Source organism: Methylorubrum extorquens (assembly GCF_024169925.1).
In the GTDB taxonomy this organism is placed as follows: Bacteria; Pseudomonadota; Alphaproteobacteria; order Rhizobiales; family Beijerinckiaceae; genus Methylobacterium; species Methylobacterium extorquens_A.
This window is the reverse complement of record NZ_JALJXF010000001.1, coordinates 664,533-779,875: the sequence shown is the minus strand read 5'-3', so window position 1 is coordinate 779,875 and position 115,343 is coordinate 664,533. Positions and strand designations below refer to the sequence as shown.

The window sequence follows — 115,343 nt, the reverse complement described above, 5'->3', positions numbered from 1 at the left end:
TGGCTGCATGGAAGCCCTGCGCGGGGCCGGCGTGCGGCGGCTTGCGGTGGACGAGGCGCACTGCGTCTCGCAATGGGGCCACGACTTCCGCCCCGAATACCGCGAAATCGCTCGCGCCCGCGAGGCGCTCGGCAACGTACAGACCCTGGCGCTCACCGCCACCGCCGACGCCGCGACCCGCGCCGAGATCGCCGAGCGGCTGTTTCCGGCAGGGCGACCTCCGAAGACTTTCGTCCACTCCTTCGACCGGCCGAACATCCGGCTGACCTTCCAGCCCAAGGACAACCCGACCCGCCAGTTGGAGCGTTTCCTGCGCGACCGCCGCGCGGAGAGCGGCATCATCTACTGCTCGTCACGCAAACGGGTGGAGCAGCTCGCCGACACGCTGAAGGGGGACGGGTTCAACGCCCTGCCCTACCATGCCGGGCTCGACCAGGGCACGCGGGCGCGGAACCAGGACACCTTCCTGCAAGAGGACGGCGTGGTGATGACCGCCACGATCGCCTTCGGCATGGGCATCAACAAGCCGGACGTCCGCTACGTCTGCCACGCCGACATGCCGACCAACATCGAGGGCTACTACCAGGAGATCGGCCGCGCCGGCCGCGACGGGTTGCCGTCGGACACCCTGACCCTCTACGGCCTCGACGACATGGCCCTGCGCCGCCGCCAGATCGACGAGAAGGAGATCTCGGAAGAGCGCCGCCGGGTGGAGCGGCGCAAGCTCGAGGCGATGATCGCCCTGTGCGAGGGCGCCGCGTGCCGCCGCCAATCGCTGCTCGGCTATTTCGGCGAGGCAAGCGAGCGCTGCGGGCGCTGCGATCTCTGCCGGGGCGGCATCTCGCTCATCGACGGGACGGTGGCGGCCCAGAAGCTGCTCTCCGCCATCGTTCGCACCGGGCAGCGCTTCGGCGCAGCCTATGTCTGCGACGTGGTGCACGGCAAGGAAAGCGACTCGATCCGCCGCAACGGCCACGCCGCGCTCAAGACCTTCGGCGTCGGCAACGACAAGCCGGTGGCGGCTTGGCGCGCCCTCCTGCGCCAGCTCTTCGCCGCCGGAGCGGTGGCCGAGAACACCGACGGCTATGGCGGCCTCGTGATGACCGAGAAGGGCGAGGCCATCCTGTTCGGCCGCGAGACGATCGAGGTCAGACCCGATCCGGAGCCGAAGAAGGCCGAGCCAAGGAGCCGCCGCGCCGCGCCGCGCGACGACGAAGCGAATGCGCTGAGCGAGGCGGACGAGGCGCTGTTCCAGCACCTGCGGGGGCTTCGCGCCACCATTGCGCGGGCGGAAGGCATCGCCGCGTTCATGGTGTTCCCCGACCGGACCCTGATCGAGATGGCGCGCGCAAAACCCGTCGATCTCTGGGCGCTCCGGACGGTCCATGGCGTCGGCGAACGCAAGCGCGAGGCCTATGGCGAGCGCTTCACGGACGCGATCCGCGAATTCCTGGCCGACGCGAAGCAGGCCGGCTGACTCGGGGGCAGCGCAATGGCGCGTTGCCCCCGTGCAAGTGGGCGATCAATCGTAGGTGAAGCCCTCGTCCTTCATGTAGACGTTGGACACGCCGTTGCACCAATCAAGCTTGAAATCGTCCGAGCCGCAGTCACGCCACTTCACGCGGAACGGCACGACGCAATCGCCGTCGTTGCTATTCCAATCCAAGGACGCGGACTGGCCGGGATTGATCAATCCGCCGATCCAGTTACGGCTCCAACGGCCATTCCGATACGCACATAAATCGGTTATTGCATAACATTCAGCGCCATTATGCGGTCTGAACGCATAATTGCTCCCGATTGCTGTTGATTTAAGAGACATTAATCCTGATAAGACAATAAAATGATATAAATTATCATGCAAGATCCAAAATTGAAACTCGATCAGACGATAAAGCCACGTCCATATTCAGCCGTAAATTAGTGAACCCAACGTGGATTGACGAAGCCTCTCAAAGTTTGATCGGGCTCACCGCACAGGCGCTTTCACCGATCCCGAAGGCCGATAGGTGAGCCGCAATGGGGCATCGCGACCTCCCGCCGCAGGCCCCGCGGTTTGCGTCGGCAAAAGTTATCCACATATTATCCACACAGAGAACATATAGTGAACATTCGCCGTTGCCGAAGACGGCGTGCTCCCACTCACGGGCCATGTCCACAGTCTGGGGACGCACCATGAGAACAGCCGACAAGCAGATTGCCGACATCCTCGTGCGCTTCGGCGAGCCCTTCGCGGGCAACGTCTGGCGCGTGCAGGGCACGGCGGTGATCTATCACAAGACCCTGGAGCGGATCGCCGCCCACACCAAGATCCACTTCGATCCGCCGACGCTTCTGCGCAGCGAGCGCGACGAGGCGGTAATCCTCGTCACCGGCCACATGCCCGGCGAGAAGGCCGGCGAGGCGCGGGTCGAGTGGTCGATCGGCGAGGCGCTGGTCAACGTGAACTATCGCGTCTCCGGCCGGCAGGCGGCCTACGTCTACGCCATGGCCGAGAAGCGGGCGAAGGACCGGGTGATCCTCAAGCTGATCGAGCTGCACGGCCTCGTCTATTCCGAGGAGGAAGCCGACGAGTTCCGCCAGAACCAGCCGATGGCGATCCGCGCGGTGGACGAGGATTTCGATGCGCCGCCGGCCTTCGACGAGGTGACCGAGCAGGAAGCCGACCTCAAGCGCCTGATCGACGAGGCGGAATCGATCAATGCGGTGACCGACCTGATGCTCGACGAGCGCACGCAGGGCATCCTCAACGCCATGCCGCACGGCACCCGCGAGGAAGTGCGCGACTACGCCAAGGCCCGGCTACGAGCCCTCGGCTGGCCACCGGCCAAGAAGGGCGGACGCGGCAGCCGCGCTGCATAAGAGGATCCCGAAGGACAAGCCCTTCGGCAGAGCCCCAGCGGTCTCGCAGGGCTCTGCCCTGGACCCGCGAAGGGACCCATCCTTTCGAAACCATGATGGGGTGAGCCGATGAACGCGCCGGTCCGGCCTCCCGATCTCGACGTGCTCGCCGGTTCGGTCGAGCGGGTGACGTTCCACAGCGCCGAGACGGGGTTCTGCGTCCTCAAGGTCCACGCTCGCGGCCGGCGCGACCTCGTGCCGGTGGTGGGCCATGCCCCCGCCATCGCCGCGGGCGAGTGGCTGACGGCCTCGGGCCGCTGGACCACGGATCGCGAGCACGGCCTCCAGTTCCGCGCCGACACGCTCCAGGTGACGCCGCCCACGGGGATCGAGGGCATCAAGCGCTATCTCGCCTCGGGCCAGATGCGCGGCATCGGCCCGATGACGGCCAAGCGCATCGTCGCCGCCTTCGGCGAGGCGGTGTTCGAGATCATCGAGGCCGAGCCGGCCCGCCTTACCGAGGTCGAGGGCATCGGCCGCAAGCGCGCCGCGCGCATCGTCAAGGGCTGGGCCGAGCAGAAGGCGGTGCGGGAGATCATGATCTTCCTGCACGCTCACGGCGTCGGCACCGCGCGGGCGACCCGCATCTTCCGCACCTATGGCGGGGATTCGCTGAAGGTGATGGCCCAAGACCCCTATCGGCTCGCTCGCGATATCCGCGGCATCGGCTTTCGCACCGCCGACGCCATCGCCCTGCGCCTCGGCCTCGCCCCGGCCGCGCCGCAGCGGCTCGCGGCCGGTGTGTCCTACGCGTTGCAGACGGCGATGGACGAGGGCCATTGCGGCCTGCCCGTCGAGCGGCTGGTGCGCCTCGCCGCCGACCTCCTCGACGTTGCAGCCGATCTCGTCCGGCTCGCGGCGGCGCTTGCCCTGCGCGAGGGCCGCGAGGTCGTTGCCGATACCCTGCGCGGCGAACCCTGCCTGTTCCTGAAGGGCCTGCACGGCGCCGAGCGCGCCATCGCGATGCGGCTGGCCGAGCGCGCCGCCGGCCCGCCACCCTGGCCGGCGATCGATTTCGCTCTGGCCCGCCCCTGGGTCGAGGCGAAGACCGGCAAGACCCTTTCCGCCTCGCAGGCCGAGGCGGTCGAACTGGTGCTCCGTTCGAAGCTCTGCGTGCTCACCGGCGGCCCCGGCGTCGGCAAGACCAGCACCCTCGACGCGATCCTGCGCATCCTCACCGCCAAGGGCGTGCGGGTGGGGCTTGCCGCCCCCACCGGCCGGGCGGCCAAGCGCATGGCCGAGCAGACCGGGCTGGAGGCACGCACCCTCCATCGCCTGCTGGAGATCGATCCGCGCAACGGCGGCTTTCAGCGCAACGAGGACAACCCGCTCGATTGCGATCTCCTCGTCATCGACGAGACCTCGATGGTTGACGTGCCGCTGATGCACGCCCTCCTCAAGGCGGTGCCGGAGCATGCCGGCCTGATCCTCGTCGGCGATGTCGATCAGCTTCCCTCGGTCGGGCCTGGGCAGGTGCTCGCCGACGTCATCGCCTCCGGGGCCGTACCGGTGGCGCGCCTCACCGAGATCTTCCGCCAGGCGGCGCAGAGCCGCATCGTCGTCGCCGCCCACGGCATCAACACGGGGCGGATGCCGACAGCGCCCACCAAGGGCGAAGAGAGCGATTTCTACCTCGTCGAGATCGAGGAGGCGGACGAAGGCGTCGATTGCTTGATCGAACTCGTCACCCGCCGCATCCCTCGCCGCTTTGGCCTCGATCCCACCCGCGATATCCAAGTGCTGACGCCGATGATCCGCGGCTCGCTCGGCAGCCGCAATCTCAACCATGCTCTGCAGCGCGTGCTGAACCCGTCGCCCCCGGCGGAGGTGGAGCGCTTCGGCTGGCGCTTCGCGCCCGGCGACCGGGTGATGGAGACCCGCAACGACTACGACCGCGACGTGTTCAACGGTGACCTCGGCACGATCAGCGCCATCGATGCGGAAGACGAAGCGCTCGTGGTCGATTTCGATGGTCGCGCGGTGATCTACCCGTTCAACGAACTCGACACGCTGGTGCCGGCCTTCGCCACGACGATCCACAAGGCGCAGGGCTCGGAATATCCGGCCGTGGTGATCCCGGTGGTGACGCAGCACCGCACGATGCTGGCGCGCAACCTGCTCTATACCGGTGTCACCCGCGGGCGCCGCCTCGTCGTGCTGATCGGCCAGCGCCGGGCCCTCGCGATGGCGATCCGCGAAGGGGCCTCGCGGCGGCGCTGGACCAAACTGCGGGAATGGCTGGACGCCGCCTGAGGCCGGGGCATCGGCGTTTTGCCCTCGCCCCGGCCCCGCTGCTTCGTGTAGGCAGCGGGCGAAGGGGCGCGTCGTCCGCACGCCCCGCCTTCAGTCGAGACAAACGGCGGTCCGCTATTCCTGAGTCCGAAGACGCGCATCCGGTACGTCAGGTGTTCTACCTGCCGGGCTTCGATCCCCGCGAACCCGAGACCTATTGGGGTCTGTTTCGCCGCGAGAGCCGCATCATGGCCGAACGGCGCGGCATGGCGATCACGGTCGGCGACCCGGTCCGGTCCGCCGACGGCATCAGCCTCGATTGGGACGTGGAGAGCGAGGCCGAGGGGGACGCGACGCGGGTGCGCTACAGCCTCCTGCGCTGGGACGACATCGTCCGCGACCGTTTTCCCCGCTCCAACCTGCGCCGGCTCGTGAGCCTGCCGGGCTTGTGGTGGCGGCTGTGGCGCTCCGGTTACCTGCGGAAGTTCCAGCGCGAAGCGCGGCGCTTCTATCGGGTGATCGTCAGCGTTCACCAGTTCTATCTGGTCTTCGTTCTGGCGAGCCTCGCGCTCGCCGTCGCGGCGGTGACGCTGACCCCGCTCGCGGCGCTGCCGCCGCTCGCCGGCATGGCCCTTGTCCCGCTGCTCGCATACGCGATCCTTGCCTTGGTGACCCATCTGACCCGGGGAAAGCCGCTCTACGTCACGCATCTTGTCGATGACACCGCCTTCACCCACGATCACGCCTCGGGGCGCGAAACGGCGATGCGCGAGCGCCTGGGCCCCTGGGCGGAGCGCATCCGCGCGGCGGAGGGACGGGCCTCCGAGATCGTGGTGATCGGGCATTCCTCGTCGAGCTTCCTCGCCTTCGAATGCCTCGACCGCATCGTGAAGTCCGATCCCGAGTTCGGCCGGCGCGGCACGCCGGTGACGCTCGTGACCATCGGCAGCGTCATTCCCTGGCTGACCCTCGACCCGCTGGCTGAGGAGGCGCGTGGCTCCCTCGGCCGGATCGGCCGCGACACGGCGATCGGTTGGCTCGACATCCGGGCGAGCTGGGACTGGCTCTCGATCCACTTGCGCGATCCGGTCAGCGCTTCCGGCCTGCCCGCGCCGCCCTCCGGCCGCTTCGCGGTGATGCGCGTCGAGATCGAGGATCTGATCGAGCCGGCTCTCGTGGCGCGGCGGCGGTGGAACCTGTTCCGCATGCATTTCCAGCTCCTGATGTCGAGCCGAGAGCGGGACGCCTTCGATTACGTCGCCTTCGTCGCCGGACGGGAGCCCGTCCACGCGGCGGTGGAGCGGTGCCATGCGCAGCGGCCTGTGACAGCCCGCGCAGAATTGGCGTAGGAAAAATGCGCGGCCAGCTTGTGCGCAATCCGATCGCGGGGGTGTGCGCCCTTTGCAGCCGGTACTGATCCGCTCTAGAGCGATGCGCAAAGTCATTTGTGTCGCAGCGAGCCCGCTCGGCTCGCCATCGACCGGTTCCGGTTGAGGGATCGGATCGGTCTGCGGCAAAGGTTTGGGACAGGGCCTTCGGATGTTTCGCAACGATGTTCCGATCACACCCGAGCTGGTGCGCCAGCACGGCCTGACACCCGACGAGTACGAGCGCTTCCGCGCCCTCGTCGGCCGCGAGCCGACGTTGACCGAACTCGGCATCGTCTCCGCGATGTGGAACGAGCACTGCTCGTACAAGTCCTCGCGCAAGCACCTGCGCGGCCTGCCAACCTCGGGTCCGCACGTGATCCAGGGGCCCGGCGAGAATGCCGGCGTGATCGATATCGGCGACGGCCTCGCCTGCGTCTTCAAGATGGAAAGCCACAACCACCCGAGCTTCATCGAGCCCTATCAGGGTGCGGCGACCGGCGTCGGCGGCATCTTGCGAGACGTCTTCACGATGGGGGCACGGCCCATCGCCGCCTTGAATGCCCTGCGCTTCGGCTCACCGGACCATCCGCGTACCCGCCACCTCGTCTCCGGTGTCGTCGCGGGCGTGGGCGGCTACGGCAATTCCTTCGGGGTGCCGACGGTGGGCGGCCTCGTCGGCTTCCATCGGCGCTACGACGGCAACATCCTCGTCAATGCCATGGCGGTCGGCCTCGCCCGCACCGACGCGATCTTCTACGCCGCCGCCACCGGCGTCGGAAACCCGATCGTCTATCTCGGCTCGAAGACCGGCCGCGACGGCATCCACGGCGCGACCATGGCCTCGGCCGAATTCGACGAGTCGAGCGAGTCGAAGCGGCCGACCGTGCAGGTCGGCGACCCCTTCGCCGAAAAGCTCCTGCTCGAAGCCTGTCTGGAGCTGATGGCCTCAGGCGCCGTCATCGCAATTCAGGACATGGGCGCGGCCGGCCTCACCTGCTCGGCGGTCGAGATGGGCGCCAAGGGCGATCTCGGCGTGGAACTGCACCTCGAAAAGGTGCCGACCCGCGAAGAGGGCATGACCCCCTATGAGATGATGCTCTCGGAGAGCCAGGAGCGTATGCTCATGGTGCTCAAGCCCGGCATGGAAGCCGAAGCGCAGGCGATCTTCGTGAAGTGGGGCCTCGACTTCGCCGTCATCGGCCACACCACCGATACGCTGCGCTTCGTCATCAAGCACAACGGCGAGACCGTCGCCGACCTGCCGATCAAGGAACTCGGCGACGAGGCGCCGCTCTACGACCGCCCGCACATCGCCAATACGCATCAGCCCGTCATTGCTGCGGCAAGCGTCGAAGCCAGCGTGCCGAACGCCGAAGCGCTCAAGCGTCTGGTCGGCTCGCCCGAACTCGCCTCGAAGCGCTGGGTCTACGAGCAATACGACCACTTCATTCTCGGCAACACCGTGCAGAAGCCCGGCGGCGACGCCGCCATCGTCCGGGTCGAGGACGGGCCGAAGGGTCTCGCGATCTCCACCGACGTGACGCCGCGGTACTGCGAGGCCGATCCGGTCGAGGGGGGCCGGCAGGCGGTCGCGGAAGCGTGGCGCAACATTACGGCCGTCGGCGCTCGCCCGCTCGCGATCACCGACAACCTCAACTTCGGCAACCCGGAGAAGCCCGAGGTGATGGGCCAGCTCGTCGGCTGCCTGAAGGGCATCGGCGAGGCCTGCCTCGCCCTCGACTTCCCCGTCGTGTCTGGCAACGTCTCGCTCTACAACGAGACCAATGGCGTCGGCATCCTCCCGACCCCGACCATCGGCGGCGTCGGCGTCATCGATGATGTCGAGCGGCACGCCACGGTCGCGCTCAAGCGAGAGGGTGATGTGCTGGTGCTGATCGGGCGCACCGAGGGCTGGCTCGGCCAGTCGCTCTATCTCTCCGAGATCGCGGGCCGCGAAGAGGGCGCACCGCCGCCGGTCGATCTGGCGATCGAGCGACGCAACGGCGACTTTGTGCGCAGTCTCATCGTCTCCGGGATCGCCGACACTGTCCACGATCTCTCCGACGGCGGCCTCGCCGTGGCTCTGGCCGAGATGGCGATGGCCGGCGGGATCGGAGCGGCCCTGCCGGCGGCGCCGGAAGGCGTGCCGGTTCATGCCTACCTGTTCGGCGAGGATCAGGGCCGCTACCTGATCGCCGTGCCGGCGGAGGCGGCCGCCGACCTTCTCTACAGCGCCTCGGCGCAGGGTATCGATGCCTCGACCGTCGGCATCGTCGCGGGCGACAGCTTGGTGCTGCCGGGCGAAGAGACCATATCCGTGGCCGAGCTGAAGGCCGCGCATGAGGGCTGGTTCCCCGCCTACATGGCGAGCCAGCCGGCCGCACCTGCGGCGTAACGAGACGAAAGCGAGCGGAGAGCCCCCATGCCGATGGATGCGCGCGAGATCGAGTCGATGATCCGCGAGGCGCTGCCCGACGCGCACGTCGAGATCAAGGATCTGGCGGGCGACGGCGACCACTATGCGGCGACCGTCATTTCCTCCGCCTTCAGGGGCAAGACCCGCGTCGCCCAGCACCAGATGGTCTACGGCGCGCTCCAGGGACGGATGGGGGGCGTGCTCCACGCCCTTGCGCTCACCACGGGCGTCCCGCAGGATTGAGCCGACCTTGAAATCAGACGGTCTGGTCTGATCTCACACCCGAACGAGACGAAGAGACAACGAGGACCGTGCGATGACCGACGTCAACTCCACCATCAAGAACGAGATCGATTCGCAGGACGTGGTCGTGTTCATGAAGGGCACGCCGCAATTCCCGATGTGCGGCTTTTCGGGTCAGGTCGTCCAGATCCTCAATTACCTCGGCGTGCCCTTCAAGGGCGTGAACGTCCTCGACGACATGGCGGTGCGCGATGGCATCAAGGCCTTCTCGAACTGGCCGACGATCCCGCAGATCTACGTGAAGGGCGAATTCGTCGGCGGCTGCGATATCGCCCGCGAGATGTTCCAGTCGGGTGAGCTGCAGCAGTTCCTTTCCGAGAAGGGCGTGCCGGTGAAGAGCGCCGCCTGAGCGGCGGCACTTTCGCGAAACTCTTTCGCGATCACGAGGCTTGATCCCCGGCGGGTTCGCCGGGAGATCATCATGCATGACGTCATCATCGTGGGCGGCGGCCCGGCCGGGCTCAACGCCGCCCTGATCCTCGGTCGGGCCCGTCGCAGGGTTCTGCTTTGCGATGCGAGCCAGCCGCGCAATGCCGCGACGCCCCGCACCTGGGGCCTGTTCTCCCGCGACGGCACCCCGCCCTTCGATCTCCGCGCGCAGGGCCGGGCCGACCTCGACCGCTACGAGACCGTCGAGTGCCGCGACGTTGCAGTCATGGAAGCCGCGCGTGATGCCGACGGTTTCACCATCCGACAGGCCGACGGCACCCGTGAGCGGGCGCGCCGCCTGATCCTTGCGACCGGCTTGGCTCAGGATATCCCTGAAATCGAGGGCTTCGACACCTATTGGAGCACGGGGGTGCATTCCTGCCCCTATTGCGACGGCTTCGAGGTTCGCGACCGCCCCCTCGTCGTCTACGGCCGCGGGCATGGCGGCTGCGGTCTCGCGCTGGAACTGACCGGCTGGAGCCAGGACGTCACCTTGTGCACGAGCGGTCGCGACGGCGATTTGTCCGAGAAGGATCGGGATCGGCTCGCCCGCAACGGCGTGCGGGTGATCGAGGCGGAGATCGAACGGCTGGAAGGGGACGGATCGCGGCCCACCTGCCTCCGCTTCCGTGACGGAAGCCAGACGGCTTGCACCGCACTCTTCCTGATGCCGTTCGCCTGCAGCCCCTCCCCGCTCATCACCCAACTCGGCTGCGAACTCGACGAGACCCGCAGCGTGGTTCCGACCCGCGAGTACGAGAAGACCAACGTGCCCGGTCTCTACGTCGCGGGCGATGCGTCGCGCCGCGTGCAATTCGCCGTCGTGGCCGCCGCGGAGGGCGCGATGGCGGCTTTCGCCATCAATGCCGAGTTCGTCGCGGAGGCGACCCGGTAAAACCGCAGGTTTCGCACCGGCCATCTTCCGATGAAGGAAAAAGCGCAAGCGCGGTGCGTTGATCGAAGCGGGGTGAAGCACCCCACCCTTGAACGTGCCGGAGCCTCGATGACCCCACCCGTCCATCCCTACACGCCGCGCGTTGCGGTCGCCTGCGGCTGCGCCCTCGGCGAGGAGGTTGTCTGGGATGCCCGCGATGGATCGTTGCTGTGGGTGGATATCGAGAACCCGGCGATCTGGCGGCATTGGCCTGCTTCGGGCGAGACCGTTCGGATCGCGCTCGACGAAAAGATCGGCTTCGCCGTTCCGACGCCGGATCCGGATCGCGTCGTCGCGGGATTCAAGTCCGGGGTCACCGCCTTGCGGCTCTCGGACGGATCACGGACGCCGCTGGTGCGACCGGATGACTACCCCGCGGGCAATCGGCTCAACAGCGGCAATGCCGGGCCGGATGGCTGGCTCTATTTCGGGAGCATGGACGACGGGGAGGAGGCGGAGACCGGTGGCTTCCACCGTTGGGACGGTGCGCGGGTCGAGACGTTCGGTACCCGTGCCGCCGTGACCAACGGTCCGGTCGTCAGCCCGGACGGTCGACGTGTCTACACGATCGATACGGCGAACGGTATCGTGTGGCTTCACGCTCTCGATGACGGGCGGATTGGCGAAGCACGACCGCTGATCCGCTTCGAAGAAGGCTGGGGCAAGCCGGACGGCCTGACGCTCGATGCCGAGGGTCACCTCTGGATCTGCCATTACGGCGCCGGCCGCATCACCCGTTTCGATCCTGACGGCGGCGTCGAGTACGTCGTGCCCATGCCGACGCCGCTCGTGACGAAATGCGCTTTCGGCGGTGACGATTTCTCGACGCTCTATGTCACGACCTGTCTTCGGGGACGTGATCCGACGATCGAGCCGATGGCAGGTCATCTCTACAAAGTCGAAACAGACTTTCGCGGCATCCCAGCCAATCTTTTGACACTGCCGCAAACGTGAGTTGCACGGCTGTTACTGGCACGGTGTGCGGCTTCGCACCGCAGTAAGTTCTGTTGCGGCGCAGATATGAAGAAACGGTCAAGATTGACGAACAGGCGGAACTTATCCCCGTTTTGTTTGTTCTTCACACACGGTCGAGCTTTCGCTCGTAAGCCGCGTGCCCTCGCCGGGGGTGGGAGCGGGACATGCCAATCTTCGATGGGAAGTATCTGAGCGAGCGCGGTGAAACCGAGGCGCTCGCTATGATCCTTCGCCCGACGCCGAAGGCTCGGGAAGAGGCACGCGAGCGTGGGCGGATGCGCATCGAGCAGGCGACCATGTTGGCCGAGTTGGCGCCAGCCGTACCGGGCACGACGCTCGCGGCACTCACCCCCGCCGACATTCTGCCGGTCACCTGATCGCCGATTCGTACTAATGATCGTATCTACCACGCTTGGGGCGTGATGATGCCCTGGCGTGTTACCACGACCCACTGACGACCCCGGCGTTCAATCGCCTCGACCCGGCCGATACCGGGTACGGCATCACCCCGTCCTACTTCGACGAGTTGACGGCGACGGTCTTCCAGGATCGCGACGCCATCATAGACATCGCGCAGCGCCCAGCCTTCGAGGGTGTTGATCTTCGGCTTGTCCGGAAGACTCCCGGTCTGAGTCGGCTCCGGCGTACGCGCCTCGGGCTTAGCCTCAGATTTGGCGGGCGCGGCGGCCGCGACCGGTTGCAGCTTCTTCTCCCACTGCGCCAATGCGCCCGTCATACGCTCAGCTTGGTCACGATCGACGCGGGCCACCGTCTCGGACAGGCTCGCCAATCGCTTGTCGAGCGCTTGCTCGGTGCGGCCAAGCCGTTCCGTGAGGGTATGGCCGAGCGCCTTGGTCTCACTGCGAGCAGCTTCGCTCGCCTCGCGCAAAGCCGTCACCGTGCGAGCGAGCCGGTCGATCTCCTGAGCGAAACGAGCCGCGTCCGAGCGCCCGGCCGATAGCTCGGCCTGGACCTGCGCGAGTTCCGCGCCGGATCGCTCGCGAGGGCCTGCCACCACGAGGCACAGGCCGCCAACCAAGGCGGCCACGCTCGCGGCGGCCAACCGACCGTTGGCTCCGAGGAACGACTTGCGCGTCGGGGCGGATGCGGGCGCCGTGGCGTCTGCACCGACCTTCGCGCCACCGGTAACCGCTTGCTTCAGCATCTCGACGGGCGAAGGCTGCGCCATCGGCTTGCCGGTTGCACCTTTGCCCGGCTCGATCGTCTCCGACATGGCATAGGCCTTCCAATGATGAGGTCGGCAGACCTCGGACGGTAATCCACGAGTAGCGCCTGCCCGACGACGATCGGTTTCGTTCAGACTTCGCCGCCGGTTCGGGGGGCTCGCGTGAGAAGCGCACCGCTGGACATGACGCGAGGCGATGACAAACGCTCTCAACACATTCAGTCGGACGTTCGGAATTCTGTTAACGATGTTTGTTTACTGAAAGGTTACCGACGCGCATCGGCTCAGGCCTGGAAGCGTGACGCAGATTTGCATTCTCTCTTCGTTCGCGAATCGAGCACCAGTCGTGGAGCGGTGCGCCATGCGGATCGCGGCGGCCTCTCGCTGGAAATCGAGTCGGACCGCGTCGTACATGGGTCCATGTGCCTGATATCCGGCGACCGGACGGCGGCAGGAACGGATTTGACGCATGGCCTTGCGGCGATCGCTGATCGTGGGCGGGTCCGGTGGATTCAGCATTTCTTAACGCGCGCAAAGGATCCTCGAACGAACGTGAGGATCGTTTTCAATGCGCAAAATCGTTGCGACCGTCGCCCTTTGCGCTGCCGTCATGCAGATCACGGAAGCAGCGCAAGCGCAGGACCTATCGGCTTTCGTGGCGCGATCCGATACCACGATGCAGGACATCGAGAACGGTGCCTTGCGCAACACGATGAATCGGGTGTCGGCCAGCCTCGAGGCTTCGACCGTAAGCGGTGTGCAGGGCAACGCCTTCTATGGCGTGCAGGATGGCCAGTACAATCGCATCGATGCGATGCAGACCGGTACGGGCAACCTCATCCGCGCGACGCAGACCGGTTACGCGAACACGGCGGTCATCGCGCAGTCCGGATCGTTCAACCAGATCATTCTCAGACAGGGCCGCTAAGGCCGGACGCCTCGCCTCAAGCGGATCGCTCGCGGCTTTTGCCCTACCGGGCGGCTCCCCACGGCCGGGCTTCGACGGTCGATCAGTACCGGCTAAAATTCAAACATTGCGCGCCGGGGCTGAGCAGGGCGGCACAGGGGCCGCTTGCTCCACCCGACGATCGCAGAACACCACCGGCGGCGGCGCGGAGCTGGGCCGACGAGAGTGGTGCGTTCGAGCTGCCCGCGGGGCCCGCAGCTTTCTTTCCCTCAACCGATGGCTCCGGGCGACTCGATATCCGGACCGCAGCGAACCCGACCGCTGAGCCGAACGGATAAGGCGGTGCCGTGAAAGAAGCGATCTGAAGCGGCCAGCCGGTGCCGGACGGACGATAGGCTTCGGTCCAACCCGGCGTGTTCACGCCGGTGATGTTGGCAACGTAGTCCACCGTCTCCTTCGGGAGGTCCAGGCGGCCGCTCAGCCACGCGTCGACCCGTCCGGGGCCGGCATTGTAGGCCGCTGCCGCCAAGGCCCAGTTCCCGTATCGCGACCGGAGATCTCGCAGCAGTTCGGCGGCCTTCGGAATCGCCTGAGCGGGATCGAAGGGATCGCCAAGACCGCGCTCGGCTGCGGTTGCCGGCATGAATTGCGCGATGCCGAGCGCGCCTTTCGGGCTCACGGCCATTGGGTTCAATCCGCTCTCCCGTTTCAGCAGCCGCAGGAGGAAGTCGGACGGAACGCCGGAGCTCAATGCGGCTTGGGCAATGAGCGTCGAGATCGCCGAAACCGGCACCTCCGGCGTGACGCTCTGGACGATCGCGACGGTCGCTGTGGCCGGAGGGTCGATCACGGCCGCAACCTGCACCGTCGCCGTCAAATCCAGCACCGGAAGGCGGCCACGCACATCGGCCTGCGCCTGCGACGCAATCAGGATGGCCGTGAGGAGGGCCGGCGCCACCCACCGGTGCTGGCTGCACATCGTCTCAGTTCTTCGCCACCACGACGGCTTCCGGAACGACCTCGACGCTCGCGCTCACGGCAGGAAGGGGCTTGTCGCGCTCGATGTATTGCTGGAGCAGGCGCTGACCGACGTCCTGATCGCGGAACTTCCAGAGCCCCTTTCGCACGCCCTCCATCAGCGTCGAATAGACAGCCAGCTCAATGGACTCGCGGACGGCGAATTGGGTCGGCTCGTTGCGCGTCACACCGGCATCGAACTCGAAGAGCTTGTTGACGGCGACGTAGCGGAACGTGTTGGTCGCGAGCCCGATCGAGTAGATCGTCTTCGTCGTTGTGACGCTGGTGAGCACCTCGCCGGTTTGGACGGATACGATGCGCATGCCGACCGTGACGACGTCGCGCCGATAGCGGATATCGCCGCCGATACCGAGGTAGCGGGCGCCGATCCCACCCGTGACGAAGTTCGCGTCGTAGGCGAGGATGCCACCCTCGACCAGCAGACCGGCGAAGCGGATCGGCGGGAGGGGCTTGGCGTTGTCCTGGTCGAACTCCTGGCGGGTGGCGCGGATGAGCTGCCGTTCCTGAAGGATGTTAGCGAGGCTCCCGCGCTCCACGACCCGGAACCAGCGGCCACCGCCGGTGCGGCGCAGGGCATCTACGAGGAAGGCCGCGCCACCCTGTGTGACGGCGCGGGAGAACTCCGCGAAGTTGTCGCTCGGCTTGTTCTGCCCGGTCAGGTCCGGGAAGCTGTAGACCGCCAGATCGACCGCTTTCAACGGCGGCGGCAGCAGAGCGAGGTCGAGCCCGGTCGGCGACGTCTCGGTGACGGTCGGCGCCTCGTTGAGCGGCTCGCGGCCGCCGACGGGGACGCATCCGCCCAAGCCAAGCGCGGCGCCGACGAGGCCACCGACGACAAGGCGTCGGATCGAGAGTTTTTCAGCCCACATAAGGATCTAGAATCCCAATCATGACCGGGCTGCTTGTCGCAACCTTCGGATTATCGTGGCGCAAACACCGAAACTCTTGCGTCCGATTCGATCCTGACGCTCGTGCGGACTCGGCGAGATTGGTCTCAGCGATGTTCAAGGGCCGGCAGGGACGACGACCGTACTGGTCGTCGTGCCATCGAATATGTCGACTCGGACGTTCGCACCCTGTCGTGCAAAATTGATGGTCGTGCCCTGGAATTCGAACGTTCCGCTCTGCTGGGCATTTTCGCCAAAGATCGCCCGCGTGATCTGATTGGCCAGCGAGCTGAAGAGCTGTGACTGCAATTGCTGGGCAAAAATCTGCCCTTGTGTCAGCGTTTGACCGGCACGGCCGGTCTGGCTGGTGAAGATCTGATTCAGGCGCTGATCACGGGCTTGCGGAATGTTCTGAGCATTGGCTTCGCTCTGCAGCCAGCCTCCGTTGAGCGGGCTCCCACCAAAGGCCGGGTTGATCGGCTGGTAGATGAGATTGCCCGCCAGAACCGGACCAGCCGAGAGCGCCAGCAGAGCACTTGCCGCCAGGAAAGACGTCTTCACGGTGGGTCTCACTTTCTCAAGCTGCCTGCGTCCCCGCCTCAGCGGGTGCGGACTTGCAAGACGTTGATGCTCTTGGCGGCACCGACTTGGCTCACATCGGCTGAAAGGCTGTTGCCGATTTGATTGACGACGACCTCGGCAGCGCCCGGGACAGACCCCGTCAGGCTGTTGCCGCTGCCGTCCTGACGGACCTGGACGTTCGCGCCTGCAGTGAGGTTCGCGCCCATGGGCGCGTTGACGCTCAAATTGGCACTGTTGCCGAGCCCGTTCTGCTGGAGGTCGAAGCGGATGCTCGAACCGGTCAGGGCACCCTGTCCGGTGTTGTTTAACCCCTGCTGCGTGATCGCTGCGGTGTTGCCGTCGCCGAAGATCTGAACCGCTGCCGCGTTACCGCCGCCGCTCTGACGGATGTCGGTGCGGTTGGCGTTGCCGACCTGCTGATTGGACGCCGTCTGGCTGGTGGCTCCGGATCCGCCACCGTTCAGACCCAGGATCCGGATTGGAAGGGTGGTCGAACCGATCGTCGCGTACTCGACGGCCACCTCGGTTGGGATTGGCCGGCCGACAGACCCTGAAGCAGCGCTCGATTGCTGAGCCGTTGAGACCGTGGAGAAGGACACCAGAACGCCCAGAGCCGTAAGACAAACGACCGTCGAGCGGTGCGTGGTTCTCTGGACTGAGCTATTCATCTTGTCATGCCGTCCGTTGCCGTCTTACGATCCATTGGTGCTTCTACACAGTCGAGAGAGCACACTGAGTTTTAATTTTGCGATAATGAGATGGATTAAGAACGCATTTCGGGGAAGCGGTACCGTCGCTTCGTTTGCATTGTATTGTGGTACGCATAGATTGAAGTCAACGCGGAACCAGACCCGTGCCCTGGCCTTGGGCTTTCCGTCGGTTCGCCGTGTCCCGCGCGCCACAGAGCCGAGCCGGTCGCCGATCCCGTCGCAGCTCCGCCGAACCCCCGGCTCAGGTGATGAGAACGCGATCACCCGCGCAGCCCCAAAGTGCCGTTACATCAGATCAGATCCATCCGGCCCCTCCCGCTCACAGGCATACTCGGCGTCGCCGGTACGAAGAGTGAGACTGGCGCGATAGCGCCCGTATGGTTCCAGGGAGAAGCTCAATCCCTGAACCCGTACAGGCGAGCCCGGCACGAGGAGGAATTCCGACTGCTGGCTGATTTGCGCGCTGCCGGATGGCCCCTGCTTCACCACCGAAAGACGGTAGTGGCCGGATTGCCGCCGGTTCGAATGGACGTCTGCCTCGACCTGCACTTGCGAACCTTGGCGGTGCTCGGACAGCACACAGACGATGGGCGGGGGCGAGACGTTGCGGTCCATGGTCAACTCCGCGCCTCGGTACAAAAGGCGTACGCTCAAGTGCCATTTCTAACGGATCGCACGCTCACGAGTGTTGGATACGGCGGCCCTGCCGAGGGATATGATCGCTGATCCGTAATGGGTCTTGTCGGCGTAGAAGGCTTTCCGGTCGTCAAGGCTGAAGCGAAGTCCGAAAGAGAGCGGCCACCGGCCTGATAAGGACAGGTCGATGGCTATGATGCGCTCGCCAAAGGCGTGGCCACCCCGTTCTAAGGGTGGCCACGTCTCATGATGGCTCGCCGTCGATTAGCGGCGGCCCTGCGTAACGGTCGCGATGTTTCCGTTCCCGAGCTGCGCGCTCAGGATGGTGCTGTTTGCGCTGTTGAGCTGAGAGGCGGTCAGGGTGTTGGAATTTCCGATCTGGACGCCGGTGATCGTGCTAGCAGCGGAATTGAACTGCTCGAGAGTCGCAACGTTCAGGTTTCCGGCCTGAAGGAGGTCGATACCGGAATTGTTCGAATTCGCCTGCGTGATGATGGCGCCGTTGCCAGACCCGGACTGCACAGACATGATCTGTGCAGCATCCGAATTGTTCTGGTTCACGAAAAGGACGTTGTTGTCGCCGGACTGGTTCGCGAAGATATCGCTTCCCGTCGAATTCGTCTGCTGAGCATTGGCGAAGTTCGAGAATCCGATCTGCGAGATTTGCGCCGTTGAGTCCACGTTTCCGCTCTGGGCGACGACCGCGACCTGACCGATGCCCCACTGATTGACGGTACCGGTCGTGTCCCTGGAACCAACCTGACCGGCGATTGCCACGTTACCGAAGCCGATTTGACCGATATTCAGCGTAGAGCCGACCACGTTCGACTGGCCAGCGAGAGCCACGTTGCCTGAGACCGACTGATCGATGAAGATGTTCGAGTCACCACGCGTATCGTCGGTCTGCGAAGCGTAGGCGAACTGGCTGGAGCCGGTCTGCCCCAGCTCGATCTGCGAGTTGCGAACGTCGGTCTGTTCCGTGAAGGCGTTGTGTGCAGCGGAGCCGCCGCGGCCGGCGCTCTGCTCGACGGTCGTGGTGGCGTTCCGGCCACCATTCTGCTGGATGTTCGCGTAGTTGTTACGGCTGCGCTGCGTCAGGTCGATGACGTTGCCGTTGCCGCCGTCCTGATTGGTGACGAACGAGTTCCTGTTGCCGGACTGCAGAATCTCGACACCGTTGTTCCGGCCAGACTGCGTGCTCGTGGCGCCCGAAGCGGTGTTGCCGTTGTTGTTGCCCAGCTGCTCAATCGAGGCGGTGCCGCTGGTGCCGGTCTGCGTCAGATCGAGCTTGTTGCTGGTTCCGTCCTGCAAAGTCGTCGCATCGTTCAAGCTGGCGGCGAGAACAGGTGCTCCGGCGAGGAGGGCAAGCGTGCTGATGGCGGCGATGGTGAAGTGCTTCATGACTGATCCCCTGCGTGTTGAATTCTGTCATCCCGCAGGCGCTTGCCCGGTATTAACTGGCTGTTGACCAGTCTACCGAGTGGGTCGGCTGCTTCGTGCAGTTGTTAACGAGGTGTTAAATACGAGAGGTCGGGAGCAGCCGCATCATTCATTTGAAGGATAAATTGCGGTTTCAGATGCAAACGAACTGTTTACCTTAATTTTCTAACTGTAGAGGCCGTAATATCACACAGCCGATTTCCAAGTATTCAATCTACATTCTGCGTTGTCTGTGGCTATTCTGGTAAGATTTTTCACCGCCGGCAGACACTTTCCGTAACAAACTCCGCCGATGCGGACGGAAAGCTAGGCTGCAATTGCTTAGGATTTGCTCGCCTTGGTTCAAAACTGGTCACGCTCAATCTATCGTAATCGATCCTGCCGTTCTGAAATAACTCGGCGAACAGGTCTCTAGATCCTTTTTTCGCATAATCTTCGCACAGGTGAGGTCGATTCATGCGTAGTTTGCCGCTGTGAGAAACAGCAATAAATGCCTGGAGACCGTTAGTGACGCGAAAGCATCACCTGTTATATATCGTTATCGCCGCGCCTGGCGCTGCCGTAGATACAGGAGCCGGCCGCGCGACGAGAATAGTCGATTTAAAACTTGTACGTTGAATCAAAAGAACAAAGAAAAATTACGATGCCAGATAAATATGCTCTGCTCGATGTTCTCGATAAGGTTGGGTCGGCTGCTGTGTTGATCAATTGTCGCGAAAAAACGTTTGATTTCAATGTTTCGGCGCGAAAAATTGTTCTCGATAGCGATCACGACATGGCTGCGGCGAACGAGCCGTTCACGAACCGGATGATCCATAATGCGCTGACCGAGCCGTTCGGCACGGTCGAACTGGAGCGCCCGCGTAGCGATCAGCGTCTGGTGTTTCAGGCGATGGATATCACGGCGATGGGAGAGGCCCATCGCCTGCTCATCCTGATCGACCTCACGGTTCGGACCCAGGTGTGTGCCCCGGCGCTGGAAAAGATTTTCGGTCTCACTGCCGCCGAGGGGCGTTTGGCTGCGGAACTCAGTCGAGGCGTTCCGCTGGCGACCATTGCGCAGAGCCGCAATGTGAGTATCGCGACGCTCCGCACGCAACTGGCCTCGATCTTCGCCAAGACCGGAACCTCGCGACAGCCCGAGCTTGTGGCACTGCTCGCGCGCGTCTGCCAATTCTCGCCGATGGCGGACGCGGCACGTTGAGGCCGTGACTTCAGGTGTTCGCTCCGACAACGCGCGAAATTATTGCATCATTGTCTGTTGCTATTCGAAGCGTCCGCCGTTGGTCGATTCGGTGGATCGCATTCGAGACGCGATCGCCGATGATATCCATCGGCGAGTCTTGCGCGATGCATCGATCGGTGCCGCACCCTTCACATTTCGGCAACGGACTTTGGAAATGATCGGCTCCGTGCCGGAAAACAGCCGCGGCGCGTCTGTTGGATAGTGGTTGACGCCGCAAAACCCCGCTATGTCTTCCGCCCGCATCTTGACAAAGGTGCCGTACGGGTGCTGCCGCGCCTGGGTGGATATTGGAGAATTCGACGGATGACTCGGATCGTGGCTGGACTGGTGGCGCGCCGGGCCTTCCCCCTGACGTCGGTTCTCCGCACTCTGGTGGGTGTCGGCCTGGCCGGGCTTTGCCTCTCTGCCGCGACCGCGCAGGACGCGAAGCCGGGTCCGTCCGAGGCCGCCAGAGCGGGATGTGATGCCGCCTGTGCGCGGCAGGCCATTCCCGCAGCCGTGCAGGCCTGCGTGCCGGGCATTGAGCGCCAAGCCCCGACGGATTTCGAGTGGATGAACCGGCCGACCGGAACCATCTTCCATGAGGCCGAGCCGCCGGCCGGGACGGATACCGTCGTCAAGTTCCGCGGCGATTCGGTACGGTTCCTCAATCCGCAGGGCCAGTGGGTCCGCATCACCTACGAGTGCGATTACGATACCGCGGCGAAGTCCGTCCGCGGAGTTAAGGTTCGGCTCGGACGCATCGACGGAAAGGGCGCCAACACGGCGGCGGCCGCACTTCCCGCCGGTTCGGCCGGGGCGGGGCGTGCTCCAGCCGCCTCGACCGCGACGGCATCGCCGCAGACACAGGTCAAACGGCTGCGGCCGAGCGAGCCGAGCGATGTCGAGATCCGCCAAGTCGCGCCTTCGACAGGGCGCTGAGGCAGCCCGGCTCGGTCGAATCGGTACCTGGATCGAGAGGCCATCGATGCAACGGATGTTTCTTGCTCTCGCCCTCCTTTGCGCGGGTCATCCCGGTGCGGCGGTGGCTCAGTCGATTACCAATGTGAACGAGTGTACGTTCATCACCGATCCAATCGCACTCAGACGCTGCATCGACGGGTTTCAGCTCCGCGGACCGGCAGCGCAGTATCCGCAATCGGCCCCGATCCCGCCGATTGAAACGCCGGCTCAGGCGGAGCGCAATCAACTCAACAGCAAGACGCCGCCGAAGGCGGATGATGATGACGTGTCCGGGTGGTTGGATGATGGCGACAAGAAGGCGTCGAACCGGCCCGCCTCGAAGCGGAAGGTCATTGATCTGAGCCAGTGACATGGGCTCTGCGCGCTTGGAGCGAGTGCCCGATCGCTCTACCCGCGCGGCGCTTGCGGCGAACCACCGTGCCGGCGCGATGGGATTTCGCCTAAACGCAAATTCGCTTTCCGAAAGAGATCAGGCTCGTTCACCGCCGAGCACGAGGCGAAGCGACCGGGCGAGTTCGTCGCGCCGGTAGGGCTTGTTGAGCACCGGGAGCTCGCCCTGGCCGATCACCTGCCCTTCGTCGAGATTCGCCACGTAGCCTGAGGTCAGCAGGATCTTGATGTCCGGGCGCACCCGCCGCGCCTCGACCGCGAGTTGCGAGCCGTTCATCCCACCGGGCATGACGACGTCCGAGAATAGGATGTCGATGCGCTCGACGCCGTGCAGATGTTCCAGCGCCTCCGCCGCATTACGGGTCACGATGACCCGGTAACGAAGCTCCTCCAGGCTCTCGACGGCCATACCGAGCACCTGTTCATCGTCCTCGACCAGCAGCACCGTCTCGCCCTCCCCGGCCCGGCGCAGCGGGATGGTACCGACCAGTCCAGGTCCGATCTCCTCGCCGGCCGGGTCCGTCGAGCGCGGGAAGTACAGGCTGACCGTCGTGCCTCTGCCGACCTCCGATTCTATCTGCGCAAACCCCTTCGCGCTGCGGGTGAAGCCGTAGACCTGGCTGAGCCCGAGGCCGGTGCCCTTGCCGACCTCCTTGGTGGTGAAGAAGGGCTCGAAGACGCGTTGAAGCTTGTCGGGAGGGATGCCGCTGCCGGTATCCGTCACCGAGATGACGATGTAGGGGCCGGGTGGTACGCCCCGGTCCGCGACTGCCGCCGTGCCGAGCCGGACGTTGCGGCTCGTGACTGCGATGCGCGCGTGGCCTGCCCTGCCCTCCAGGGCGTCGCGCGCGTTCACGATCAGGTTCAGCACGGCCGACTCGAACTGTGCCGGATCGATGCGGATCGGGTCGAGGGCCGGGTCGAGATCGAAGGCTAACTCGACGGCGCCGGTTGCCGCGCGCTCGGCAAGCGGCCGGAAGTCCAACAGGAGCCGGTTTGGGTTGAGCGTCTGCGGCCGCAGCATCTGGCGGCGCGAGAAGGCGAGGAGCTGCTGGGTGAGTTGCTCGCCGCGCCGCGCTGCCCCCATCGCCGCCTCGGCCAACCGCTTGACGCGGTCGGGTTGATCGGGACGGCGCAGCATCATGTCGAGGCCGCCGACGATGACGGTGAGCAGGTTGTTGAAATCGTGCGCTACACCGCCCGTAAGCTGGCCGATCGCCTCCATCTTCTGAGCTTGGCGCAGCGCCTCCTCCGTGACGTGCTGATCCGTGCGATCCATCAGGATGCCGGCGATCCGTTCCGGCCTGTCGGCTTCGCCGGATTTCACCCGCCCCCGCATCGCAATCCAGCGCACTGCTCCGTCCGCGCGCCGGATGCGGCATTCGAGATCGAGCCTGCCTGTCTTGGTGACACCGGCGAACGCCTCCTCGGCCGTTTCGCGGTCTTCCTCGACGACATGGGCCAGGAATGTCTCACGGTCCCAGGAGCGTCCTGTGCCCGCGTAGCCGAAAACGGCATCGAATCGGGGCGAGCGGCGATGGGTTCCGGCGATGTAGTCGATGTCCCACGAACTCATGCCGGCCGCGTCGAGCGCGAAGGCGAGGGTCTCGTGGGCGGTCTCGACCTCCCTCGTCCGTTCGGCGACACGCCGCTCCAACTCCTCGTTCGCCAGCCGCAATTGCTCCTGCGCACGCTCCCGCTCCAGCAAATGCTGCCGGGCTTGGTACTGGCGGCGCCGCGCGCGCAGGGACGAGACGACGGCGCTGGTCAACGTCTCGGCATTGATCGGACGTTCCAGCAGAACAACGTTGCCGAGCCGCCGCAGCAATTCTGCCGCGCTCTGGGTCCGACGGCCGGCTTGGCGCGTCGCCAGTACGACGAAGGGGAAATCCGACCAGGGTTGCTGCGCATCGAGCCAAGCGAACACGTTCGCCGTGTCGCCGTCGGCCAAGGCCTCCTCGGTCACGAGCGCGGTTCCGGCCCCCTCACGCAGCCCCGTCAACCAAGCCGCGACGTTCGCGCAGACCGCAGCGTGAATGTTTGAGCGGTCCAGCACCCCCTCGATCACCGCAGCATCGCGCCCACGTGGTGCCAGAATCAGGGCGCGTTCCTCGGTCGACGACATCATGCGCCGTCCCCGGACTCACCTGGCTCCTTCAGCATCTCGACCCGCCCGCGATAGGCCGGCAGACCGGTGAGCACGCCCTCAAAATCGCTTAGCGCCTCGCCGACCCGAAGCCCGTCGGTCGAGAACCTCAACTCACGAATCGCCCGCTCGTGCGGATTGACGCGACTCTTGACTACCGACAGCGCCGTGCGGATCTCGCCGTTCGCCTCGAAGAACCGGAACAACAGGATGCAGTCGCTTAAGTAACTCAGGTCGATATCGGTCCGAACCTCGCCGATCACACCGTGCTGCCCGAGCACGAGGAGCGTGGTGACACCCTTCTGGTTCAGGTAACTCAGAAGTTCGTGCATTTGCAGGATGAGGTGCTCTTCACCCGGCATCGCGTGCAAGTAGGCGTTCAAGCTATCGACGGCGACGAAGGTGGAGCCGCGCTCCTCGACGGCCTGTCGGACGATCGAGGCGAACTCTCCCGGAGAGAGTTCCGCCGGGTCGATCTGCAGGATGGTCAGCCGGCCGGTTTCGAGATGCGGCCCCAGGTCCATGCCGAGCCTGACGGCTCGGGCGAGCATCGTCGCGAGCCCTTCATCGAACAGGTAGTACGTTGCCGTCTCACCCCGTTCCAGCGCAGCCAGCATGCAGCGCAATCCGGTCGTCGTCTTGCCCACGCCGGAGGGGCCGAGCAGGAGCGTATTGGTGCCGGGCACGAGACCGCCGCCAAGCAGCAGGTCGAGTTCGTCCGATCCCGTCGATTGCGCTGTCATATCGAAGGTCGCGCGGTGCTCGGCAGCGATGAGCCGGGGAAAGACTTGAACGCCGCCGGTCTCCACCACGAAGTCGTGGTAGCCGCCCCGGAACTTGATGCCGCGCATCTTGACGATCCGCAGGCGTCGCCGCTCGGAGCCGAACTGGCGCGGGGTCTGGTCGAGGGAGATTACCCCGTGCGCGATACTGTGGAGCTGAAGGTCGCCCGCCTCCGAAGTCCGGTCATCGAGCATCAGCACGGTGCAGGCCCGCTTGGCGAAGAACTGCTTCAGCGCAAGGATCTGGCGCCGGTAGCGCAACGGGTTCTGTGCCAGCAGGCGCAACTCCGAGAGGCTGTCGAAGACCACGCGCTCGGGCTTGAGGCTCTCGACCCGTGCCATGACCTCCCTGACCGTCTCGCCGAGTTCGATCTCGGACGGGTGTAGGATCGATTGCTCGCTGTCGGGGTCGAGGCCCATCTCGCTGACGAGTTCGTACAGTTCGATGCCGTCGAGCGACCAGCCGTGGCTCGTGGCTGCGGCCTGCAGCTCGTCTGCCGTTTCCGACAGCGTCACGTAGAGGCTGCGTCCCTTTCGGGCCACGCCTTCGAGAAGGAATTGCAGCGCGAGCGTCGTCTTGCCGGTGCCGGGCGTACCTTCCAGAAGGTAGAGCCGATCCTGGGTCAGGCCGCCACAGAGAACCTCGTCCAAGCCCGATATGCCGGTCGAGATCCTGGCCTCGGAACCGGATCGAGTGCCTGTCGTGCTCATCGCCTCGTTCATCGGCTCGGACGCCGCTCCTGTACTGTTTCGCCCATCACGCATGGGCGCTGACGGAGCGCCCTGCAAACCTGCGTCGGCGCCGGGTATAACGCATGGGCGGCGCGTTCCGATCACTTCATTAGTAAGCGGGGCGCTACGCTTCCAACGACACGCGTTGCGGTCGTTCAAACCCGTTTGTCCGTTGGCGGCTCCCCAGCGGAAGCCACCGAGACGACTTTTCCCAGAGAGCCGACCGGCCCCGTCCACACTCCGCTCTACGTTTTCATTGTCTCCGCAATCCACAGCGGAGACGATGAGCCGCGCTCCGCTCACCGCCGGATGGGCGTTGATGCGGAAAGCGGGCGCTGGGCGCCCGACGATTGAATGAAGGTGTTTGATGCCCGTGAACGGAGCCTATGGTCCTGAGGAGCGTGCTTCGGTGCTTGAGCGGCAACGCACCCTCAAGATGGCCCAATCGGCCCACGCCTACGTCCGAGGCAATACCCTAAAGTTCTACGAGTGGCTCGATGGCCTCACCCGCGGCACCCTGCCGGAGGGACCGCCAGTCTGGATCTGCGGCGATTGCCATCTGGGAAATCTCGGGCCCCTGGCCGATGCCGACGGTCACGTCGACATCCAGATCCGCGATCTCGACCAGACCGTCATCGGCAACCCGACGCACGACCTGGTGCGCCTTGGGCTGTCGCTCGCCAGCGCGGCGCGCGGCTCCGACCTGCCCGGCGTCGTGACGGCACGGATGCTGGAGGAGATGCTTCTGGGCTACGCCGCAGGGCTGGAACAGAGCGAGACGAACCGGGGGCCGTCCGAGCCGGACGCGGTGCGCTCGGTCCGCCGCCGGGCCCTCGGCCGGCACTGGAAGCACCTCGCGCGCGAGCGCCTGAAGGGCGTGGAGCCGGCGATTCCGCTCGGGCGCAAGTTCTGGAAGCTCGACAGGCAGGAGCGTAACGCCCTCGATAGGCTGTTTCAGGAAGACGCAGTGCGCCACCTCGTGCTGACCCTGAACGGACGCAGCGAGGAGGCCGACATTCGCCTGGTCGACGCGGCCTACTGGATGAAGGGCTGCAGCTCGCTCGGCTTCCTGCGTTATGCCGCACTCGTCGGCATCACCGAGCCTGAGAACAAGCGCCGGCTCGCGCTCGTGGACCTGAAGGAGGCGGTCGAGCCTGCCGCACCAGCCGCTCCCGGCGTGGAAATGCCTTCCGATCCGGCCGAACGGGTGGTCGCCGGCGCGCGGGCACTGTCACCGAATCTGGGCGAACGCATGCTGCCGGTCCGGCTGCTCGGTAAGTCGGCCGTGATGCGCGAACTCGCGCCGCAGGACCTGAAGCTCGACGTCGATCAGTTCGGCCGCGAGGAGGCGGTCCGCGCGGCGCATTACCTCGCCCATGTCGTCGGGAAGGCGCATGGCCGCCAGATGGGCACCGAGACGCGCGCGGCTTGGCGGTCCGAGATCACGCGTGGTGGGAGCGCGGACGAGGGGGCGCCGTCCTGGCTCTGGTCCAGCGTGGTCGAACTCGCCGGCCGTCACGAGGTCGGCTACCTGCAGCATTGCCGCCGCTACGCCGGCCAGGAGGCGGCCTGACACCGGGACGCCTCCCCGGCATCCGACCTCAGGATCGGCGCCGGGCGCGCTGCCCGCCCAGAACCAGGGCTGCTGTCGCTGCCAAGCCGGCGGCGATCCCGGCCGTCGCGAGCGGATGCAGGCTCGCCCGGGTGTAGACGCTGGTGCGCATGACGTAGACCGGTGGGTCGCCCCGCTCGCGGCCGGCCCCCTGCGGCGCGTGCAGCGCGCCCTTCGGGTTCCTCGGCCGTTCCGCCCGCTTCTGCAGAGCGATGATGGCCGGCGCGAGTTCGTCAAAGGCGCCCGGCGCGAACTCCTTGCCCATGACGAAGAGCTTGCCGCCGCCGCCCACGATGATGTCTCGCTGCGGATGGACCGCGGCGTGCAGGATCGCGTTGGCCACCTCGTTGGGCGGATAGATCGGCGGCGGCAGCGTCGGCTCGCGATCCATGTAGTTGCGGGCCCGGTTCGGCAGCGGCGTGTCGATGGAGGCGGGCTTCACCAGCGTCACCGAGATCGGCGCGCCCTCCGCGCCCAGCTCCATGCGGAGCGTGTCGGTGAAACCTTTCACCGCGTGTTTCGACGTGGCGTAGAGGCCCTGGAACGGGAAGGCGAGGTCGGAGGCGATACTCCCGACATTGATGATGGCTCCACCGCGGCCGCGCAGATGCTCGGCGGCGATCAATGAGCCGTGCACCGTCCCCCAGAGGTTGGTTTGGATCAACCGCTCGTGGTCCTCGAGCGTGATCTTGCGAAGCGGTCCGTAGACGGTGAGGCCAGCTACGTTGACCCAGGTGTCGAAGCCGCCGAACGTGGCGACGGCGTGGTCGGCAATGGCCTGGACATCCTCCCGCCGGCCGACATCGGCGACCACGTAGGTGGCGCGTGTCCCGAATTCCGCGGCGATGTCTGCCAGGACATCCTGGCTGCGGGCGGCGAGCACGACGCGGGCCCCGCGCCGCGCGGCCATGCGCGCCGTCGCGAGACCGATGCCGCTGGACGCGCCGGTGATCACGATGACCTGTTCGTTCAGCGGCTTGTGACCCATTCCGAAGGACTCCCATCCTGCCGCTTCGATGCGGCAGCGATGGGGGTACGCGCGACGGGACCAACTGTTTCGGCCCGCGCGCAAACCGCGCAGGCCGGGGTCTTGGGAAACCTCCCGGCGCTTACTCGCTCGCATGGTCGGCGACATAGCGGCCGAGGGCGCTCGCCGCGTTGAGCATGTGCGCCCGCATCCGCCGTGCTGCGGCGTCGCCGTCGCCTTCGGCAATGGCTTGAAGGATCTCCCCGTGCTCGGCGCGTGAACGCAGGATGCGCTCGCCCTGGCGCAACTGCGTCCGGCGGAAGGCAGCCAGACGCGAGCGGATCGCCAGCGCCTGCTCGGCCATGAAGCCGTTATGGGTCGCGCGGTACAGCGCCTCGTGGAAAGCGCGGTTGAGGGCATCGTAGGTGTCGTAGTCCTGCGCCGCGACCGGCTCGGCCGATTGCTCGTGCAGGTCCATCAGCGCGCTGAGTTCGAGCGGCGTCATCCGGTAGGTGGCGAGCCGGACGCACAGGGCCTCGAACTCGGCGGTCGTCTCGAACATCTCCATGATCCGCTCCGGCGTCATGCGGGTGACGACGACGCCGCGCCGGGGGCGCATCTCGACCAGACCGCTGGAGGCGAGTTGGCGCAGGGCCTCGCGGACGGGGGTGCGCGAGGCACCGAAGCGGTCGGCCAGATCCTGTTCGTCCAGCGCGATGCCCGCCGCGAGGACACCGGAGGCGATCTCATCCGTCAGCGCGTTGCGGATCTGGTCGGAGAGGAGGCCGCGCCCCTCAGCCATGCCGTCCATCGCGCCGCCCTCCTCCATCCGCATCACCCCACCAGAGCCCGCACGATCAGGAACAGCAGCGACGGGCCGACGAGGCAGCCGATGCCGGTGTGGAAGGTCGCGGTCAATGCGCCGTAGGGTACGAGCTTCGGATCGGTGGCCGCGAGCCCGCCCGCGACGCCGCTGACCGTGCCCATCAGCCCGCCATAGGCCATCGCCGAGCGCGGGTTGTCGAGGCCGATCAGCCGCGCCACCAGGGGTGTCCCCACCATCACCATCACCGCCTTGGTCACGCCCGTGGCGATCGAAAGCGCCATCACGGTCGAGTCGGCGCCGAGCGCCGCGCCGGTCACCGGGCCGACGATGTAGGTGATGGCGCCCGCGCCGATCGTCGTGATCGACACCGCGTCGTGATAACCGAAGGCCACCGCCGTCAGGGTGCCGACGAGAAAGGGCAGCACTGTACCGAGCGCCAGCGCCACGACGCCGAGGAGGCCCGCGCGGCGCGCCTCGACGACGTCCACCTCGAAGGCGGTGGCGACGATGGCGAAGTCACGCAGCATCGCCCCGCCCATCAGGCCGATGCCGGCGAGCGCCGGGATGTCCGCCAGCCCGCGTTTCCCGCCGGTGGCGAGGCCGCCGAAATAGGCCAGCACGAGTCCGAGCACGATGGCGATGGCCGAACCGTGGACCCGGCCGCGCGTCAGGCGCTTCCCGAGGACGTTCGACACGAGCATCAGGCCGCCGATGACCGCGAAGGCGGCGACTAAGCTCTGCTCGATGAAGACGTGTTCCAGCATGTGCAGCATGGGTCTACCTCCGGGCCGCCGTGGAAGGCTGCATGGACATGTTCGCCTCGCCGCCGATCACGGCGCCCGCCTGCGCGCCCTCGGCGTCGTCGCGGGGCGGGCGCCCGCCGATCCGGCCGAGCAGGGCGGTGGCGGCGAAGCACAGCAACACGCTGCCGACGGCGGCGATGATCACGATCGGGCCGCCGCTCACCGCGGCGACGACGTTCTGCTGGGCGGCCATGGCCACCACGATCGGGATGTACATGCTGGCCCAGAACTCGACCCCGAGCTTGGTCGCGTGGCCGAGCCGGTCGTGGCGCAAAAGCCAGATCCGAGCGGCGATCAGCAGCATCATGGCGATGCCGACGCCGCCGACATTGGCCTTAACGCCGAGCAGGATTCCGAGCAGGTCGCCCAGGAACACGCCGATCAGGGTACAGAGCGCGAGGAGCGCGACGCCGAGGATCGTCACCGTGCCCCCTCCCCGCGTGGAACCGCAGATCGTTCGATCGGCTTCGACGTCCACATCCGGGCTCCCGTGGGCCCATTGCATGCAGCGATCATCCGGCGCCTCCTTCCCGTATTCAACGATTCGTTTTTGTTCCCCCATCGTATGCAAGATATTGACACTGGCGCAAGTGAGAATACAAAAATGATGCTATGGCACCGCTGAATGTACCGACGCCGACGTTTCGTCGGTCAGCGTATACGCAGCGCGGCGATGACAGGGAGCGGACCGGATGAGCGGTTGGCATCGAGAACGGGCGGCCCGCGATGCGCGGATCGAGGCGGGCCGAGCCCATGCCGCGGGCAAGGTCGTGACTGCTGCCGGCGTGGTCGCTCTCTTGGAGGCGATCCTTCAGCCCGGCGACCGGGTCTGTCTGGAGGGCGACAACCAGAAGCAGGCGGACTGCCTCGCGCGGGGCCTGAGCCAGTGCGACCCCAGCCGCGTGCACGACCTTCATATGGTCCAGTCCGGCATCGTGCTGCCCGAACATCTCGACATCTTCGAGCAGGGTATCGCGAAGCGGCTCGACTATTCCTATTCGGGGCCGCAGGGCGGGCGCATCGCCCGCATGCTCTACGGCGGGCAAATCGAACTCGGGGCGGTGCACACCTATCTCGAACTGTTCGCCCGCTACTTCGTCGATCTCACCCCGAACGTGGCGCTGATCGCTGGCGTTTCGGCCGACCGGGACGGCAACCTCTATACCGGGCCGAACACCGAGGACACGCCGACCGTAGTGGAGGCGACCGCCTTCAAGAACGGCGTCGTGGTGGCGCAGGTCAACGAGATCGTCGAGCGGGTGCCGCGCGTCGACATCCCCGGTGACCGGATCGACTTCGTGGTCGAGGCCGACAGGCCGTTCTACGTCGAGCCGCTGTTCACCCGCGATCCGGCGGCGATGACCGAAACCCAGATCCTGATGGCCATGATGGCGATCAAGGGGATTTACGCCGAATACGGCATCCGACGGCTCAACCACGGCATCGGCTTCGGCACGGCGGCGATCGAGCTCCTGTTGCCGACCTATGCCGAGCGCCTGGGGCTGAAAGGTCAGATCGCCACACACTGGGCGCTCAACCCGCATCCGACCCTGATCCCGGCGATCGAGTCGGGCTGGGTGAAGCAGGTGCACTGCTTCGGCTCGGAAGTCGGCATGGACCGCTACATCCGCGAGCGCTCCGACATCTTCTTCACCGGTGCGGACGGTTCGCTCCGCTCCAATCGCGCCTTCTGCCAGACAGCCGGGCTCTACGCCTGCGACCTGTTCATTGGCTCGACCCTGCAGATCGACCTTGCCGGCCATTCCTCGACGGTAACGCAGAACCGCGTCGCGGGCTTCGGCGGCGCGCCGAACATGGGCTCGGACCCGCACGGACGGCGCCACCCCTCCGACACCTGGATGAAGGCGGGGCGCGAGGCGCAGGTGGCCGGCGATCCGGCGCTGATGCGCGGGCGCAAGCTCGTGGTGCAGATCGTCGAGACCTTCGGCGAGGGACTGGTCCCGGCCTTCGTCGAGCGGCTCGATGCCCTGGAACTGGCGCGTAAGATCGGCTTGGAGCTGGCTCCGGTGATGGTCTACGCCGACGACGTCACCCACATCGTCACCGAGGAAGGCATCGCCAACCTCCTGCTCTGCCGCACCGCGGATGAGCGCGAGCAGGCGATCCGCGGGGTCGCCGGCTACACCGAGATCGGCCGCGGACGTGACCGGGCCATGGTCGAGCGGCTGCGCCAGCGCGGTATCGTCCGTCGCCCGGAGGATCTCGGCATCGAACCCCTCGACGCCGACCGCTCCCTGCTCGCGGCGCGCTCGATCAAGGATCTCGTCCACTGGTCCGGCGGTCTCTACGAGCCGCCGGCCAAGTTCCGGAACTGGTGAGGCCGCGATGGAAAAGCTGACCTTCCGACACACGACGCAGAGGGCCCTGGCCGGCGCGAAGGCACAGGCCATCACCGGCGTCGTCGCCTCCGGCAATCTCGAAGTGCTGCTGGAGCGCGCCCTGCCCGCGACCGAGTGCACCGTCGAGATCGAGACGCCGATCCGCGGCTACGGCGAGGTCTGGGAGGCGGTGGTCGCCGACTTCGTCGCCCGCGCTCAGCCCGGCGGCCTGCGCATCACAATCAATGACGGCGGCGCGCGCCCCGACACCGTGTCCCTGCGCCTGCTTCAGGGCGCCCGACTAATGGAGGTCTGACGATGAGCGAACGGATCATCGACCCGGCCGCCAAGGGCTGGGCCACGAGTTGGTACGAAGCGAGCGCCCGCGCCCGCATCGACGGCCTGCTGGATGCGGGCAGTTTTCGCGAGGTCGTCGGCCCCGAGCAGCGCCGGATGAGCCCACACCTGCCGCTGTTCGACCTACCGCGCGCCTTCGATGACGGCATGATCGTCGGCCCGGGCCGGCTCGACGGCAAACCCGTCCTCGTCGCCGCGCAAGAGGGTCGCTTCATGGGCGGAGCCTTCGGCGAAGTGCACGGCGCCAAGCTTGTCGGCCTGCTGCGCGCCGCCCTGGTGCTGAAGCCGGCGGCCGTCCTGATCCTGTTCGATACGGGTGGTGTGCGCCTGCAGGAGGCCAATGCCGGCGAGACCGCCATCGCCGAGGTGATGCGCGCGATCACCCAGGTTCGCGAGGCCGGCATGCCGGTGATCGGCCTGATCGGCGGCCGGGCCGGGGCCTACGGTGGTGGTGGCCTACTCGCGGGCACCTGCTCGCGGCTCGTCGTCTCCGAGGGCGGTCGCATCTCGGTCTCGGGGCCTGAGGTGATTGAGACCAACAAGGGCGCCGAAGAGTTCGATTCCCGCGACCGTGCCCTGGTCTGGCGTACCATGGGCGGCAAGCACCGCCGCCTTACCGGCGGCGCCGACGCCTATGCCGACGATACGCTCGCGGCCTTCCGCCGAGCGGCTCTGGACATGATCGAGCGCGCTCCGGCCTTCGACCTCGCCACGCTGGAGGCGGAGCAGGTGCGTTTGGAACAACGCCTCATGCACTTCGGCGATTGCCGCGACGCGACCGAGATCTGGGCGCGGCTCGGGGTGAACGATCCGGAGGCGGTCCCGGCCCTGACCACGGCTGCGTTCGACACCCTACTCGCCAGCCTGGGAGAGACGACCCATGACGCTCGCTGAGATCCTCGCCTCGCTGTTCCCGGAGAGTCATTCCGTAACCGTCACGGACGGGCTCGTGAACGGCGAGGGCCCGTTCCGGGGCGGCCGGCTCGCGGTGATCGGCATCGACGGCGACACGGCGCTCGGCGTCGACGGCGCCTGCCGGCTCGCAGGCTACGTCCTCGACGTGGTGCGCCGGGGCGACGCCACGCCGATCCTCGTCGCCGTCGATTCCGACAGCCAGCGGATGAGCCGGCGCGACGAACTGCTCGGCCTCAACGAGTACCTCGCCCACCTCGCCAAGACGCTGCTGCTCGCCGACGCGCACGGCCACCCGACCGTCGGACTCATCTACGGGCATTCGGCGGCGGGCGCCTTCATCGCCACGGCGCTTGCCACCCGCGTCCTCGTCGGCCTGCCGGGGGCGAATCCGAGCGTGATGGACCTGCCCTCCGTCGCCCGCGTCACGAAGCTCCCCCTCGACCGGCTGGAGGCGATGGCCAAGGATACGCCGGTCTTCGCGCCCGGCCTCGACAACATGGTACGCACCGGTGCGGTGCAGGCGGTGCTCGACGCCGAGCAGCCGCTGGCAGAGCAAATCGCCGCCGTGATCGACGCGCTGCCCGCCGAGGATACCCGTGATCGCGCCGGGCGCGAGCGCGGCGGCCGACCGGTGGCGGAAGCGATCGCCGCGCAGGTGGTGCGGGAGGCGGCCCTTGGCTGAGGCGCACCGGCGCCACGATCTCCTCGACGTCGAACCCGGAGCCTGGGCCGCCGCCTTGGCCGGGCGCGCGGATCTGACGGGTGTGCCGCACGTCGCGGCTTGGGTGGACGACGGCCGGCCGGTGATCCTGCGCCGCGCGCATCCGGAAGAGGACGAGGGCCTCGTGCCGGTCGGCCTGCCGCTGCCGCCACGGGACGGCAAGCGCCGGATTGGCCTCGCCCTTCCGCGGCACGCGGTCCGCCCGCGCGCGTCCTTCCTGCTCTCGGAGGCGCGCGCTGCGTGCCCGCCTTCCTGGACGGCCACGCTCGACGCGCTGATCGCCCTCGGCGAGCGCCACGGCCTCGCGCCGCGTCCCTTCGGAAGTCTGCTCTGGCAGAGCTTGACCGGTCTCCCCTACCTGTCCGAGCGGTCGGACCTCGATCTGCTCTGGCCGGTGCCCGGCGCGGTTCCTGCTCGGCTCATGGAGGGCATCGCGGCGATTGAAGCGCGGGCGCCGATGCGCCTCGATGGAGAGATCCTTCTGTCCGACGGGGGCGGCGTGAACTGGCGCGAACTGCACAGCACCGGTGCCAGCGGAACGGTACTGGTCAAGCACCATGACCGTCTTGCCCTCCGCGAGGCCGCTGCCCTTCTCGCGGGAGATCCCGAATGAGCCCGCTCTCCCCTCTGCGAGCGTTTTCTACCGAGGATGAACGCTGCCCGGAGGCGGACGCGATTGCGCGGTCCGCGGCGGCGGCGTTGCGGCTCGAACTCGAAACCTACCCGAAGCCGGGCCTTGTCAGCCACGTCGATCGCGGCAGCCATGCCGACATGAATGCGGACACCTTCCGCGCGAGCACGGCGGCGATCACACCCTTCTTCCGCGCCCTTGCTCTCGCCGGAGCGGCGGGCGCGCCGATGCCGGCCCTGCGTTGCATCGGCCTCGAAGCCGAGGCGGCGATGCGGGCGGCGACCGGCGGCGTGAACACGCATCGCGGCGCCATCTTCGGGCTCGGCCTGCTCTGCGCCGCGGCCGGCGCCCTGCCGCGGCCTCTGGCCGGAGCCCTCGGCGCACGGGTTCGCGACCGTTACGGTTCAGCGATCCTCGACGGCCCAGTGCTGCTCCACGCGCCCGGCGCGCGGGCACGCCGCCGCCACGGCGTCGGCGGTGCGCCGGCCGAGGCCGCCGCCGGTTTTCCGAGCCTCTACCGGATCGCCCTGCCGGCTCTGCATCGCGGCCGGCTGACCCATCCAGGCGATGAAGAGGCTGCACGCGTCGAAGCCTGCCTCGCCCTGATCGCGCATTTGGAGGACACGAACCTTCTGCATCGCGGCGGGCCTGAGGGCTTTGCCTTCGCGCGCCGCGAGGCCGCACGGTTCATTGCCGAGGGCGGTGTGGCGCAGCCCCGCTGGCGTGCGCGGGCCGAGGCGCTGCACCGTGCCTTCGTCGCCCGCAACCTCAGCCCCGGCGGCGCAGCCGACCTGCTCGCGATGACCCTGTTCGTGGACAGCGTCGAGGCGTCCGCGTGACGCTCGGGGTGCTCCTCTCCGGCCAGGGCGGCCAACATCCGGGAATGTTCGACCTCACCGCGGATTGGCCCCCCGCCGCGCCGGTCTTTGCGGCAGCCGAACGCGTCCTGGGTCACGATCCGCGGGCCTTCGTCCACGCTCCGGAGGCGGACCTGCACGGCAACCGCACCGGGCAAATCCTTTGTTGCGTCGCCGCGCTGGCGGGCTGGACCCTCGTGCAGGCGGCGCACCCCGCCCGCACGATCGTTGCCGGCTACAGCATCGGCGATCTGGCCGCCTGGGGCTGCGTCGGCTGCTTCGACGCCGAGACGATCCTGCGCCTTGCCGCCACACGCGCCGAGGCCATGGATGCAGCCGCCGGTGATGGCGCCGGCCTCGCCGGCATTCGCGGGTTGGCGATCGCGGCGATCGAGACCCTGGCTGCGGCGCACGGCTGCGCACTCGCCATCCGCAACGCCAGCGACAGCGCCGTCATTGGCGGCCCGAGCCCGGCGCTCGAAACACTCTGCGACGAGGCGCTGGCGGCCGGTGCGCTGCGCGCCGTTGTTCTACCGGTGCGCACCCCTTCGCATACGCCATTGCTGCACGAGGCCAGCCGACGCTTCGAGGGGGCTCTTGCTGAGATGCATCCAGTGCGTCCCCCGCCGGGCGCTCCCCGGCTCATCAGCGGCCTCGACGGCGCGCCCATCTTCGACCCACAAGCGGGGCTCTCGAAGCTCGCGCATCAGATCTCGCACACGATCGATTGGGCGGCCTGCCTGGAAGCCTGCCGGGAATACGGCTGCGACACCATCCTGGAACTCGGCCCCGGCCACGCCCTCGCGACCATGGCCCGCAATGCGATCCCCGAGGCGCGGGTCCACGCCCTCGACGAATTCCGCTCGGCTTCCGGCGTCGCCGAATGGATCGGGGGGCGATGAGAGTCATGTGGTCCGTCGGCGCGTTCGGTGCTCATCCACGGAGCCCCGGCGCTCGCCGGTCATCCGGCGGTTGAAGGCGAGCGATTGGAAACAGCGAAGCCGCCCTCACGGGTGCGAGCGCCACCCCACGTGGCGCGCAAGCGCGACCCGATCCTGAACACGGCCGCCGCCGCGAACGAGAGGCGCTTCGTTTCTTCAATCGTCCTCGCCGTGGCGGTCCAACTGCGGAGGTTGGGTCCGTGTTCGGTGCCTGGGCAGCGTCGAGGACGAGGAAGATGATGGCGGCGCCGCGCGAGATCGGCGTGAAACTCATCTTCGCGAGAGGAGCCAGAGTAGGCGATCGTCGCGATGCGAAAGAGCCTGCCACCCGCGTCAGTCGAGCGCTTTTCCTTTGCCCGGCCACTGCCTGTGTCGAGGACGTGGGAGCGAACGTCTGCGAGCCGCCCTGGCTTGAGGCCGGGGATGATCAGGCAGGTAAACTTCACACCCTTGCCCGTTGGAGTAGCTGCGCCAAGGATGCCGGTCGTGTCGGAGATCAACACGGCGGGAGGCTTCAGCACGGCCTCTCGTTCGGCCTGGGTTCAGAGGCGGTTGCGGTCAGGTGTCCCGCGCTTCTTGCGGAGACCTGAAGCCTAAGATGCGGAAGATCGTCAAAGCGTTTGATGAGGAGTTCGAGCCACGCATTAAACCGGCTGAAAAAGCGTCAAACCATGCAGCAGGACTTTTCCGCTGGATTGGAAAATATGTATGATTTACAACGGTTTAGTGAAAAAGTGGTAGCGAGGGAGGGATTTGAACCCCCGACACAAGGATTATGATTCCTCTGCTCTAACCAGCTGAGCTACCCCGCCACTGTGACGAACGGCGCTGACGCGGCGTCCGATGGGCGGGATATAGGGAGAAGGGCGCGAGGGTGTCAACGGTCTGTTGCGGCCCCCGCGCAGGTTCTCCCCCTCAGAGCGTTTGACCGAAGATCTGCGCCACCTGCGGGATGTCCTTGTCGCCGCGGCCGGAGAGATTCAGCACCATCAGGTGCTCGGCCGGCTTGGTCGGCGCGAGTTCCATCACCTTCGACAGCGCGTGCGCGGGCTCCAGTGCCGGGATGATGCCCTCCAGCATCGAACAGAGCTTGAACGCCTCCAGCGTCTCCGCATCGGTCGCCGACAGGTAGGTGACCCGGCCCATCTCGTGCAGCCATGCGTGCTCGGGGCCGATACCAGGGTAATCGAGACCCGCTGAGATCGAGTGTGCGTCGGCGATCTGGCCGTCCTCGTTCATCAGCAGGTAGGTCCGGTTGCCGTGCAGCACCCCTGGGCGCCCGCCCGTGAGCGAAGCGGCATGGAGGCCGCTCTGCACGCCGTGCCCGGCCGCCTCGACGCCGTAGATTTCGACCTCGCGGTCATCGAGGAAGGGGTGGAACAAGCCCATGGCGTTCGAGCCGCCGCCGATGCAGGCGATGAGCGAGTCCGGCAGGCGGCCTTCCATCTCCAGCATCTGCTGTTTCGTCTCGATGCCGATCACCGATTGGAAATCGCGCACCATCGCCGGATAGGGATGGGGGCCGGCCACGGTACCGATGCAGTAGAAGGTGTCCGAGACGTTGGTGACCCAGTCGCGCAGGGCCTCGTTCATCGCGTCCTTGAGGGTGCGGGTGCCGGATTGCACCGGGATCACCTCGGCGCCGAGCATCTTCATGCGGAACACGTTCGGGGCCTGCCGCTCGACATCGACGGCGCCCATGTAGACCACGCATTTCAGGCCGAAGCGGGCGCAGAGCGTCGCCGTCGCGACGCCGTGCTGGCCTGCGCCGGTCTCGGCGATGATCCGCGGCTTGCCCATGCGACGGGCGAGCAGGATCTGGCCAAGAACGTTGTTCACCTTGTGCGAGCCGGTGTGGTTCAGCTCTTCGCGCTTGAAGAAGACCTTCGCCCCCTGCCCCGCCGGGGCCTTGGCCCGCAGGTGCTCGGTGAGGCGCTCGGCGTAGTAGAGCGGGCTCGGCCGGCCGATATAGTGGGTGCCGTAGGATTCCATATCCGCCTTGAAAGACGGGTCGGCCTTGGCGTCGGCGTAAGCCTTCTCAAGGTCGAGGATCAGCGGCATCAGCGTCTCGGCCACGAAGCGGCCGCCGAAGATGCCGAAGCGACCGCGCTCGTCCGGCCCGGTGCGGAAGGAATTGGGAGCGGGGTTCAGCGTCACGGGGACGGTCCTTCGCGAAGATCTGATCGTTGGCTCGCGTGCTAGACCCATGCGCGGGTCGCCGCAATGCGGCACAGCCGGACAAACGCGCCGAAGCCATCGCCGGACGCCGTCCGGTCGTCGTCAGACTCCGCGGCGGGCGGCGGCGACGAAGGCCGCGATCCTTTCAGGATCCTTCTCACCCGGCCGGACCTCGACACCCGACGAGACATCGACGGCGGCCAGCCCCGTCCGTGCCAGCGCCGTGCCGACATTGCCGGCATCCAGGCCGCCCGACAGCATCGTGCCGGCCGGCAACTCGGCCCCGTTCAAGATGTCCCAATCGAAGCGGTGTCCGTTGCCGCCCGGCAGATCGGCACCAGGGGGCGGCTTGGCATCTAGCAGAAGCCGGTCGGCGACAACGGCATAGGCCGGGAGCGCGCTCAGATCGGCGGCGAGGGCAATGCCGACCGCCTTCATGACCGGCCGGCCGGTCCGGGCACGGATCTCCGCCACGCGCTGCGGCGTCTCATGGCCGTGGAGCTGGATCAGGTCGGGATCGAGCGCCTCGATGGCGGCAGAGAGCAGGGCGTCGTCCGGATCGACCAGCAGCACGACCCGCTGCACCCTCCCCCGCACCCGCTGCGCGAGGCCTCGGCCCCGTTCCAGGGTGACGTGGCGCGGACTCTTGGGGAAGTGGACGAAGCCGACGAGGTCGGCGCCCGCCTCGACGGCCGCATCGAGCGTCGTCTCGGTGCTGAGGCCGCAGATCTTGACACAGATGTCTGCCATGGGCGGGACGCCGCTCGAAACCCTCAGCGCGCCGCCGCCGGGGCCGGCAGCGCGGTGTAGGTGCCGGCGCTCGCGTAGCCCGGCTCGACACCCGGCGTGCCGAAGGTCTTCAGCTCCGCGGTCTCTTTGGCGAGACGGTCGGCCTCGCGGCGATGATAGCGTGCCCGCTGGCGGGTTCGGCTCTGCCCGAGCCAGCTTCCGATGCCGCCGACGAGGATGCCGAGCGCCACCGAGCCGAACACCACGGCGTAGAGCGGCAGGACGAGACTGAACACGGGTTCGGGCGAGAACGGATCGAAGGAGAGGGTCACGGCGTCGCGGTTGGCGACGGCGAGCAGGACCACCACCACCGCGATCGGCAGCAGCACCAGCGCCTTCAGAAAACGAATCATGCAAAAGGTCTCCGACGGACGGCGTGGGTCCCCAAGGACCCACCGGTGCCGCTAAGGGCTTTCGATCGAGGGCTTTTCGAGGCTTAGACCGCAGAACTAGAGCGCTTCCCGCCGAAGGGGATGCCGGTTCGGTGCAAGGACACGGTGAAACGAGCGCATCCAAACGAGATGTGGAGACCGTGCTCGCGTCCGCTGTCACCGCCCGGCTGCGATCAGGCGCCGGGCTGCTCCTCACCGATGCCGGCGCGGTTGAGGCGCAGGCGCATCTCCTTGCCGGTCTTGAAGACCGGGATCGCCTTCTCCGACACGGCCACGGATTCGCCGGTGCGCGGATTGCGCCCGCGGCGCGCCTCGCGGCGCTTGACCGAGAAGGCGCCGAAGCCGCGCAGCTCCACCCGGTCGCCCTGGGCCAGGGCGTCGGCGATCGTGTCGAGGATCGCGTTCACGAGGGTCTCGACGTCGCGCTGGTAGAGATGGGGGTTCTGCTCGGCGATCTTGAGCACGAGTTCCGACTTGATCATGCGGCTCTCTTCCGAATGCGGGGCGGGCGCGGGGCGAGACCTCAGGGGGCCGGCCGCCAGACGGCCAGGAGTCCGCCGGAGAGCCCGGCGGCTTCGTCCTCGACCGCACGGAGACGTCCGGCGAGCCCTTCGAGACCAAGTAGGTCGGCGCCGAGCCCCAGAGCCGACCAGAGCTTGAACCCGCCATCGGCCTTCGGCTTCCAGTCCTTCACCGGAAGCTTCTCGGGGACCTTTTTCTCCTTCTCGAGCCACGCCACGGCCTGCCGTTCGCCGCCGAGTTCGTCGACGAGCTTGAGGGGCAGGCTCTGGCGGCCGCTGAACACGCGGCCGTCGGAGACGGCAGCAATCTGGCTTTCGTCCATACCGCGGCGCTCCGCCACGAGGTCCTTGAACCAGCCGTAGGTGTCGAGGACGATCGCGGACAGGGCGGCGCGCGCCTCCGGCGAAGTCGGGCTAAAGCCCGAGGGCTCCGCCTTCAGCGGCGAGGATTTGACCGACTCGACCTTCACCCCGACCTTGTCGAGCAGGCCGGAGACGTCTGGATACTGGAACAGTACGCCGATCGAGCCGACGAGCGCAGTCTCGCGGGCGACGATGTGGTCGGCGGCGATCGCGGTGATGTAGGCGCCCGAGGCTGCCGTCCCATCGACGAAAGCGACCATCGGCTTCTTTGCCGCCAGCGCGCGCAGGTTGCGGTAGAGCTCTTCCGAGCCGGTCGTCGTGCCGCCCGGCGACGAGATCGAGATCACCACGCCCTTGACTGCGTTCGACTCGCCGACCCGCTCGATGAGCTTGCGGGTCGATTCACTGCCGGCGATGAAGCCGCCGATCGAGATCCGGGCGATCTGGTTCTCGGTGGCCGGGAACAGCCGGCCTTCGCCGACTCGCGCGCGGTAGCCCAACGCACCGACGGCGACGATGGCGGCACCGATGCCGAGCAGCCGCCATAGCGTGAGCTTGCGGCGCAGACGGCGGCGGTCGATGAGAAACTCGGCGTCTGCAGCCATCCGACGATGTACTCCTCTCCAGGCGGCGCGGGGCAGCCGTCGTTTCTTTGGGACCATTCACGCGCGCCCTGCCGGAGCACGGCCCTGTCCGATCCGGATGCCGGCCAAACCCTTGATGGATTTGGGTTCGGTTGCTGCGCTCGTGTTTAGCGCCGCGCAAGGCACGCGGGCAAGAGCCCGTTCCGACTGGGCTGGTACAACCGTCAGCAGTCGTCGTCGGATACCCTGTCCTCGCAAGGCAACCCGTTCAGCGTCGAGCGTAGATCTCCTCGACGTAGCCGTCACGCATCCAGAACAGATGCCGGTCCAGCCTGCGGTAGCCACCGTCCCGCGCAACCAGGTCGGCGACGATGGTCTGCCGGAAAGCCTCGGTGTTCGGTGCCGCCGCCTCCTGATTGATCGAGTAGAACAGCGGCGCGATGGCGCGGATACGCGCGATATACATGGCGGCCGTCTCCGGCGGCATTTCCGGCAGCGAATCTTGGTTGATCGCCAGATCGTAGCGCTCGTTCCGCTCGATCTCCCACCACGGCCGGACCCGGATCGCGGCGTCCGGCTCGCCGGCGAGGGACACGTCGAGGCCCGCTTTCAGCAGGAACCATCCCTGGAGCACGTTGGTGAAGGGAAGATCGAGGATCGTGTAGTGCCGGTCGGGGTGGCGCAGGAACCAAGCCAGCCCGCCGAAGCCGCCGCCGATCTCGACCACCCGGTCGAAGCGGCCGAGTTTTCCGATCCGCCAAGCGGCGTAGGCGTGGGTCAAGGCATGCTCGGGCAGGATGCCGGCGCCGTAACGCACGCCGAACGGGGCACCGACCTCGGGAAACGCCAGGGGGAAGCCGAGTTCGGCCTCGAGACGAGCCGACTCGACAGCGTGGGCAAGGGGGCTAGTCAGCGCGGCCGCGAAATCGCCCTGCTCGGGTGAGCGGATCGGGGCGAGACCGACCGCCTCCGAGAGCCTCAGCAGCCGGTCAAACCAGCTTGCGGCGAACGGCGTCGGCGCGTGGCGCGCCAGCGTCGCCATCGTGCGCCCCATGGCGATGCCGTGCGCGAGATGGGACTGGAACAGGTTGTTCAGCAGGCCGGCGAGCGCCGCGGCATCGCCGTTCTGCAGGGCATGATGAAAATCGGGAAAGCCCCGGCTCCGGGCCGCCCACATGCCCTCGCTGTCGGCCTGGACCGGGGCGCGCCCGGCACCAGATTGCCAGGCGGCGATGAGGCGTCGCGCGATGGCATCGTCCTCAGGGCCGGGCCGAGGCACGGCGAAGGCGATGGCCTGCATCTCGGGCCAAGTGCGGTAGGGGTATCGGTAGGTCCACGGCCCGGCGATTCCGCCGCCGAGTTCGTCCGTCGCGGACGGGACCTCGAATGGACGGCCCTCACGGCGACCGAAGACGCTGTAATGCTCTTCCGCCGAGGCGACGAGGCCGGCTTCGACCGCCATCGCCACATCGGCGTTGAGGTCGAGATAAAGATCGGAGTCGAAATGGGATGGGAGCGCGTCGGAACGGCGTCCGGGGCGCCTGCCCCTCAACCATCTCAGGCTGGCGCCCAAGCTCGAGAGGCGGTTTGTCATCGCACTCGCTTCGGGACGATTCGAAAACAGAACCCAAAAAAGTTCGGGGCCGGCAGAGCCGGCCCCGAGGCATTATCGGAAGGCAGCGAGGATTACTCCTCGTCGCCACCCTTCTTCTTGTTGAAGGCGGCACCGAGGATGTCGCCGAGCGAGGCGCCCGAATCGGCGGAGCCGAACTGGGCCATCGCTTCCTTCTCTTCAGCGACTTCCAGAGCCTTGATCGAGACCTGCACGCGGCGGGCCTTGCGATCGAACTGGATGACGCGGGCGTCGAACTTCTCGCCGGCGGCGAAACGCTCGGGACGCTGGTCGCCACGGTCACGGGCGAGTTCGGCGCGGCGGATGAAGGTCTGCATGTCGGTGTCGACGAGCTTCACCTCCAGACCGGAATCCTTCACCTCGACGACCTCGCAGGTGACGATCTGGCCCTTCTTGACCTCGCCGGCTTCGGCGAAGGGATCGCCGCCGAGCTGCTTCACGCCGAGCGAGATGCGCTCCTTCTCGACATCGACGTCGAGAACCTGGGCACGCACCATGTCGCCCTTCTTGAACTCCTCGATGACCTGCTCGCCGGGACGGTTCCAGTCGAGATCCGACAGGTGGACCATGCCGTCGACATCGCCTTCGAGGCCGATGAACAGGCCGAACTCGGTCTTGTTCTTGACCTCGCCCTCGACCTCGGAACCGACCGGGTGCTTCTCCGCGAAAGCATCCCACGGGTTCTGCAGGGTCTGCTTGAGGCCGAGCGAGATGCGGCGCTTGACCGAATCGACTTCCAGGATCTGCACCTCGACCTCCTGGGAGGTGGAGACGATCTTGCCCGGATGGACGTTCTTCTTGGTCCAGCTCATCTCGGAGACGTGGATCAGGCCCTCGATCCCCGGCTCCAGCTCCACGAAGGCGCCGTAATCGGTGATGTTGGTCACGCGGCCCTTGAGCTTGGCTTCCTCGGGGTAACGGGCGGCGATGCCCTCCCACGGATCGGCCAGGAGCTGCTTGATGCCGAGCGAGATGCGGTGCGTCTCGTGGTTGATCTTGATGATCTTGACCTTGACCGTCTGGCCGATGGTCACGACCTCGGACGGGTGGTTCACGCGGCGCCATGCCATGTCGGTGACGTGCAGCAGGCCGTCGATCCCGCCGAGATCGACGAACGCGCCGTACTCGGTGATGTTCTTGACGACGCCGTCGATGACCTGACCTTCCTCAAGGTTGGCCACCAGCTCCGAGCGCTGCTCGGCGCGGCTCTCTTCGAGCACGGTGCGGCGCGACACGACGATGTTGCCGCGGCGGCGATCCATCTTGAGGATCTGGAACGGCTGGGGCGTGCCGAGCAGCGGGGTCACGTCGCGCACCGGGCGGATATCGACCTGGGAGCGCGGCAGGAACGCCACGGCGCCGTCGAGATCGACGGTGTAGCCGCCCTTGACCTGGTTGAAGATCGTGCCGGTGACGCGCTCGTTGGCCTCGAAGGCCTTTTCGAGCTTGACCCAAGACTCCTCGCGGCGCGCCTTGTCGCGCGAGATGACGGCCTCGCCCAGCGCGTTCTCGATGCGGTCGACGTAAACCTCGACCTCGTCGCCAACCTTGAGCTCGCCCTCGCGGCCCGGGCCGGTAAATTCCTTGAGGGGGACGCGCCCCTCGGTCTTGGCACCGATATCGATGACGGCGACATCTTTCTCGATGCCGACGACAGTGCCCTTGACGACCGAACCTTCGGTGATCTCATGCTGGAGGAAGGATTCCTCGAGCAGGGCCGCGAAATCCTCGCGGGCCGAAGAGCTTGCGTTCAGACCAGCTGACATTCTTTCTCCTGAATGGCCCCATTTCGTGAGGCCTGCGTCGGCGGCTCGTGTTGCAAAGGACCCCCGTCACCGCCGCCCGCCGGATGGACGATCCGGCCGGGCTCGCCTCCTCTCGGAGGGCCGACGCATGCTGAAAGCGATGGTCGAGGGCTCGATCCCCCCGGCGATGCGTCCGCCGAGCGAGAAAGCCCGGATCCTGACGGTATCGATGAGGAAATCGGTGCGAGCGATACCGGATCCGCGTGCGCGACGCAACGTCTTGAAACGTCTTGGAATGCCGGGGTCTCGGACGCGAACGCCACCGCGAGAGTTGAGTTCGGGCGGATACGATTCGCCCGGGATCTTGTCGCGACCGGGCCGGAGCGTGTCGGTCTCCGGATGACGCCCGGCGCCATCCGGCGCCGGGCGTCACGTTTCAGGCTGGCGTCCCGGTCGAACGCGTCAGCGCGTAGAGCGTGATCGCCGCTGCATTCGAGACGTTGAGGCTGCGGATGGCGCCGGCCGCTTCGATGCGCACTAGGACGTCGCAGCATTCGGTGGTGCGCTGGCGCAGTCCCTTGCCCTCGGCCCCGAGCACGAGAACCGCCGGACGGCGGGGGCCGACCGCTTCGAGGGTCGTGCCGGCATCCGAATCGAGACCGATCCGAGTGAAACCGCGTTCACCGAGCGTGATCAGCGCCTCGGCCAGGTTGCGCACGATCACCAGCGGGACGTGCTCCAGGCCGCCGGACGCGGATTTCGCCAGCACGCCCGTGGCATTCGGCGAATGGCGCGCGGTGGTGACGATGGCGGTGACCCCGAACGCAGCCGCCGTCCGGACGATGGCGCCGACATTGTGCGGATCCGTGATCTGATCGAGGGCGAGCAGCAGCGCGTCGTCCGGCATCGCGTCGAGCGCGGGAGCAGCCAGCGGCTCGGCCTCCGCGTAGAGGCCCTGATGCACCGCGTCCGGACCGAGCAGCCGGTCGATGGCGCTCGGGCGGACCATCTCCGGCTCGATCGGCAGTTCGACGCCGGCCTCTTTCAGGCGCGCCAGCGCATTCTCCGTGGCGAGCAGCCGATGGAAGTGGCGGCCCGCATTGGCCAAGGCCTGCGAGACGGGGTGCCAGCCATAGAGCACGACATGGTCCCTCCCCTCCCGCGCGGCCGGTCCCGGAGGCTGGGTTCGCGGGCGGGGCCGGAAGCCGTACGGCTTGGCCGGGCGGTCGCGCGGCGGGGTCATGGGCGGGTCTTTCAGGGCAGGAAAAGGATGCGGCGGATCGGATGTCCGAGAAGCCGATGGGACCGCTCCGCGTCAAGTCGCGGAATCATGCGGCAAAGCCGTTGCCGTCGGCGACGAACCCGACTATAGACCGGTCGCCGCCAGACAGCGCCCTTCGTCTATCGGTTAGGACGTCAGCCTTTCACGCTGAAAAGGCGGGTTCGATTCCCGCAGGGCGCGCCATTCCCCTCGCAGGCACCACTTCGTTCGGGACATCTCCCATAGTGAGATCCCTAGGCCGCAGATGCGACTGACCGGCGACCCCATCCATCGCGCCTTACGCTCGTTGTCAGAAGAGACACCTGAGCGCGAAAGTAGATAGGCTGGTTGCATCGAAGGGCATCTCTGCGAAGGTCGTGCTCGTGGATCACGCGGAAGAGAGCCCGGACAAGATCTGAAGGGCGGCGTGAAGGCTCGCCGATGCCAATGCACAGTTCGCAACGCCCAGATCGGCACCGCTGTGCTGTTCCACGAATTTGACAAAAACGCTGGGCCGGCGCGGCGACGTCTTTGCGCGTGAGGTGCTGCCCTTTTTCCGAGACGACTTCATCCTCACCGGCCACCTCGCGAAGCCGCTCGATCCTCCGGAAAAGCACAGACGAATGCAGTCCGGCGGATGCTTCCGCGATACCGCTGCGCAAGCGCGAACGGTACTTTTGGAAACGATACGTTTCCCCAGTTTCCATTCTCGTTCCCACTCACTCATTCCATAATGCTTTCGGCGGCACGCCGTCACAGGATGTGGGGCGACGCGACGGCGGACACGCTTCCCGATACGTGCGCGGCTGTCGGTCTGGGCCAACGAGGGAGAAGAGCGGTGAGCTGGCACAGTGCGGATGATCCGATCCCGGGCGATCATTTCAGTTGCGACGCGATCCGGACCCTGATCGTGCCGCGCTCGCGCGATCTCGGCTCGTTTGCCGTGCGCCGTGCCCTCCCCTCGACCGAGTGCCGGATGGTCGGCCCGTTCATCTTCTTCGACCAGATGGGCCCGTCCGAGTTCCTGCTCGGCCAGGGTATGGACGTCCGTCCGCACCCGCATATCGGCCTCTCGACCGTCACGTACCTGTTCGACGGCGAGATTATGCATCGCGACAGCCTGGGCACCGAGCTGCCGATCCGGCCGGGCGAACTGAATTGGATGACGGCCGGGCGCGGCATCACCCATTCGGAGCGCACCGCTCCGACTCTGCGCCAGACCGGCTCTCGACTGTTCGGCATCCAGAGCTGGGTCGCCCTGTCGGCCCGCGACGAGGAGAACGCCCCGGCCTTCGAGCATTACGAGGCCGCCGCGCTTCCGGTCCTCACCGGCGAGGGCAAGACCGTGAGGCTGATCGCAGGCGAAGCCTTCGGCGCGCGTTCGCCGGTGCGCACCTCAAGCCCGATGGTTTATGCCGACGTGATGCTGGAAGCGGGCGCCGCCCTTCCGCTCGATCCGACCTACGACGAGCGGGCGATCTACACGGTTGCGGGCGCGATCGAGATTGCCGGCGACGGTTTCGGCCCCGGCCAACTCCTGGTGTTCCGGCCCGGCGACCGCATTAGCGTGCGCGCGACGGAGGCCGCGCGGTTCATGGTTCTGGGCGGCGAGCCGATGGACGGGCCGCGGCACCTCTGGTGGAACTTCGTCTCCTCGCGGCCGGAGCGGATCGCCCAGGCTAAGGAGGATTGGCGCCAGGGCCGCTTCGACACGGTGCCCAACGACGCCGAGTTCATCCCCCTGCCCGAGGATCCCCCGCCCGTCCGCTATCCGTGAGCGACGGCGCGCCGGTCCCACCGAGGGCGGCGCTCCCCCGGTCCCCCCGCTCTGTCCTGCCTGCGCCTGACCGGCGCCTTCCAACCCGTCCAGAGGTTCGATCACGCCATGGCTATCGAAGCATCCGGGGCCGCGAGCGAACTCGTTCAGGTCGTCTCGCTCCTCGCCGCGGGCGTCGTGGCCGTTCCCCTGTTCAAGCGGCTCGGACTCGGCTCCGTCCTCGGCTACCTCGTGGCGGGGCTGGCCATCGGGCCGTTCGGCGTCGGCCTGTTCAACGACGCCCACGCGATCCTTCACGTGGCCGAACTCGGCGTCGTGATGTTCCTCTTCATCATCGGATTGGAGATGGAGCCCTCGCGGCTCTGGGGCATGCGCCGCGAGATCTTCGGTCTCGGCCTCGCGCAGGTCGGCGCCTGCATCGCCGCCCTTACGCTCGTCGGCGTCGCCATGGGGTTTCCGGTCGTCGTGGCCTTCGTGGCCGGCACCGGCTTCGTGCTCACCTCGACCGCCATCGTCATGCAGCTCCTCGAAGAACGCGGCTCGCTCTCGACGCCGAAGGGCCAGCGGATCGTCGCCATCCTGCTGCTCGAAGATCTCGCCATCGTGCCGTTGCTGGCCGCCGTCGCGCTGCTCGCGCCCGGCGGCGCCGAGACGAGCGGGACCGAGCGCGCCATCGCCGTCGCCATCGCCCTGGCTTCCGTCGCCGCGCTCGTTGCCGCGGGCCGCTGGCTGCTCAACCCGCTGTTCCGCCTGCTGGCGGCGGCCAAGGCGCGGGAGGTCATGACCGCAGCGGCGCTGCTCGTCGTGCTCGGCTCGGCGCTGGCGATGCAGCTCGGCGGCCTCTCCATGGCGATGGGGGCCTTCCTCGCCGGCGTGCTGCTCTCGGAATCGAGCTTCCGCCACCAGTTGGAGGCCGATGTCGAGCCGTTCCGCGGCATCCTGCTCGGCCTGTTCTTCCTCGGCGTCGGGATGTCCCTCGATCTGGCGGTGATCGCCGCGAACTGGGGCCTGATCCTCATGAGCGTGGCCGCCTACATGGCGGTCAAAAGCGTCGTCATCTACGGAGTCGCCCGCGCCCTGCGGACCCAACACGCCGAGGCGCTGGAGCGGACGGCCCTGATGGCGCAGGGCGGCGAGTTCGCCTTCGTGCTCTACGCGGCGGCAGCGAGTGCCGGGATCATCGACGGCACGACCAACGCGATCCTCACGGCCACCGTCATCCTGTCGATGGCGATCACGCCGCTGACCGTCATCGCTTTCGATCGCCTCGGACCGAAGGCCACCGCGTCCACGGACGGCGTCGAGGCGCCGGAAGATCTCGTCGGCAGCGCCCTGATCGTCGGGTTCGGCCGGTTCGGGCAGATCGTCAGCCAGCCGCTGATCTCCCGCGGCTGCTCGGTCTCGATCATCGACACCAACGCCGACAATATCCGCCTCGCCGAGGGGTTCGGTTTCAAGGTCTATTACGGCGATGGCGCCCGGCTCGACATCCTGCGCGCGGCTGGCGCCGCGACGGCGCGCGCGATCCTGATCTGCATCGACGACCGCGCCATGGCCAAGCGCATCGCGGAACTGGCGAAGGCGGAGTTTCCGCTGGTTCCGGTCCTGGCGCGCGCCCGTGACCGGGAGCACGCGGTGGAGCTGATCGAGGCGGGCGTCGCCTACCAGATGCGCGAGACGCTCGAGTCGGCCTTCGCCCTGGGTGAGCAGGCCTTGGTGACGATCGGGGCCGACCCGGACGCGGCCGGTGAGATCATGGCCGAGGTCCGTCGGCGCGACGCGGAGCGCCTCGACCTCCAGGTCGTGGGCGGCATCTATGCGGGCCGAGAGCTGATCCGGGGAAACGCGTCCCTGCCGACGCACGGGCACGGCTGACCGCCGTCATATGGGAGAGGGCCGCATGCCGGAGAGGCTCGCGGGCGCTCGGAACGGCATGGCGGCGAAGAAAGAGGGCCGCCTCGGATGCGGCACCGAGGGAACGCGCCCGGCCGATGCAAGGCACGGCGTTCGCCTGTAGAGAAAGCCGGGAGACGAGGCCACCAGGCCGAAGCAATCCGACCGGCGTGTAACCGCGGGCATCCCGAAAAAGGGTTTCGAGGCGTCCCATGGCCAGCCATCTCGGCTTCGCCTTCCTTGCCGGCCTCCTCTCGGTGCTGTCGCCCTGCGTGTTGCCGCTGCTTCCGCTGGTGCTGGGCGCGGCGGTCGCGGAGCACCGGCTCGGGGCCGTGGCGCTCGCCGCCGGTCTGGCACTCTCGTTCGTCGCGATCGGCTTGTTCATCGCAACGATCGGCTTCGCGATCGGCCTCGACGGCGACCGGTTTCGCGCCATCGGGGCGGTATTGCTGGTGCTGCTCGGCCTCGTCCTGATCGTACCGGCGGCGCAGAATCGGTTCGCCGTTGCGGCCGGGCCGTTGAGCAATTGGGCCGAGGGGAAGTTCGGTGGGGTTTCGACCGCCGGGCTGGCAGGCCAGTTCGCCGTCGGCCTCCTTCTCGGCGCCGTGTGGAGTCCCTGCGTCGGCCCGACCCTCGGCGCGGCCTCCCTGCTGGCCGCCCAGGGGCGCAACCTCGGCGGCGTCGCAGTCACCATGCTGGTGTTCGGCCTCGGGGCCGCCCTCCCCCTTGTCGCCCTCGGGATGCTGTCGCGCGAGGTGCTGATTCGCTGGCGCGCGCGGATGATGGACGTCGGCAAGGGGCTCAAGCTCACGCTGGGCGTGATCCTGATCGTCACCGGCGCCCTGATTTTGGCGGGCTATGATCGGGCTCTCGAAACCACGCTGGTCGATGCCTCACCGGATTGGCTGACGGCGCTCACCACGCGCTTCTGAACAAGGAACTGCGCGGCCGCTGCGGATCAAACGCGGATTCGACAAAGCGGAGCGGCGGACGGTGCCGGGCGTTTTCCGGCGGTGGTCATCGTCGCCCCAGGAAGAAGATGCTCGACGCGGATATCTACGAAAGAATGCTTGGAACGGCCGCCACGGTCGCGGCACCGTTGCGGGCCGCGATCGCGGCAATCGGTCCGATCGAGATCGCGCCGCCCGCGCATGCCAGCCTGGCCGAGCGTCTGTTCGTCGAGGTCGTCAACCAGCAGCTCTCGACCAAGGCCGCCCTCTCGATCTGGACGCGGATCGAGGCGGCCGCCGCGGCACAGGATGGCACACCGCGCGATCTGTTCGTTCCGGGCACCGAGGCCCTGCTGCGCGGCTGCGGCGTCTCGGCGAACAAGGTGCGGGCGCTCCACGCCATCCGCGAGGCGGAGGAGGCCGGCCGGCTCGGCCCGGAACTCGCAACCCTACCGCATGCCGCGCGCTCGGCGGTTTTGCGCCGCATCCGCGGGGTCGGGCCGTGGACCGCCGACATGGCCGGCATCTTCCACTTTCTCGACCCGGATATCTGGCCCGTCGGCGACGTGGCCGCGGTTGGCGTCCTGCGGCGGCTCGCGGGGGATGACGATACGGTCGCGGTGGCCGCGCAGTTCGCGCCGTACCGCTCGATCCTCGCCCGCTACATGTGGCGCAGCCGGGACGCGGCGCCGGTCGCCGCCTGATGCGGTCAGCGGCCCGCCTCGAAGAAGGGCCGGAAATTCTCGAGCCAGTTGCGCAACCAGAGTTCGGCGGCCTGCTTGGCTCCGTCCGGCTCCTGCGCGTGGCCCCAGATGTCCTCGGCAAGCGGGCTCCACCACGTCCAGAGGCGGTTCGACCCGTCATACTCGACGGTGGCGACCTCGATCGCGCCGACGCGGCCGGTGAAGCGCTGCAGGGGCACCTCGGCGATCCCGCCTTGTGTCCAGATGATCGTATCGTTCGACATGGTGTCCCATTGCGAGCGGCACCGCACGCGTTCGCGCGGGTCCGCCACCGATCGCTGATGATGTCGAAACGCGACGACGGCAGCCATTCACAGCGCGCAACGACGTTCGGACTTGACGGGATCGAACTGATCCTGCAAGCGCGCGTTGTCTGCTTATCGTCGCCGTGCGCGCGATGCGCGGCTCCACAGGAACTTCCGACCCCAATGCCCGACGACAGTAGTCGATCGACCACGCCGCCTTCGGCCACCCGCGTGTTCCGCGCCTGATCGTCTGATCCGGCTCACCCGCGACCGGCCCTGGCGGCTGGTCCGACAAGAGGTGAGCCATGATTGACTCCAATGTCATTTCCCGCCGTGCGCGCTTTCGTTCGGCGAAATCCGGCGGTAGCGGCAGCGTGGTGCTCGTGGTGGCGCTGATGATGGCGCTCGTCTTCGTGCCCGTACTGGCCCTTCACGCCGCGGCGCTTTCCGGTGCTGTGACCGGCGACGAGGTCCGGCCCGACGACGTTGCCGCCGCCGTGTCCCATAAGAAGGTACCGGGCTGAGGCGCACTCCCGATCGCGGTTGCCGGCCTTCGGCGACCCCATTCGAAACCCGCTCGACCAAAAAAGGGGGACGCCGTGGAGGCGTCCCCTTTTCAATTCGCACGAGGCCCGGTTTAGGCCGCGCGCACCGTCGCGAGGAAGTGCGCGACCTCCGCCCGCAGGTGCTCGGATTGCCGCGACAGCTCCGAGGCCGAGGCCAGAACCTGCGTGGCGGCGGCTCCGGTTTCCTCCGACGCCTGCGCCACGCCCGCAATGTTGCTCGTCACTTCCCCCGCGCCCACGGCCGCCTGGGAGACGTTGCGCACGATCTCCTGGGTCGCGGCCCCCTGCTCCTCCACGGCCGCAGCGATGGTCGCCGCCACCGCGTTGATCTCGCGGATGCGCCCGGTGATGCTGCCGATCGCCGTCACCGCCTGACCGGTGGCGCCCTGGATCTGCGCGATCTGCCCGGAAATCTCCTCCGTCGCCCGCGAGGTCTGCGCGGCGAGTTCCTTCACCTCGCTCGCGACGACGGCAAAGCCGCGTCCGGCCTCCCCGGCCCGCGCCGCCTCGATGGTGGCGTTGAGCGCGAGCAGATTGGTCTGGCTGGCGATGCTGGCGATGAGGTTCACCACATCGCCAATCCGCGCGGCGGCCTGGCTCAAGTCGTGGATGAGGACGGCGCTATGGTCTGCCTCACCCACGGCGCGATGCGCCATCTCCGCCGACGTGCCGACCTGCCGGCCGATCTCATGGACGGACGCACCGAGTTCCTCCGCGGCGGCGGCCACGGTGCCGACATTGGAGGCCGCCTCCTCCGCCGCAGCCGCGACGGTAGTCGATTGGTTGGCGGTCTCGGTCGCGGTCGCGGTCATCTGCTGAGCGGTCGCCTGCAACTCAGTGGCGGAGGACGATACCATTCCGACGACACCGCCGACGGCACGCTCGAAACCGTCGGCCAACTCGATCATGGTGCGGCGGCGCTCGATCGCGGCGGCTTCATCCGCCACGCGCTTCAGTTCCGCCTGCTCGGCCGCCTTGCGCGCGACGAGCGCCTTGATGGCTTCGACGGCTCGGGCGACGGCGCCGATCTCGTCGCCACGGCGTGCCTCGGCGATCTCGGTCTCGATCTCGCCTTCGGCCATACGCTGAAGCACGCGCACGAGGCGGCCGATGGGGCGCACGACTCCGACGATCACGATCACCCCGAGCAGCCCGAAGGCCAGCAGCAGCCCGGCGACCGCGATGACCGTCAGCGCCAGGGCCGCGGATGTGCCGACGTCGGCGGCTTTCCGCTTGGCATCTTCGAGATCGCTGATGTTGGCCGCGATGCGCTTCCGGATCGCCTCGATCGCCTTTGTCCGGACCGGGCGCACTTCTTCCGAAGAGACCTTGGCTGCCACCTCCTTCTGCTTCTTCAGGCCGAAGGCGATCGAGCGCTCTACCGTCGTGAAGAAATCGGAGATCGTCGCTCTGACCGCGATCAGCATTGTCCGGCGCGCGTCCGTATCTGCCAGGGCGATCAGGTGGTCTGCTTCGGCATACGCCCGCGTCCGCGCTTCCTCGAATCGCTCGCGCTGCGCCGATAGGATCGACGCGTCGGTCTCAAGGATGATGTTCTTTTCGCTGATCACCGCCTCGTCGATGGCGAGGGCGGTCTGCAACGCGGTGATCACCCGCGCCGCGCGCACGTCGACCACCTCCTGCGTCCCACGCTGCAACTGCCCGAGCGCGTCACGCGCCAGACCGACGATGCCGGCCGCGACCAGCGCAACCAACGCCACCGGAATAGCGAGTTTTCCGATGAGCCTGAGATTAATGAACCAGCGCATCTGTCCGCGTCACAGGGACCGTAAAAAGCATCCGCACGCGTCCCCTGTCGCCGCGGATCACAATATGGTGATGGGGCGCAGTTAATAAGAAGCAACTTGGGAGATGGATTTTGAATGAATATCAGTGACAACATATGTTATCATGACGTTGACGTTTCGATAGCCACCGACCGAACCGAATTTGCTTGACGGCGAAGAAGTTCGCTCGCGTTTTTGCCTGCCCCGTTCTGGCGGGCGCAGACGACCGAGTACGCTTCGCACGTCCGATGCGGGCCTGCCCTGAAGCCGCTCCGCTTCCGCTCGCGGCGACCTTGGCGTAAGGCGCAGGCGCTCCCTCCCCGGCACACCGCCCCCAGACCATCAACCAGGCCTCGCGGACGCATGATTCGCCTCGACAAGATCGGCAAGCAGAACGGTCGTCAGATCGTCTTCATCGAGGCGTCCGCCGCCCTCCAGAAGGGTGAGAAGGCCGGCCTCGTCGGGCCGAACGGCGCCGGCAAGACCACGCTGTTCCGGATGATGACCGGCCAGGAGCAGCCCGATGAGGGGCAGGTCTCCTCGGAGCGCGGCATCACCATCGGCTATTTCAGCCAGGATGTCGGCGAGATGGCCGGTCGCACCGTCGTCGCCGAGGTGATGGACGGCGCCGGCCCGGTCAGCGTTGTGGCAGCTGAGTTGAAGGAGCTGGAAGCCGGTCTTGCCGATCCCGACCGGGCCGACGAGATGGAGGCGCTGATCGAGCGCTACGGCGAGGTTCAGGCCCGCTTCGAGGAGCTCGACGGTTACGCGCTCGAAGGCCGCGCCTACGAGGTTTTGGCCGGGCTCGGCTTCTCGCAGGAGATGATGGACGGTGATGTCGGCCGGCTTTCGGGCGGCTGGAAGATGCGCGTCGCGCTCGCCCGCATCCTGCTGATGCGCCCCGACGTGATGCTGCTCGACGAGCCGAGCAACCACCTCGACCTCGAAAGCCTGATTTGGCTCGAAGCCTTCCTCAAGGGCTATGACGGCGCGCTGCTGATGACCTCGCACGACCGCGAGTTCATGAATCGCATCGTCTCCAAGGTCATCGAGATCGATGGCGGCACGCTCACCACCTATTCCGGTGATTACGGCTTCTACGAGCAGCAGCGGGCGCTGAACGAGCAGCATCAGCAGGCGCAGTTCGAGCGCCAGCAGGCGATGCTCGCCAAGGAGATCAAGTTCATCGAGCGCTTCAAGGCCCGCGCCAGCCACGCCGCGCAGGTCCAGAGCCGGGTGAAGAAGCTCGACAAGATCGAGCGGGTGGAGCCGCCGCGCCGTCGCCAGACCGTCGCCTTCGAGTTCCAGCCGGCGCCGCGCTCCGGCGACGATGTCGCGATGCTCAAGGGCGTGCACAAAAGCTACGGCAGCCGCATCATCTACGAGGGGCTCGACTTCTCGATCCGGCGCAAGGAGCGCTGGTGCGTGATGGGCATCAACGGCGCCGGGAAATCGACGCTGCTGAAGCTCATCACCGGCACGGCGCAGCCCGATGCCGGCACGGTGGCCGTCGGCGGCAGCGTCAAGCTCGGCTACTTTGCCCAGCACGCGATGGATCTGCTCGACGGCGACCTGACCGTGTTCGAGGATCTGGAGAGCACCTTTCCGCAGGCCGGACAGGGCTCGCTGCGGGCGCTCGCCGGCTGCTTCGGCTTCTCCGGCGACGACGTGGAGAAGCCCTGCCGGGTGCTGTCCGGCGGCGAGAAGGCGCGGCTGGTGATGGCCAAGATGCTCTACGACCCGCCGAACTTCCTCGTCCTCGACGAGCCGACCAACCACCTCGACATCGCCACCAAGGAGATGCTGATCAACGCGCTGGCGGGCTTCGAGGGCACGATGCTGTTCGTCAGCCACGACCGGCACTTCCTGGCCGCCCTGTCGAACCGGGTGCTCGAAGTCACCGGGGAAGGCATCCGCCAGTATGGCGGGGGCTACTCTGAATACGTGGCGAGCACCGGTCAGGAAGCGCCGGGGCTGAGAAGCTGACCCGCACTCAAGGATCGAGGGCGAGACCCTCATAGCGGGCAACGAGACCGGCCGACGCGACGACCCGCCAAGCGGTCAGCAGCGCGCCGCGCAAGGTCTCCTCTTCGACAAGGTCGAGTTCGAGGCTCGTCCAGCCGCGTGCGCCCCAGGCGCCCGGCACGGGCTCGAACGCGTCCGGCTCGTCCTCCATCAACTGCGCTTGCGCCTCGGGCGTCAGCCGGATGACCACCCGCGCCTCATCGGTCCAGAGCGTGGCGAAGATCCGCCCGCCGACCCGGTAATCGGGATGGCCCTGATGCGCGCCCTCGACCGCCTCCGGCAGCATCAGCGCAAGGGCGCGCACATCCTCGGGCAGGCAGGACATGACGGCGGGCTACGCCCGGCTCGTCGGCGCCTGCCACGCGGTGCCCGGATGTTCACGCACGTCGCCGTTCTTCGTCCCCGTGTCGCCGTCGCTCACCCATTCGCCGGGTTCGGCGATCTCGACGATCTCGTCCTCGGGGTAGGCCGCCTCAACGAACAGACGCGCCTCGCCCTCGGCTGCGGCCCGGACGGTCACGAGGGGGCGCTCACCGCCAGCGCCGCGCACCCGCGCGATGAAAAGCTTCGTCATGGCTGGCTTCCTCCCGCCGCATCACACGAACCGATCAACGCCCGCGCGGCGGAAGGGATCATCCGAAAATCAGGATGCGCGCACGAGGACGCAGCTAACGAACACCGAAAGGCAGATTTACACCCCGTCGCCGCCCCGCGGCCGGCGGATCGAGGTGCTCTGCAACGCCGCCGCCGTTCGGCCGGTGTCGTGGGCCTCCCCTGCCCTTTCACTGGATCTGGATGAGTTTGAGGCCAACGACATGACGTCCTTCCCCTCGGGCGGGACGTGCTGCGCTTCCCTGCGCCTCAAGCGTCGGCCCAGGCCTCGTGGACCGGTCCGCGAACGGTGTCGGGCTTGGATTCCCCGATGAAGATCACGATCGGGCCGTGGGCGGCGCGTCGGGGATCGTAGAAGTCGAGCAGGTCCGGTGCGATGTCTTGGAAGAAGGGCGGACATACGCCCTGCTCGCGCAACAGATGATCGATGACGACCTGATCGCCGTGCACGGCGTTGGGGACCGGGCCGCAGGACCCCGCTTTCATCCAGCGCTCGGGCGCAGCCGCGAAGCGCTCGTAGAGCCCGGCAAGTTCGTCTCCGGACCAGCGCAGCAGAGCGCTGGAAAAGCGGCCCTTGTGAAAGTAGTCCTCCATTGCCGCGAGGCCGGGCTCGGCCAGCGCGTCGGCAGCGCCGGTGAAGACGGTGTCGAGGTCGCAGAGCAGCGTCGTGCCCTGAGTGAGACCGGGGCGGAACGCCTCCATCTTCGCCCACCAAGCCGGCCAGTCGTGGCGCAAGGGCACACGCTCGACGCCCTCGACGTCGAGCGGCAGATCGGTGAGGCAGAGGATCCGCGTGAAGGCCGGCGCGTGGCGGCGCACACCGCGGGCCAGCCGCTCGACCCAGATCGCGTCGTAGCGGCCGCCGCTCTTCAGCACCGTGATCAGCGTGGACATGATGAGCGGATCACTTTGCGAGAGGGTGCAAGCACAGGCGCCCGGCCGCCTGGGCTTCAGCGAACCACGCGCGCTCGGCGGCCCAGGGATGTCCGGGCCAGCCCGCGAATCCGAAGCCATAGGCCTGCGCTGGAGCGGCATCGCGAGGGCGATCGTTCAGGAGCGCGAGCGTCACCAAGAAGCCGGTGCTCGGGTTCGGGCGCCCGTCCGTCCGGGGCGCCAGCAAGCGGCGTGCGCGCTCGTGGAGATCTTCGGGCAGGATGTGGATCGGCCGGCCCGTGGGGCGCAGCAGCGCCAAGGCCTCGCGGGTCCAGCAGATCGGCTTAGGGCCATTCTTCTCCGCCGGCAGCATCGGAAAGGGCAGGATGAAGGCCTGAGCCGCCCGCACCACCGGGCGCTCGAGAAATTGAGGGTCTGCCAGCCATTCCCGCATTTGCCCGCCGCGATTCACCAGGGCGAGATGGGTGACCCGCGAGCCGGTGCGGCCACCGAAGCCCGCCGCGTTGTTGAAGCGCACCACGCAATCCGCCGCATCGATCGCCCGCGCCACGCCGTCGGTTTCCGGCGCATTGCCGACAACCGCCAGGGACGCGGCGGGGGGCAAAGCGAAGCGGTCTGACTCGGGAAGATCGACGTCGGCGGGCACTTGCGGCAGGGACTCGGGGTTTGAAGGTTGCGGAGCAGCGGAGGTAAGGCGCCGGTTCGGCGCAACCAGACCTTTGCCGGAAATCAAGGATGCCGGAGTGACGACCATGCGCCGATGCTTCGTCTGCGCGGCCGACATGCTCGTGCCGAGCGAGCGGCACCTGATCTACTCGGATGGGCGTCGGCGGCTGTTTCCGCTCGCCTGCGCCTCATGCGGCGTCCTGCTCGAACGCGAGGCGGACGCATCCGGATGCCGCGCGCATCTGGCCGATGCTCTCACGAAATCGGCCTTCGTCTCCGATCCGGACGCGCCCTACGGCCTCGACCTCTATACCCTCCGCACCGCCGCCACCCGGTTCGGACGCGGCACCCGCCCGCTCGACCCCGAGGGCCGCGCTGCCTTGCTCCATCCCCATGACGAGCGCGCCGCCCGTGCCGCCCTGTACACCCTTGATGCCTCGGATAAACTCTCGGTCTCGCTCGGTCTGCTTTGTCGTCCGTCCGAGGTCGATGCGGTGCTCGCGAGCCTGCCGGCGCAAGCGGACTGGACCGACGACGTCACGATCCTGCTCGATACAGACATCACGCCGCCCGGCGCTGTGGCGGTTGCCGGGTTTCCGGCGGGGGCGGTGCGCGTGGCCGCCCGGCCGCTGGCCGGCGACTTCGCCGCGCAGCGCAATGCGCTCCAGGCTCTGGCTCGCCATGCCTGGATGCTGCAGCTCGACGCCGACGAGACGCTCGATCCGGCAACCGGCCGCCTCCTGCCCGCGCTCGTCGCACTGGCCGAGGCCGGCGCCGTCCGCTCGATCGGGCTGACTCGCTCCAATCGCGTCGATGGCATTCTCTCGGATGTCTACCCGGACGTGCAGTACCGCTTGAACCGCACCGATCTCCGCTACGCCGGCCGGGTGCACGAGCGGCCGCAACTCGCCGGCGGCTGGCCCGAGAGCTTCATCACCCTCCACGGTGGAATCGAGCATCGTCTGAACCGCGCCCATGTCGCGGCCCGCTCGCGCCACTACGAGGCCCTGGATCCCGGCCGTGGCCGCCTGGAGGAAGCGGAAGCCCTGCTTCGCCCCTACCGCGACTGAGTTTTGGATTCCGAAGGTCGAGACCTTTGGTGGGTCCAGGGCAAAGCCCTGGTGGTCCGGCAAAGCCGATCACTTCTGCCGCGCCGCTCTGATCGCAGCCTCGTAAAGCGCCAGGGTCTCGCGCCCAAGGCTCGCCCTGTCGAAGCGCCCAGCCGCTGCGAGAGCTCGTATGCGGTAGGCGCGGCGCAGGTCGGGATCGACGAGAAGCGGGCGCAGGGCATCCGCGAGCGCCGGCCCGGTGGCGGCCCGCGCGAGAGGGCCTGCCCCGGACGCGCCGACGAAGGCGCGGGCGCTCGCATCCTCCGCGCAGGCCACCACCGGACGGCCATAGGCCATGGCCTCCTGATAGACGAGGCCGAAGCTCTCGTAGCGGGACGGCGCAAGCACCGCATGGGCGTCCGCATAGGCCTGGGCCAGCGCCGCCGCATCGATCCGGCCGCGGGCGCGGACATAGGGCCGCGCCGCGTCGGGCAGATCCGCCGGCATGTCGTCCGGCGGCACCCCGACGAGGTCGAGCCGGAACGGCGGCAGGGCGCCCGTTGCCTGCTCGGCTGCGAGGATCACGACCGCGCCGAGGAGCGCGTCGAACCCTTTGCGCGCCTCCGCCCGTCCGACGAAGAGCAGGCACAGCGGGGCATCCGTCTCCGGATAGGCGGCGGTGCGGGCGCTTCTCAGGATGTCCGGCGGCAGGCTGAGGCCGATCACGGCGGAGGGTTGGTGTCCCGAAAGGCGATAGGCCCGCGCGATCACCGCCCCGTGCTCGGCCGTGTTGGCGATGAGGCCGGCGCTACCCCGTGCCTGGGCACGCTCCAGCGCATCGGCCGTGCATCCATCGAGGCGGTCGCGCAGGCCGGCGCCAACCCCACGCGTGAACGCGGCCGGGGTCGAGCTGCGCGTCACCAGGGGCAGGTCGCCACGGCGGGCGAGCAGCACGGCGGGAGCGTACCAGTTCGTCGCCTCGATCACGTCGAAGGGCGCCCGCGCATGGGCGGCCAGAACCGCCCGCCGGAACGCGAGCGGCGCGGCCAGATGCCCGGCCGAGCCCCACAGGCGCAGGCGCGCCAGGCGACCGATGGACGGCAGGGCGAGCCCTTCGACCGTGACGCCGCCAACCCGCTCGCGACCGGTGCGGTCGAGGGTGAAGACGGTGACCTCGGCGCCGGCCGCAGCGAGGCTCTCGGCGATCTCGCGCGCCGCCGTCGAGAGGCCGCTCGGCGCCGGCGGGTAGTCCCAAGCCAGAAGCGCGGTGCGCATCAGGCGGCGAGAAGACGGCGGTAGAGCGCGATGTAGTCGCGTGCCATGCGCTCGGCGGTGAACCGCTCCTCGAAGCGGCGGCGCACCACCGCGCGGTCGAGCCCTCCGATCCGGGCCAGCGCCGCGACCGCTTCGGCCTCCGAGGCGACGACGAAACCCGTCACCCCGTCCTCGACGATCTCGGGCACCGAGCCGCGATTCCAGGCGATCACCGGCGTGCCGCAGGCCATGGCCTCGATCATCACGAGGCCGAAGGGCTCGGGCCAGTCGATCGGGAACAGCAGCGCGCGAGCGCCACCGAGCAGTGCGCCTTTCGCCCGGTCGTCGATGGGCCCGAGATAGGTCGCATCGGGCCCGAGCAAGGGGCGCACGCTCCGCTCGAAATAGTCCGGGTTGCCGACGTCGATCGTACCACCGAGCCGGATCGGCAGGCCGGCGGCGCGGGCGACACGAATCGCGGTGTCCGGGCGCTTCTGGTCGGTCATCCGGCCGACGAAGGCGACGTGCGCGCCGGGCTCCGGCCGGAATGTGTAGCGGTCCCGGGCGATCCCGTGATGCACGACGCCTGCCCGGTTCGAGGCCGGAATGCCGGCCTCCTGTGCCGCCGAGATCGCCGCCACCGGCAGATCGGGGAAGCCGGCGAAGAACAGCGCCCGGTCGAGTTCGTCCACGCGCCAATGCACCGTCGTCAGGCTCCGGCGCCGACGCGGGCCCAGCAGCGCCGCGTGGGCGAACTCGCCGTGGCAATGCACGATGTCGAACCTGTCGAGCCGCAGACGCAGCGCTTCCAGTTGCAACGCATCGAGAGCCGCCGGAACCCCGGGGGGCACCTGCCGGTTCCGACGTTCCAAAGCCGCAAGGCTCGGGTGATCGCCGACGCGCGGCAAGTCTGTCGCACTGTCTGATGAGGCGAACAGCGTTACGTCTATGCCTAAGCTTCGCAGCGCCACGGACAGATCGTTCACGATCCTCTCGGTGCCGCCATGGTGTTCGGGGGGAACGGGGAAAATGTTCGGGGCGACTTGGGCGACGCGGATCACGTGTTGCACCTTACTCAATACAATCGGCGTGGATCGTCTCGGCACGACGAACGCTTGATGTTCGTTCTGCACATTGCTCTACAAGGTTGCCTGCGCGGCCGTGATGTCGTCTACGGCCTCACTTCCGACACCGGCGGGCATATCCGATACCTGCTCGATCTCGTCGGTGCCTCGGCGCAGGACGCCAGGATCGCGCGGATCGTCATGGCGACGCGTCGGTTCGAGGGCCCGCCCGGCCCCGACTACGCCCTGCCCGAAGAGCGGGTCTCCGACAAGGTCGAGCTCGTGCGGCTCGCGAGCGCGTCGCCGGGCTACCGCTCGAAGGAGGCGATGCACGGCGAGGTCGAGAGCTACGCCGAGAATCTCATCGCCTGGATCGGCCGGCAGCCCCGCGCGCCCGATATCGTCCACGCGCATTACGCGGATGCCGCCGCGGTCGCGGGGATCGTCGAGGACCGGCTCGGCATCCCCTTCGTGTTCACGGCCCATTCGCTCGGGCGGGTGAAGGCGGCGATGGTCGGCGGCGATGCCGAGGGCTCCCCCGAACTCTTGCGCCGGATCGCCACCGAGGAGGCGGCCCTGGCGCGCGCGAGCCTCGTCATCGCCTCCTCGCGCGACGAGGCCGAGGTTCAGTATGCGGGCTACACCGCCTACGACCCCGGCCGCGCCCGCGTCCTGCCGCCGGGCAGCGATCTCGCACGCTTCGCGCAGAGCCGTCCGCATCCCCGGATCGATGCGGCGATCGGCCGGTTCCTGCACGATCCGGGCAAGCCGGCGGTGCTGGCGCTGGCTCGGCCGGTGGCGCGCAAGAATCTGGCGGCCCTGGTGGCGGCCTACGGCGAGAGCCCGGATCTCCAGGCACGGGCCAACCTCGTGATCGTCGCCGGCACCCGCGACGACATCGACCGGCTCGACGGCGACATGGCCGCGACCATGCGCGACCTGCTCGTGCTCATCGACCGCTACGATCTCTACGGCCGCGTCGCCTATCCCAAGACGCACCGCCCGGAGGACGTGCCGGCGATCTACGCCTATGCGCGGGAGCGCGGCGGCGTCTTCGTTAATCCGGCCCTCAACGAGCCGTTCGGCTTGACCCTTCTGGAAGCGTCCGCCGCCGGCTTGCCGCTGGTGGCCACCGACAGCGGCGGACCCAACGACATCGTCGAGACCTGCGGCAACGGGCTGCTCGTCGATCCGCGGGCACCTGCGGCGATCGCCGCCGCCTGCCTTCACATCCTCACGGATGCCCCCTTCCGCGCCCGCTGCGTCGCGGGCGGCGCCCGCGCGGCGGCGGCCTATGACTGGGATCGGCACGCCGCCCGCTATCACGACCTCCTCGGCGCACTGATCGCGCGCAACCCGCCTCTACAGACCCCGCGCCAGCTCCTGATCTGCGATATCGACAACACGCTTGTCGGATGCGAATCCGCGCTGGCGACGTTCCGGCGCTGGCGAAGCCGCCAAATGGGGCTGGCCTTCGGCGTCGCCACCGGTCGCTCCTTCCACAGCGCGATGGCGGTGCTGGAGCAGCAGGAGAGCCCGCGACCGCAGGTGATGATCACCTCGGTCGGCTCGGAGATCTATCATCTCGATGCCAACGGCGTGACCTACACGGCCGACGCGGCATGGCGCGAGGTGGTCTCGTACGCCTGGGACAGGGGAGCGGTCGGCGCGGCGCTGAGCCGTCTCGACGGGCTGGTCCCGCAGGGCCCCCTCGAGCAGCGCGCGCACAAGCTGAGCTTCTTCGGCGACGAGGCGACGGCGCATCGCGTGCGCGATGGCCTTGTGCAGGCGGGCCTCCCGGCCAACGTGATCCACAGCCACGGCCGCTACCTCGATGTCCTGCCCGCATCGGCTTCGAAGGGGACGGCGGTCGATCACGTCCGCGCGCTCTACGGCCTGCCCGAGCAAGCCGTGTTCGTAGCCGGTGATTCCGGCAACGACGTCGAGATGCTGCGTGCCCGGACGCAGGCGATCATCGTCGCCAACTACTCCGACGGGCTCGCCACCAACGCCGCGCTCAAGCACTCCTACGTCGCTCGTAGCTCGCATGCCCGCGGCATCATCGAGGGCGTCCTGCATTTCCGCCGGGCCCTGGCCTATGCGTCGTAAGCTCCGCCTCGGCGCATCCACGTGACTGGCAACGCGGGCCCCCCTCCTCCGCCGAGCGTGCTGACCCTGGTCCGCGGCCGGGCCGACCGTCTGCGCAACCTGATGCGTGGGCTCGCCCGCCAGACCGTGCTTCCGCGCGAACTGGTGATCGCCTGGATGCAACCGGAACCGGAGCCCGACCTGCCCGATCCGGGCTGCCCGGTGCGCCACCTCCATGTGCCGGGCGAGCCGATGCCGCTCGCCGCCGCACGCAACCGGGCGGCCGCGGCGGCCTCGGGAGACCTCCTCGTCTTCCTCGACGTGGATTGCATCCCGGGTCCGACCCTGGTGTCCGCCTATACGGACGCCGCCGCCACCGAGCGGGGCCTGTTCCTCGGCGAGGTGCTCTACCTGCCGCCGGACGCGATCACGGGCGGCACGGCTCCCGATTCCGCCGTGCTCGACCGGCTTGGCCGTGCCCACCCGGCCCGGCCTCTCCTGCCCGAGTCCGGACTGCGGCGAGAGCCCGATGCCGGGCAGCTCTGGGGCCTGTCCTTCGCCCTGCCTGCCGAGGCGTGGCGCGCAGTCGGCGGCATGGACGAGCGTTACGTCGGCTATGGCGGCGAGGAGACGGATCTCGCCGCCCGCCTCGCGGAGTCGGGGCTGCCGACCTTCTGGGTCGCGGGTGCGCGGGCCTACCACCAGCACCACCCCGTTCACGTGCCACCCCTCCAGCATTTCGCGCCGATCCTCGCCAACGCGACACGCTTTCACGCGCGGCACGGACGCTGGTGCATGACCTACTGGCTCGAACAGTTCCGCGCGGCCGGATTGATCGCGTGGGATGCCGATGCGCCGGCGATCCGCGTCCTGCGCCGGCCGAGTGCGCCCGAGATCGCCGCCGCCCTGCGGCCGCAGGCCCTCTTCTCCTAGTCCCGACGCCTTCCCGATCTCCTTCCGATCCGAGTCTCGAAACCCCGCCTCATGAAGAAACCCATCGCGTTCTTTGTTCATCATCAGGGCCGGGGCCATGCCAATCGCACCATGGCGGTGGCCGTCGAGTTCGCCCACGACCGTCCGGTCTCGGTGCTGACCGCCGGCCCGCACCTGTTCGACGGATTTTCCCGCGACATCGAGATCGTGGCGCTCCCCGACATGATCGGCGCGGCCGTTCCCACCCCGCGCCTCTACGCGGAGCCGACGCCGCCGGTGATGCACTGCGTGCCGCTGGGCCTCGCCGAGATGCGCCGGACCATGCGCCAGATCCTCGACCATCTCGACGAGCGCGCGGTCGGTCTGTTCGTGGTCGATGTGTCGGCGGAGATCGCGATGCTCGCGCGCATCGCCAGCGTCCCCGCCGTCCAGATCCGCATGCACGGCGACCGCAACGACATCGCCCATATCGGCGCCTACGAGGCCTGCGTCGGGATGCTCGCCCCCTTCGACGAGCGGCTGGAGCAGGACGACTACCCGGCGCATCTGCGCGACAAAACCTTCTACAGCGGCGGCCTCTGCACCAGCATCGATCGCGTGCCGGATCGCGCCGAGGCGCGGGCTCGGCTCGGCCTCGACCCACGGCGCGAGATCGTCGTCGCGGTCACCGGCGGCGGGGGAAGCGGCACGCCCTATGCGCCGCTGACGGTCGCCGCCCGCGCCGCGCCCGATGCACTCTGGCTGACGCTGGGGCCAACCCATCGCGAGGGCCACGAGACCGACTTCGCCAACCTGCGCGAACTCGGCTGGGTGCCGTCGGTCACCGACTATCTCGCCGCGGCCGACATCGTGGTCGCCTCGGCGGGTGACAACACGGTGCACGAAGTCGCGCGCGTTGCGGGGCGCCTCATCGTGATGCCGGAATGGCGTTACTTCGGCGAGCAGACCCGCAAGGCCGAGGCGCTGGTCCAACTTGGCGCCGCCGTGCAAGCACCCCACTGGCCCGGCGACTTCCACGGATGGCGCGATCTTCTCGACCGCGCCCGCAGCCTCGACGGGACCATCCTGCGCAGCCTCTACGCACCGGACGCGGCCACGCGGGCGGCCGGATGGCTCGAAGGGCTGACCGACGCGCTCTGGCAGGACGGATCGTCCGGCCACGAACCGGACGCCGTCCCGCTACGCGCCGTCGCCGCCGCCGGCTGAGCGAGCCGCCTCGATCCACTTTCCCGATTGCCGGAGCCTGTCCCCCCGCATGTCCACCGTTTCCGTCGTCACCCTGGCCAAAGGACGGCCCGCCCATCTGCGCAACGTCCTCCTCGGGCTGGAACGCCAGACGCGGCCGCCGGCCGAATTCATCATCGCCGTCATGCAGGACGCGCCCTACGACCTGCCCGAGGTCGCGTTCCCGGTCCGCCAGATCCTGGTATCGGGCTCGGAACTGCCGCTGGCGGCCGCGCGCAACCGGGGCGTGGCGGCGGCGAGCGGGGAGAACATCGTCTTTCTCGACGTCGATTGCATCCCGGCGCCCGGCCTCGTGGCCGACTACGCCCGGGCGTTGTCTGAACTTGACGGTCTGCTGATGGGCGAGGTGCTGCACCTGCCCGAGCACGCCACCGCGGGTGACTGGCGCTACGACGACCTCGCCATGGTGGCGGAAAAGCATTCCGACCGCCGCGGTCCACCGGCCGCAGGCATCGAGATCTGTAACGATTACCGCTGCTTCTGGTCGCTCAACTTCGCGATCCGGCGGGCGACGTTCGAGGCTGTCGGCGGCTTCGACGAGCGCTACACCGGCTATGGCGGCGAGGACACCGATTTCGGCAAGATCCTGGACCAGTGCGGCCTGCCCATCGCCTGGATGAAGGGCGCGCTGGCCTATCACCAGTACCACCCGCACCACATGCCGCCGATCCATCACCTCGACAGCGTGGTGCGCAACGCGGAGCTGTTCGAGGCCAAGTGGGGCTACCGCACCATGGGTCACTGGCTCTACGCCTTCAAGGTGATGGGCCTGATCGACGATACGCCCGAGCAGCCGATCCGCATCCTGCGCCGGCCCGACGCCGAGGATCTCGCGCTCACCGGGCAGCAGAGCCACCAGCCCTACACCAACTCGGCTTCCGTCATCCGGCACTTAGAGGCGCGCGCCCGCGAACGGGACATGCAACCGGCCTCCGTGCCGGTGACGGCGTGAGGATCGCGCTCCTCGCCCATCTGCGCCACCCGATCGCCCCGCCCTTCGCCGGCGGGCTGGAAGCCTATACTTGGCACCTCGCCGAGGGGCTGCTGGCGCGCGGCCACGAGGTCGTGCTGTTCGCCGCCGGCGACAGCGACCCGCGCTTTTCGATCGACCCGGTGATCCCAGTCCATCACGAGCGGAGCTTTCCGGGGCTGGAGCATCGAGGCGATCCGGGGCTGAAGGCGCATGTCGATGCGGGCTACGCCGCCGCCTGCGACCGGATCGCGGCCGGCGGCTTCGACGTGCTGCACAACAACAGCCTGAGCCGCCTGCCGCTCGAGCGCCGCCGCACGGCCGCCGTGCCGACGGTGACCTCGCTGCACGTGCCGCCCTACGACGCCTTGCGGTGGTGCGTGCACGACAGCGTCACCCCCGGCCACCAGATCACCGTCACCTCTCGGGCGCAGGCTCAGGCTTGGTGGCCGGACGGGGCGCCGCCCGAGGTCTCGGTGCTGCATAACGGGATCGATCCGGCGTTGTGGCCCTTTCAGGCCCACGGCGACGGCAGTGCCGTCTGGTGCGGGCGCATCGCGCCGATCAAAGGCACCCATCTCGCGGTTCGAGCCGCACGGCAGGCCGGTCTGCCCCTCACCCTGTTCGGCCCGATCGAGGAGTTGGAATACTGGGAGACGCAGGTCGCTCCGTTCATCGGCGGCACGATCCGTTACGGTGGCCATCTCGGCAGCCCGGAGTTGGCACGGGAGATCGGCCGCGCCTCCGTCTTCCTGTTCACGCCGTGCTGGGACGAACCGTTTGGTCTGGTGGCGGTTGAGGCGATGGCCTGCGGCCTGCCGGTGGCCGGTTTCACGAGAGGCGCCGCAGAGGAGGTCGTCGGCGAGGCCGGATGTCTCGTTTCGCCCGGGGACGACGCTGCCCTGTCACGGGCGCTCGGCACGGCGCTGACGATCCCACGCACCGTGCCGCATGCGCGCGTCCACCGCCTGTTCACCCGCGATCGTTGGCTCGACCGCTGCGAGGCTCTCTACGCAGCGGCCCATGCCGGCTGACGCCGCGTCCTGTTGATCCCCGCCTCCTCTACGAGCCGAAGACATGACCCGACAGGACATCATCGCCGCCCTATGGCATGGCCGCGATCCCTTCGTTGATCCGCCGGACACCCTGAGGCCCCTCGACCTTCAGGGCTGGCGCAGCGTTCACCCGTATCTGGAGGAGGCGGTGATCCAGCACCGCCCCGGCGTGGTCGTCGAGATCGGCACGTGGAAGGGAGCGAGCGCGCTCTACCTCGCGCATACGATGGCCGAGCACGGGATCGACGGCACCGTCGTCGCGGTCGATACTTGGCTTGGCGCCGTCGACCACTGGATGGATGAGAGCCTTTTCCTCGAACTCGCCACCGAGCACGGCTTTCCCAGCCTCTACCGCACCTTCCTGGCCAATGTTCTGCACGAAGGGCTCGCCGACCGGGTGGTGCCGCTGCCGCTCGACTCGGTAAATGCCGCCGAGCTGATGCGCCTTCGCGGTGTGACCGCCGACGTGATCCATCTCGACGCCGGCCACGAAGAAGCATCGGTCGCCGCCGACCTCCGCGCGTGGTGGCCGGTGTTGCGACCCGGCGGCCTTTTCATCGCCGACGATTACGACCGTCTCGGAGGCAGCTTTCCGGGTGTTACGCGTGCCGTGGACACCTTCTGCGCCGAGTTCGGCGTGAAAGGGCCGTGGTCGTTCCAAGGCAAAGCCAAGTTCATCAAGCTGGGTTAGGCCCGCTCGACATCGGCCATCCTCGCCGCTCGCCCCGAAACGGCGTTATGTGACGCGGCGTCACAACCGGCGGAACGACGTTCGGCCACGCCTCGATGCGCCGCGAACTCGATGCCGATCGCGTCCTTGGCCGTCAGGCCCGGGTTCGGCCGGGCGTTGATCCGTGCCCGGCGCTTCACGCCGCCGCAGAGCGAGATCATTATTCCGGACACGGGTGCCGGGCATCTCAGGATCGCCCGCGGTTCATCTCGGAGCCAGCCGGGTCTCGTCACCACGAAGTCGGGCAGTCCACGGCACGGAGTGCGAAGGGGGCGAGAATCCAGGGAGTCCGCATCCTCCCGGCGCAACGTTCGAATAGAGCCGGACGCGGCGCTTCCGAGCAGAATTTACGGCACCACGCTGTTTTACCCGAGTAAAATAATATTTTTAGATTTTATGATCGTTGAGTTCCGTAAAAATTCTGTATCACCGCTGGAAAGCGAGCGAGTGACAACTTCAAAAACTTTGGCAACAACTACAGGGAGCACACGTCGCCGCAGAACGGCCTCTAGGTGGAATCGTTGAAATTTTTTACCATTTGATGGCTAAGCGTTGGCCCATGCGTGCCTGCCGATTTGAAAACAGTGCGTGATGCTCGGCACCCACGGTCTGTCATCGCGCATCCCAATAAGGAGACCCGAGGATGGACGCACTTCTGGTCGATGACAGCGCGACCATGCGCCTGCGCCTCCGCGGCCTTCTAGAGGCTGAGCCGGATGTGACGGTGACGGACCATGCTGACCCGGCGGCAGGGCTGCTCGAAGCGAGCATGCGCGCCTTCGATCTCGTCGTGGTCGATTATCACATGCCTGCCATGGATGGGATTGAATTCATCCAAAGCCTGCGGAAGGTCCCTCATTACAACCTGGTCCCGATCGTCATGGTGACCAGTGATGTCTCCGACTCGGTGCGCCTTGCCGCGCTCGATGCCGGCGCAACCGACTTCATCGACAAATCCATGCGCGGCATCGAACTCACCGTCCGGCTGCGCAACCTCATCCGCTTGGCTCAAGCCGTCCGGAAACTGGCTGAACAAGCCACTTGGCTCGACGGCGAGGTGGAGATGGCGCTACGTCATCTGCGCGAGCGCGAGGAGGAAATCATCTTCCGCCTGTCGCTTGCCGTCGAGTACCGCGACAACGACACCGGTGATCACACATGGCGCGTGGCGCGCTATAGCCAGATCGTGGCCGAGGCCCTCGATCTTGCACCGGATTTCTGCCGGAACCTGTATCTCGCGGCACCCCTGCACGACGTCGGCAAGGTCGCGATTCCAGACGGCGTGCTTCTGAAACCAGGTCGGCTCGATCCGGAGGAATTCGCCCTCATCAGGACCCATGCCGCGATCGGCAAGCGTATTCTCGGGGACAGTTCATCCGAACTGATCAGCCTCGCTGCCGAAATCGCGGAGTCGCACCACGAGAAGTGGGACGGCAGCGGCTATCCGCGTGGGCTCGCGGGGACCGACATCCCGCTCTCAGCCCGCATCGTGGCCGTGGCGGACGTGTTCGACGCCCTCACGACGCAGCGTCCCTACAAGGGCGCCATGCCGTTCGAAGATGCCCTGGACTGCATTCGGGCCGAGAGCGGACGGCATTTCGATCCCGACTGCGTCGAAGCCTTCTGCGCGCGGTGGCCGGATATCCTCATTGTCGGCGGACAGAACGACGCGCTCAGCCGGCTGCACAACCAGCATGCAACGGAACCGTGGGCGCGCGTGCCGATGTTGCTTCGTGAGATCGCCAAGTCCTGATAGATGGCGGGCCGCCGGTTTCTTGCACATGCAGTTCATGCGTGAGGGTGATACCAGCGTTTTTCAACGCCGCGTCGCTGATCACCGTGACCCCACACGGGTAGCGTCAGCGCGCCCGAACCTCTAGTCGGCGCAGGGGCGTCCGGCGCCCCGCGAGAGGGAGGCGCCGAGAGGGATGCCGGTGGACCAAGCGAAGCCCAAGGAACGAGTCAGGATCGCCCGGGCGGGCGCGGGACGGCCGGGCTACGTCACAGTGAAGGGGGCCCGGGAGCACAACCTGCGCGACGTCGACGTCGAGGTGCCGCGCGACGCCCTCGTGGTGTTCACGGGCGTCTCGGGCTCCGGCAAGTCCTCGCTCGCCTTCGGCACGCTCTACGCGGAGGCGCAGCGGCGCTACTTCGAGTCGGTCGCGCCCTACGCGCGCCGGATGATCGATCAGGTCGGGGTACCCGATGTCGATTCCATCGAGGGCCTTCCCCCGGCCGTCGCCCTCCAGCAGCAGCGCGGCACGCCCAGCGCCCGCTCCTCGGTCGGCAGCGTCACGACCCTGTCGAGCCTCGTGCGGATGATGTACTCGCGCGCCGGCACCTACCCGCCGGGCCAGCCGATGCTCTACGCGGAGGACTTCTCGCCCAACACGCCCCAGGGCGCCTGCCCGTCCTGCGGCGGGCTCGGACGAGTTTATCAGGCGACTGAAGCGTCGATGGTGCCCGAACCCTCGCTGACGATCCGCGAGCGCGCCGTCGCGGCCTGGCCGCAAGCCTGGGGCGGGCAGAACCTGCGGGATATCCTGGTGAGCCGGGGCGTCGATGTCGACACGCCGTGGCAGGACCTGCCGCGGGCGCTGCGGGATTGGATCCTGTTCACGGACGACCAGCCGCAGGAGCCGGTATATGCCGGGCTCTCGCCTGAGCAGACACGGCTCGCCCGGCAGCGCCGCTTCGAGCCGAGCTATATGGGCACGTTCACGAGCGCCCGCCGTTACGTGCTCGGCACCTTCACCAACTCGCAGAGCGCCCTCATGCGTCGGCGGGCGGCGCGCTACCTCGTGAGCGAGGATTGCCCGGCCTGCCAGGGCAAGCGCCTCAAGCCCGAGGCGCTCACGGTGACCTTCGCGGGGCTGGATATCGGCGACCTGTCGCGCATGCCGCTCACCGACTTGGCCGAGGCGATGCGGCCGGCCGCCGAGGACCGGCTGCCCGACGAGGCTGACGGCACCGCATCGGACACCCTCGACCGCGACACGGGCCGGCGGGATCGCGACCGGCGCGTCGCGTCCGGAGCCTCGGCCCATGCGAGCGCACCGGACGTGCGCGCGACGCCGAACCTCTCGGTCGAGAAGCGGCTGGCCGCCCAGCGCCTCGCCGCCGACCTCATCGACCGGATCGGAACGCTGACGGAGCTGGGTCTCGGCTACCTGTCGCTGGACCGAGTGACCACGACCCTGTCGTCGGGCGAGCTGCAGCGCCTGCGCCTCGCCACCCAGCTCCGCTCCCAGCTCTTCGGCGTCGCCTACGTCCTCGACGAGCCCACGGCCGGGCTGCACCCCGCCGACGGCGATGCCATGCACGACGCGCTGGCCGGGCTGCTCGCCTCGGGCAATTCGCTGTTCGTCGTCGAGCACGACATCGGCACGATGCGCCGCGCCGATTGGCTCGTCGATGTCGGTCCGGCCGCAGGCGAGCACGGCGGCACCGTGCTGTACAGCGGCCCGCCTGAGGGCCTGCGCGACGTGGAGGCGTCACGCACGCGCCTCCATCTGTTCGGCATGGCCGAGCCGCCGCAGCGCCCGCGGCGGGAACCGTCGGGATGGCTGCGCCTGGAGGGTATCGTCCGGAACAATCTGCGCGGAGTCTCGGCCGCCTTCCCGCTGGGCTGTCTCACCGCCGTGACGGGCATCTCCGGCTCCGGCAAATCGAGTCTCGTGAGCCAAGCCCTTTTGGAACTCGTCGGCGACCGCCTCGGACGGCCCGTCGAGATCGACGACGAGCCGGAGGATCCGCTCGACGACGCGCCGGGTCCGACGGAGGGGCGCATCGTCGGCGGCATGGAAGGAATCCGGCGTCTGGTGAAGGTCGATCAGAGGCCGATCGGGCGCACGCCCCGCTCGAACCTCGCGACCTATACCGGTCTGTTCGACGCCGTCCGCAAGCTGTTCGCGGCCACCCCCGAGGCCCGCAAGCGCCGCTACGACGCCGGCCGCTTCTCCTTCAACGTCGCGAAGGGCCGCTGCCCGGCCTGCGAGGGCGAGGGCTTCGTAAGCGTCGAACTCCTGTTCATGCCGAGCGTCTACGCCCCCTGCCCGACCTGCCATGGCACCCGCTACGCGCCCGACACGCTGGAAGTCACCTGGAACGGCCTGACCATCGCGGACGTGCTCGGGCTCACCGTCGAGCGCGCCTGCGAAGCCTTCGCGGACGAGCCGTCCGTGCTGCGGCCGCTCGCGGTGCTGCGGGATCTCGGCCTCGGCTACCTCCGCCTGGGCCAGCCGGCAACCGAACTCTCCGGCGGGGAGGCCCAGCGCATCAAGCTCGCCACGGAGCTTCAGAGAGGCCAGCGCGGCGGCACGCTCTACGTCCTCGACGAGCCGACGACGGGGTTGCACCCGACCGACGTGGACCGCCTCATGCTCCAGCTCAACGGCTTGGTCGAGGCGGGCAACGCCGTCGTCATGGTCGAGCACGACATGCGCGTCGTCGCCGGGGCCGATCACGTCATCGACGTGGGGCCCGGCGCCGGAAACCTGGGCGGCACCGTCGTCGCGGCCGGCCGTCCCGAGGTGGTGGCCGGGGCCCGGGCCAGCCGCACGGCACCGTATCTGCGTGGGGAACTCGCGGCCTATGCAAGCCAGGGTTCCTCGCCACGGCCTGCCGGCTGAACGACCGGCAGCGCACTCCGTGTTTCCTCAGCGCGGCGCAGGCGTCATCCTGCCGCCTCGTCGCCTCCTTCGATCAGGCGCAAGCTCCGGCGCACGCCCTGCGGCGGGTGGCCCGTCCCGTCACGGGGGACCGTCTCAGCAAGCCCGCGCGGCGACTGAGCGAAGCCCACATCCGCCATCCCGAAGGGATCAACAGGATTTGATATGACATGACGGTTCTTCGTGCCCCGTCCGGCTCGGCCGAGAACGAGGAAACGGCGGGACGCCATGGTCCGGCCGGCTTTCCGGGAGAAACGCGTCACGAATTGTCCCGGTCGTCGCTCGCAGTGAGCCGCCGGCGATTGCCGCACCGCAACATTGATGTATGGCGGGCGCTCAATGACGAGAGGCGCAGGCAAGACCATGCCGGGCACGGACAGCTTCACCCATCAGGACCAGGTCAACATCGTCCTGGCCGAGAACATCGCGCCGTCGGCGGTCGAGGTCCTCGCGCGGGCGAGCCTCCGCCACGTGCGGCGCCTGCCGCGTGCGATCGGCTCGGCGGATGCCGAGGTGCTCGCCGGAGCGCACGTCCTCGGCATCCGCTCGCGCACGCAGGTCACGACCGGCCTGCTCGATGCGGCTCCGGCCCTCGTCGCAATCGGCTGCTTCAGCGTCGGCACCAACCAAGTCGATCTCGATGCCGCCCGAGCCCGCGGCATCCCCGTCTTCAATGCGCCCTTCTCCAACACCCGCAGCGTGGCCGAACTGACGATCGGCGAGATCGTGATGCTGCTGCGCCGCATCACGCCCCGCTCCGCTTCGGCGCATGAAGGCGGCTGGGACAAGTCGGCGGAGAATTCCTACGAGGTCCGTGGCAAGACGCTCGGCATCATCGGCTACGGCAACATCGGCGCGCAGCTCTCGAACCTCGCCGAGGCGATGGGCATGCGGGTGATCTTCTTCGATCTCACCGACCGGCTGCGCCACGGCAACACCGAGCCGGCCGACAGCCTCGACGCCCTGCTTGCGGCCAGCGACGTGGTTAGCCTGCACGTGCCGGAGACGCCGCTCACCCACGGGCTCATGAGCGCTGAGCGCATCGGCCGGATGAAGCCCGGCGCCTACCTCATCAACAACAGCCGCGGCACCGTGGTCGATCTCGACGCGCTCGCCGCCGCACTCAAGGAAGGCCGCCTGCGGGGCGCGGCGGTCGACGTCTTCCCCGTCGAGCCGCGCTCCAATGACGAGCGCTTCGTCTCGCCGCTCCAGGGCATCCCGAACGTGATCCTCACGCCCCATATCGGCGGCTCGACCGAGGAGGCGCAGGACCGCATCGGATCGGAGGTCGCGCGCAAGCTCGTCGACTACGTCGAGACCGGCTCGACGCTGGGTGCCGTCAACTTCCCGCAGGTGCAGATCCCGCCGCGCATCGGCGGCGTGCGCTTCCTGCACGTGCACAGGAACGTCCCCGGCGTGCTCGGCCACGTCAACCAAGCCTTCGCCCGCCGCGGCGTCAACATCACGTCCCAGTACCTTCAGACCGAGGGCGAGTTGGGCTACGTCGTGGTGGAGGCCGACGCCGCGCCTGTCGATCGCGCCGGCATCCTCGCCGAGCTCGACGCCATCGACGGCACGGTGCGAACCCGCCTGATCCAGGCCCGGATCGCCTGAGGAATCCTTTGCGAGCCATGAGCGCGACCGGTCTCCCCCCCGATCTCCTCGCCCGCCTCGACGGCCTGCTGGGACCGGGCGGCCTGCTGACGGATGAAGCCGATTGCGCGCCCTTCGCCATCGACTGGCGCCGCCTGTTCCCAGGCCGGCCCGCCGCAATCGCCCGGCCGTCGAGCACGGCGCAAGTCGCGTCGGTCGTCGGCCTGTGCCGCGAGGCCGGCATCGCCCTGGTGCCCCAGGGCGGCCATACCGGGCTCGCGGGCGGAGCCACTCCCGACGCTTCAGGACGCCAGATCGTGCTCTCGCTGGCGCGGATGAACGCGGTCCGCGCGGTCGATCCGGTGGGCCTCACGATGGAGGTCGAGGCGGGCTGCGTCGTCCAGGCAGCGCAAGAGGCGGCGGAGGCCGCCGGGCGGCTGTTCCCGGTGAGCTACGCCGCGGAGGGCTCGGCCATGGTGGGCGGCATGATCGCCACTAATTCCGGCGGCATCAACGTGCTGCGCTACGGCATGACGCGCAGCCTCGTGCTCGGTCTCGAAGTCGTCCTCGCCGACGGCAGCGTCGTCGATGGCCTGCGCTCGCTGCGCAAGGACAACGCCGGCTACGACTGGAAGCAGCTTTTCATCGGTAGCGAGGGGACGCTCGGCATCGTCACCGCGGCGGTGCTGCGCCTCGTGCCCCGGCCGCGCCACACCGAGACCGCCCTGCTGGCAGTGCCCGACCCGGAAGCGGCGCTCCGGGTGCTGGCCGCCGCGCAGGACGGCCTTGGCGACACGATCCAGGCCTTCGAGCTGATCTCGCGCTGCTCGTTCGATCTGTTGGAGCGCTATGCTGGCCTGCCGAGCCCGCTGCCCGCCTCCCCCTGGTGCATCCTGCTCGAGGCGGGATCGAGCCTCTCGGGTCTCCGGGACGCCGTCGAAGGCACGCTGGGCGAGGTTCTGGAGCGGGGCGACGCCCTGGACGGCGTGCTCGCCGAGTCGAAGGCGCAGGCCGCCGGCCTCTGGGGCCTGCGCGAGCGCATCACGGAGTGCGAGGCGCACCAGGGAAAATCGGTCAAGCACGACGTCTCGGTGCCGATCCCGGCGATCCCGGCCTTCCTGGAGGCCGCCGACCGAGCCTTGGCCGAGGGCGCGCCCGGCACCGTCCCAAACGTGTTCGGCCACATGGGCGACGGCAACCTGCACTACAACGTGCTGATTGGGCCCGAGCACGATAGCACCGCAATCAACCGTCTCGTGCACGACGTGGTCGATCGGTTCGCGGGCAGCATTTCCGCCGAGCACGGCATCGGCCAGTACCGCGTCGACGAGTTGGCCCGCCGCCGCCGGCCCGAAGAGATGGCTTTGGCGCACCGTCTGAAGCGGGCGCTCGACCCGGACGGCCTGCTCAATCCGGGTAAGGTTCTGCGGAACTGATCCGGTTTCGCTCTCGCTTCTTCGGGCGTTCCACGAGTCACTTGCTCCAAAACAGCGATCGCGGCGAGGCGCGGGACGTCTGAAAAGCTGGCAGCGGCCTTCTCGTAACGTGTGACGATGGCGGCCATGGGTTTGCCCGCATGCCTTGCTCAGCGATCGAGCGCCGGTCCCGGAGGTGCTGGTGCCGGCCTCATCCGCTTGGCTGACCGAGCTTCCCCGACCAGCTCCGTCGGGGAAGGCCAACCCTGCACCGTCTTCGAACCTGGACCACTGCTTACACGCCGATCAGCACCTGCTCGTACTTTTCACTAACGTGAGCCCTATCTTGGCGTGGAAGACAGTATAACTGGCTATCCCCTCGGACATTTTCCATAACTCGATTCGAGATTTTGCTTTGGCGCTATGGACTTTCGATGAGCCGGATTGCGACCCGCTACGGCATCTCCTGTCGCGCAGCTGCGATCATACGACCTCCGTCCTCCTGCAGCAGCAGGCGACCGGACACGAGCGCATCGACGGATTTCGTCACGGCCGCGACGTAGGCACCCGCATCCTGATATCGCTCCTCGAGGGATAGACGGGGGTCGCCGGCCGTGTCCCGTTCGGCACGGGTGCGCGCGAACGGGATCTGGCTGCCCTCGCGATCGCACAGCGCACCGGCGGGGAACGGATCGGCATACAGGTTCCAACCGGTGAAGGTCGCACGCGGGGCTGCAACCGCCGGCAGGCGAATGCCGGCCACCTCGTTGCCGTCGGCATCGACGCGCGGGACCAGGGGGCGATATTGCGTCCCGCTTTCCGGGCGTGGATCGACGTAGGTGCTGAAGCGCGCGATCGCATTCGGCGCCGTCGGAACGGGGACGCCGACCATGAATGGGAAACCGATATCGGCCGCTTCGACGAGGGTGTGATCGGATAGGCGCGGCACACGGCTCTCCGGTGGTGCCTTGCCGTCCTTCACCCACTCCTCAAGCGCGACCAGCAGCGCCCGGACGGCCGGGGCCGGGTTCAGGCTGCTGCGTGGGTTGGAGCAGGGTCCCTTGGTCGAGGCCAAGCCGGCACGCCCATAGTGGAAGCCGCTCGAGACCAAATAGGCGCGCGCGGTGTCGGGCAGCGGCACATCGGTGCGGCCCGCCGGATCGGTCGTGAGGAGAGAGGCGCCCTTCTGCCAATACTCGGTGCCGGTATTAGCCTCGATCAACAGAGGGTCGAATCCATCATCACGCAGCAGCTTGCCCGTGCGACCGGTGACGGGATCGTGCTGGGTGGCGGCCGAGAACGGGAAGGTGTTCTCCGGGTAGAGATGGTCTTCGTGCTGCGTGTTGGTTCGCGAGGGCTGAGCGAAGCGGGCGTTGAGGAACACCCCGCCCACGCCCGCGATGTGAGACAGGACGCCATCGAACACCCGCTTGCCGGTTTCGTCCCGGTTGAAGCCCTGTTGGATGAAGTCACGCAAATAGCGCCCGCTCTGCGAGATGCCGAGTGCGAGAGTGTGCCGGATGGCGCCACCCGCCGGATTGGCCGCGCCGCCTTCGCTGCGGAGATAGGCCACCACGTCCCGCGTGGCGGCAAAACCGATCCCGAGCACCTTCGGCTCGGTGGCTTGGTACGTGAATTCGTAGAGCGAGCCGGGTAGCGGCTTGGTGCCCTTCGGCAGAAGCTCGATCTGACGCGGGGTGGCGTAGTGCCAGGCATCCGGCGGCACCGGCCGCGGCGGGTCGGCCTCCCGGCGCCGAACGGTGAGGCGCGCGTCGGCCTTGTCCTGGCTGGCCGTCTTGAAGGTCAGGTAGAAAGGCGCCTCAGGCGGACCGCGGGTCGCGCTGACGAGTTCGTCGCGAACTACCTCGACGATCGGCGTGCCGCCGCGCGTGGCCACCGGCACGTCGATCGCCATACCGCCCTGCTGGCGCAGTGCATCCGCTTCCCAGCCCGACCAGACGAGGGTGTAGCCCCGGCGCAGGACGAGCCCGGTCCCGGCATCGGTGGCGGTCTTCGGATCGTTGACGGCCTGCACGGCCTGAGCCGGTGCATCGAGGACCCAGTTGAAGAGGAACTTGCGGCCCCGGTTGAGCACCTCGAACAGGAGCGTGCCGCTGCCGCGGGCCGGATCCTTGGGCCTCAGGATGTACAGGTCGGTCTTGTACTCGACCATGCCGCGGGCGTTGCGGGGCGCCAGAGCGATATCGACGATGCCGGCATTCGCGGGATCGGCGGGGTCGAGTTCACCGCGGGCCGTGCCGACGACTCGCTCGTAGGGGCCCGCTGCGCCGAACTCGGCGCCGTCCGCGAAAGGCTCGACGCTGGCGATGTCGATGCCGGTGATGCCCGCCTGAGCCGGCGCGGCGCCGAGGGCGCAGCCAAGTGCGCCGAACACAACCCAACCGCTGCGCATGTTTGCTCCCTGTCCGGCTCGTGCTGGCCGGTATTCTCAGCAAGCATGTCAAGGGAAGGACGTCGAGAGGAATGCTGGGATGCGCCTCGTTTTCTCTTTGTGTTGGCTCCGCGCGATGGCTTTTTACGCTCATCGATTCGAACCACGCGTTCGATGGCAGGATGAGAGCTCGAGCGCGCCGAGGCATTCTCTCGGTGGCTGGCGCAGTAACTACGGCCCAAGGCTCGAGCAGGGAGCAGCGCATCGGCGGCGATGCCGATCGCCACTATTTTGCAGGAATACGCTCTGCCACCTGTTCCACGTACCCTATCGATCGGTATAATCGTGCTGAAGCGCGTCGCGTAGGAACCAACCATGACATCGACAATGCCGGATGGTGCGAAGCCGGGCGATATCGTGACGGCTGACGGTCAGATCCTCTGCCGCGATCGAGAGCTTCACGAATTCGGCTATTTCACCGTCACCTACGAGCAGGCCCAGGTCGCACGCCAGCATGGCTGGGGCTGCCGGGCCGGCGTCGTCCTCGATGGGGAGCACTCCGACGAGTGGAGTTGGGACTACGCCGAGGAGGAGCGTCGCATTGCGCTGGAAAACGGCGATGACCCGCCTCGAGTGCGGATCTATCGAGAGCCACCCGCCTCCTGCCCCGTCGAGACAGCCCTCTCTTGCCGCCTTGAAGGCCGATAGGCGAAAGGGGGAATGCGCCGGTCGCACCAGCGGGCGAGAACGGCTTTCGCGGGCACAGGCCCATGTCTCGACCGCCGCGATAAGAAACGGGCTTCACCAGCCGAGATCGTACCCTGAAGGTCCTGCCATAAACGGCAGACGAGTTCACTGCGGCGTCGGGTACAGCACCGTCACGCAGGGGAGCGCTGTACGTCCGGTCTGGCCAAGACAGCGCATCTCCCGATTTAGCTGGGCGGACGCTACGCTCTCAGACGCTCCGCGTTCGCAGCCACATGTTCCCGATAGCGGGCAACCACATCCTCATGTGAACCGCCGGTCAGCAACGTCGTAGTCGCCTCGGTGGTCGCCGCGATCTTCTCGAACACCATCGCGTTCAACTCGGCCCACCCTTCCTGACCGCCCCAGGCGAGCCGTACCAAGCGGAGTTCGATAACCCGCTGCGCCTCGTACGCGAGCAGAAGGGAAGTCAGGAAGGGATTGGACAAGCAAAAGCTCCGACCCATGTGGACGCGGGGTGGCAACCGCGTTTCCTCGGCGGATGATCCCAAGCTGGAGAGTTGGTCGCAGGGCCGGACTTTTCACGAGTTCATCGGATCGGGGAACCGAACAGGGCGAACGGCCACCAGGCGGTAGGCTGACGCGAAGCCAGCCCACCGCTTTCTTACTGGCGACGCAGGGCCGCCCGACGATCAGGCAACCTGAAGCTGTCCGGCCGATTCTTTGCCACTCTTCCGGTCGATCTCAACCTCGTAGGACACCTTCTGCCCTTCAGCGAGATCGCGCAGGCCAGCGCGCTCGACCGCCGAGATGTGCACGAACACGTCTTTGCCGCCGTTGTCGGGCTGGATGAATCCATAGCCCTTCGTCTCGTTGAACCACTTTACCGTACCGGTTGCCATGTGTGCTCCTCCTGTGGCGAACAGAGGCTTTAACGCGCCGAGCGGCTTTTGTTCCAAACCGTCGGCTTCTTGATGCCCATCACCGTACCCGAGCCTCAACCTCCAGGTTGCAGCCTCTTCCGCACAATCTGGGTTCATCTCGGGGTGCGGATGCCTGATGGCGTGCCTCAGCCGATCCGCATCGGCAGGCTCTGGATAGACCAGAGAGACCACAGAGTCGAAGGCCGTCCAGACCGGCAGCGAGCCCTCTCGAACGAACATGTCGATCGCCTCGACAGCCTCCCACCGCTCAAAGGCGTCAGGCCCCTGCACGGCCCGGCAGACAATGCGGGCACGGAAGAAAGGGTCGTCAGCCGTAGGAGCCGTTTCCAGCGAGAACATCACCCCGGAACGGTCCGGTTGCAACTCATCCGGGAGAGCGCCGATCTTGCGCCATAGGCAATGCCACTTAGCGCAGGCATCCGGACGCTCCCGGTAGATGCTGCATGCCCCACCTGTCTGATGCACGCATGTGGTTCCGGCAGGCTTGGCAAGCGCCTTGACCTCAAGAACTCGGCAGCACTCCGCACAGGTGCCACATGTCCGGCCTGGAACGAGAATGTGCAAGATTTCCGGACTTCCAATCTGTGGTTTTACTGCATTTTTCCCACCTCTCATTAAGAGAAGTGGTCGGCTGGCCTCGATCCGCCCCCTGTGTGTCGTCCACGGCCTACGCAAATGTTCGGGCCATGACAGTCTGGTTGGCGAAGGCTCGGGGCGTCCAGCCGCCTAGTTTGCGATCTGATCGGACAGAGGGCGCGTGAGATAGGAAAGAACGGAAGCACTCGCCGATCTGGGTCAAGGATCCCCCCCCCGCATGTCCAGAAAGAGACGCAAGCCCTGTAGGAACTCCTTCTGATCCTCGCGGATACGGATGCGCGCGGTCTCGTAACTCTGCCCGGTCTTGGGGTCATGGGTCACGTCCGCCGAGACCCAGGTCACCTCGCCGTCGATCTCCGGTCTGGCGCACGTGTCGAAAGCCGGGAAGCGCAGCACCGCCTTCTGTCCGAACGGCACATTGTCGATGTCTTGGGGCTGCACCCGCATCTCGACGAGAAGCTGGTCGGAGGCCGGTACGATATGTCGAAGGATACGATTTCAGCACCGACGGCGCCTGTGACAAGGAGGTGCCCTTCAAGGTGACTGCGCGACGGCTCGTGAATCGTATCCGGGAGAGGGACAACCAATTTTTCCCAACCAACGATGCGGATTTTCAGGAGCTCGCTGACACGCTGGCGGAATTGGATCGCGTCTGACGCACATCGCCAAACCGGAACGGAGGAGGGCTCCGGCACATCCCGCCGGAGCCCTCCTCCGTTGAATCAGGTTCCTGAGCGCCGAACGAACACCGACTTCCCATCCGCCTGCCCAGTTTCCGAGATCAATACGTCGAGCGACCGACGGACGATCTCGATTGGCTCGACGCCCTTCGCGTTCGCCTCTTTCTCGACTGCCGCGCGCTGTTCCGGATCCAGACTCTCGAAGACGGCCTTTGCGACGCCCGACGAGGCGTCCTTATGGTGTTCGGTCATGAACGCGTTTCCCCACGCCCTGAGACAGGAGCACACAAGACTATGAGACCGCCGCCCTTACCGCAACGCTGCTACGAGGCGTTGCTCGATCTGTTAGTTAAGTCGTTGATCGTGAGAGAAACTTGAATGACGGAGAGGGAGGATTCGCCGCCGAGCGCCTTAGCCCGTAAGCAATAAAAGGCTTTTGCTCGCTCCAGTTCGAACTTTCGAAGCAACTTTTCGTAGCACTCGTCAAACTGGAACTGGGCTTACCTCTAAACGGCGCAACCCGAGCTGAAGCGTGAACCGCAATCCGATGAAACGAAAATGACACGTTGAGATGTGCGGGTAAGAGTTGCCTCCTTGGCACGGCGCCGAAACGGTCAATCGGCTTCGTACCGAATACAACCACGGCGGCGCTACTCCTAAAGCAGACTTCGACCGGCGCCTAACAAGAGGTCTCAGATGCGCCGATTTCGTTGAAAAACTCGGTGGCGGCCGAGATCGGCGACGGACAGGGGCGGTCTTTTCTCCTCGGCCCTGAGGCCTCCTTCCCAGTCAAGCCGGGCTCGGCTGCGGGACCGGGATGATCTTGGCGAGCTTCCTCAGGTTCTGGGCGGCGGCTGCGAGGTGGAACTCGTCCTTCGCTCCGTTCGGTCCTCGTAGCCGGAGGCGGTCCAGCTTCAGGATGCGCTTGAGGTGGGCAAACAGCATCTCGACCTTCTTCCGCTCGCGGCGTGAGGTTTTGCCTTCTTCAGATCGTGCGATGTCGCGAGCCATGTCTCGCGCTCCCTCGTAGATCGAGCGCGGGACTTTGCGCACCGGATCGTTCGGGCAACAGCGCGCCTTCAGTGGGCATGGCGTGCAGTCGAACTTGCTCGCTCGATACATCAACGTCGCCCCGTCGTTGACCAAGGTGCCGGTCGTCGTCAGCATCCGGCCCGCCGGGCAGCGATAGACGTCATTGGGCTGGTCGTAGGTGAAGTCAGCGCGTGAGAAGGTGCCGTCGGTGCGGGTCGACTTATCGAAGACGCTGATATGCGGCTCGATGCCCTGCTCGTAGACGAGCCAGCCCAGCATCTCGGCCGAGCCGTAGCCGCTGTCGCCCGCCAGCCGGGCCGGATAGAGATCGAAGCGCTCGCGTGAGCGCTCGATCATGCGTTTGGCCGCCGTGACCTCGGCCTGCCGGATGGCGGTGGTCGCCTCGACATCGACGATGACCGCGTGGTCGAGGTCGATCAAGTAGTTGGCCGTGTAGGCGAAGAACGCTTGCCCGCCGTGTGCTCCGGTCCAGCGAGCGGCCGGATCGGCGGGCGAGATGAACTTGGGTGGGACGGGCGTGGCGGCTCCGAAGGCGGCCTCGTCGAGGACGGCTAGATACTCCTGAGCGGCCCGGCTCACGGCCTCGGGCGGGAGACCGGCAGAGCCTTCGACCCCTTTCTGTCGGTTGGCGTCGGCCTTGATCAGGCTGCCGTCGACGGCAAAGCCCTCGCCACCGACCAGCCCTTCGGCGATGCAGCGGGCGAGCACACGCTCGAACAAGCGGCGTAGCAGATCGCTGTCGCGGAAGCGGCCGTGCCGGTTCTTCGAGAAGGTCGAGTGGTCCGGTACGCGGCCCTCCAGGCCCAGGCGGCAGAACCAGCGGTAGGCGAGATTGAGGTGAACCTCGTCGCAGAGCCGGCGCTCCGAGCGGATGCCGAGGCAGTAGCCGATGATCAGCATACGGATCATCAGCTCGGGATCGACCGAGGGGCGGCCCGTGGAGGCGTAGAACGGGGCCAACTCCTGGCGCAGGCTGGTGAGATCGACGAAGCGGTCGATAGAGCGCAGCAGATGGTCGGCGGGAACGTGGGTGTCGAGCGAGAACTCGTAGAACAGAGCACCCTGCTCGACTTGCCGAGGTCCCATCATCTGCGTCGATCCCTGCCTCACAACAGCAGTGAATCACCTCGCAAATGCCGCTGCAACAGCCGAGTTTTTCAACAGAATCGGCCGTAAGCGGACTTAAACGCATCGCCTGGAACCAGACATTTACTGGCAGGCAACTTACCTTCCGGTGTCGTCGCAGAATTGAACGGGTACGGAGGCAAATCTCCATTTTTCGTGCGCTGACCGGCAGCGAGAGGGTTTCGGTCAACGTCGAAGTGTCAGCGGCGAGCTGCCGCTTATCGGTATGCTGCTGCCTGCAGCTCGAACAGTTCAGCGTAGCGACCGCCGTTGCAGACCAGCTCCTCGTGCGTACCGGCCTCCTGCACCCGGCCGTTCCCAAGCACGACGATACAATCGGCGTGGCGCACGCTCGAGAAGCGATGCGAGATAAGGAGCGCGGTACGTCCGAGCGCGAGAGCGCGGAGGCGGGCGAACACCTCAGCCTCCGCGCGGGCGTCGAGCGCCGCGGTCGGCTCGTCCAGGACCAGCACCTCGGACTCGCGCATGTAGGCGCGGGCGATTGCGAGCTTCTGCCACTCGCCCCCGGATAGATCGACCCCGTCCTCGAAGCGCCGGCCCAGCCGCTGGTCGTAGCCCGCGGGCAGCCGCCCCACCATGGTGTCGGCCAGCGCGCGGCCCGCCGCGCCCTCGATGCGGGCCGTATCCGTCCGCGCCGCGATGCGCCCGACCGCGATGTTCTCGCCCGCCGTGAGATCGAAGCGGACGAAGTCTTGGAAGATCACGCCGATGCGGGTTCGCAGCACGTCGGGGTCGTAGTCGCGCAGGTCGCGGCCATCGAGCAGGATGCGCCCCTCGGTCGGGTCGTAGAGCCGCGCCAGCAGCTTGACGATCGTGGTCTTGCCGCTGCCGTTGTCGCCCACCAGCGCCAAAACCTCGCCGGCCCGAATCGTGAGCGAGAGATCGCGCACTGCCCAGCGCTCCGCGCCGGGATAACGGTAGCCCACCGCCTCGAACACGAAGCCGTCGCGGATCGGCGTCGGGAACGGGGCGGGATACTCCGGCGCGTTGAGCCGGGGCGAGAGTGCGAGGAACCCGAACAGGTCGTCGAGGTACTGCGCCTGGCCCGAGAGTTGGGAAAGGCCGAGGAGTAAGCCCTCGACGAGGCTGCGCAGGCGTAGGAAAGCGCCGGACAGGAAGGTGAGGTCGCCGAGGGTGAGCGTGCCGGTGGCCGTCCGCAGCGCGATCACGAGGTAGGCGAGGTAGTAGGCGAGCGTGCCGAGGCTCGCGAACAGCCCGCCTGCGACGGCCCGGCGCCGGGCGAGGTGGGTGTTCTCGCGCAGCGCCCGGTCAGCGAGCAGACGGAAGCGCTCGGCCAGGTAGCCACTGAGGCCGAACAGCTTGATCTCCTTGGCGCTCTCGGCACCGGCCCCGAGCTGGCGCATGTAGTCGCCCTCGCGCCGGTCCGGCGAGCGCTGGTAGGCGAGGCGATAGCCCTGGCGGTTGAAGTGGAGTTCGTTGAGGAAGGCCGGGATCAGGGCGAGGACGAGCAGGACGACGAGCCAGGGCAGGAACGCGAGCACGGCCAGAGCCAGTGAGAGGGCTGTAAGCCCATCCTGAAGTTGGCCGAGGAGCTGGCCCATCGGGTTGGCGCGCCACGCGACCTGACGCCGGGCACGCTCCAGCCCGTCCTGCACGGCGGGGTCCTCGAACTGGGCGAGATCGAGGGTGGCGGCGTGTGCCATCAGCCGGAGCGTGGTGGCATTGCCGGTCATCTCGGCCAGCACCCCGTCGATGAGGCTCGTCGCGCGCCCGAGCAGGTCGGAGGCGAGTGCCAGCGCGAGTTCGGCCCCGATCAGCAGGCTGACCTGCCGCAGGAGCGGATGGGCGAACCAGTCCGAGGCGCTCGCCGGCCCGACGGCACCGGCTTGCCCGGCCACGACCGTGTCAACAACGAGCTTGGCGACATAGAGCATCAGGGCAGGAATGGCCGCGCGGGCAAGGCGCAAACCGATACTGGCGAGCGTCAGGGTGCGGCTCGTCGCCCAGGCGAGGCGGAACAGGGCCGGGAGGTGCCGGAACGGACCGATCCGTGCCGCGGCAGCGCTACGAAGCCGGGCGGTGGCTGATGGAAACAAACGCACTGCGCGCCGCTGGGGCGCTCCCTGCTGTGTCGAAGGACAACGAACACGTCTGGTACGGGATTGCCACGCACTCAGGGGCGGTGACGACACGCGACACGATGGCGCCCGCGATCCGGCGGCTGCCCGCCCTTGACGGCGTCGACCGTATACGTCCGGGTCGGTCTTCGCGGCTTCACCGGGTCGGCATCGAAGCTGCGGCATCAGGCTCTGCGTGCCACCGCGAACCAAGTCGGCCACGCATCTGTTGGTGCACCATCATCGGCAGCTCCAACGGTAAGCTCTGAGCGTGTCTGCAACCCGGATTTCCTCGCTCGAACTGCCCGAGCTGCCGTCCGAGGCGTTCGCGAAGCACGACCCCTCGCCCGATTCCCGCTTCTACAGGGATCCGCGCTTCGTCACGCATATCGATGAGCCGGCCATCGCCGCGGTGACGCGCCTGTACGCCGAACTCCTCCCCTCGGGCGGCATCATCCTCGACATGATGTCGAGTTGGGTCAGTCACCTTCCCCCGGAGAAAGCCTTCGCTGCGGTGATCGGCCATGGCTTGAACCAGCGTGAACTCGACGCCAACCCACGGCTGACACTGCGCTTCGTGCAGGATCTGAATGCAGACCGGCATCTCCCCATCGAGAGCGCGAGCGTCGACGCAGCGCTGATCTGCGTGTCGGTGCAGTACCTCCAGCAGCCGGTGACGGTGCTGTCCGAGGTTGCGCGCGTGCTCCGCCCAGGATCGCCGGTCATCGTCAGCTTCTCGAACCGCTGTTTCCCGACCAAGGCCGTCGCGATCTGGACGGCTCTCGATGCGACGGGTCACGCTCAGCTTGTCGATCTGTATCTGCGACGCGCAGGTTTTGCGCGAACCGAAACACGGGTCCTGATCCCGGATGGTGGCCCGAGCGATCCGATGACGGCTGCGGTGGGCTGGCTCGCATCGGAATGACGGGCCATTCGGCGCGGGAACAGTCAACCGAGCATCACGCCATCGCGACCTGAGGTTCGCCTATCCGTCGCCTCAGCGGCTCGGTACAGCTGCGAACAGCCTTGGCTTCCCACTCCTACAGCTCCTTGCACTCCGAGGTTATCGTGCGTGACCGCATGCCCATGTCGCGCCGACTTCTGCTCCAGTCCGGAGGTGTCGCTGCCGCCAGCATCATGTGCGGGATCGAAGGAGCCGCAGGGGTGGAGGCAAACTCCGACAAACCCGCCAACGCTCCGACAGGCCGTCGAACGAAGAGCCTCGATACCGAATACTTCAAGGGCATGTATGCCACCGAGGCCGATCCCTGGCGCTTCGTCACGAGCCCGTACGAGCGGGACAAGTATGCGGCGACGCTCGCGGTCCTGCCGCGACCGCACGACACGTCCGCTCCAACTCGGTCGCGTTCATCGGCAGGTGGCACACCCATCCCAAAGGATTGCCGATCCCGAGCTCCACGGACCTAAGGGCCATGCGAAAGCTTCTGCGCACGGGTGGCGCCTACATGGGGCGCAACGTCATAATGCTCATCCTCGGTGGCACTCCTGCCAAGCCCCTGATCTCGGCCGGCCTCTACGAACGAGTTGATTATGCCGGGTCCTGATCGCGAACCCTTTATCGGATTGGCCCTGTCCGGCGGCGGCGCACGGGGGGATGGTCTTCCATCTCGGCTGCATGAGGGCGCTTCATGATCGCGGCATCCTCGACAAGGTCAAGGTCCTGTCCACCGTATCGAGCGGCAGTGTCATCGGCGCCTGCTGGGCCTACAGAGGCGAGAGCTTCGAGGACTTCGACCGCCATGTCGTATCCATGCTGCGGCGTGGCCCGCGATGGGATATCGTGCGTGGGGCCTTCCTCACACGGTTGACGATGCACTAACTTCAAACCCGGGCCGACGAATGGGGGCAGGGCAATTCTGTTCGTTCAGCCTCCTGTCCCTCCTCGCACTATAAGAGGTCCTTCCAATAGTCCGCACATGCCTCATTTTGTAATTGTACTAATATGTCGAATATAATATAATAGCGAAGGTTCAACTTCTAAGGAAGATTTGAGATTTAGCAACTAAAGTCTATTTTAATAAACAGGCTGCAGAATTCATTTTTTAGCTGTTTCTGGGTAGTTTTATCGGGGCGATTTTCTGCATGACGAAGTCTCATTGAAAAAACGGCATTCATAGTAAGTATTGCTTCGCGACGCTCAACTGCACGTTACGCGCATTGACGCGATCGAAAGCAAGCTTTTGCTAAATTTTGATATCAAAAGATGTATTACAACCATATTACAATATGTCCCCAGCAATACTACTTAAAGTACTGAATTCAAAATGCCGTGAGCGGAGGCGCTACGTAGCTTTGCTACTCGACAAGCCTGACCAGGTGCGCGATGTGGCGCTCCTTGAACGGTTGCGCGCAATTGTAGAGCGCACGTCATGTATCGCCTGATTTCTACGGAAGGCCTTGGTGAGCCAAATGAATATGTCTGAGTCGGAGCTCCTCTTCGTTGCTGCTGACGCCACGTGGCGGTGTGAGGCTGGCAAAGTTCTTGATCGCAAGCCGAATGACTCCGGGCTCGTCCTGCTACCGGAGGCTCGCGGCGAGCCGGACACGCTACTGCGCACTGCGTTCGAGGTGCGCGAGCGTGCCTATGCTATGTGGTGTAAGGAATCGGAAGCCACTCCGATCAATGATTGATGTCCAATGTTCCCGTTCCCGACTTCTCGCGCCTGAGTGCCTTACCGAGCGCGTGGAGGGCGGGATCGATCGCAGCATCGATGTCACGCCCGTACTCCACGGTCAACGCTCGCACCGCGATGAGGTGATCAGCGACGATATCTGGACTCGGGATCCATAAGTTTGGCTTGGCGGGCGTACCTGAGATTCCTCCCAGATGAAGGAGGAGCCGATGGCCGAACTTTGGTTGACGGAGGAGCAGTTTGCAAAGATCGCTCCGCACCTGCCGACAGACACCCGAGGCAAGGAGCGTGTCGAAGACCGACGCGGCATCCGCGGGATCATCCACGCCATGAAGTCAGGCCGGCGGTGGACGGATGCCCCGCGTCAGGTCTACGGCCCGAAGAAGACTCCCCACAATCGCTTCGTACGATTGGCGGCCAAAGGGGGCCGGGGTGATCTGTTCGCGACCCTGGCCCGGGCCGGTGGGCCGCCTCCCAGGCGCTGGTCAACTCCTCGACCGTGACGGCGCACCGTTGCGCCTCCGGTGGAAAGGGGGGAAGCAAGCCCGGGCCATCGACCCCTCGCGGGATGGACGCACGACCAAGATCCACGCCCTCATCGACCGGTTCTGCCGCCCACTCGCCTTCCTCCTGACAGGCGGACAGGTGGCTGACACCCTACGAGTTCATCTGCCAGATCTGGACGAAAGAGCCCGAGCGCTTCACGCTCGATCCGTCACACCACATTCCGGGACCGTACACCGAGCTATAATCATGAGCGCTCGGTGGCGTACCGACTGATCGGGCGGCATATGCGTTTGGCTTAACTGGCGTTCCGTTCCAGTGCAGCGGCTCGTTTGGATGGAGATCGCTTTTGGTCCGGGTCCGATAGGGTGAACGACATTTCTCTGCGCATCCGTGGAGACTGCGTCCATTCCACGCAGAAACCTGAACCTGTTGGCTCTTTCGTCAGAGTTCTGCCGCCAGCAGCGTTCGGACACTCCTGCCCAATTGTGATGGCCGGGAGGTGTTCTCGAGTGAAATTTACCTTTCCATTTTTTTGGCTATGATTACGGATTATATACTGATGAAGGTATCGAACGCGCCTTTGAGAAACTGACGCAGGTAAGAACGAAAGATACGTCAGTTCAGCAAGTGATCGACAGGATCTACTGATGAAGCTTTTGTCTTTATCTTACTATAAGCACGATCAAAACTCGCAAAACCGTGCTCAATACCGTGACCTGAAGGAGTCAGAAATTGTTCAGTTTGATTTTATAAAAAATTGCGGACTATTCGATGAAGATTGGTATGTAGATAATTATCCCGACGTGCGAAGGTCTAAGGTAAATCCGATTTATCATTATGTGAAGTACGGTGCTAGCGAAGGCCGCAATCCCAACAATTGGTTTGATACATTCGAATATGCGTCAAAGTACATGGCGCCAGAAATCCGCGACCGAGTTAATCCACTTATGCATTATGTTCAAAATCGTATGCCTATTTCGGCGCAGAACGGGGATACCGACAGAAGTTCCAAAACCGAGAAGCTCGATACGAAGTTTCATAAGGGTCAACTGTCAGCGTTCTCGGATTTTTCAGTTAGGACCGCAGTGGACCGGTTTAAACATTTTCCTTTATTTTCTGATGTCGATTATATGGCTTTGAACGAGCCACTGCGCAACGTAGCCGGACTGATTCCACATCAGCACGCTCTAACCTACGGCATATCTGAAGGCAGAAGCGTATTTCGCAAAGACAATATCGCAAATATGCTCGGATTGGTCTCTCAGGCATCCGTTGAAGCTGAGGCCAAAAGGCAGGATGTTGTCGACTTGCCCTCGGATTACGACGATGGTGAAGGCGCATGCAGAAAAATTAATGCCACACCCAGATCGAACGAATGCATCGGTGTTTTTTACAACAGTGAAGGCAACGTTTTTCTCAAGGAAATTGCCGAGTGCGTTGTGAATGATCTTCAGGAAGCAGGATATTCTGCTTCTCTTCACAACGAGAATGCCGACTTGACGGCGATACCGGCACGATCGATTATAGTCGCTCCGCATGAGTTCTTTTTTGTTGGAAAAGGGCGTGAGCTAGCCAACGAGAACTTTGTTGCTAGGTCTATAGTACTCAATACTGAGCAACCTCAGACGGTTTGGTTCGACAGGGCGATCCCTTTTTCCCTCATGTCGCGCGGCGTAATCGATATTTCGCCTCAAGTTGCCGCACTCTATCGAGATACTGGCATCCCGACATTACATATCGACTTGTGTGGTGCTATCGACACCGAAGGTGCGCCGGACATCGGCAATCCATTATTCCGTGTCTTGCCTCCAGCTGCTAAGCAACTCTCGCGAGCGACAGCAACGCTAGCAGAGCGGCCGATCGACGTCTCATTCTTCGGCGCGATGTCGATGCATCGCGAAAGATTTTTCACAAAAGCCGCAGCGTTTCTATCCGACTACGAGACGTTCCTTTATTGCCGACGCTTCACGAGCCCGATCAAGGGCATTGGGCGTGATCGTGATCTGACGCGGCTCGCCGGCCATGTTGCCCGACACTCCAAGATCACGCTGAACATTCATCGCGACGAGTACGGTTTTTTCGAGTGGCATCGCATCGTCAGGACAGGGATGGATTGTGGCAGTCTCGTCGTGTCCGAGCCGTGCTTACCTCATCCCGTCTTCAAGCCGGGCGTTCACTTCTTTGAGGAAGCAGGCCGCCATCTGCAAAATTTGATCGAGTGGCTGCTCCGCTCTGAGGACGGCATGGCCCGAGCCGAAAGCGTCCGCGAAGCGGCGTCGGGGGTTTTGCGCCGCGCCAGGACGCGCAACCAGTCGGGGCATCGTATCGCTGCCTTCGTTGATTCTTGCTTCGTGTGACACCATGCAACCCTGGATACCCAAGTATCGCGTTGTACTTGAGACAGAGCCGTCGGGGCCGAGGCCCCACGATCTCGTCTCGATCTGCGTCACCGCGTTCAACTACGAGCGTTACCTCGGCGCGTGCCTCGACTCGTTGCGCGCACAGACGCATGCTGCGCTCGACCTGATTGTCGTCGACGACCGGTCCGAGGGTGATCGCACGCTCGCAGCCGGTGAGCGCTGGATGAAGAAGCATGCCGACCGCTTTCATCGCTGCCTGCTGGTAAGCCATCTGCGCAATCAAGGGCCATCTGCGGCCCGGAACACTGCGTTCTCTCTTGCGCTCAGCTCGCATGTCTTCGTTATCGATGCGGATAACGTGGCCTACCCCCGTGCCATCGCACGTCTACATCAGGCCGCGGTATCAGGATCGTTCGATGCGACCTACCCACAGCTCGAACATTTCGGCGACGAGCATAAGCTTGGCGTGGCCGACATCTGGGATGGGGATGCGCTGTATGAAAGCAATTACATCGACGTTATGGCGCTCGTGGCCAAAAGCGCCTGGGAACGCATCGGCGGCTACAGCCATATCGAGGAGGGCTGGGAGGATTACGACTTTTGGCTCAAATGCCTGAAGCATGATCTGGATATCGGGTTCGTTCCAGAAATTCTGTGTCGCTATCGCGTTCACGGGAAGTCCCGCACCTCGACAGATGCGTGGGCCGCGCACGAAAAGCTGAAACGGATTATTGCGATGCGCCATCCCCGCGTCGGTCGACCGAGCGCCGCGTCGTGATGGCCAGTTGTCCGCATTCCGGCGAGTTCCGGATGATGCCACGGTGATTGCTATGCCATCATTCGCCGAAGCGCGCGCGGGGCTTCAGGGCGAGATCGACAACGTCTCGCCCTATCGAGTACGGGGTTGGGCGCGCAACCCTCAGTTGCCAGACGAGCCGGTTGTCCTGCTAATCGCCAACAATGGTGAAGTTCTTGAGCGCGTCGTAGCCGATCGAGCCAGGGATGATCTTCTTCAGGCAGGATTTAGCTCGAGCCATCATGGTTTCGACGTCTGGCTTCCTGCTCGTCTCGATGCATCCAGGCGTAACATCGTTCGGGTCTTTCGGGAAATTGACGGAGCAGACCTGTTTCGTTCGCCCGTCATTCTCGAGGCTTCCGAGGCGTTCGGCCCCGTTTTGCAGGCACGCCTGACTACGCTGCTGGCCACGCCGATGGAGGCTCCGGAGCTGCGTGAACGCATCGAGTTTCTGGTCGATTTGGTCGAAGGATTGCGCCGGCGGCTGGCTGATGAGCACGCGATTGGCAGAGGCCGCGAGGCGGAAGAGGAGCCGCTTCGCGCCCTCGTGATCGACGATCAGCTCCCCGATTCACGGCGCGACGCCGGCTCCATGGCAATTCTGTCGCATATCCGCTCTCTCAGGCGGCTCGGCTATGAGATAAGTTTTGTCCCGTCCGATCTAGACGGCGTACGATCGCTCACGGCCGATGCGCTGACTGCGGAAGGGATGACCCTTCACCTGCGCCCTCACACGAATTCGGTCGAAGAAGTTCTGCGCCGCGAGGCCAACACCTTCGACCTCGTCTATATTCATCGCTACACGAACGCAGCGAAGTATGGGCCTCTTGCCCGGAGTTTCCAGCCCACCGCGCGCCTCGTCTTCAGTGTCGCCGACCTTCATCACCTCAGGCTTCAACGGCAGGGCGAGTATTACGGTTCTGAACGGATCGCCGCCGACAGCCAGCTCATCCGCCTGCGCGAACTCAGTGCAGCCTGGTCTGCATCGAGTGTCATCACGCATTCGACGCATGAAGCGGAACTGCTGAAAGCTGATTTAGGGCGCACGCCGATCGCCGTCGTGCCTTGGTCAGTAACCCCCCGGCCGGTCGTCCGACCATTCGATCGGCGCCGCGGTGTCGCATTCGTTGGCAGCTTCATGCATGCGCCCAACCTCGATGCAGCGCGTCGTCTCGTCCACGCGATCATGCCACGGGTGTGGAGCACGGAACCCGACATTCCCTGCTTTCTAATCGGTTCGGACATGCCGGACGAGCTCGCCGGTCTGAACCTCGATGGTATCGAGGTGCTGGGTCATGTGCCGGATCTTTTCTTCGCGCTCAATCGCGTACGGCTTTCCGTTGCACCGCTCGCCTGGGGCGCCGGAATTAAGGGGAAGGTGCTGGAAAGCTTCGCTCACGGGGTGCCCTGCGCCATGACTGGCATCGCCGCAGAGGGGATCTGCCTTCCGGCAGCACTGGATGTCTGCCTAGGCGACAGCGACGAGGCCTTAGCGCTTGCTATCGTTACGCTTCACCAGGACGAGGCGCTCAATCGCAGATGCGCCGAGGCTGGCCTCGCTCTGATCGAAGATGGCTGGTCAGAGTTGCGCGTCGACGCCGCTATGCGGCGTGCCATCATTGGCAGCGAACCAAATCTGAAACTGCCAGGGTCGAACGGGATCGAACAACTGTCGCGATAAATGCGAATCTGTGACCGGAAGTGGAAATGAATTTACCAAAATGAGCTTATGTAGTTTTGCAACATCATGATTTCGAGTGATTTTCGCGTTCTAATTTAGTTTGACATTGTTTTTCGTCGATTGATATATTTCCGATGTTGGTTGATTTAGTATTATCCAACTAAAATGACTGCGTCGATCTAGCTCGCTCAAATCAGTTGCGAGATGATGACTCGGTAAACTGTGCGTAAGACTGCATATCCGCAAGTCAGTGACCGCGTTTGAGCATTCGAATGTGATCGCTGGCGCAGATTTTCCGCGCCGGTCTCAAAGGCGCCGGAAACAACACAAGGGGATCGCGATGGCCTTACCAAATAATCAGACGATCACGTCCGGCAATATCTACCAAGTGGGTACAGGTGCCGTCGCCGGCACGGTTCAGGGCCTAGCGAACCTTGCGCTCGGTACGACCGGCCTCGTGACGATCGCGAGCCCAGTGGCGACGAACACGGACGTGACCTTCACGCAAACAGGCGGTGTTCAAACAGTGAGCTACATCAACGGCGCCGGTAACACCGTGAGCCAGCCCGTTACCTTTACGGGACAAGGACCTGGTGAGTTCACGTTTACCTCAGGAAGCTCGACCTTCCTATTCACCAATACGGCGCTCAATGGCGGAGCGACGATCGATGTCGGCTCCCTGCCCGGCGGTGCCCTACTCGGCACACAACTCGGGATCGGCGCGAACCCAACCGTCTACGCGCTGACGACGAACGGCCTCGCGCAGGTCGGGACCGGTACATACACAGCCTGCCTCGTCCGGGGCACGCATGTCGCGACGCCGGATGGCGAGCGTCAGGTTGAGCATTTGCGGATCGGTGACCTCGTGATGACCGTCACGGGCGAGTCGAAGCCGGTGCTCTGGATTGGAACTCGTCGCTACGAAGGCGCCTTTATCGCCGGCAACCGGACCGCACTGCCGGTCACCGTCCTCGCGGGTGCTTTGGGTGACGGGCTGCCGCTGCGCGACCTCTCACTCTCGCCCTGCCATGCCCTGCTGATCAACGACGTTCTCGTGCCCGCAGGCCGGCTCGTCGACGGGGTGGCGGTGATCCAGGCGTCGACTGTCGATTCGGTAGACTACTTTCACATCGAGCTCGATGATCACGACGTGGTGCTCGCGGAAGGCGTCGGCGCTGAGACTTTCGTCGACGACGACAGCCGGAATCTCTTCCAGAACGTACACGAGTATCACGCGCTCTACCCGAACCGTCCTGAGATCGACCCGGTCTACGCTGCGCCACGGGTCGAGGACGGGGAGGTCGTGCAAGCGATTCGCGATCGCATCGCCGCGCGTGCCACCGCCGTGAAACGGGCGGCCTGACGAGTCCATCAAGGATTAGGACGTCATGCCGCGCGGCTATCTCGATCTTGGGATAACGCGTCGGCACATCTCCGGATGGGCCTTCGATGAGGCCCATCCGGAGAAACCCGTTCGTGTATCTCTGACGGCTAACGGGGAACCCCTGCTGACGGTCCTGGCCAATCGCTACCGCGGTGACCTCCATGCCGCGGGTGTCGGTGACGGGCATCACAGCTTTGACGTCTATCTGCCCCACCCGCTCACAGCTTTTCAGCGTCACGTGATTCACGCGACGATCGAGGGATCGGGGGAGGCACTCGGCGATTCGCCCATCGTCATCGAATCCGCCGACGCGTTCGACGAGGATGTGAAGCGGAGCGTCTCGGGCCTGATTGCCGTCGCCGACGCCTCAACGCTCGATCGGACTCTCGCCTTCCTAGTCGATCAGGTCGAGGCTGTGCTGTACCGCCGAGCGGATTTGGCCTCGCATCGGACCCTGCGTCATTTCCGGCAACGCTTCACCCGGCATCGCGGTCAACCTCGGCCGGACGAGCCCCCTCCACCGCCGCTGCGCGCCCTTGTCATCGACGAGCGACTTCCTCAAACCCGTGAGGACAACACGGTCCTCGACGTCATGCTGTCGCTGCGACGGATCGGCTACGAGGTCACCTTCGTCCCAGCCGATCTTCTCGACGCCGAGGTGGCAGAACGGGTGCGCTTGAACGAGGCGGGTGTTCTACTTCATGCAGCGCCATACACGATATCCGTCGAAGAGGTGCTGCGTCGGCAGCGGGGCGCGTTCGATGTCGTTATCGTGCATGGGCTCGCCGCCGCAGCTCGGTATCTGCCAATGGTTCGGCACGACTGCCCTACGGCGCGGGCGGTCTATCTGCGCACGGCCTCAGCCCAGGCCGAATCCCTGTCGATGGGGGCCGGACATTTGGGCTTTCTCGAACGGGCGCACCGCAATGAACTCGCCGAAGCCACCGCAATGGGGCATGCCGACGACCTCCTCACAACGGATCCGGCCGATGCCGCCCGTTTCGCCAAATCGAGTCCCAACACGCGGGTCACGCTCGTGCCATGGACCGTGCCGGTCAGTCCAATCGACATTCCCTTCGCCAGCCGCGCTGGCATCGCTCTCCTCGGCACGAGCCTCGGACCGGTGACCACTCCGGCGATGCGCCCGCTGCTCGACAGGGTGATCGAGGCCGTTTGGGTCAGGAACCCGGCCATCCCTTTTCACCTGCCGGAAGCCGTAGCAGGGCGAACCCCGCAGGCCCGGATTGTTCCCGTCGTCGATGGAATCGATCCAACGGAGGGTGTCCGAGTCGCGCTCGCCCTCGGACCGAACCTCGCGCAGAAGATAGCGGGGACTCTCGGCGCCGGCATCCCATGCGTGGCAACGGAAACAGCAGCGGGTGAACTTGCCTTCGGCCGCCCGTTTCCGCCTGAAGCGGAAGACACAGCGGTACGTCTAGCGGAAATACTGATTAATCTGCACGAAGACGAGTCCCTCAATCGATCGGCCGCCTGCACCGGCCTTGCCGAAATCCTGCGAGAGCGTTCGGACGCCTGCCTTGATGAGAAACTCGTCGCCTTCCTCGCTAGACGGCGGCGCATCCGCTGACTTTCAACGCGACCTGGCTCTTATGCCGACGAACACGCCTCGGCTGTGCGCGGCGTAGGCGCCGTTGCTGATCTGCGTGGCGATTGATCCGCCGGTAGGATTGGTTCGTCCTGAGGTATGGCCTGTGGGCCATTTGGAGTTGACCCGGTTTGTCATCCACGTCTTATGCGAGCTTTCGGGCTGTGAGACCCCGTTTCGTAATGGTGGCGCAAGACGTCTGACGAGGATCATGTCGGCGGCCAAGACGCAGAAGGCGAGCGCGGAGTAGGGTGTCGCCTCGTAGGCTCGGGCGAGCCTGCGGCAGCGCGCGATCCAACCGAAAGTGCGTTCGATGACCCAGCGGCGGGGCTGCACGGCAAAGCCCTTCTGCCCCTTATCTGGTCTGACGATCTCGACGGTGATAGCGGTGGCGCTGCCGACACGCTCGCCCCGATAGGCCTGATCGGCAAAGCAGTGGGCCAGGAAGAGTTATAGACGACGGGACGCCCGTAGCGGTGCAATCCCGCCGTGGCTGTCGTGCCGGTCGGCCGTCGAGACGGTGGTTAGGAGCAGGCGACCGTCCGTATCGATGAGCGCGTGACGCTTGCAGCCAACTACGCGCCGGGCCAGATCGTAGCCGCGCTCGCCCTTGACGCCGATGCCGCCCGAGGGCGCCGCCTGCGCGTCGAGGATGGCACCGATCGGGCTGGCCTCGCGCCCGGCGCGCTCGCGATCGGCCATGGTCAGGGCGTGGGCGAGGCGCTCGAACACGCCCGCCTTCGACGGGCGCAGGAACCAGCGGTGAACGGTGGACCAGGGTGGAAAATCCAACGGCAGGCGAGTGGACGGCAGAACCGGTCGGTGAGGGCGTGGATCTTGGTCGTACGTCCGACTCACGAGCGGCCGATGGCCTGGGCTTGCTCCCCCTTTCAAGGAGCGCGTCCCGCGAGCAGTGCCACCCCACGGATGCCAGCTGGGGCAGATCTGACATAGCTTTCGTGCGCTACGGTCTATTCAAGCGAGTTACAGGCCTTTCAAGGCGAGATGAGCCTGACGCCGACTTGGTCCGTCCTCAATTGGCTCCAAGCCTCACCACCGGTTCCAGCAGCAAGCATGATCGGAAGCTGCCTCATGGCGAACTCGATGAAGCTACGTGCCTTCGCCGGCAGGAGGCGTGAAGTCGTGACGATGTAGACCGGCGTCGGCGGTAGATCCCACTCCGACAGCACCTGCTCCAGCCGACCGTTTACAACATCGCGTTTGACGCTGAGGCAGTGCGCGCTAAAGATGCCTTGTCCCGCCAGCGCGAACTTGCGTGCGAGGCTCGGTGAGTTGCAGGTGAGCGATCCGTTTACCTGGAGTGGAATGGTCTCGGCGTTGCGGCTGAGGGACCAAGTCGTGCCCGATCCCTGTGTGGGAACGATGGCGCTGTGATCTTTTAGGTCATGGGGTTCTTTGGGCCAACCGCGATCATTGAGATAATCCGGCGCGGCGAACAGGCCATTCGCCACTTCAGCTACCCTGCGCATGATCAGCGAGGTCTCGCGTGGCTCCTCGATGGTCACAGCCAAATCGTAGTTGTCACCTACGAGATCGACGGCGTTGGGTTTCAGATCCAGATGGACGTGGATGTGCTCGTGCTGCGCAGAGAACTCTGTGACGATCCGTGAGAGGTGATGCAGCACCCAGAAATCTGGCGGCGCAGCGATCTTGAGGAAGCCGCTTGGTCCCTTCGCCTCAGCGACGAGGTTGTCGAAGGCTTGCTCTGCCTCATCAACGAGCCGAGATGCTTGGGCGAGATAAGCTTCGCCGTAGGACGTCAGAGCGATCCGGCGGGTGGTTCGATCGAGCAGGCGCAAGCCAACCATTTGTTCGAAATCAGAAACACGCCGTGAGAGTGACGAGATCGGCATGCCCAGAGTGGTTGCCGCTTTGCTGAAGCTTTTCTGCTTGGCCACCTCGACGAAGAGGGCCATGTCACGCAGCATCTGTGAATTTGGCATAAGTCCGTCGCGCGCTCCTGACCGTCAGTATGAGTGCTTTCGTCCGTTCAGCTCCCGAGACACCCCCTGGTGCTGAGAGAGGTCCTTCCAACAGCCAGTGCATGCCTTCTTGGTAGGATGATCGGGGCGACCACCGCGATTTCGGGAGACCACCGAATATCGACGGTGCAACATCTGAGGAAGGATTGAGATCGCAGAATGAAATTCGATTTTCAGAAAAAAATTGGAAAAGTGTTTTTCACATAATGGGATGAAATTTATTGAATTGCCCCCATGGATTTCAGTATAAATATAATTATTTCTTGAGCGGTAGAAAATATTGCGATAGCAATAGACCATACACCTAGCTGGCACTTTCTTGCGGTCTGTGACAAAGTGATTTCAGACTGTTCTATTAAATAATTTAGTGCAGCCCCGGTATGCTGCGCTGTCAGGAACACAACGTGGCGCCCTGCATTCATCATTCCATGAGAAAAAGCACTACGTAGCTTTGCAGCTCGACTCATCTGAGCGCATGGGCAAAGTGGCTTCTCTGTGAACATTTGCGCGCGATTATAAGGCGCACACGTCGCATTGCTCAACTTCTACGGAAGACCTAGGGCCTGCTGTCACTTGAGCCAATCGAGCGTTGCGGCGAGGCAGAGGACAGCGGCGAAGCTGACGGCTGTCTTCTCGTAGCGGGTGGCGACGGCGCGCCACTCCTTGAGGCGCGCCCATAACCGCTCGACGATGGTGCGGTTGTTGAAGGCCCAGTCCGGGCAGGAGAGTTGCTCTTCGTTGCGTTTGGTCGGGATCGCGGGACGCGCACCGGTGGTCCAGATGTGCTCGCGGAAGCCGTGGCTGGAATAGCCGCGGTCGCCCACGCCCCACTTGGGCACGCCGGGCAATTGGTCGAGGAGCGGAATGGCGTGAGGCAGTTCGTGGGCCTGCCCCGGAGCGATGCGGAAGGCGACGGTGCAGCCTCTCCCGTCGGCGATCACGCAGGCCTTGGTGCCATAGCCGCCACGAGAGCGGCCAAGTGCTTCACGAGCGTCTCGCTCGGCCGCAGATCCCCCCTCTTTGCCGCGCCCGCCGCCTTCTGGTGAGCCCGAACGTTGCTGCCGTCGAGGAAGACCATGCCCAGCGCGACGCCGCGCTCCTGAACGCGATCGAGCAGCCGCTCCCACACCCCGGCGCGTGCCCGGCGGATGAAGATCTGTGCCGCCTGCCACCATGGACCCAACTCCTCGGGGATGGCGCGCCACTTCGCCCCGTTCTGATGTCGCCAGAGGATCGCCGAGATCGTGCGCCGAAGCTCCTCGGGCGGTGTCTTGGCCTTCGGGCGAGAGGCCTCGATCAGCGGCTGTAACTCACCCCGCTGCGCGTCTGACAGCATCACGTCTCCTCACTGGAAAACGAGAAAACGCCAAAATTCGCAATCCGTTCGGGCGACGACAGGCCCTAGCACTTGGCTCAAGCTTCATGAGGCCGATGGGCAATTCCCGGTTACGGACCCTTTGCAGAAAGTCGGAATGTCCGCTCCCAGGTGCTGGAAACAGGGCCATATGACCGGGTTAGGTGGAAAGCGGACCGGCTGATTTCGGTCACAGGATATTCCTGGGCGAACATGGGTTCGTCAGTCCTGAAGCCTGCCGAGATGGTTCACCGCCAAGAGGTGGAGCGCGAACCCGATGACCAAGGCCATCAAGCTGACGAAGCCGGGTTCGGTCCGGATATAGGTCAGGCTGACCTGCAGGACCTCGGACCACGCCAAGCGGTGGTCGTATTGATCCCACAACCTGATGCCTGGCAGGAAAAAGCCGAGCATGACCAGCGACGTGCCGATCGTGTTGAGGAATGTCGCACGATAGCGGATGCGGTCGTTCCGCGCGGCCTTGGTGACGATGTTTCGGTTCGTGAAGTATCCCATTGGCATCCGAGAGTTCGCAGGTTTGTCAGCGGTGTCCGGCTCTTTCGGGAGCGGGACGTGTCCACCGCTCAGGGACGCGGCAATGCCGAAGTTGGTCGTCGGATGGTGCCCCGGTGTCGGAGGCAGGTTTCCGAGCGGGTGTGGGACGCGTCATTGGCGTCGGGTCAATTCCATCGGGAAGCTCAGGTCCACGGTCCCCTCGGGCGTGAGGAGCGCATCGGGAGGGCGCGCGAAGGGAGCCGCGGACCTCACAGCAGCGATGACGCTCTCGTCAGTCGCACGCGAGCGGGAACGTCCCCCAACGGAAACGTCCCGTAACGCGCCGTCCGCACCGACCACGATCCTCAGGTCGACGACGAGGGGGCGTCGCCCGCTCCAGGCGACGCCGTTGGCATTCTCGGCGGTTTCGACTTTGGCCACGAGGGCGGACAACCATTCCCTCACCTCGGGGGCGACACCGGCCTGAGCCTGGGCGTTCGCCGGTCCGAGCAGCAGGAAGTAGAGCAGAAGACATTGAATCGTTCGATGCGGGGTCATGGGAATCCATGCGTGCTGACGCCCCCCTGGTGGGGATGGTCTAGTGGTGCGAGTCTAACACTTGGTGCCCGCGCCTTGCGGCCTGGATGATGCGATCCGGGTCGGCGGTCCAGGTGAAGGGCTTGGGGTCGCCGTTGCTCTCGGCGATGAAGCGTTTGATGGCCGCCTGTACCTCGATCAGCGATCCGAACACGCCGCGTCGCAGGCGGCGTTTTGCGAGCTTGGCGAAGAAGCCCTCAACGGCGTTGAGCCACGAGGCTGAGGTCGGGGTGAAATGGAAGGTCCAGCGTGGGTGGCGATCGAGCCAGGCGCGGACCTTCGGGTGCTTGTGAACGGCATAGTTGTCCAGGATCGCGTGGACGATCTTGCCCGCCGGAACCGCCGCCTCGACCGCGTTGAGGAAACGGATGAACTCCTGATGCCGGTGGCGCTGCATGCAGCGGCCAATCACCTTGCCCTCCAGGATGTCCAGAGCGGCAAACAGGGTCGTCGTGCCGTGGCGCTTGTAGTCGTGGGTGCGCGTCGTCGGCTGGCCCGGCTTCATCGGCAACGGGGCCTGCGTGCGGGCGAGCGCTTGGATCTGGCTCTTCTCGTCGACCGAAAGCACGACGGCATGGGCGGGCGGATCGACGTAGAGCCCGACGACGTCACGCAATTTGGCAGCGAAGGCCGGGTCGGTAGAGAGCTTGAACTGCCGGACCCGGTGTGGCTGTAGGCCGTGCCTCCGCCAGATCCGCTGCACCGACGAAATGCTTATGGCTGTGACCTTGCTCATGGCGGCGGCCGTCCAATGCGTGGTCTCGCCGGGCGGATCTTCCTGCGTCAGAGCCACAACACGCGCCGCCACCTCCGGCCCCAGCGGCGGGATGCGCGCCGGCCGCGTCTTGTCTCGCAGGAGCCCTTCGACGCCCTCCTGCGCGAAGCGGTCCTGCCAGCGCCAGACCGCCGTCTTGGACACGGCCGCCTCACGCATGATCGCGTGCGTCCCGATCCCATCGGCGCTCAGCAGCACGATGCGAGCGCGCCAAACGTGCTTCTGCGGAGTGTTTCGATCCGCGACCAGGGCCTCTAGCCGAAGGCGATCCGAGGCGGAGAGCGTGAAAGAGATGTCACTGCGCATCCCACGAGACTCGCAGGACGGACTTCAAACCGGAACCCCGGACGGACTCAACCGTCAGGGCTGAACCACTAGTTTGCCGATGCGATGACCTTCGCCGTCAGCGGCGAGACAGGCACGTCCGCCCGCCAGGCCGATCCGGACCGGGCCCGGTCGTAGCCGGCTTGGTAGAGGCTGCGCATGTAGGCCGTATCGAAGCCGCGCGCGGTCGAGGTCCGCGGCGCGTCGTCGTCGATGTAGGTGAGGTGGAAGCCGATGTTGTTGGCCCGGGAGAAGGCGTAGGTCGCCGCAAGGCTCGCGCGGCTGCGGGCCTGGCTGCCCGTTGCGACCGTCTGCTCGACGATGGAGAGCGTGTCGTTCCTCACCAACTCGAAGTCGGGTTCGACCCTGCCGTTCATCAGGACGTAGATGTTGGATTTGCGCGGGACCGATCCGGCCCGGCCGCCGCGCACCAGGAACGCCTGCGGCACGGTGAAGACCGGTGTCACCACCGAGCCGTCGACATGAAGCTCCTGGAAGGCGCGGTCGCCGGTCCGCACGTCGAGCAGTTGGGGCGGGAACACCGCAGGAATGCTGGCGGAGGCGGTGAGCACATCCCGGAACAGCGTCACGGCGTTGGGTGCGCCGCTCGCGGCGATAGCACTCATGTTCCAGATCATCGCGCGCTTGGCGTCGAGATTGGTCGTCACGACGAGCAGGCGGCGACCCTTGGCATGCTCGGTGGCGACGGCGGCGAGAAGGTCCGGCGTGACGTAGCGTCCGACGAGATCGCGCAGGCGGTCGTCGCCGAACAGCCCGGAACCGAACAGCACGTTCACGACACTCGGGTCCTTCACCAGGCTGCCGGCGACGCCGCTGGTGTAGATCTCGGTCAGCACCGGATCGTAGTCCGGCCCGAGAAAGGCGAACGGCGCGATCAGGGCGCCCGTGCTCACACCGGAGACGAGGCTGAACTCGGGGCGGGTGCCGGTCGCGGTCCAGCCGTTGAGCACCCCGGCCCCGAAGGCGCCGTCGCCGCCCCCGCCCGACAAGGCGAGGTAGGAGAAGGGGCGGTTGCGTACCGACTTGTCAGACAGCATCGCAGTGAATGTTTCGACGGACGCATCCGAGTAGGCGCGGGCGCCGGGGATGCCAGACACCTGCCCGGCCGCGGACTCGCCCGAGCCATAGGCAATGCGGGGTACGGAGGTGCACCCCCCCAGCGATCCGGCGACCGCCGAGACGAGGGCTATGCGCGACAGGCTATGGCGGCGGGGGAACGTCATAAGGTTTCCTAAGGTACCCAAGGCGGCGCCGGGCTTCGAGCGAGCAGAACGGCCGGCTCAAAGGGGGGCGGGATGAGCCGGCCGTCGCACCACGCGGCCCAACAGGCTTGGGACGCGCGATCAATAAAAATCCAGGGTTCTTCGACGAACGCGATATCGAAGATGATCATCAGATCGAATCTTCCACTATCTTGGCAAATATCTATCGTAGCATTTTTCCTATATTTCAAATTCGAACATAATAAATCATATAGAAATTAGCGTCATGAACAAATATGCAATGAACAAGTAAACGATCTTCATGTCACGAATCACATATGGTCGAGATCTGGTTTTTCGAATGGCTTGATCCCGGATTTTCCATCTGGAAACTCCCTGGATTTGATTTCTGAACTTCGGCGGCCCGGAAGGGGGTCCGCCCGGACCCCTGTGTCGAGCGTCGTTCGAGCGAGCGGCGTTTCATCACTCGACGAGTGCCACGCGCTCCGGGCCCAGGCCCCAGCCGAGGCCGAGGCTCTTCTGAAGCGCGACGTAGGCGTTGGTGTACTCCGCCTGCGCCTGGGCGAGGCTCTGCTCCGCCTGGAGGCGCTGGCGCTCGACGTCGAGGACGTCGATGGTGCTGATCGTGCCGGCGTCGTTGCGCTGGTCCGTCAGCATCGAGGCCCGACCCGCCGACGCGTTGGCCCTGGCGAGGCGCGCCACGGTGGCGCGCTGATTGCCGTAGCGCGAAAGCGACGTCTCGGCGTCCTGCATCGCCTGCAGCACGGCCTGCTCGTACTGAGCCAGCGCCACGTCCGTCCCGGCCTCGGACTGGCGGATCTGAGCAAGGGTGCGTCCGAAGTCGAGGATACTCCACGACAGGGTCGGCCCGAGGTTGTAGGTCGAGGCCGCGAGCGAGCCGATGGAGCCGATGTTGGGCGAGACCCAACCGGCGTTGCCGATCAGATTCACGCGTGGGAACAGCCGGGCCACCGATTGCCCGATCTGGGCGTTGGCGGCGGCGAGCTCACGCTCGGCCCGACGGATGTCCGGACGCCGCCGGATCATGGCGGCGGGGTCGCCGATGGCCACCACACGCGGCGGCATCGGCACCGCACGCGGCGGCTTCAGGAGGGCATCGACGGCGCCCGGCTCCCGCGTGATCAGGACGGCGATCTGGTTCAGGGACTGGTCGATCTGGGCCTGGAACGCCGGGGCCTGCGAGGCGGTGGTCTCGAACTGGGTGCGCAGGCGCTCGACGTCGAGCGACGACGCCGCGCCGCCGCCGAGCCGTTGCTCGCTCAATCTGACGGCTTGGCGTTGCAGACCCGCCGCCCTCTGTGTCAGCGCAAGACGCCTCTGAGCCCCGCGCAGGGTGACGTAGGCCTGCGCGACCTCGGCCGCGACCTGTACCTGCGCGTCGGCGAGCGCCGCCTCGGCGGCCTCGCCCTGGGCTGCCGCCTGCTCGATGGCGCGCTGCTTGCCACCGAAGATGTCGATCTCCCAGGTGGCGTCGAAGCTCGCGTTGTACAGGTCGATGTTCAGCGACTTCGGAACGGTCGCCCCGGATGCACCGGCGCCCGGGCCGCTTCCGACGAAGTCCCTGACGGGGAGCTGATTGTTCAGCGCGAAGGTGTTCGCCGAGATGCTCGGGGCGAGGTCGGCCGTCCTTTGGCCGAGCATGGCACGGGACTGACGCAGGCGAGCCGAGGCGATCTGAATGTTGGTGCTGGAGGCAAGCGCCTCCTCGACGAGGTCGCTCAGCACGGGGTCCCGCAGGGCGATCCACCACCGTGCCGGCGGGTCGACTGGAACGGCGGTCCGCACCGTGGCGGCCCGTACGAACGGTGCTCCGGTCGTGGCACGGGGCGCGGCGTCCGGGGCGCCCGCGTAGTCCGGACCGACGACGCAGCCGCCGAGGAAGGCCGCGACCGTCGCGGGCGCCGCGGCGCCAAGCAGGGTTCTGAGGGTCATGACGCGGTGACTCAATGCATCGCGACCGGACCGCCCTTGGGCAGCGGACGCAGGAACAGGACGAGGGGAATGACCACCAGCATGATCACACCGAAGACGAAGAAGAGGTCGGAGAAAGTCATCACCAGCGCCTGGGTGTCGACGACCTGCTTCAGGCCTGCGAGGGCCTGACGCATGCCGTCGGGGCCGCCCGCACCGCCCATCGCGTTCAGGCGATCCTGAGCCAGGACGGAGTTGGCGTTCACGGATTCGAGCAGGCGGTCAGTGTGGAGGTCGTTCCGCCGCTCCTGCAGGGTGGTGATCAGGGCGAGACCGAAGGAGCCGCCGAGGTTGCGTGCGCCGTTGAACAGGCCGGAGGCGTCGTTCGCCTTCTCGGGCGGGACTGACGTCGTCGCGGCCTGGTTGAGGAACAGCAGCGAGAAGCCCTGACCGAGCCCGCGCAGGAGTTGCGAGACCACGAACTGGCCGCCCGCGTCGTCGGTGGTGAGACCGGAATCGAGGAAGCAGCTCCAGCCGTAGAAGATCAGGCCGAGGGCGACGGCGATCCGCACGTCGATCACGCGGATCAGGAATGGGAAGAAGGGCAGCATCATCAGGGTCGGCACACCCGAGAGCAGCACGATGTGCCCCGCCTGCTCGGCGTTGTAGCGCGGCACCTGCGCCAGGAACTGGGGGATCAGGTAGAGGATGCCGTAGAGCCCACCGCCGACCGCGAAGCTCATCAGGAACACGCTGCCGAAGGCCCGCTTGCGCAGAAGGCTCATGTCGATCACCGGGACTCTTGCGGTGAGTTGCCCGATGGCGAGCAGGACGAAGCCGAAGGCCGCTGCCACGCTCAGCGAGACGATGAGGTTCGAGTCGAACCACTGCTCGCGCTGACCGTCCTCCAGCACCACGGTGAGGCAGCCGAGGCCGATGATGAGGCCGAGGATGCCGAACCAGTCGCCTTGGAAGATCTGTGCCGGTTGGGCCTTCTCGTGCGGCAGGCCCACGAAGAGCAGGACGAGAAGGCCGAGGCCGATGGGGACGTTGATGAAGAACAGGTAGTGCCAGCTCGCGTTCTCCGTGAGCCAGCCGCCGATGACGGGACCGACGACAGGGCCGAGCACGGCGGTCATCCCGAACAGGGCGACCCCGATGGGTTGCTTCTCCGGAGGCAGGCGCGTCGCGACGATGGTGAGCGCCGTCGGGATCATGCCGCCGCCGGCCAATCCCTGGCCGACGCGGCCGATGATCATCATGTCGAGGTTGGTCGCCACCCCGCACAGCACCGAGAAGCCGACGAACAGGATGGTGCACGTGACCAAGAAGTTGCGCAGGCCGAAGACGCGTTCGAGCCATCCCGTGAGCGGGATGATGATGATCTCGGCGACGAGGTAGGACGTCGAGATCCACGTGCCCTCCGAGCCGCTGGCGCCGATCTCGCCCTGGATGGTCGGCAGGGCGGCGTTGACGATGGAGGTGTCGAGGGTCGCCATCAGCGCGCCGATGGTCCCGGCTGCGACGGCAAGCCAGGCGGCGGCGTCCGCCTTGGCCGGAGGGGTGTGGTGCTCGCTCACGGACGGGCGCCCGCCGAACGCGCCCGGCCGACCTGTCCGCCCGGTCCCACCTGTGCCACGGGCTCTTCGGCCTCGCCGTCCTCCTCGTCCTTCTCCTCGTCGGTCGCCGCGCGTGTATCGACCGTGACGACGACGCTCAGCCCGGGAACCAAGACCTTGCGAGCCTCGGAGCCGGCCTTGAACCGGATGCGGACCGGCACGCGCTGTACGATCTTGGTGAAGTTGCCGGTGGCGTTCTCGGGCGGGATCAGCGCGAACTGTGCGCCGGTGCCCGGCGAGAAGCTGGCCACGCGCCCCTGCAGGTCCCTACCCGAGAGGGCGTCGACGGCGACGGTCACCGGCTGCCCGATCCGCATCAGGCCGACCTGGGTCTCCTTGAAGTTCGCGTCGATGTAGAGGTCGTCGACCGGCACGACGCTCATCAGGCGCGTACTGGCCTGGACGTACTGGCCGACCCGGGCGGTCAGGTCACCAACTCGGCCGGCGATGGGACTTTTGATCGTGGCGTGGCCGATGTCGATGCGGGCCCGTAGCAGCCCGGCGCGGGCCTGATCCACTGCGGCCTTGGCCTGGACCACTGCAGCCTTCAGGGTGTCGACCTGTTTCGTGGCCGATAGCAACTGGGCCTTGTTGACCTCGACCTGAGCGTCGTTCTGCTCGGCTTGGCTACGATACTGGTCGAGCTTTTCCACGGTGTCGGCGCCCGATGCCGCGAGCGGCTTGTAGCGCCGGACCTGCTCGGCGGAGAACCGAGCGTTGACCTGCGAGACGGACAGCTGTGCCTTGGCCTGGTCGATCTGCGCCTGCTGCCGCGAGAGCTCGGTCTCCGCGCGGGCGACGTCGGCCTGGCGCACGTCGACCTGGGCCTGCTGCTCCGTGAGCCTCGCCTGGGCCTCGCCGTCGTCGATGGTCATCAGGATCTGGCCTGCAGCCACGACTTGGTTCGCCGACACCGGAAGCGAGGAAACGTACCCCGAGACCTGGGGAGAGACCGTCACCTGATCGGCCTTGATGTAGGCGTTGTTGGTCTCCTGGAAGAACCGGCCGACCGTCCAATACCGGTATGCCCAGATCCCGGTGCCGACGATGGCAGCGATCCCGATGACGGCGAGCAGAACCTTCACCCAGGTCTTCTTCAGAGGTGACGGCTTCTCGGCATCCTCCCGCTCGCCATCGGCCTTCGACGCGGTGTCGCCCGCGGACTTGTCGTCACTACGCGGCCCGCGTTCAGCGCCATCGTGGCTCCGCGCCTGGGAACGGGTCTCCGAGTCCTGCTCAGCCACTGCCATCGTACGTCCGCCACGCGACCGAATTATATGAAACGACGCCGTTCCCTAATCTCGTTCTGCATGGCGCGCAATTCAAATTCGTAGGCTGACGCACCCTTATTCATGGGTGATTCGGCACTACCTAGGGGGATCCCCTTCCGTTAGGGAAAGGCGACCGCTACGTTTCCTGCAAGGGAGGAGCGACATCGATGCCTACGGAGTCAGCGTTGGCGGCGCCTCAGAGGCGTGTCGGGCGCCCTGCGCGCGGGACGGAGGGCGAAGCAACCCTGCGGATCTTGGATGCTGCCACCCCGATCTTCCTGTCAGAGGGGTTCGAGGCGGCCAGCATCGACGCCATCGCGACTGCGGCTGGGATCTCGAAGAAGACTTTCTACGTTAGGTTCGGATCGAAGGCAGACCTGTTCGAGGCCGTTTGCGTGCGCTTTATCGAGCAGCGCATACCGGCCATCGAGCGTGAAGCGGCCCACGATGGTCCTGTTGGCGAACGTCTGCACAGGCTCGCCCTGGCGACGCTGCAGTCCGCATTGGTTCCGGACGTCGTCGCGTTCCAGCGAATCATCACGGCGGAGGCCAAGCGCTTCCCGCAGTTCGCCCACGCAATGTGCGACTTCGGCCAGTCCCGAATCCACGCGATGATCGAGCACTGCCTGGAGGCCGGCGTGCGGACCGGCCAGATCGTGGTCGAAGACGTCCGCTTCGCAGCCAACTACTTCCTCAACGCGACGATCCGACAGCCGCTCGACATGGCGGTCCTCGGCCTGGAACGACCCGAGATGACCCACCTCAAGCGGGAGGCACTGAAGCGCAACGTCGAGATGTTCCTGCGAGGCGTCCGCCCGTAAGGCGCGGCGGGCCGACCGGCATCGGAAGCGCCTGCCGACAGCGGCGGCGGGCCGGCGATCCGCGCGCGTCCGGTCCGGATCGATTCTGTTGAAAAACTCGGCTGTTGCAGCGGCATTTGCGAGGTGATTCACTGCTGTTGTGAGGCAGGGATCGACGCAGATGATGGGACCTCGGCAAGTCGAGCAGGGTGCTCTGTTCTACGAGTTCTCGCTCGACACCCACGTTCCCGCCGACCATCTGCTGCGCTCTATCGACCGCTTCGTCGATCTCACCAGCCTGCGCCAGGAGTTGGCCCCGTTCTACGCCTCCACGGGCCGCCCCTCGGTCGATCCCGAGCTGATGATCCGTATGCTGATCATCGGCTACTGCCTCGGCATCCGCTCGGAGCGCCGGCTCTGCGACGAGGTTCACCTCAATCTCGCCTACCGCTGGTTCTGCCGCCTGGGCCTGGAGGGCCGCGTACCGGACCACTCGACCTTCTCGAAGAACCGGCACGGCCGCTTCCGCGACAGCGATCTGCTACGCCGCTTGTTCGAGCGTGTGCTCGCCCGCTGCATCGCCGAAGGGCTGGTCGGTGGCGAGGGCTTTGCCGTCGACGGCAGCCTGATCAAGGCCGACGCCAACCGACAGAAAGGGGTCGAAGGCTCTGCCGGTCTCCCGCCCGAGGCCGTGAGCCGGGCCGCTCAGGAGTATCTAGCCGTCCTCGACGAGGCCGCCTTCGGAGCCGCCACGCCCGTCCCACCCAAGTTCATCTCGCCCGCCGATCCGGCCGCTCGCTGGACCGGAGCACACGGCGGGCAAGCGTTCTTCGCCTACACGGCCAACTACTTGATCGACCTCGACCACGCGGTCATCGTCGATGTCGAGGCGACCACCGCCATCCGGCAGGCCGAGGTCACGGCGGCCAAACGCATGATCGAGCGCTCACGCGAGCGCTTCGATCTCTATCCGGCCCGGCTGGCGGGCGACAGCGGCTACGGCTCGGCCGAGATGCTGGGCTGGCTCGTCTACGAGCAGGGCATCGAGCCGCATATCAGCGTCTTCGATAAGTCGACCCGCACCGACGGCACCTTCTCACGCGCTGACTTCACCTACGACCAGCCCAATGACGTCTATCGCTGCCCGGCGGGCCGGATGCTGACGACGACCGGCACCTTGGTCAACGACGGGGCGACGTTGATGTATCGAGCGAGCAAGTTCGACTGCACGCCATGCCCACTGAAGGCGCGCTGTTGCCCGAACGATCCGGTGCGCAAAGTCCCGCGCTCGATCTACGAGGGAGCGCGAGACATGGCTCGCGACATCGCACGATCTGAAGAAGGCAAAACCTCACGCCGCGAGCGGAAGAAGGTCGAGATGCTGTTTGCCCACCTCAAGCGCATCCTGAAGCTGGACCGCCTCCGGCTACGAGGACCGAACGGAGCGAAGGACGAGTTCCACCTCGCAGCCGCCGCCCAGAACCTGAGGAAGCTCGCCAAGATCATCCCGGTCCCGCAGCCGAGCCCGGCTTGACTGGGAAGGAGGCCTCAGGGCCGAGGAGAAAAGACCGCCCCTGTCCGTCGCCGATCTCGGCCGCCACCGAGTTTTTCAACGAAATCGATCCGAACCGTACACCGAGTGGCGTTCAGCGCTGCAAGGCGGCCATGCTGTCGCGACAGATCATCATGTCGCTTCCTTGCGCGACGAAGCCGGCCATCATCCGCACGTCGTCCGGCTGCCGTGGGCTTGCGGCGACGAGGCCAGCTTCCCGCTTGAGCCGCTGATTACAGCCGCAGGTCGGCAAACCGACATCCGGGGTGCAGGCGTCGTGACGCATGCAGGCCGCGTCGAGGGCGTCGATGGGCGTCACTCCAGGACCGTCGTTGCCTGGGCCGCAGTAATGGCCGTGGATCAGGAGCTTGGGACGCGCGGTCTGCGTGTGGAACTCCTGGGCACCGGCGGGCACCGTAAGGGCGATGGCGAGGATCGGCGCGAGCAGGCCGGCAAGTCTCTGAAGGCGCATGGGACCAGTCCGTTCGGTGCCGCACCATGCAAGCACCGGATTTGGCCACCCAACATTTAGTAAACCTCATCGTTCCATTGGATGGCGGCATTCTACCATGCATTGGGCGAGTGGGCAGAGCCAAAAGTCTGCGGTAGGCCAAGCTTGACCCTCTGAATACCTACCAGATCGTGACGTAGCGACCCAACGTGCCATTTTATATGGAACGATTGCGTATCCGGTCTGTTGTGGCACCCGAGGCATCCCGGGACCGGCCTGTGGCCCTCTCGCCCCCGCACTCGCAACCCCTTCAGGACGTCGCCGACATGACCACGAACGCACGTGTTTCCCTCGCCGCAGCCGCCCTCGCGCTGAGCATCGCCGGTCTCGGCTCCGCCAATGCCCAGGTCGTCGGCCTCGGCGGCCCCGGCCTCGGTTCCCCCTCGGTCAACACCGGTGTCTTCCGCGCGGAGGCCCTGCGCAACGACGCCTACAGCATCGAGGCGGGCCGCATCGCTCTGTCCCGCTCGCACGACCCGAAGGTCCGTCGCCTCGCGCAGCGCTCGATCGCCAACCGGCAGGCGACCACGGACGCGCTGCTTCCGACCGGCGCCTCGCTCTCGGCCGGCGGCATCGTCGTCGATGACCGCGCCCTGCCGCTCGACGCGCCGTTCGCGGTCATCGGCACCCCCGGCGCGGCGGTCGGCGTCCCGGCCGTGGTGAATGCCAATCGGGCGGAACCCGGCAAGCGCGTGGCCCTCGATCCCGCTCGCCAAAAGATGCTCGCGAACCTGAACGCCGCCGACGGTCGTGATTTCGACGCCGTCTATTCCGGCCAACTGGCAGCCGCCAACGCCGAGAACGTCAGGCTCTATCGCGGCTACGCCCGGACCGGCGACAGCGCCGCCGGCCGCCAGTTCGCGACCCAGGCCCTGCCGATGCTGGAGGACACCCGCGAGGACGGCGCCGTCCTGCATTCCCGCAAGGTGAATGGCGGCGCCGAGGACTGAAGCCTCCACGTTCTCCGTCGGGGCGGCGCCGGGGATCCGTGTGCCGTCCCTTTCGGGTGCCCCGTCAGGATACAGGGCCGAACGACGAAGAGGTGGAACGCGTGATCCTCCCGAAGCTGGCACTGGCGATCCTGATCGGTATCGCCGCCTTCGCCTGCTCGGCGGACGAGGCCGAACAGGCAGCCCTGTGCCGGGGCGACGTGATGCGGCTATGCATGGGCGAGATCCCGGACCAAGACCGGATCGGATCGTGCATGAGGGCCAAGCTGGCCAGCCTCAGCCCCGGCTGCAAGACGGTGTTCGTCAGAGGCCTGCAGGAAGCGGGCGCCCAACGCACGGCCAGAGTTCGTTGAAGGTACGGCCGTCCATGAGGGTGGGGTCTCAGTTCGGACGCCAACGAAAGAGCGTAAGGTTGCGGACTTCGGGGGCGTACGCCCATTCGCGCAACTTTTCCGACCGCAAGGACAGGATCGGCTCAAGTCGATGTGCGGCGGCGTTTCAGCGATCGTCGACGGCAACCCGTCCCGCGTCCCGACCGGCTCCCTTGCAGGTAACCGGCGAGCACGCCTGGCTTGCCCTACTCCAGGCGCGTTCGATGACCTTGACGGAGCATGACATCCCATCTGTCCTGGGGGGGCGGGACCCCACCGCTCTGGTGCCCCCTAGACCCGGTGAAGATGCGCTCGAATACGGCAGCCGACGGGACGGTGATCGGCCGAGGGCAGCCCGATCGACCCGAAGAAGGGGGCCAGCCCATTCGAGCGGCTCCACTCAAGAGGCGGCACAGCCTTCAGGCGTCGAGAAGGGCGACGGTCTTCCGCGTGAAGGTCTCGTGGTTCTGGAAGATGCCGCCGTGGCTGGCATCCTCGTAGAAGACGAGCTCGGCGTCCGGCAGCCGTCGCGCCATGTCCGCGGAGTTGGCGCTCGGCACCATGACGTCTCGGTCGCCGTTCACGACGAGGACGGGCCACGCAATGCGTCCCAGGTCCTGCGGCGCCTGCCGACCCCAGGCCTGGATCGCCTTGAGCTGCCGTAGGAACGCTCCCATCCCGACCGTCGTGTCCCGATCCGCCGTGCGCTCCTTCAGCCGCCCCAGGAACGCCTTGGCGCCCTGGCGGCTGGGCTTCGATGCCGTGAAAAACAGGTACGTCTTCGGATCCCGGAAGGTCAGGAGCCCCTTCAGGATGATCGGCCAGGACACCGCCCCGACCCTCTCGATGCCGGTGCCCCCGGCGGGGCCGGTCCCGGCCAAGATGAGCCGACGCACCAGGGTCGGTTCGCGCAGCGCGACATCCTGGGCCACGAAGCCTCCGAGGGAGAAGCCGAGGATGTCCACGCGGTCGAGCCCGAGCGCGCGGATCGTCGCCACGTGTCCGAAGCCATTTCCGCCACGGTGAGCGGTGGCTTGCCACCCGAGGCGCCGATGCCGCGATAGTCTAGGGCGACGACCGGACGGCCGGCGGCGAGCCCGTCGACGATGCGGGGGTCGACGTTGTCGAGGTTCGCGCCCCAGTGGTTGAGCAGGATCACCGGGACGCCGGTAGCGGGTCCGAGTTGCCGGTAGGCAAGGCTATGCCAGCGGCCTGGACGCTGCGGGTCGGAACGTCGACCCACCGTGTTGCGGGGTCGGCGAACCGAGAAAGCGGCATGTCCATGTCAGGCATCCTCCTCAACGGATCTCGACCACGACCTTGCCCTTGGATCTTCCGCCCTCAAGCTCGGTCAGGGCCGCGTCGGTCGCTGCGGACGGGACCACCCGGTCCATGACCGGGCGGATGGTGCCGGCCTCGATCAGCGCCGCGATCTCGGCCAGCTGCGCTCCGTTCGCCCGCATGAACAGGAACGCATAATCGATGCCGCGTGCCTTGGCCCTGCGGCGGATGCTCAGGCTCAGCAGGCTCATGACCTGCGCGAGGAACCAGTTCAGCCCCTGTGCCTTGGCGAAGGCCGGGTCCGGCGGGCCGGAGATCGAGATCAGCCTTCCGCCCGGCCTGAGTACGTCCAGCGACTTCCGCAGCGTGTCGCCGTCGAGACTGTTCAGAACGACGTCGTAGCCGGACAGCACCTTCTCGAAATCCTGGCGCTTGTAATCGACGACGACATCGGCCCCGAGGTTCCTGACAAGGTCGGCATTCCCGGCGCTCGCGGTGGTCGCGACCGTGGCGCCGAGGTGCTTGGCGAGCTGGATGGCGAAGGTGCCGACGCCGCCGGATCCGGCGTGGATCAGCACCTTGTCGCCACGTTTGACCTTGGCGTGCTCGACCAGGACCTGCCATGCCGTAAGGCCGACGAGGGGGATCGAGGCCGCCTCGGCCATGGAGAGGTTCTTGGGCTTGAGCGCCACGTCGGTCTCGTCAACGGCGATGCGCTCCGCGAGGGTGCCGATGCGACCGTCGCGGGGCCGGGCGTAGACCTCGTCGCCCGCCTTGAAGCGGCGCACGCTCGACCCGACCCGGATGACGGTGCCGGCAAGGTCGTGCCCTAGGACGAAGGGTGGCTTGTACGGCAGGAGGAGCTTGAACTCGCCGTTGCGGATCTTGGCGTCGAGGACGTTGAGCCCCGCCGCCGCGATCTCGATCAGGACGTCGCCTGGGCCCACCGTGGGTTCAGGCAGATCGCCCAGGCGGAGCGGCTGCTTCTTCTTGTATCGGTCGAGGATGAACGCCTTCACGGGCCTACGGTCTCCGATTTTTGGGGGGAAGATTCACGCGACGGAGGCGTAGCGCGGTGCGGCGTGAACCTGGGCGAAGCCTGGGATCATCGCCTGTCGAGCGGCCTGGAAGGCGTCCCACTGCCCGGCGTCGTGAAGCGGCGGGATCGTCACCGGCTCACGATGGTCGAACCCGGCCAGGGCGGCGTCCACGAGGTCGCCGACTTCCATCATCGGCGGCAGCGTGGCGGGGTCTGCTCCCGACCGGCTCCAGATCTCGGTCCGGGTGGCCGCGGGCAGCACGGCCTGCACGTACACCCCCTTGGGTGACAATTCGTGGCTCAGACCCTGGGACAGGAACAGGACGAAGGCCTTGGTCGCGCCATAAGCCGACATGCCGAACTCCGGGACCAAGCCAACCACGGAGCCGATGTTGACGATGGCGCCCGCACCGGCCTTGGCGAAGCGGGGCGCGACCGCGCTAGCGAGCCGGACCAGCGTCGTCGTGTTCAGGGTCACGAGCCGTTCGACGTCGTCGGTGGCCTGCTCGATGAAGCTGCCGCCGACGTTGGCGCCGGCGTTGTTGACCAGGATGCCAATGCGGTCGTCGTCGCGTAGCCGCCTCTCGACGGCCCGGACCTGGTCCGGAACGGTAAGGTCGGCCGGCAGGACGTCAACGGCAACGCCGTGCTCACACCTGAGCCGGTCGGCGAGGTCATCCATCCGTGCCTTGTCGCGGGCGACCAGCACGAGGTCGTGCCCACGTCGGGCGAAGCGGTCGGCATATATCGCCCCGATCCCGGTCGATGCCCCCGTAAC

General features: G+C 66.3%; 104 protein-coding genes, 2 tRNA genes and 5 pseudogenes (2 of these 111 cut by a window edge). 55 read left to right on the top strand and 56 right to left on the bottom strand.

Annotated elements, in window-relative coordinates:
- On the top strand, positions 1-1,477 hold the 3' portion of the coding sequence (recQ, locus tag J2W78_RS03795; protein WP_253368152.1) for a DNA helicase RecQ. The gene continues 371 nt to the left of window position 1, outside the view; 1,477 of the gene's 1,848 nt are visible here — the last part of the coding sequence; its start codon lies off the left edge, out of view; the stop codon is at positions 1,475-1,477.
- A 45-nt stretch (positions 1,478-1,522) separates the two neighbouring features.
- On the opposite strand, the gene J2W78_RS03790 is transcribed toward recQ, so the two are convergent.
- Positions 1,523-1,666 (bottom strand): hypothetical protein, encoded by a 144-nt coding sequence (locus tag J2W78_RS03790; protein WP_253368151.1) that lies wholly within the window; start codon positions 1,664-1,666, stop codon positions 1,523-1,525.
- Positions 1,667-2,175: 509 nt separating this feature from the next.
- Between J2W78_RS03790 and J2W78_RS03785 the strand changes: the two genes are divergently transcribed.
- From J2W78_RS03785 to J2W78_RS03745, 9 genes are all read left to right on the top strand, one after another.
- A complete protein-coding gene (locus J2W78_RS03785; protein WP_253368150.1) occupies positions 2,176-2,862 on the top strand; it encodes a trna delta -isopentenylpyrophosphate transferase in 687 nt (228 codons plus the stop codon).
- A 108-nt stretch (positions 2,863-2,970) separates the two neighbouring features.
- A complete protein-coding gene (recD2, locus tag J2W78_RS03780) occupies positions 2,971-5,154 on the top strand; it encodes an SF1B family DNA helicase RecD2 (protein WP_253368149.1) in 2,184 nt (727 codons plus the stop codon).
- 152 nt (positions 5,155-5,306) lie between these two features.
- Positions 5,307-6,482: a hydrolase gene (locus J2W78_RS03775; protein ID WP_253368148.1), complete on the top strand. Its 1,176-nt coding sequence runs from the start codon at positions 5,307-5,309 to the stop codon at positions 6,480-6,482.
- Between the two features lie 190 nt (positions 6,483-6,672).
- The gene (gene purL, locus J2W78_RS03770; protein ID WP_253368147.1) at positions 6,673-8,898 is read left to right on the top strand and encodes a phosphoribosylformylglycinamidine synthase subunit PurL; all 2,226 of its coding nucleotides are present in this window, start codon (positions 6,673-6,675) and stop codon (positions 8,896-8,898) included.
- Positions 8,899-8,925: 27 nt separating this feature from the next.
- Positions 8,926-9,162 (top strand): BolA family protein, encoded by a 237-nt coding sequence (locus J2W78_RS03765; RefSeq protein ID WP_253368146.1) that lies wholly within the window; start codon positions 8,926-8,928, stop codon positions 9,160-9,162.
- A 73-nt stretch (positions 9,163-9,235) separates the two neighbouring features.
- Complete coding sequence (gene grxD, locus J2W78_RS03760) at positions 9,236-9,571, top strand: Grx4 family monothiol glutaredoxin (RefSeq protein WP_253368145.1); 336 nt, start codon at positions 9,236-9,238, stop codon at positions 9,569-9,571.
- Between the two features lie 72 nt (positions 9,572-9,643).
- Positions 9,644-10,546 carry an NAD(P)/FAD-dependent oxidoreductase gene (locus J2W78_RS03755; RefSeq protein WP_253368143.1) on the top strand — a complete coding sequence of 301 codons (903 nt, stop codon included), beginning with the start codon at positions 9,644-9,646 and terminating at the stop codon, positions 10,544-10,546.
- Positions 10,547-10,654: 108 nt separating this feature from the next.
- The gene (locus J2W78_RS03750) at positions 10,655-11,539 is read left to right on the top strand and encodes an SMP-30/gluconolactonase/LRE family protein (RefSeq protein WP_253368142.1); all 885 of its coding nucleotides are present in this window, start codon (positions 10,655-10,657) and stop codon (positions 11,537-11,539) included.
- Between the two features lie 185 nt (positions 11,540-11,724).
- Positions 11,725-11,937, top strand: coding sequence for a hypothetical protein (locus J2W78_RS03745; protein ID WP_253368141.1), 213 nt, complete (start codon positions 11,725-11,727; stop codon positions 11,935-11,937).
- Positions 11,938-11,963: 26 nt separating this feature from the next.
- On the opposite strand, the gene J2W78_RS03740 is transcribed toward J2W78_RS03745, so the two are convergent.
- Positions 11,964-12,794 (bottom strand): hypothetical protein, encoded by an 831-nt coding sequence (locus J2W78_RS03740; RefSeq protein ID WP_253368140.1) that lies wholly within the window; start codon positions 12,792-12,794, stop codon positions 11,964-11,966.
- Between the two features lie 520 nt (positions 12,795-13,314).
- Here J2W78_RS03740 and J2W78_RS03735 point away from each other — a divergent pair.
- Positions 13,315-13,674, top strand: a complete 360-nt coding sequence (locus J2W78_RS03735) for a hypothetical protein (protein ID WP_253368139.1) — start codon at positions 13,315-13,317, stop codon at positions 13,672-13,674.
- Positions 13,675-13,756: 82 nt separating this feature from the next.
- Here the strand turns inward: J2W78_RS03735 and J2W78_RS03730 are convergent, their stop codons facing one another.
- The 6 genes from J2W78_RS03730 to J2W78_RS03705 all read right to left on the bottom strand — a co-directional run bounded on the left by J2W78_RS03730 (position 13,757) and on the right by J2W78_RS03705 (position 18,907).
- Entirely contained in the window at positions 13,757-14,632 is an 876-nt protein-coding gene (locus J2W78_RS03730; protein WP_253368138.1) for a lytic transglycosylase domain-containing protein, read from the bottom strand.
- A 4-nt stretch (positions 14,633-14,636) separates the two neighbouring features.
- Positions 14,637-15,560 (bottom strand): CsgG/HfaB family protein, encoded by a 924-nt coding sequence (locus J2W78_RS03725; protein ID WP_253368137.1) that lies wholly within the window; start codon positions 15,558-15,560, stop codon positions 14,637-14,639.
- A gap of 135 nt (positions 15,561-15,695) precedes the next feature.
- Positions 15,696-16,139 carry a curli assembly protein CsgF gene (locus tag J2W78_RS03720; protein ID WP_253368136.1) on the bottom strand — a complete coding sequence of 148 codons (444 nt, stop codon included), beginning with the start codon at positions 16,137-16,139 and terminating at the stop codon, positions 15,696-15,698.
- Between the two features lie 38 nt (positions 16,140-16,177).
- Positions 16,178-16,681: a curlin repeat-containing protein gene (locus tag J2W78_RS03715; protein ID WP_253368134.1), complete on the bottom strand. Its 504-nt coding sequence runs from the start codon at positions 16,679-16,681 to the stop codon at positions 16,178-16,180.
- A 474-nt stretch (positions 16,682-17,155) separates the two neighbouring features.
- Positions 17,156-17,485, bottom strand: a complete 330-nt coding sequence (gene csgH, locus J2W78_RS03710) for a curli-like amyloid fiber formation chaperone CsgH (RefSeq protein ID WP_253368132.1) — start codon at positions 17,483-17,485, stop codon at positions 17,156-17,158.
- Positions 17,486-17,770: 285 nt separating this feature from the next.
- Complete coding sequence (locus tag J2W78_RS03705) at positions 17,771-18,907, bottom strand: hypothetical protein (RefSeq protein ID WP_253368131.1); 1,137 nt, start codon at positions 18,905-18,907, stop codon at positions 17,771-17,773.
- A 682-nt stretch (positions 18,908-19,589) separates the two neighbouring features.
- On the opposite strand from J2W78_RS03705, the gene J2W78_RS03700 reads away from it, so the two are divergent.
- The 3 genes from J2W78_RS03700 to J2W78_RS03690 all read left to right on the top strand — a co-directional run bounded on the left by J2W78_RS03700 (position 19,590) and on the right by J2W78_RS03690 (position 21,504).
- The gene (locus tag J2W78_RS03700) at positions 19,590-20,150 is read left to right on the top strand and encodes a helix-turn-helix transcriptional regulator (protein ID WP_253368129.1); all 561 of its coding nucleotides are present in this window, start codon (positions 19,590-19,592) and stop codon (positions 20,148-20,150) included.
- Between the two features lie 369 nt (positions 20,151-20,519).
- On the top strand, positions 20,520-21,113 hold the full coding sequence (locus J2W78_RS03695) for a hypothetical protein (protein WP_253368127.1): 594 nt from the start codon (positions 20,520-20,522) through the stop codon (positions 21,111-21,113).
- A gap of 55 nt (positions 21,114-21,168) precedes the next feature.
- Positions 21,169-21,504: a hypothetical protein gene (locus tag J2W78_RS03690; protein WP_253368125.1), complete on the top strand. Its 336-nt coding sequence runs from the start codon at positions 21,169-21,171 to the stop codon at positions 21,502-21,504.
- Positions 21,505-21,624: 120 nt separating this feature from the next.
- Here J2W78_RS03690 and J2W78_RS03685 read toward each other — a convergent pair whose 3' ends face one another.
- Both J2W78_RS03685 and J2W78_RS03680 read right to left on the bottom strand, forming a co-directional pair.
- Entirely contained in the window at positions 21,625-23,670 is a 2,046-nt protein-coding gene (locus tag J2W78_RS03685) for a PAS domain-containing hybrid sensor histidine kinase/response regulator (protein ID WP_253373956.1), read from the bottom strand.
- The gene (locus J2W78_RS03680) at positions 23,670-25,196 is read right to left on the bottom strand and encodes an ATPase domain-containing protein (RefSeq protein WP_253368123.1); all 1,527 of its coding nucleotides are present in this window, start codon (positions 25,194-25,196) and stop codon (positions 23,670-23,672) included. Before J2W78_RS03680 ends, J2W78_RS03685 begins: the two co-directional genes overlap by 1 nt.
- Positions 25,197-25,572: 376 nt before the next feature.
- On the opposite strand from J2W78_RS03680, the gene J2W78_RS03675 reads away from it, so the two are divergent.
- Positions 25,573-26,778, top strand: a complete 1,206-nt coding sequence (locus J2W78_RS03675) for a DUF2252 family protein (protein WP_253368121.1) — start codon at positions 25,573-25,575, stop codon at positions 26,776-26,778.
- A 28-nt stretch (positions 26,779-26,806) separates the two neighbouring features.
- Here the strand turns inward: J2W78_RS03675 and J2W78_RS03670 are convergent, their stop codons facing one another.
- The 4 genes from J2W78_RS03670 to madL all read right to left on the bottom strand — a co-directional run bounded on the left by J2W78_RS03670 (position 26,807) and on the right by madL (position 29,837).
- Positions 26,807-27,805 (bottom strand): SDR family oxidoreductase, encoded by a 999-nt coding sequence (locus tag J2W78_RS03670; RefSeq protein WP_253373955.1) that lies wholly within the window; start codon positions 27,803-27,805, stop codon positions 26,807-26,809.
- A gap of 121 nt (positions 27,806-27,926) precedes the next feature.
- Positions 27,927-28,613 (bottom strand): GntR family transcriptional regulator, encoded by a 687-nt coding sequence (locus J2W78_RS03665; RefSeq protein ID WP_253373954.1) that lies wholly within the window; start codon positions 28,611-28,613, stop codon positions 27,927-27,929.
- 5 nt (positions 28,614-28,618) lie between these two features.
- Positions 28,619-29,383, bottom strand: coding sequence for a malonate transporter subunit MadM (madM, locus tag J2W78_RS03660; RefSeq protein ID WP_253368119.1), 765 nt, complete (start codon positions 29,381-29,383; stop codon positions 28,619-28,621).
- A gap of 4 nt (positions 29,384-29,387) precedes the next feature.
- Positions 29,388-29,837 (bottom strand): malonate transporter subunit MadL, encoded by a 450-nt coding sequence (gene madL, locus J2W78_RS03655; protein WP_253368117.1) that lies wholly within the window; start codon positions 29,835-29,837, stop codon positions 29,388-29,390.
- Between the two features lie 268 nt (positions 29,838-30,105).
- Here madL and mdcA point away from each other — a divergent pair, with 268 nt between their 5' ends.
- The 7 genes from mdcA to J2W78_RS03620 are packed head-to-tail and all read left to right on the top strand — an operon-like array spanning position 30,106 to position 36,135.
- Entirely contained in the window at positions 30,106-31,752 is a 1,647-nt protein-coding gene (gene mdcA, locus J2W78_RS03650) for a malonate decarboxylase subunit alpha (RefSeq protein WP_253368115.1), read from the top strand.
- A gap of 7 nt (positions 31,753-31,759) precedes the next feature.
- Positions 31,760-32,068 (top strand): malonate decarboxylase acyl carrier protein, encoded by a 309-nt coding sequence (gene mdcC, locus J2W78_RS03645; protein WP_253368113.1) that lies wholly within the window; start codon positions 31,760-31,762, stop codon positions 32,066-32,068.
- 2 nt (positions 32,069-32,070) lie between these two features.
- Positions 32,071-33,003 carry a biotin-independent malonate decarboxylase subunit beta gene (locus J2W78_RS03640; RefSeq protein ID WP_253368112.1) on the top strand — a complete coding sequence of 311 codons (933 nt, stop codon included), beginning with the start codon at positions 32,071-32,073 and terminating at the stop codon, positions 33,001-33,003.
- Entirely contained in the window at positions 32,990-33,706 is a 717-nt protein-coding gene (gene mdcE, locus J2W78_RS03635) for a biotin-independent malonate decarboxylase subunit gamma (protein ID WP_253368111.1), read from the top strand. The genes J2W78_RS03640 and mdcE overlap by 14 nt, the downstream gene beginning before the upstream one ends.
- Complete coding sequence (gene mdcG / locus J2W78_RS03630) at positions 33,699-34,358, top strand: malonate decarboxylase holo-[acyl-carrier-protein] synthase (protein ID WP_253368110.1); 660 nt, start codon at positions 33,699-33,701, stop codon at positions 34,356-34,358. The genes mdcE and mdcG overlap by 8 nt, the downstream gene beginning before the upstream one ends.
- The gene (mdcB, locus tag J2W78_RS03625) at positions 34,355-35,215 is read left to right on the top strand and encodes a triphosphoribosyl-dephospho-CoA synthase MdcB (RefSeq protein WP_253368109.1); all 861 of its coding nucleotides are present in this window, start codon (positions 34,355-34,357) and stop codon (positions 35,213-35,215) included. Before mdcG ends, mdcB begins: the two co-directional genes overlap by 4 nt.
- Positions 35,212-36,135, top strand: coding sequence for an acyltransferase domain-containing protein (locus tag J2W78_RS03620; RefSeq protein WP_253368108.1), 924 nt, complete (start codon positions 35,212-35,214; stop codon positions 36,133-36,135). The genes mdcB and J2W78_RS03620 overlap by 4 nt, the downstream gene beginning before the upstream one ends.
- 59 nt (positions 36,136-36,194) lie before the next feature.
- On the opposite strand, the gene J2W78_RS03615 is transcribed toward J2W78_RS03620, so the two are convergent.
- The 10 genes from J2W78_RS03615 to rlmB all read right to left on the bottom strand — a co-directional run bounded on the left by J2W78_RS03615 (position 36,195) and on the right by rlmB (position 45,622).
- A complete protein-coding gene (locus J2W78_RS03615; protein WP_253368107.1) occupies positions 36,195-36,695 on the bottom strand; it encodes a hypothetical protein in 501 nt (166 codons plus the stop codon).
- A 214-nt stretch (positions 36,696-36,909) separates the two neighbouring features.
- A tRNA-Met gene (locus J2W78_RS03610) sits at positions 36,910-36,986 on the bottom strand.
- A 103-nt stretch (positions 36,987-37,089) separates the two neighbouring features.
- Positions 37,090-38,331, bottom strand: a complete 1,242-nt coding sequence (trpB, locus tag J2W78_RS03605; protein WP_253368104.1) for a tryptophan synthase subunit beta — start codon at positions 38,329-38,331, stop codon at positions 37,090-37,092.
- A gap of 123 nt (positions 38,332-38,454) precedes the next feature.
- Positions 38,455-39,102, bottom strand: a complete 648-nt coding sequence (locus J2W78_RS03600) for a phosphoribosylanthranilate isomerase (protein ID WP_253368102.1) — start codon at positions 39,100-39,102, stop codon at positions 38,455-38,457.
- Between the two features lie 23 nt (positions 39,103-39,125).
- Positions 39,126-39,494: a LapA family protein gene (locus J2W78_RS03595; protein WP_253368100.1), complete on the bottom strand. Its 369-nt coding sequence runs from the start codon at positions 39,492-39,494 to the stop codon at positions 39,126-39,128.
- 212 nt (positions 39,495-39,706) lie between these two features.
- Entirely contained in the window at positions 39,707-40,015 is a 309-nt protein-coding gene (ihfB, locus tag J2W78_RS03590; protein WP_253368098.1) for an integration host factor subunit beta, read from the bottom strand.
- Positions 40,016-40,056: 41 nt separating this feature from the next.
- Complete coding sequence (gene sppA / locus J2W78_RS03585) at positions 40,057-41,022, bottom strand: signal peptide peptidase SppA (protein WP_253368096.1); 966 nt, start codon at positions 41,020-41,022, stop codon at positions 40,057-40,059.
- A 247-nt stretch (positions 41,023-41,269) separates the two neighbouring features.
- Positions 41,270-42,463 (bottom strand): putative sugar O-methyltransferase, encoded by a 1,194-nt coding sequence (locus J2W78_RS03580; protein WP_253368094.1) that lies wholly within the window; start codon positions 42,461-42,463, stop codon positions 41,270-41,272.
- A 224-nt stretch (positions 42,464-42,687) separates the two neighbouring features.
- Complete coding sequence (gene rpsA / locus J2W78_RS03575; RefSeq protein ID WP_135299677.1) at positions 42,688-44,400, bottom strand: 30S ribosomal protein S1; 1,713 nt, start codon at positions 44,398-44,400, stop codon at positions 42,688-42,690.
- A gap of 415 nt (positions 44,401-44,815) precedes the next feature.
- Positions 44,816-45,622: a 23S rRNA (guanosine(2251)-2'-O)-methyltransferase RlmB gene (gene rlmB / locus J2W78_RS03570; protein ID WP_253368092.1), complete on the bottom strand. Its 807-nt coding sequence runs from the start codon at positions 45,620-45,622 to the stop codon at positions 44,816-44,818.
- Between the two features lie 147 nt (positions 45,623-45,769).
- Between rlmB and J2W78_RS03565 the strand changes: the two genes are divergently transcribed.
- The 5 genes from J2W78_RS03565 (at position 45,770) to J2W78_RS03545 (ending at position 50,964) form a co-directional block, all read left to right on the top strand.
- Positions 45,770-45,844 (top strand) — tRNA-Glu (locus J2W78_RS03565).
- A gap of 634 nt (positions 45,845-46,478) precedes the next feature.
- Entirely contained in the window at positions 46,479-47,417 is a 939-nt protein-coding gene (locus J2W78_RS03560; protein WP_253368090.1) for a pirin family protein, read from the top strand.
- A gap of 108 nt (positions 47,418-47,525) precedes the next feature.
- Positions 47,526-49,292: a monovalent cation:proton antiporter-2 (CPA2) family protein gene (locus J2W78_RS03555; protein WP_253368088.1), complete on the top strand. Its 1,767-nt coding sequence runs from the start codon at positions 47,526-47,528 to the stop codon at positions 49,290-49,292.
- Positions 49,293-49,522: 230 nt separating this feature from the next.
- Entirely contained in the window at positions 49,523-50,242 is a 720-nt protein-coding gene (locus tag J2W78_RS03550; RefSeq protein ID WP_253368086.1) for a cytochrome c biogenesis CcdA family protein, read from the top strand.
- Positions 50,243-50,349: 107 nt separating this feature from the next.
- Entirely contained in the window at positions 50,350-50,964 is a 615-nt protein-coding gene (locus J2W78_RS03545; protein ID WP_367399408.1) for a DNA-3-methyladenine glycosylase family protein, read from the top strand.
- Positions 50,965-50,969: 5 nt separating this feature from the next.
- Here the strand turns inward: J2W78_RS03545 and J2W78_RS03540 are convergent, their stop codons facing one another.
- Positions 50,970-51,227: a hypothetical protein gene (locus J2W78_RS03540; RefSeq protein ID WP_253368082.1), complete on the bottom strand. Its 258-nt coding sequence runs from the start codon at positions 51,225-51,227 to the stop codon at positions 50,970-50,972.
- Between the two features lie 326 nt (positions 51,228-51,553).
- Here J2W78_RS03540 and J2W78_RS03535 point away from each other — a divergent pair, with 326 nt between their 5' ends.
- Positions 51,554-51,772: a hypothetical protein gene (locus tag J2W78_RS03535; protein ID WP_253368081.1), complete on the top strand. Its 219-nt coding sequence runs from the start codon at positions 51,554-51,556 to the stop codon at positions 51,770-51,772.
- A gap of 113 nt (positions 51,773-51,885) precedes the next feature.
- Here the strand turns inward: J2W78_RS03535 and J2W78_RS03530 are convergent, their stop codons facing one another.
- A complete protein-coding gene (locus tag J2W78_RS03530; RefSeq protein ID WP_253368079.1) occupies positions 51,886-53,583 on the bottom strand; it encodes a methyl-accepting chemotaxis protein in 1,698 nt (565 codons plus the stop codon).
- 381 nt (positions 53,584-53,964) lie between these two features.
- On the opposite strand from J2W78_RS03530, the gene J2W78_RS03525 reads away from it, so the two are divergent.
- On the top strand, positions 53,965-55,587 hold the full coding sequence (locus J2W78_RS03525) for an ABC-F family ATP-binding cassette domain-containing protein (RefSeq protein WP_253368077.1): 1,623 nt from the start codon (positions 53,965-53,967) through the stop codon (positions 55,585-55,587).
- Positions 55,588-55,594: 7 nt separating this feature from the next.
- On the opposite strand, the gene J2W78_RS03520 is transcribed toward J2W78_RS03525, so the two are convergent.
- From J2W78_RS03520 to J2W78_RS03505, 4 genes are all read right to left on the bottom strand, one after another.
- Complete coding sequence (locus tag J2W78_RS03520; protein ID WP_253368075.1) at positions 55,595-55,951, bottom strand: MmcQ/YjbR family DNA-binding protein; 357 nt, start codon at positions 55,949-55,951, stop codon at positions 55,595-55,597.
- A 9-nt stretch (positions 55,952-55,960) separates the two neighbouring features.
- Complete coding sequence (locus J2W78_RS03515) at positions 55,961-56,200, bottom strand: hypothetical protein (protein ID WP_253368074.1); 240 nt, start codon at positions 56,198-56,200, stop codon at positions 55,961-55,963.
- Positions 56,201-56,487: 287 nt separating this feature from the next.
- Entirely contained in the window at positions 56,488-57,132 is a 645-nt protein-coding gene (locus J2W78_RS03510; protein ID WP_253368072.1) for a hypothetical protein, read from the bottom strand.
- A 10-nt stretch (positions 57,133-57,142) separates the two neighbouring features.
- The gene (locus J2W78_RS03505; protein ID WP_253368071.1) at positions 57,143-57,778 is read right to left on the bottom strand and encodes a hypothetical protein; all 636 of its coding nucleotides are present in this window, start codon (positions 57,776-57,778) and stop codon (positions 57,143-57,145) included.
- A 106-nt stretch (positions 57,779-57,884) separates the two neighbouring features.
- Between J2W78_RS03505 and J2W78_RS03500 the strand changes: the two genes are divergently transcribed.
- Positions 57,885-58,868: a hypothetical protein gene (locus tag J2W78_RS03500; protein ID WP_253368069.1), complete on the top strand. Its 984-nt coding sequence runs from the start codon at positions 57,885-57,887 to the stop codon at positions 58,866-58,868.
- A 69-nt stretch (positions 58,869-58,937) separates the two neighbouring features.
- Here the strand turns inward: J2W78_RS03500 and J2W78_RS03495 are convergent, their stop codons facing one another.
- Complete coding sequence (locus tag J2W78_RS03495; protein ID WP_253368067.1) at positions 58,938-60,122, bottom strand: glycosyltransferase family 4 protein; 1,185 nt, start codon at positions 60,120-60,122, stop codon at positions 58,938-58,940.
- Positions 60,122-61,162: a glycosyltransferase family 4 protein gene (locus J2W78_RS03490; protein ID WP_367399409.1), complete on the bottom strand. Its 1,041-nt coding sequence runs from the start codon at positions 61,160-61,162 to the stop codon at positions 60,122-60,124. Before J2W78_RS03490 ends, J2W78_RS03495 begins: the two co-directional genes overlap by 1 nt.
- Before the next feature lie 57 nt (positions 61,163-61,219).
- Between J2W78_RS03490 and J2W78_RS03485 the strand changes: the two genes are divergently transcribed.
- The 6 genes from J2W78_RS03485 to J2W78_RS03460 are packed head-to-tail and all read left to right on the top strand — an operon-like array spanning position 61,220 to position 68,147.
- Positions 61,220-63,274, top strand: coding sequence for an HAD-IIB family hydrolase (locus J2W78_RS03485; protein WP_253368065.1), 2,055 nt, complete (start codon positions 61,220-61,222; stop codon positions 63,272-63,274).
- A gap of 57 nt (positions 63,275-63,331) precedes the next feature.
- On the top strand, positions 63,332-64,186 hold the full coding sequence (locus tag J2W78_RS03480; RefSeq protein WP_253368063.1) for a glycosyltransferase family 2 protein: 855 nt from the start codon (positions 63,332-63,334) through the stop codon (positions 64,184-64,186).
- Between the two features lie 51 nt (positions 64,187-64,237).
- Positions 64,238-65,392, top strand: a complete 1,155-nt coding sequence (locus tag J2W78_RS03475) for a glycosyltransferase (RefSeq protein WP_253368061.1) — start codon at positions 64,238-64,240, stop codon at positions 65,390-65,392.
- A 49-nt stretch (positions 65,393-65,441) separates the two neighbouring features.
- Positions 65,442-66,383: a glycosyltransferase family 2 protein gene (locus J2W78_RS03470; protein WP_253368060.1), complete on the top strand. Its 942-nt coding sequence runs from the start codon at positions 65,442-65,444 to the stop codon at positions 66,381-66,383.
- Entirely contained in the window at positions 66,380-67,435 is a 1,056-nt protein-coding gene (locus tag J2W78_RS03465; protein ID WP_253368059.1) for a glycosyltransferase family 4 protein, read from the top strand. The genes J2W78_RS03470 and J2W78_RS03465 overlap by 4 nt, the downstream gene beginning before the upstream one ends.
- 43 nt (positions 67,436-67,478) lie before the next feature.
- Entirely contained in the window at positions 67,479-68,147 is a 669-nt protein-coding gene (locus J2W78_RS03460; RefSeq protein ID WP_253368058.1) for a class I SAM-dependent methyltransferase, read from the top strand.
- On the opposite strand, the gene J2W78_RS03455 is transcribed toward J2W78_RS03460, so the two are convergent.
- Entirely contained in the window at positions 68,144-68,347 is a 204-nt protein-coding gene (locus J2W78_RS03455; protein WP_253368057.1) for a hypothetical protein, read from the bottom strand. The two genes, J2W78_RS03460 and J2W78_RS03455, sit on opposite strands and share 4 nt — an antisense overlap.
- A gap of 482 nt (positions 68,348-68,829) precedes the next feature.
- On the opposite strand from J2W78_RS03455, the gene J2W78_RS03450 reads away from it, so the two are divergent.
- The 4 genes from J2W78_RS03450 to J2W78_RS03435 all read left to right on the top strand — a co-directional run bounded on the left by J2W78_RS03450 (position 68,830) and on the right by J2W78_RS03435 (position 75,885).
- Positions 68,830-69,939, top strand: a complete 1,110-nt coding sequence (locus J2W78_RS03450; RefSeq protein WP_253368056.1) for an HD domain-containing phosphohydrolase — start codon at positions 68,830-68,832, stop codon at positions 69,937-69,939.
- Positions 69,940-70,120: 181 nt separating this feature from the next.
- Positions 70,121-72,817 carry an excinuclease ABC subunit UvrA gene (locus J2W78_RS03445; protein WP_253373952.1) on the top strand — a complete coding sequence of 899 codons (2,697 nt, stop codon included), beginning with the start codon at positions 70,121-70,123 and terminating at the stop codon, positions 72,815-72,817.
- Positions 72,818-73,219: 402 nt separating this feature from the next.
- Entirely contained in the window at positions 73,220-74,470 is a 1,251-nt protein-coding gene (gene serA, locus J2W78_RS03440) for a phosphoglycerate dehydrogenase (protein ID WP_253373951.1), read from the top strand.
- A gap of 17 nt (positions 74,471-74,487) precedes the next feature.
- Positions 74,488-75,885 carry an FAD-binding oxidoreductase gene (locus J2W78_RS03435; RefSeq protein WP_253368055.1) on the top strand — a complete coding sequence of 466 codons (1,398 nt, stop codon included), beginning with the start codon at positions 74,488-74,490 and terminating at the stop codon, positions 75,883-75,885.
- Positions 75,886-76,318: 433 nt separating this feature from the next.
- Here J2W78_RS03435 and J2W78_RS03430 read toward each other — a convergent pair whose 3' ends face one another.
- A complete protein-coding gene (locus tag J2W78_RS03430; RefSeq protein WP_253368053.1) occupies positions 76,319-78,277 on the bottom strand; it encodes an alpha/beta hydrolase domain-containing protein in 1,959 nt (652 codons plus the stop codon).
- A 354-nt stretch (positions 78,278-78,631) separates the two neighbouring features.
- On the opposite strand from J2W78_RS03430, the gene J2W78_RS03425 reads away from it, so the two are divergent.
- The gene (locus J2W78_RS03425; protein ID WP_253368051.1) at positions 78,632-78,964 is read left to right on the top strand and encodes a hypothetical protein; all 333 of its coding nucleotides are present in this window, start codon (positions 78,632-78,634) and stop codon (positions 78,962-78,964) included.
- A gap of 239 nt (positions 78,965-79,203) precedes the next feature.
- Here the strand turns inward: J2W78_RS03425 and J2W78_RS03420 are convergent, their stop codons facing one another.
- The 6 genes from J2W78_RS03420 to J2W78_RS03395 all read right to left on the bottom strand — a co-directional run bounded on the left by J2W78_RS03420 (position 79,204) and on the right by J2W78_RS03395 (position 85,444).
- Positions 79,204-79,449 carry a hypothetical protein gene (locus J2W78_RS03420; RefSeq protein ID WP_253368049.1) on the bottom strand — a complete coding sequence of 82 codons (246 nt, stop codon included), beginning with the start codon at positions 79,447-79,449 and terminating at the stop codon, positions 79,204-79,206.
- 204 nt (positions 79,450-79,653) lie between these two features.
- A complete protein-coding gene (locus tag J2W78_RS03415; protein ID WP_253373950.1) occupies positions 79,654-79,863 on the bottom strand; it encodes a cold-shock protein in 210 nt (69 codons plus the stop codon).
- Positions 79,864-80,700: 837 nt separating this feature from the next.
- Positions 80,701-80,943, bottom strand: coding sequence for a hypothetical protein (locus tag J2W78_RS03410; protein WP_253368047.1), 243 nt, complete (start codon positions 80,941-80,943; stop codon positions 80,701-80,703).
- A gap of 281 nt (positions 80,944-81,224) precedes the next feature.
- A complete protein-coding gene (locus tag J2W78_RS03405; RefSeq protein WP_253368045.1) occupies positions 81,225-81,434 on the bottom strand; it encodes a hypothetical protein in 210 nt (69 codons plus the stop codon).
- Positions 81,435-81,971: 537 nt separating this feature from the next.
- Entirely contained in the window at positions 81,972-83,324 is a 1,353-nt protein-coding gene (locus J2W78_RS03400; RefSeq protein ID WP_253368010.1) for a transposase, read from the bottom strand.
- Between the two features lie 254 nt (positions 83,325-83,578).
- The gene (locus J2W78_RS03395) at positions 83,579-85,444 is read right to left on the bottom strand and encodes an ABC transporter ATP-binding protein (protein WP_437178557.1); all 1,866 of its coding nucleotides are present in this window, start codon (positions 85,442-85,444) and stop codon (positions 83,579-83,581) included.
- 286 nt (positions 85,445-85,730) lie between these two features.
- Here J2W78_RS03395 and J2W78_RS03390 point away from each other — a divergent pair, with 286 nt between their 5' ends.
- The 3 genes from J2W78_RS03390 to J2W78_RS03380 all read left to right on the top strand — a co-directional run bounded on the left by J2W78_RS03390 (position 85,731) and on the right by J2W78_RS03380 (position 87,299).
- A complete protein-coding gene (locus tag J2W78_RS03390; protein WP_253368041.1) occupies positions 85,731-86,384 on the top strand; it encodes a class I SAM-dependent methyltransferase in 654 nt (217 codons plus the stop codon).
- A gap of 214 nt (positions 86,385-86,598) precedes the next feature.
- Positions 86,599-87,024: a Mov34/MPN/PAD-1 family protein gene (locus J2W78_RS24815; protein ID WP_367399410.1), complete on the top strand. Its 426-nt coding sequence runs from the start codon at positions 86,599-86,601 to the stop codon at positions 87,022-87,024.
- Between the two features lie 50 nt (positions 87,025-87,074).
- Positions 87,075-87,299: a hypothetical protein gene (locus J2W78_RS03380; protein WP_253368039.1), complete on the top strand. Its 225-nt coding sequence runs from the start codon at positions 87,075-87,077 to the stop codon at positions 87,297-87,299.
- 801 nt (positions 87,300-88,100) lie between these two features.
- Here J2W78_RS03380 and J2W78_RS03375 read toward each other — a convergent pair.
- Entirely contained in the window at positions 88,101-88,439 is a 339-nt protein-coding gene (locus tag J2W78_RS03375; RefSeq protein ID WP_253374126.1) for a hypothetical protein, read from the bottom strand.
- Between J2W78_RS03375 and J2W78_RS03370 the strand changes: the two are divergent.
- The 7 genes and pseudogenes from J2W78_RS03370 to J2W78_RS03340 form a co-directional block, all read left to right on the top strand.
- A pseudogene (locus J2W78_RS03370) lies at positions 88,323-88,767 on the top strand (IS5 family transposase); the annotation flags it as partial. The gene J2W78_RS03375 and the pseudogene J2W78_RS03370 overlap by 117 nt on opposite strands.
- Positions 88,757-88,864 (top strand): annotated as a pseudogene (locus tag J2W78_RS03365) (IS481 family transposase); the annotation flags it as partial. The pseudogenes J2W78_RS03370 and J2W78_RS03365, both read left to right, overlap by 11 nt.
- A 403-nt stretch (positions 88,865-89,267) precedes the next feature.
- Positions 89,268-90,977, top strand: a complete 1,710-nt coding sequence (locus J2W78_RS03360) for a hypothetical protein (protein WP_253368038.1) — start codon at positions 89,268-89,270, stop codon at positions 90,975-90,977.
- 4 nt (positions 90,978-90,981) lie between these two features.
- Complete coding sequence (locus J2W78_RS03355; protein WP_253368036.1) at positions 90,982-91,758, top strand: glycosyltransferase family 2 protein; 777 nt, start codon at positions 90,982-90,984, stop codon at positions 91,756-91,758.
- 7 nt (positions 91,759-91,765) lie between these two features.
- On the top strand, positions 91,766-93,457 hold the full coding sequence (locus tag J2W78_RS03350) for a glycosyltransferase (protein WP_253368034.1): 1,692 nt from the start codon (positions 91,766-91,768) through the stop codon (positions 93,455-93,457).
- 340 nt (positions 93,458-93,797) lie between these two features.
- Positions 93,798-94,820 (top strand): Hint domain-containing protein, encoded by a 1,023-nt coding sequence (locus J2W78_RS03345; protein WP_253368032.1) that lies wholly within the window; start codon positions 93,798-93,800, stop codon positions 94,818-94,820.
- A gap of 25 nt (positions 94,821-94,845) precedes the next feature.
- Positions 94,846-96,429 carry a hypothetical protein gene (locus J2W78_RS03340; RefSeq protein WP_253368030.1) on the top strand — a complete coding sequence of 528 codons (1,584 nt, stop codon included), beginning with the start codon at positions 94,846-94,848 and terminating at the stop codon, positions 96,427-96,429.
- Between the two features lie 198 nt (positions 96,430-96,627).
- Here J2W78_RS03340 and J2W78_RS03335 read toward each other — a convergent pair.
- From J2W78_RS03335 to J2W78_RS03285, 11 genes and pseudogenes are all read right to left on the bottom strand, one after another.
- A pseudogene (locus J2W78_RS03335) lies at positions 96,628-97,245 on the bottom strand (IS5 family transposase); the annotation flags it as partial.
- A pseudogene (locus J2W78_RS03330) lies at positions 97,245-97,334 on the bottom strand (IS5/IS1182 family transposase); the annotation flags it as partial. The pseudogenes J2W78_RS03330 and J2W78_RS03335, both read right to left, overlap by 1 nt.
- Positions 97,335-97,442: 108 nt before the next feature.
- Complete coding sequence (locus J2W78_RS03325) at positions 97,443-98,384, bottom strand: LysR family transcriptional regulator (protein WP_253368027.1); 942 nt, start codon at positions 98,382-98,384, stop codon at positions 97,443-97,445.
- A 635-nt stretch (positions 98,385-99,019) separates the two neighbouring features.
- A protein-coding gene (locus J2W78_RS03320; protein ID WP_253368025.1) for an IS5 family transposase occupies positions 99,020-99,786 on the bottom strand; the annotation gives its coding sequence in 2 pieces (ribosomal slippage) (positions 99,020-99,468 and positions 99,468-99,786; 768 coding nt in all).
- 240 nt (positions 99,787-100,026) lie between these two features.
- Entirely contained in the window at positions 100,027-100,320 is a 294-nt protein-coding gene (locus tag J2W78_RS03315) for a hypothetical protein (RefSeq protein WP_253368024.1), read from the bottom strand.
- Positions 100,321-100,470: 150 nt separating this feature from the next.
- A complete protein-coding gene (locus tag J2W78_RS03310) occupies positions 100,471-100,857 on the bottom strand; it encodes an energy transducer TonB family protein (RefSeq protein WP_253368022.1) in 387 nt (128 codons plus the stop codon).
- A 40-nt stretch (positions 100,858-100,897) separates the two neighbouring features.
- Positions 100,898-101,977, bottom strand: a complete 1,080-nt coding sequence (locus tag J2W78_RS03305) for an IS630 family transposase (protein WP_253368020.1) — start codon at positions 101,975-101,977, stop codon at positions 100,898-100,900.
- A gap of 68 nt (positions 101,978-102,045) precedes the next feature.
- On the bottom strand, positions 102,046-103,239 hold the full coding sequence (locus tag J2W78_RS03300) for a patatin-like phospholipase family protein (RefSeq protein WP_253368018.1): 1,194 nt from the start codon (positions 103,237-103,239) through the stop codon (positions 102,046-102,048).
- 462 nt (positions 103,240-103,701) lie between these two features.
- The gene (locus J2W78_RS03295; RefSeq protein WP_253368016.1) at positions 103,702-105,192 is read right to left on the bottom strand and encodes an efflux transporter outer membrane subunit; all 1,491 of its coding nucleotides are present in this window, start codon (positions 105,190-105,192) and stop codon (positions 103,702-103,704) included.
- Positions 105,193-105,203: 11 nt separating this feature from the next.
- On the bottom strand, positions 105,204-106,751 hold the full coding sequence (locus J2W78_RS03290; RefSeq protein ID WP_253368014.1) for an MDR family MFS transporter: 1,548 nt from the start codon (positions 106,749-106,751) through the stop codon (positions 105,204-105,206).
- A complete protein-coding gene (locus J2W78_RS03285; protein ID WP_253368013.1) occupies positions 106,748-108,040 on the bottom strand; it encodes an HlyD family secretion protein in 1,293 nt (430 codons plus the stop codon). The genes J2W78_RS03290 and J2W78_RS03285 overlap by 4 nt, the downstream gene beginning before the upstream one ends.
- Positions 108,041-108,315: 275 nt before the next feature.
- Between J2W78_RS03285 and J2W78_RS03280 the strand changes: the two genes are divergently transcribed.
- Entirely contained in the window at positions 108,316-108,882 is a 567-nt protein-coding gene (locus J2W78_RS03280; RefSeq protein ID WP_253368011.1) for a TetR/AcrR family transcriptional regulator, read from the top strand.
- A gap of 160 nt (positions 108,883-109,042) precedes the next feature.
- Complete coding sequence (locus J2W78_RS03275; RefSeq protein WP_253368010.1) at positions 109,043-110,395, top strand: transposase; 1,353 nt, start codon at positions 109,043-109,045, stop codon at positions 110,393-110,395.
- A 112-nt stretch (positions 110,396-110,507) separates the two neighbouring features.
- On the opposite strand, the gene J2W78_RS03270 is transcribed toward J2W78_RS03275, so the two are convergent.
- A complete protein-coding gene (locus tag J2W78_RS03270; protein ID WP_253368008.1) occupies positions 110,508-110,885 on the bottom strand; it encodes a hypothetical protein in 378 nt (125 codons plus the stop codon).
- A 305-nt stretch (positions 110,886-111,190) separates the two neighbouring features.
- Between J2W78_RS03270 and J2W78_RS03265 the strand changes: the two genes are divergently transcribed.
- Both J2W78_RS03265 and J2W78_RS03260 read left to right on the top strand, forming a co-directional pair.
- Positions 111,191-111,874: a DUF4142 domain-containing protein gene (locus tag J2W78_RS03265; protein WP_253368006.1), complete on the top strand. Its 684-nt coding sequence runs from the start codon at positions 111,191-111,193 to the stop codon at positions 111,872-111,874.
- A gap of 92 nt (positions 111,875-111,966) precedes the next feature.
- Positions 111,967-112,227 carry a hypothetical protein gene (locus J2W78_RS03260; RefSeq protein WP_253368004.1) on the top strand — a complete coding sequence of 87 codons (261 nt, stop codon included), beginning with the start codon at positions 111,967-111,969 and terminating at the stop codon, positions 112,225-112,227.
- 437 nt (positions 112,228-112,664) lie between these two features.
- Here J2W78_RS03260 and J2W78_RS03255 read toward each other — a convergent pair.
- The 3 genes and pseudogenes from J2W78_RS03255 to J2W78_RS03245 form a co-directional block, all read right to left on the bottom strand.
- Positions 112,665-113,523: pseudogene (locus tag J2W78_RS03255) on the bottom strand (alpha/beta fold hydrolase).
- A 20-nt stretch (positions 113,524-113,543) separates the two neighbouring features.
- Entirely contained in the window at positions 113,544-114,545 is a 1,002-nt protein-coding gene (locus tag J2W78_RS03250) for an NADP-dependent oxidoreductase (protein WP_253368002.1), read from the bottom strand.
- A 33-nt stretch (positions 114,546-114,578) separates the two neighbouring features.
- On the bottom strand, positions 114,579-115,343 hold the 3' portion of the coding sequence (locus J2W78_RS03245; protein WP_253368000.1) for an SDR family NAD(P)-dependent oxidoreductase. 24 nt of this gene lie beyond the right edge of the window; 765 of the gene's 789 nt are visible here — the last part of the coding sequence; its start codon lies off the right edge, out of view; it ends in the stop codon at positions 114,579-114,581.

Coding starts and splice junctions, on each gene's coding strand:
- J2W78_RS03450 (WP_253368056.1), top strand. CDS start 68,830: ATGGACGCACTTCTGGTCGATGACAGCGCGACCATGCGCCTGCGCCTC.
- J2W78_RS03600 (WP_253368102.1), bottom strand. CDS start 39,102: ATGGCAGACATCTGTGTCAAGATCTGCGGCCTCAGCACCGAGACGACG.
- J2W78_RS03495 (WP_253368067.1), bottom strand. CDS start 60,122: ATGCGCACCGCGCTTCTGGCTTGGGACTACCCGCCGGCGCCGAGCGGC.
- rpsA (WP_135299677.1), bottom strand. CDS start 44,400: ATGTCAGCTGGTCTGAACGCAAGCTCTTCGGCCCGCGAGGATTTCGCG.
- J2W78_RS03435 (WP_253368055.1), top strand. CDS start 74,488: ATGAGCGCGACCGGTCTCCCCCCCGATCTCCTCGCCCGCCTCGACGGC.
- J2W78_RS03700 (WP_253368129.1), top strand. CDS start 19,590: ATGCCAGATAAATATGCTCTGCTCGATGTTCTCGATAAGGTTGGGTCG.
- grxD (WP_253368145.1), top strand. CDS start 9,236: ATGACCGACGTCAACTCCACCATCAAGAACGAGATCGATTCGCAGGAC.
- J2W78_RS03355 (WP_253368036.1), top strand. CDS start 90,982: ATGCAACCCTGGATACCCAAGTATCGCGTTGTACTTGAGACAGAGCCG.
- J2W78_RS03550 (WP_253368086.1), top strand. CDS start 49,523: ATGGCCAGCCATCTCGGCTTCGCCTTCCTTGCCGGCCTCCTCTCGGTG.
- J2W78_RS03405 (WP_253368045.1), bottom strand. CDS start 81,434: ATGACCGAACACCATAAGGACGCCTCGTCGGGCGTCGCAAAGGCCGTC.
- J2W78_RS03675 (WP_253368121.1), top strand. CDS start 25,573: ATGCCCGTGAACGGAGCCTATGGTCCTGAGGAGCGTGCTTCGGTGCTT.
- J2W78_RS03785 (WP_253368150.1), top strand. CDS start 2,176: ATGAGAACAGCCGACAAGCAGATTGCCGACATCCTCGTGCGCTTCGGC.
- J2W78_RS03475 (WP_253368061.1), top strand. CDS start 64,238: ATGAAGAAACCCATCGCGTTCTTTGTTCATCATCAGGGCCGGGGCCAT.
- J2W78_RS03315 (WP_253368024.1), bottom strand. CDS start 100,320: ATGGGATACTTCACGAACCGAAACATCGTCACCAAGGCCGCGCGGAAC.
- J2W78_RS03515 (WP_253368074.1), bottom strand. CDS start 56,200: ATGACGAAGCTTTTCATCGCGCGGGTGCGCGGCGCTGGCGGTGAGCGC.
- J2W78_RS03510 (WP_253368072.1), bottom strand. CDS start 57,132: ATGTCCACGCTGATCACGGTGCTGAAGAGCGGCGGCCGCTACGACGCG.
- J2W78_RS03595 (WP_253368100.1), bottom strand. CDS start 39,494: ATGATTCGTTTTCTGAAGGCGCTGGTGCTGCTGCCGATCGCGGTGGTG.
- mdcA (WP_253368115.1), top strand. CDS start 30,106: ATGAGCGGTTGGCATCGAGAACGGGCGGCCCGCGATGCGCGGATCGAG.
- madM (WP_253368119.1), bottom strand. CDS start 29,383: ATGCTGCACATGCTGGAACACGTCTTCATCGAGCAGAGCTTAGTCGCC.
- J2W78_RS03460 (WP_253368058.1), top strand. CDS start 67,479: ATGACCCGACAGGACATCATCGCCGCCCTATGGCATGGCCGCGATCCC.
- ihfB (WP_253368098.1), bottom strand. CDS start 40,015: ATGATCAAGTCGGAACTCGTGCTCAAGATCGCCGAGCAGAACCCCCAT.
- J2W78_RS03310 (WP_253368022.1), bottom strand. CDS start 100,857: ATGACCCCGCATCGAACGATTCAATGTCTTCTGCTCTACTTCCTGCTG.
- J2W78_RS03520 (WP_253368075.1), bottom strand. CDS start 55,951: ATGTCCTGCCTGCCCGAGGATGTGCGCGCCCTTGCGCTGATGCTGCCG.
- J2W78_RS03325 (WP_253368027.1), bottom strand. CDS start 98,384: ATGGCCCTCTTCGTCGAGGTGGCCAAGCAGAAAAGCTTCAGCAAAGCG.
- J2W78_RS03270 (WP_253368008.1), bottom strand. CDS start 110,885: ATGCGCCTTCAGAGACTTGCCGGCCTGCTCGCGCCGATCCTCGCCATC.
- J2W78_RS03725 (WP_253368137.1), bottom strand. CDS start 15,560: ATGTGGGCTGAAAAACTCTCGATCCGACGCCTTGTCGTCGGTGGCCTC.
- J2W78_RS03555 (WP_253368088.1), top strand. CDS start 47,526: ATGGCTATCGAAGCATCCGGGGCCGCGAGCGAACTCGTTCAGGTCGTC.
- J2W78_RS03455 (WP_253368057.1), bottom strand. CDS start 68,347: ATGATCTCGCTCTGCGGCGGCGTGAAGCGCCGGGCACGGATCAACGCC.
- J2W78_RS03400 (WP_253368010.1), bottom strand. CDS start 83,324: ATGATGGGACCTCGGCAAGTCGAGCAGGGTGCTCTGTTCTACGAGTTC.
- sppA (WP_253368096.1), bottom strand. CDS start 41,022: ATGGCTGCAGACGCCGAGTTTCTCATCGACCGCCGCCGTCTGCGCCGC.
- J2W78_RS03730 (WP_253368138.1), bottom strand. CDS start 14,632: ATGTGCAGCCAGCACCGGTGGGTGGCGCCGGCCCTCCTCACGGCCATC.
- J2W78_RS03535 (WP_253368081.1), top strand. CDS start 51,554: ATGATTGACTCCAATGTCATTTCCCGCCGTGCGCGCTTTCGTTCGGCG.
- mdcC (WP_253368113.1), top strand. CDS start 31,760: ATGGAAAAGCTGACCTTCCGACACACGACGCAGAGGGCCCTGGCCGGC.
- J2W78_RS03745 (WP_253368141.1), top strand. CDS start 11,725: ATGCCAATCTTCGATGGGAAGTATCTGAGCGAGCGCGGTGAAACCGAG.
- J2W78_RS03285 (WP_253368013.1), bottom strand. CDS start 108,040: ATGGCAGTGGCTGAGCAGGACTCGGAGACCCGTTCCCAGGCGCGGAGC.
- J2W78_RS03580 (WP_253368094.1), bottom strand. CDS start 42,463: ATGGCGGTCGAAGCCGGCCTCGTCGCCTCGGCGGAAGAGCATTACAGC.
- recD2 (WP_253368149.1), top strand. CDS start 2,971: ATGAACGCGCCGGTCCGGCCTCCCGATCTCGACGTGCTCGCCGGTTCG.
- J2W78_RS03750 (WP_253368142.1), top strand. CDS start 10,655: ATGACCCCACCCGTCCATCCCTACACGCCGCGCGTTGCGGTCGCCTGC.
- J2W78_RS03665 (WP_253373954.1), bottom strand. CDS start 28,613: ATGGAGGAGGGCGGCGCGATGGACGGCATGGCTGAGGGGCGCGGCCTC.
- J2W78_RS03485 (WP_253368065.1), top strand. CDS start 61,220: ATGTTCGTTCTGCACATTGCTCTACAAGGTTGCCTGCGCGGCCGTGAT.
- J2W78_RS03740 (WP_253368140.1), bottom strand. CDS start 12,794: ATGTCGGAGACGATCGAGCCGGGCAAAGGTGCAACCGGCAAGCCGATG.
- J2W78_RS03530 (WP_253368079.1), bottom strand. CDS start 53,583: ATGCGCTGGTTCATTAATCTCAGGCTCATCGGAAAACTCGCTATTCCG.
- mdcB (WP_253368109.1), top strand. CDS start 34,355: ATGAGCCCGCTCTCCCCTCTGCGAGCGTTTTCTACCGAGGATGAACGC.
- J2W78_RS03705 (WP_253368131.1), bottom strand. CDS start 18,907: ATGAAGCACTTCACCATCGCCGCCATCAGCACGCTTGCCCTCCTCGCC.
- J2W78_RS03755 (WP_253368143.1), top strand. CDS start 9,644: ATGCATGACGTCATCATCGTGGGCGGCGGCCCGGCCGGGCTCAACGCC.
- J2W78_RS03765 (WP_253368146.1), top strand. CDS start 8,926: ATGCCGATGGATGCGCGCGAGATCGAGTCGATGATCCGCGAGGCGCTG.
- J2W78_RS03525 (WP_253368077.1), top strand. CDS start 53,965: ATGATTCGCCTCGACAAGATCGGCAAGCAGAACGGTCGTCAGATCGTC.
- J2W78_RS03305 (WP_253368020.1), bottom strand. CDS start 101,977: ATGCGCAGTGACATCTCTTTCACGCTCTCCGCCTCGGATCGCCTTCGG.
- J2W78_RS03360 (WP_253368038.1), top strand. CDS start 89,268: ATGAAGCTTTTGTCTTTATCTTACTATAAGCACGATCAAAACTCGCAA.
- J2W78_RS03275 (WP_253368010.1), top strand. CDS start 109,043: ATGATGGGACCTCGGCAAGTCGAGCAGGGTGCTCTGTTCTACGAGTTC.
- J2W78_RS03425 (WP_253368051.1), top strand. CDS start 78,632: ATGACATCGACAATGCCGGATGGTGCGAAGCCGGGCGATATCGTGACG.
- J2W78_RS03640 (WP_253368112.1), top strand. CDS start 32,071: ATGAGCGAACGGATCATCGACCCGGCCGCCAAGGGCTGGGCCACGAGT.
- rlmB (WP_253368092.1), bottom strand. CDS start 45,622: ATGACCCCGCCGCGCGACCGCCCGGCCAAGCCGTACGGCTTCCGGCCC.
- J2W78_RS03430 (WP_253368053.1), bottom strand. CDS start 78,277: ATGCGCAGCGGTTGGGTTGTGTTCGGCGCACTTGGCTGCGCCCTCGGC.
- J2W78_RS03340 (WP_253368030.1), top strand. CDS start 94,846: ATGCCGCGCGGCTATCTCGATCTTGGGATAACGCGTCGGCACATCTCC.
- J2W78_RS03345 (WP_253368032.1), top strand. CDS start 93,798: ATGGCCTTACCAAATAATCAGACGATCACGTCCGGCAATATCTACCAA.
- serA (WP_253373951.1), top strand. CDS start 73,220: ATGCCGGGCACGGACAGCTTCACCCATCAGGACCAGGTCAACATCGTC.
- J2W78_RS03470 (WP_253368060.1), top strand. CDS start 65,442: ATGTCCACCGTTTCCGTCGTCACCCTGGCCAAAGGACGGCCCGCCCAT.
- J2W78_RS03690 (WP_253368125.1), top strand. CDS start 21,169: ATGTTTCTTGCTCTCGCCCTCCTTTGCGCGGGTCATCCCGGTGCGGCG.
- J2W78_RS03670 (WP_253373955.1), bottom strand. CDS start 27,805: ATGGGTCACAAGCCGCTGAACGAACAGGTCATCGTGATCACCGGCGCG.
- J2W78_RS03380 (WP_253368039.1), top strand. CDS start 87,075: ATGGTCTTCCATCTCGGCTGCATGAGGGCGCTTCATGATCGCGGCATC.
- J2W78_RS03685 (WP_253373956.1), bottom strand. CDS start 23,670: ATGTCGTCGACCGAGGAACGCGCCCTGATTCTGGCACCACGTGGGCGC.
- csgH (WP_253368132.1), bottom strand. CDS start 17,485: ATGGACCGCAACGTCTCGCCCCCGCCCATCGTCTGTGTGCTGTCCGAG.
- J2W78_RS03415 (WP_253373950.1), bottom strand. CDS start 79,863: ATGGCAACCGGTACGGTAAAGTGGTTCAACGAGACGAAGGGCTATGGA.
- mdcE (WP_253368111.1), top strand. CDS start 32,990: ATGACGCTCGCTGAGATCCTCGCCTCGCTGTTCCCGGAGAGTCATTCC.
- purL (WP_253368147.1), top strand. CDS start 6,673: ATGTTTCGCAACGATGTTCCGATCACACCCGAGCTGGTGCGCCAGCAC.
- J2W78_RS03500 (WP_253368069.1), top strand. CDS start 57,885: ATGCGCCGATGCTTCGTCTGCGCGGCCGACATGCTCGTGCCGAGCGAG.
- J2W78_RS03680 (WP_253368123.1), bottom strand. CDS start 25,196: ATGAACGAGGCGATGAGCACGACAGGCACTCGATCCGGTTCCGAGGCC.
- J2W78_RS03545 (WP_367399408.1), top strand. CDS start 50,350: ATGCTCGACGCGGATATCTACGAAAGAATGCTTGGAACGGCCGCCACG.
- J2W78_RS03265 (WP_253368006.1), top strand. CDS start 111,191: ATGACCACGAACGCACGTGTTTCCCTCGCCGCAGCCGCCCTCGCGCTG.
- J2W78_RS03735 (WP_253368139.1), top strand. CDS start 13,315: ATGCGCAAAATCGTTGCGACCGTCGCCCTTTGCGCTGCCGTCATGCAG.
- J2W78_RS03295 (WP_253368016.1), bottom strand. CDS start 105,192: ATGACCCTCAGAACCCTGCTTGGCGCCGCGGCGCCCGCGACGGTCGCG.
- J2W78_RS03300 (WP_253368018.1), bottom strand. CDS start 103,239: ATGACGTTCCCCCGCCGCCATAGCCTGTCGCGCATAGCCCTCGTCTCG.
- J2W78_RS03540 (WP_253368082.1), bottom strand. CDS start 51,227: ATGTCGAACGATACGATCATCTGGACACAAGGCGGGATCGCCGAGGTG.